The organism is Bradyrhizobium sp. SZCCHNS3016 (genome assembly GCF_032484535.1).
Classification (GTDB): Bacteria; Pseudomonadota; Alphaproteobacteria; order Rhizobiales; family Xanthobacteraceae; genus Bradyrhizobium.
On the sequence record NZ_JAUETE010000017.1, the window covers coordinates 1 to 113,919 of the forward strand.

At 65.8% G+C, this 113,919-nt stretch carries 101 protein-coding genes, 2 tRNA genes and 2 pseudogenes (1 of these 105 only partly in view); 59 read left to right on the forward strand and 46 right to left on the reverse strand.

Annotated features, from left to right (window positions below):
• Positions 1-149: 149 nt before the first annotated feature.
• Entirely contained in the window at positions 150-1,217 is a 1,068-nt protein-coding gene (tsaD, locus tag QW881_RS27140; RefSeq protein ID WP_315758691.1) for a tRNA (adenosine(37)-N6)-threonylcarbamoyltransferase complex transferase subunit TsaD, read from the reverse strand.
• A gap of 140 nt (positions 1,218-1,357) precedes the next feature.
• Between tsaD and QW881_RS27145 the strand changes: the two genes are divergently transcribed.
• The 5 genes from QW881_RS27145 (at position 1,358) to QW881_RS27165 (ending at position 6,994) form a co-directional block, all read left to right on the forward strand.
• Positions 1,358-2,086 (forward strand): uroporphyrinogen-III synthase, encoded by a 729-nt coding sequence (locus QW881_RS27145; RefSeq protein ID WP_315758690.1) that lies wholly within the window; start codon positions 1,358-1,360, stop codon positions 2,084-2,086.
• 50 nt (positions 2,087-2,136) lie between these two features.
• Positions 2,137-3,441, forward strand: a complete 1,305-nt coding sequence (locus tag QW881_RS27150) for a hypothetical protein (protein ID WP_315758689.1) — start codon at positions 2,137-2,139, stop codon at positions 3,439-3,441.
• Positions 3,442-3,448: 7 nt separating this feature from the next.
• Positions 3,449-5,338, forward strand: coding sequence for a heme biosynthesis protein HemY (locus QW881_RS27155; RefSeq protein ID WP_315758688.1), 1,890 nt, complete (start codon positions 3,449-3,451; stop codon positions 5,336-5,338).
• A gap of 147 nt (positions 5,339-5,485) precedes the next feature.
• A tRNA-Thr gene (locus QW881_RS27160) sits at positions 5,486-5,561 on the forward strand.
• 185 nt (positions 5,562-5,746) lie between these two features.
• A complete protein-coding gene (locus QW881_RS27165; protein WP_315715838.1) occupies positions 5,747-6,994 on the forward strand; it encodes a tyrosine-type recombinase/integrase in 1,248 nt (415 codons plus the stop codon).
• A gap of 382 nt (positions 6,995-7,376) precedes the next feature.
• Here QW881_RS27165 and QW881_RS27170 read toward each other — a convergent pair whose 3' ends face one another.
• Together QW881_RS27170 and traA are read right to left on the reverse strand one after the other, a co-directional pair.
• Positions 7,377-7,592, reverse strand: coding sequence for a helix-turn-helix transcriptional regulator (locus tag QW881_RS27170; RefSeq protein ID WP_316159102.1), 216 nt, complete (start codon positions 7,590-7,592; stop codon positions 7,377-7,379).
• A 128-nt stretch (positions 7,593-7,720) separates the two neighbouring features.
• Positions 7,721-10,732, reverse strand: a complete 3,012-nt coding sequence (gene traA, locus QW881_RS27175; protein ID WP_316159103.1) for a Ti-type conjugative transfer relaxase TraA — start codon at positions 10,730-10,732, stop codon at positions 7,721-7,723.
• Between the two features lie 169 nt (positions 10,733-10,901).
• On the opposite strand from traA, the pseudogene QW881_RS27180 reads away from it, so the two are divergent.
• Positions 10,902-11,228 (forward strand): annotated as a pseudogene (locus tag QW881_RS27180) (conjugal transfer protein TraD).
• 1 nt (position 11,229) lies between these two features.
• Positions 11,230-11,505: a conjugal transfer protein TraD gene (locus tag QW881_RS27185; RefSeq protein ID WP_315715835.1), complete on the forward strand. Its 276-nt coding sequence runs from the start codon at positions 11,230-11,232 to the stop codon at positions 11,503-11,505.
• A 68-nt stretch (positions 11,506-11,573) separates the two neighbouring features.
• Here the strand turns inward: QW881_RS27185 and QW881_RS27190 are convergent, their stop codons facing one another.
• Positions 11,574-12,980 carry an MFS transporter gene (locus tag QW881_RS27190; RefSeq protein ID WP_316159104.1) on the reverse strand — a complete coding sequence of 469 codons (1,407 nt, stop codon included), beginning with the start codon at positions 12,978-12,980 and terminating at the stop codon, positions 11,574-11,576.
• Positions 12,981-13,110: 130 nt separating this feature from the next.
• Between QW881_RS27190 and QW881_RS27195 the strand changes: the two genes are divergently transcribed.
• From QW881_RS27195 to QW881_RS27220, 6 genes and pseudogenes are all read left to right on the forward strand, one after another.
• Complete coding sequence (locus QW881_RS27195; RefSeq protein ID WP_316159105.1) at positions 13,111-14,031, forward strand: LysR substrate-binding domain-containing protein; 921 nt, start codon at positions 13,111-13,113, stop codon at positions 14,029-14,031.
• Between the two features lie 387 nt (positions 14,032-14,418).
• The gene (locus QW881_RS27200) at positions 14,419-15,123 is read left to right on the forward strand and encodes a hypothetical protein (RefSeq protein ID WP_316159106.1); all 705 of its coding nucleotides are present in this window, start codon (positions 14,419-14,421) and stop codon (positions 15,121-15,123) included.
• 178 nt (positions 15,124-15,301) lie between these two features.
• Positions 15,302-15,694: a SecDF P1 head subdomain-containing protein gene (locus QW881_RS27205; RefSeq protein WP_316159107.1), complete on the forward strand. Its 393-nt coding sequence runs from the start codon at positions 15,302-15,304 to the stop codon at positions 15,692-15,694.
• 237 nt (positions 15,695-15,931) lie between these two features.
• Positions 15,932-16,186: pseudogene (locus tag QW881_RS27210) on the forward strand (IS110 family transposase); the annotation flags it as partial.
• A 94-nt stretch (positions 16,187-16,280) separates the two neighbouring features.
• Positions 16,281-16,649, forward strand: coding sequence for a hypothetical protein (locus tag QW881_RS27215; protein ID WP_316159108.1), 369 nt, complete (start codon positions 16,281-16,283; stop codon positions 16,647-16,649).
• A gap of 426 nt (positions 16,650-17,075) precedes the next feature.
• Complete coding sequence (locus QW881_RS27220) at positions 17,076-18,479, forward strand: GSCFA domain-containing protein (protein WP_315758687.1); 1,404 nt, start codon at positions 17,076-17,078, stop codon at positions 18,477-18,479.
• Between the two features lie 17 nt (positions 18,480-18,496).
• Here the strand turns inward: QW881_RS27220 and QW881_RS27225 are convergent, their stop codons facing one another.
• Positions 18,497-19,075: a hypothetical protein gene (locus QW881_RS27225; RefSeq protein ID WP_315758686.1), complete on the reverse strand. Its 579-nt coding sequence runs from the start codon at positions 19,073-19,075 to the stop codon at positions 18,497-18,499.
• Positions 19,076-19,504: 429 nt separating this feature from the next.
• Between QW881_RS27225 and QW881_RS27230 the strand changes: the two genes are divergently transcribed.
• The gene (locus tag QW881_RS27230) at positions 19,505-19,921 is read left to right on the forward strand and encodes a hypothetical protein (protein WP_315758685.1); all 417 of its coding nucleotides are present in this window, start codon (positions 19,505-19,507) and stop codon (positions 19,919-19,921) included.
• A 79-nt stretch (positions 19,922-20,000) separates the two neighbouring features.
• On the opposite strand, the gene QW881_RS27235 is transcribed toward QW881_RS27230, so the two are convergent.
• Positions 20,001-21,047 (reverse strand): polysaccharide deacetylase family protein, encoded by a 1,047-nt coding sequence (locus QW881_RS27235; protein WP_315758684.1) that lies wholly within the window; start codon positions 21,045-21,047, stop codon positions 20,001-20,003.
• Between the two features lie 329 nt (positions 21,048-21,376).
• On the opposite strand from QW881_RS27235, the gene QW881_RS27240 reads away from it, so the two are divergent.
• Positions 21,377-21,664 carry a hypothetical protein gene (locus QW881_RS27240; protein ID WP_315758683.1) on the forward strand — a complete coding sequence of 96 codons (288 nt, stop codon included), beginning with the start codon at positions 21,377-21,379 and terminating at the stop codon, positions 21,662-21,664.
• Between the two features lie 115 nt (positions 21,665-21,779).
• Entirely contained in the window at positions 21,780-21,995 is a 216-nt protein-coding gene (locus QW881_RS27245) for a hypothetical protein (RefSeq protein WP_015663451.1), read from the forward strand.
• A gap of 74 nt (positions 21,996-22,069) precedes the next feature.
• Here the strand turns inward: QW881_RS27245 and QW881_RS27250 are convergent, their stop codons facing one another.
• Positions 22,070-22,876 (reverse strand): oxidoreductase, encoded by an 807-nt coding sequence (locus QW881_RS27250; protein WP_315758682.1) that lies wholly within the window; start codon positions 22,874-22,876, stop codon positions 22,070-22,072.
• 108 nt (positions 22,877-22,984) lie between these two features.
• Between QW881_RS27250 and QW881_RS27255 the strand changes: the two genes are divergently transcribed.
• Both QW881_RS27255 and QW881_RS27260 read left to right on the forward strand, forming a co-directional pair.
• Complete coding sequence (locus tag QW881_RS27255) at positions 22,985-23,572, forward strand: TetR/AcrR family transcriptional regulator (RefSeq protein ID WP_315758681.1); 588 nt, start codon at positions 22,985-22,987, stop codon at positions 23,570-23,572.
• Between the two features lie 141 nt (positions 23,573-23,713).
• The gene (locus tag QW881_RS27260) at positions 23,714-24,715 is read left to right on the forward strand and encodes an NADP-dependent oxidoreductase (protein ID WP_315758680.1); all 1,002 of its coding nucleotides are present in this window, start codon (positions 23,714-23,716) and stop codon (positions 24,713-24,715) included.
• 77 nt (positions 24,716-24,792) lie between these two features.
• Here QW881_RS27260 and QW881_RS27265 read toward each other — a convergent pair whose 3' ends face one another.
• On the reverse strand, positions 24,793-26,475 hold the full coding sequence (locus QW881_RS27265; protein WP_315758679.1) for an MFS transporter: 1,683 nt from the start codon (positions 26,473-26,475) through the stop codon (positions 24,793-24,795).
• Between the two features lie 167 nt (positions 26,476-26,642).
• On the opposite strand from QW881_RS27265, the gene QW881_RS27270 reads away from it, so the two are divergent.
• The 6 genes from QW881_RS27270 (at position 26,643) to QW881_RS27295 (ending at position 33,572) form a co-directional block, all read left to right on the forward strand.
• Positions 26,643-28,016, forward strand: coding sequence for a hydrolase (locus tag QW881_RS27270; protein ID WP_315758678.1), 1,374 nt, complete (start codon positions 26,643-26,645; stop codon positions 28,014-28,016).
• Between the two features lie 207 nt (positions 28,017-28,223).
• On the forward strand, positions 28,224-29,615 hold the full coding sequence (locus QW881_RS27275) for a cytochrome P450 (protein ID WP_315758677.1): 1,392 nt from the start codon (positions 28,224-28,226) through the stop codon (positions 29,613-29,615).
• A gap of 69 nt (positions 29,616-29,684) precedes the next feature.
• On the forward strand, positions 29,685-31,094 hold the full coding sequence (locus QW881_RS27280; RefSeq protein WP_315758676.1) for an adenylate/guanylate cyclase domain-containing protein: 1,410 nt from the start codon (positions 29,685-29,687) through the stop codon (positions 31,092-31,094).
• Between the two features lie 125 nt (positions 31,095-31,219).
• On the forward strand, positions 31,220-31,687 hold the full coding sequence (locus QW881_RS27285) for a TerB family tellurite resistance protein (protein ID WP_315758675.1): 468 nt from the start codon (positions 31,220-31,222) through the stop codon (positions 31,685-31,687).
• A 218-nt stretch (positions 31,688-31,905) separates the two neighbouring features.
• A complete protein-coding gene (locus tag QW881_RS27290) occupies positions 31,906-32,685 on the forward strand; it encodes an SDR family oxidoreductase (protein ID WP_315758673.1) in 780 nt (259 codons plus the stop codon).
• An 80-nt stretch (positions 32,686-32,765) separates the two neighbouring features.
• Entirely contained in the window at positions 32,766-33,572 is an 807-nt protein-coding gene (locus tag QW881_RS27295) for a glutamine amidotransferase (RefSeq protein WP_315758672.1), read from the forward strand.
• A gap of 137 nt (positions 33,573-33,709) precedes the next feature.
• Here the strand turns inward: QW881_RS27295 and QW881_RS27300 are convergent.
• A tRNA-Ala gene (locus QW881_RS27300) sits at positions 33,710-33,785 on the reverse strand.
• 199 nt (positions 33,786-33,984) lie between these two features.
• Between QW881_RS27300 and QW881_RS27305 the strand changes: the two genes are divergently transcribed.
• From QW881_RS27305 to folD, 3 genes are all read left to right on the forward strand, one after another.
• On the forward strand, positions 33,985-34,275 hold the full coding sequence (locus tag QW881_RS27305) for a YggT family protein (protein ID WP_315716734.1): 291 nt from the start codon (positions 33,985-33,987) through the stop codon (positions 34,273-34,275).
• 17 nt (positions 34,276-34,292) lie between these two features.
• Entirely contained in the window at positions 34,293-34,631 is a 339-nt protein-coding gene (locus tag QW881_RS27310; RefSeq protein WP_315758671.1) for a DUF167 domain-containing protein, read from the forward strand.
• 264 nt (positions 34,632-34,895) lie between these two features.
• Positions 34,896-35,780, forward strand: coding sequence for a bifunctional methylenetetrahydrofolate dehydrogenase/methenyltetrahydrofolate cyclohydrolase FolD (gene folD, locus QW881_RS27315; RefSeq protein WP_315758670.1), 885 nt, complete (start codon positions 34,896-34,898; stop codon positions 35,778-35,780).
• 101 nt (positions 35,781-35,881) lie between these two features.
• Here the strand turns inward: folD and ppa are convergent, their stop codons facing one another.
• The gene (gene ppa / locus QW881_RS27320; RefSeq protein WP_011923519.1) at positions 35,882-36,418 is read right to left on the reverse strand and encodes an inorganic diphosphatase; all 537 of its coding nucleotides are present in this window, start codon (positions 36,416-36,418) and stop codon (positions 35,882-35,884) included.
• 187 nt (positions 36,419-36,605) lie between these two features.
• The gene (locus tag QW881_RS27325) at positions 36,606-37,115 is read right to left on the reverse strand and encodes a GNAT family N-acetyltransferase (RefSeq protein ID WP_006611902.1); all 510 of its coding nucleotides are present in this window, start codon (positions 37,113-37,115) and stop codon (positions 36,606-36,608) included.
• Between the two features lie 510 nt (positions 37,116-37,625).
• On the opposite strand from QW881_RS27325, the gene QW881_RS27330 reads away from it, so the two are divergent.
• The 6 genes from QW881_RS27330 (at position 37,626) to QW881_RS27355 (ending at position 42,631) form a co-directional block, all read left to right on the forward strand.
• Positions 37,626-38,342: a dienelactone hydrolase family protein gene (locus QW881_RS27330; RefSeq protein ID WP_316159109.1), complete on the forward strand. Its 717-nt coding sequence runs from the start codon at positions 37,626-37,628 to the stop codon at positions 38,340-38,342.
• On the forward strand, positions 38,320-38,787 hold the full coding sequence (locus QW881_RS27335) for a DUF2269 domain-containing protein (RefSeq protein ID WP_315758668.1): 468 nt from the start codon (positions 38,320-38,322) through the stop codon (positions 38,785-38,787). Before QW881_RS27330 ends, QW881_RS27335 begins: the two co-directional genes overlap by 23 nt.
• Positions 38,788-38,797: 10 nt before the next feature.
• A complete protein-coding gene (locus tag QW881_RS27340) occupies positions 38,798-40,123 on the forward strand; it encodes an SDR family oxidoreductase (RefSeq protein ID WP_315758667.1) in 1,326 nt (441 codons plus the stop codon).
• Positions 40,123-40,533 carry a thiol-disulfide oxidoreductase DCC family protein gene (locus QW881_RS27345; protein ID WP_315758666.1) on the forward strand — a complete coding sequence of 137 codons (411 nt, stop codon included), beginning with the start codon at positions 40,123-40,125 and terminating at the stop codon, positions 40,531-40,533. Before QW881_RS27340 ends, QW881_RS27345 begins: the two co-directional genes overlap by 1 nt.
• A 231-nt stretch (positions 40,534-40,764) precedes the next feature.
• Entirely contained in the window at positions 40,765-41,739 is a 975-nt protein-coding gene (locus tag QW881_RS27350; protein ID WP_315758739.1) for a YeiH family protein, read from the forward strand.
• A 7-nt stretch (positions 41,740-41,746) separates the two neighbouring features.
• Positions 41,747-42,631: a LysR family transcriptional regulator gene (locus tag QW881_RS27355; protein ID WP_315758665.1), complete on the forward strand. Its 885-nt coding sequence runs from the start codon at positions 41,747-41,749 to the stop codon at positions 42,629-42,631.
• 99 nt (positions 42,632-42,730) lie between these two features.
• Here QW881_RS27355 and QW881_RS27360 read toward each other — a convergent pair whose 3' ends face one another.
• The 3 genes from QW881_RS27360 to QW881_RS27370 form a co-directional block, all read right to left on the reverse strand.
• Positions 42,731-43,975 carry an NAD(P)/FAD-dependent oxidoreductase gene (locus tag QW881_RS27360; protein WP_315758664.1) on the reverse strand — a complete coding sequence of 415 codons (1,245 nt, stop codon included), beginning with the start codon at positions 43,973-43,975 and terminating at the stop codon, positions 42,731-42,733.
• Between the two features lie 126 nt (positions 43,976-44,101).
• Positions 44,102-45,928, reverse strand: a complete 1,827-nt coding sequence (typA, locus tag QW881_RS27365; protein ID WP_315740466.1) for a translational GTPase TypA — start codon at positions 45,926-45,928, stop codon at positions 44,102-44,104.
• 396 nt (positions 45,929-46,324) lie between these two features.
• The gene (locus QW881_RS27370; RefSeq protein WP_315758663.1) at positions 46,325-47,086 is read right to left on the reverse strand and encodes a Crp/Fnr family transcriptional regulator; all 762 of its coding nucleotides are present in this window, start codon (positions 47,084-47,086) and stop codon (positions 46,325-46,327) included.
• 168 nt (positions 47,087-47,254) lie between these two features.
• On the opposite strand from QW881_RS27370, the gene QW881_RS27375 reads away from it, so the two are divergent.
• Positions 47,255-47,629, forward strand: coding sequence for a response regulator (locus QW881_RS27375; protein ID WP_315758662.1), 375 nt, complete (start codon positions 47,255-47,257; stop codon positions 47,627-47,629).
• 45 nt (positions 47,630-47,674) lie between these two features.
• Here the strand turns inward: QW881_RS27375 and QW881_RS27380 are convergent, their stop codons facing one another.
• Together QW881_RS27380 and QW881_RS27385 are read right to left on the reverse strand one after the other, a co-directional pair.
• Positions 47,675-49,246, reverse strand: coding sequence for an alkaline phosphatase D family protein (locus tag QW881_RS27380; protein WP_315758661.1), 1,572 nt, complete (start codon positions 49,244-49,246; stop codon positions 47,675-47,677).
• Between the two features lie 140 nt (positions 49,247-49,386).
• On the reverse strand, positions 49,387-50,733 hold the full coding sequence (locus QW881_RS27385; RefSeq protein ID WP_316159110.1) for a TAXI family TRAP transporter solute-binding subunit: 1,347 nt from the start codon (positions 50,731-50,733) through the stop codon (positions 49,387-49,389).
• 258 nt (positions 50,734-50,991) lie between these two features.
• Between QW881_RS27385 and QW881_RS27390 the strand changes: the two genes are divergently transcribed.
• Together QW881_RS27390 and QW881_RS27395 are read left to right on the forward strand one after the other, a co-directional pair.
• Complete coding sequence (locus QW881_RS27390) at positions 50,992-51,411, forward strand: 4a-hydroxytetrahydrobiopterin dehydratase (protein ID WP_316159111.1); 420 nt, start codon at positions 50,992-50,994, stop codon at positions 51,409-51,411.
• Between the two features lie 105 nt (positions 51,412-51,516).
• Positions 51,517-51,930 carry a YkvA family protein gene (locus QW881_RS27395; RefSeq protein ID WP_315758657.1) on the forward strand — a complete coding sequence of 138 codons (414 nt, stop codon included), beginning with the start codon at positions 51,517-51,519 and terminating at the stop codon, positions 51,928-51,930.
• 129 nt (positions 51,931-52,059) lie between these two features.
• On the opposite strand, the gene QW881_RS27400 is transcribed toward QW881_RS27395, so the two are convergent.
• From QW881_RS27400 to QW881_RS27410, 3 genes are all read right to left on the reverse strand, one after another.
• Positions 52,060-53,238 carry a TAXI family TRAP transporter solute-binding subunit gene (locus tag QW881_RS27400; RefSeq protein WP_315740459.1) on the reverse strand — a complete coding sequence of 393 codons (1,179 nt, stop codon included), beginning with the start codon at positions 53,236-53,238 and terminating at the stop codon, positions 52,060-52,062.
• 149 nt (positions 53,239-53,387) lie between these two features.
• Positions 53,388-54,395, reverse strand: a complete 1,008-nt coding sequence (locus QW881_RS27405) for a hypothetical protein (protein WP_316159112.1) — start codon at positions 54,393-54,395, stop codon at positions 53,388-53,390.
• A gap of 516 nt (positions 54,396-54,911) precedes the next feature.
• Complete coding sequence (locus tag QW881_RS27410) at positions 54,912-55,886, reverse strand: NADPH:quinone oxidoreductase family protein (protein WP_315740457.1); 975 nt, start codon at positions 55,884-55,886, stop codon at positions 54,912-54,914.
• Positions 55,887-56,149: 263 nt separating this feature from the next.
• On the opposite strand from QW881_RS27410, the gene QW881_RS27415 reads away from it, so the two are divergent.
• The 5 genes from QW881_RS27415 (at position 56,150) to argG (ending at position 60,997) form a co-directional block, all read left to right on the forward strand.
• Positions 56,150-56,761, forward strand: coding sequence for an invasion associated locus B family protein (locus QW881_RS27415; protein ID WP_316159113.1), 612 nt, complete (start codon positions 56,150-56,152; stop codon positions 56,759-56,761).
• A 115-nt stretch (positions 56,762-56,876) separates the two neighbouring features.
• Entirely contained in the window at positions 56,877-58,088 is a 1,212-nt protein-coding gene (gene rlmN / locus QW881_RS27420) for a 23S rRNA (adenine(2503)-C(2))-methyltransferase RlmN (protein ID WP_315758651.1), read from the forward strand.
• Positions 58,089-58,245: 157 nt separating this feature from the next.
• Entirely contained in the window at positions 58,246-58,731 is a 486-nt protein-coding gene (locus QW881_RS27425) for a hypothetical protein (protein ID WP_315740454.1), read from the forward strand.
• Positions 58,732-58,777: 46 nt separating this feature from the next.
• Positions 58,778-59,557: a phosphatase PAP2 family protein gene (locus tag QW881_RS27430; protein ID WP_315758650.1), complete on the forward strand. Its 780-nt coding sequence runs from the start codon at positions 58,778-58,780 to the stop codon at positions 59,555-59,557.
• Positions 59,558-59,659: 102 nt separating this feature from the next.
• A complete protein-coding gene (gene argG / locus QW881_RS27435) occupies positions 59,660-60,997 on the forward strand; it encodes an argininosuccinate synthase (protein ID WP_315758649.1) in 1,338 nt (445 codons plus the stop codon).
• Positions 60,998-61,241: 244 nt separating this feature from the next.
• Here the strand turns inward: argG and QW881_RS27440 are convergent, their stop codons facing one another.
• From QW881_RS27440 to sdhC, 10 genes are all read right to left on the reverse strand, one after another.
• Complete coding sequence (locus QW881_RS27440; RefSeq protein WP_315758647.1) at positions 61,242-63,341, reverse strand: OmpA family protein; 2,100 nt, start codon at positions 63,339-63,341, stop codon at positions 61,242-61,244.
• A 245-nt stretch (positions 63,342-63,586) separates the two neighbouring features.
• A complete protein-coding gene (locus QW881_RS27445; protein WP_315758646.1) occupies positions 63,587-63,805 on the reverse strand; it encodes a hypothetical protein in 219 nt (72 codons plus the stop codon).
• On the reverse strand, positions 63,805-64,290 hold the full coding sequence (locus tag QW881_RS27450) for a pyridoxamine 5'-phosphate oxidase family protein (RefSeq protein ID WP_315758645.1): 486 nt from the start codon (positions 64,288-64,290) through the stop codon (positions 63,805-63,807). The genes QW881_RS27445 and QW881_RS27450 overlap by 1 nt, the downstream gene beginning before the upstream one ends.
• 86 nt (positions 64,291-64,376) lie before the next feature.
• Entirely contained in the window at positions 64,377-65,204 is an 828-nt protein-coding gene (locus tag QW881_RS27455) for an FkbM family methyltransferase (protein WP_316159114.1), read from the reverse strand.
• Positions 65,205-65,322: 118 nt separating this feature from the next.
• Positions 65,323-67,278 (reverse strand): ABC transporter ATP-binding protein/permease, encoded by a 1,956-nt coding sequence (locus tag QW881_RS27460; RefSeq protein ID WP_315758643.1) that lies wholly within the window; start codon positions 67,276-67,278, stop codon positions 65,323-65,325.
• A gap of 64 nt (positions 67,279-67,342) precedes the next feature.
• Positions 67,343-69,493: an ATP-binding protein gene (locus QW881_RS27465; RefSeq protein ID WP_315758642.1), complete on the reverse strand. Its 2,151-nt coding sequence runs from the start codon at positions 69,491-69,493 to the stop codon at positions 67,343-67,345.
• Positions 69,494-69,614: 121 nt separating this feature from the next.
• A complete protein-coding gene (locus tag QW881_RS27470; protein WP_315740445.1) occupies positions 69,615-70,397 on the reverse strand; it encodes a succinate dehydrogenase iron-sulfur subunit in 783 nt (260 codons plus the stop codon).
• A 48-nt stretch (positions 70,398-70,445) separates the two neighbouring features.
• A complete protein-coding gene (gene sdhA / locus QW881_RS27475; protein WP_315758641.1) occupies positions 70,446-72,284 on the reverse strand; it encodes a succinate dehydrogenase flavoprotein subunit in 1,839 nt (612 codons plus the stop codon).
• Positions 72,285-72,287: 3 nt separating this feature from the next.
• Positions 72,288-72,662, reverse strand: a complete 375-nt coding sequence (gene sdhD, locus QW881_RS27480; RefSeq protein WP_315740508.1) for a succinate dehydrogenase, hydrophobic membrane anchor protein — start codon at positions 72,660-72,662, stop codon at positions 72,288-72,290.
• A 20-nt stretch (positions 72,663-72,682) separates the two neighbouring features.
• Positions 72,683-73,081, reverse strand: a complete 399-nt coding sequence (sdhC, locus tag QW881_RS27485; RefSeq protein WP_315758640.1) for a succinate dehydrogenase, cytochrome b556 subunit — start codon at positions 73,079-73,081, stop codon at positions 72,683-72,685.
• 556 nt (positions 73,082-73,637) lie between these two features.
• Between sdhC and QW881_RS27490 the strand changes: the two genes are divergently transcribed.
• The gene (locus QW881_RS27490; RefSeq protein WP_315758639.1) at positions 73,638-73,895 is read left to right on the forward strand and encodes a hypothetical protein; all 258 of its coding nucleotides are present in this window, start codon (positions 73,638-73,640) and stop codon (positions 73,893-73,895) included.
• A 7-nt stretch (positions 73,896-73,902) separates the two neighbouring features.
• Here the strand turns inward: QW881_RS27490 and QW881_RS27495 are convergent, their stop codons facing one another.
• Positions 73,903-75,429, reverse strand: a complete 1,527-nt coding sequence (locus tag QW881_RS27495; protein ID WP_315758638.1) for a malonyl-CoA synthase — start codon at positions 75,427-75,429, stop codon at positions 73,903-73,905.
• A gap of 186 nt (positions 75,430-75,615) precedes the next feature.
• Between QW881_RS27495 and QW881_RS27500 the strand changes: the two genes are divergently transcribed.
• Positions 75,616-76,374 carry an SDR family oxidoreductase gene (locus QW881_RS27500; RefSeq protein WP_315758637.1) on the forward strand — a complete coding sequence of 253 codons (759 nt, stop codon included), beginning with the start codon at positions 75,616-75,618 and terminating at the stop codon, positions 76,372-76,374.
• Positions 76,375-76,955: 581 nt separating this feature from the next.
• Positions 76,956-78,332 carry an IS30 family transposase gene (locus QW881_RS27505; RefSeq protein WP_315715219.1) on the forward strand — a complete coding sequence of 459 codons (1,377 nt, stop codon included), beginning with the start codon at positions 76,956-76,958 and terminating at the stop codon, positions 78,330-78,332.
• Positions 78,333-79,059: 727 nt separating this feature from the next.
• Here QW881_RS27505 and bamA read toward each other — a convergent pair.
• Positions 79,060-81,564, reverse strand: a complete 2,505-nt coding sequence (gene bamA, locus QW881_RS27510; protein WP_315759058.1) for an outer membrane protein assembly factor BamA — start codon at positions 81,562-81,564, stop codon at positions 79,060-79,062.
• Between the two features lie 811 nt (positions 81,565-82,375).
• On the opposite strand from bamA, the gene QW881_RS27515 reads away from it, so the two are divergent.
• The 3 genes from QW881_RS27515 (at position 82,376) to QW881_RS27525 (ending at position 87,033) form a co-directional block, all read left to right on the forward strand.
• Positions 82,376-83,590: an aminotransferase class I/II-fold pyridoxal phosphate-dependent enzyme gene (locus QW881_RS27515; protein WP_315759059.1), complete on the forward strand. Its 1,215-nt coding sequence runs from the start codon at positions 82,376-82,378 to the stop codon at positions 83,588-83,590.
• Between the two features lie 11 nt (positions 83,591-83,601).
• On the forward strand, positions 83,602-86,076 hold the full coding sequence (locus QW881_RS27520) for a DNA translocase FtsK (protein WP_315759060.1): 2,475 nt from the start codon (positions 83,602-83,604) through the stop codon (positions 86,074-86,076).
• A gap of 195 nt (positions 86,077-86,271) precedes the next feature.
• The gene (locus tag QW881_RS27525) at positions 86,272-87,033 is read left to right on the forward strand and encodes an outer membrane lipoprotein carrier protein LolA (protein ID WP_315759061.1); all 762 of its coding nucleotides are present in this window, start codon (positions 86,272-86,274) and stop codon (positions 87,031-87,033) included.
• A 19-nt stretch (positions 87,034-87,052) separates the two neighbouring features.
• Here the strand turns inward: QW881_RS27525 and QW881_RS27530 are convergent, their stop codons facing one another.
• Positions 87,053-88,123: a DUF2336 domain-containing protein gene (locus tag QW881_RS27530; RefSeq protein WP_315759063.1), complete on the reverse strand. Its 1,071-nt coding sequence runs from the start codon at positions 88,121-88,123 to the stop codon at positions 87,053-87,055.
• Positions 88,124-88,352: 229 nt separating this feature from the next.
• On the opposite strand from QW881_RS27530, the gene QW881_RS27535 reads away from it, so the two are divergent.
• The 3 genes from QW881_RS27535 to QW881_RS27545 all read left to right on the forward strand — a co-directional run bounded on the left by QW881_RS27535 (position 88,353) and on the right by QW881_RS27545 (position 92,852).
• Complete coding sequence (locus tag QW881_RS27535) at positions 88,353-89,891, forward strand: YifB family Mg chelatase-like AAA ATPase (protein WP_315759065.1); 1,539 nt, start codon at positions 88,353-88,355, stop codon at positions 89,889-89,891.
• A 102-nt stretch (positions 89,892-89,993) separates the two neighbouring features.
• A complete protein-coding gene (locus QW881_RS27540; RefSeq protein ID WP_315759066.1) occupies positions 89,994-90,473 on the forward strand; it encodes a hypothetical protein in 480 nt (159 codons plus the stop codon).
• Between the two features lie 138 nt (positions 90,474-90,611).
• Positions 90,612-92,852: a PAS domain-containing hybrid sensor histidine kinase/response regulator gene (locus QW881_RS27545; protein ID WP_315759067.1), complete on the forward strand. Its 2,241-nt coding sequence runs from the start codon at positions 90,612-90,614 to the stop codon at positions 92,850-92,852.
• 48 nt (positions 92,853-92,900) lie between these two features.
• On the opposite strand, the gene coaA is transcribed toward QW881_RS27545, so the two are convergent.
• The 7 genes from coaA to hisB all read right to left on the reverse strand — a co-directional run bounded on the left by coaA (position 92,901) and on the right by hisB (position 97,666).
• Positions 92,901-93,857: a type I pantothenate kinase gene (gene coaA, locus QW881_RS27550; protein WP_315759068.1), complete on the reverse strand. Its 957-nt coding sequence runs from the start codon at positions 93,855-93,857 to the stop codon at positions 92,901-92,903.
• A 33-nt stretch (positions 93,858-93,890) separates the two neighbouring features.
• On the reverse strand, positions 93,891-94,214 hold the full coding sequence (locus tag QW881_RS27555; protein ID WP_257167618.1) for a phosphoribosyl-ATP diphosphatase: 324 nt from the start codon (positions 94,212-94,214) through the stop codon (positions 93,891-93,893).
• Positions 94,215-94,292: 78 nt separating this feature from the next.
• Positions 94,293-95,069, reverse strand: coding sequence for an imidazole glycerol phosphate synthase subunit HisF (hisF, locus tag QW881_RS27560; RefSeq protein ID WP_315740432.1), 777 nt, complete (start codon positions 95,067-95,069; stop codon positions 94,293-94,295).
• Positions 95,070-95,080: 11 nt separating this feature from the next.
• A complete protein-coding gene (hisA, locus tag QW881_RS27565; protein ID WP_315759069.1) occupies positions 95,081-95,815 on the reverse strand; it encodes a 1-(5-phosphoribosyl)-5-[(5-phosphoribosylamino)methylideneamino]imidazole-4-carboxamide isomerase in 735 nt (244 codons plus the stop codon).
• Positions 95,816-95,875: 60 nt separating this feature from the next.
• Positions 95,876-96,526: an imidazole glycerol phosphate synthase subunit HisH gene (hisH, locus tag QW881_RS27570; RefSeq protein ID WP_315759070.1), complete on the reverse strand. Its 651-nt coding sequence runs from the start codon at positions 96,524-96,526 to the stop codon at positions 95,876-95,878.
• Complete coding sequence (locus QW881_RS27575; protein WP_315759071.1) at positions 96,523-97,047, reverse strand: DUF2628 domain-containing protein; 525 nt, start codon at positions 97,045-97,047, stop codon at positions 96,523-96,525. Before QW881_RS27575 ends, hisH begins: the two co-directional genes overlap by 4 nt.
• A gap of 25 nt (positions 97,048-97,072) precedes the next feature.
• Entirely contained in the window at positions 97,073-97,666 is a 594-nt protein-coding gene (hisB, locus tag QW881_RS27580; RefSeq protein WP_315759073.1) for an imidazoleglycerol-phosphate dehydratase HisB, read from the reverse strand.
• A gap of 195 nt (positions 97,667-97,861) precedes the next feature.
• Between hisB and hslV the strand changes: the two genes are divergently transcribed.
• The 4 genes from hslV to QW881_RS27600 all read left to right on the forward strand — a co-directional run bounded on the left by hslV (position 97,862) and on the right by QW881_RS27600 (position 101,717).
• Entirely contained in the window at positions 97,862-98,422 is a 561-nt protein-coding gene (hslV, locus tag QW881_RS27585; RefSeq protein ID WP_315759075.1) for an ATP-dependent protease subunit HslV, read from the forward strand.
• 3 nt (positions 98,423-98,425) lie between these two features.
• Positions 98,426-99,025, forward strand: coding sequence for a DUF2585 domain-containing protein (locus QW881_RS27590; protein ID WP_315759076.1), 600 nt, complete (start codon positions 98,426-98,428; stop codon positions 99,023-99,025).
• A gap of 51 nt (positions 99,026-99,076) precedes the next feature.
• A complete protein-coding gene (gene hslU, locus QW881_RS27595) occupies positions 99,077-100,381 on the forward strand; it encodes an ATP-dependent protease ATPase subunit HslU (protein WP_315740425.1) in 1,305 nt (434 codons plus the stop codon).
• A 214-nt stretch (positions 100,382-100,595) separates the two neighbouring features.
• Complete coding sequence (locus QW881_RS27600) at positions 100,596-101,717, forward strand: hypothetical protein (protein WP_315759077.1); 1,122 nt, start codon at positions 100,596-100,598, stop codon at positions 101,715-101,717.
• A 3-nt stretch (positions 101,718-101,720) separates the two neighbouring features.
• On the opposite strand, the gene QW881_RS27605 is transcribed toward QW881_RS27600, so the two are convergent.
• The 3 genes from QW881_RS27605 to QW881_RS27615 all read right to left on the reverse strand — a co-directional run bounded on the left by QW881_RS27605 (position 101,721) and on the right by QW881_RS27615 (position 104,811).
• Positions 101,721-102,296 (reverse strand): Smr/MutS family protein, encoded by a 576-nt coding sequence (locus tag QW881_RS27605; RefSeq protein WP_315759078.1) that lies wholly within the window; start codon positions 102,294-102,296, stop codon positions 101,721-101,723.
• Positions 102,297-102,308: 12 nt separating this feature from the next.
• Positions 102,309-103,943, reverse strand: coding sequence for a murein transglycosylase A (locus QW881_RS27610; protein WP_315759079.1), 1,635 nt, complete (start codon positions 103,941-103,943; stop codon positions 102,309-102,311).
• Positions 103,944-104,109: 166 nt separating this feature from the next.
• The gene (locus QW881_RS27615) at positions 104,110-104,811 is read right to left on the reverse strand and encodes a Tim44/TimA family putative adaptor protein (protein WP_315740421.1); all 702 of its coding nucleotides are present in this window, start codon (positions 104,809-104,811) and stop codon (positions 104,110-104,112) included.
• 385 nt (positions 104,812-105,196) lie between these two features.
• Between QW881_RS27615 and secB the strand changes: the two genes are divergently transcribed.
• Complete coding sequence (gene secB, locus QW881_RS27620; RefSeq protein WP_315759080.1) at positions 105,197-105,685, forward strand: protein-export chaperone SecB; 489 nt, start codon at positions 105,197-105,199, stop codon at positions 105,683-105,685.
• A 58-nt stretch (positions 105,686-105,743) separates the two neighbouring features.
• Here secB and dnaQ read toward each other — a convergent pair whose 3' ends face one another.
• The 4 genes from dnaQ to QW881_RS27640 are packed head-to-tail and all read right to left on the reverse strand — an operon-like array spanning position 105,744 to position 108,582.
• Positions 105,744-106,442, reverse strand: a complete 699-nt coding sequence (gene dnaQ, locus QW881_RS27625) for a DNA polymerase III subunit epsilon (RefSeq protein WP_315759081.1) — start codon at positions 106,440-106,442, stop codon at positions 105,744-105,746.
• A gap of 42 nt (positions 106,443-106,484) precedes the next feature.
• Positions 106,485-107,084: a dephospho-CoA kinase gene (gene coaE / locus QW881_RS27630; protein ID WP_315759082.1), complete on the reverse strand. Its 600-nt coding sequence runs from the start codon at positions 107,082-107,084 to the stop codon at positions 106,485-106,487.
• Positions 107,085-107,122: 38 nt separating this feature from the next.
• On the reverse strand, positions 107,123-107,731 hold the full coding sequence (locus tag QW881_RS27635; protein ID WP_315759083.1) for a Maf family protein: 609 nt from the start codon (positions 107,729-107,731) through the stop codon (positions 107,123-107,125).
• 11 nt (positions 107,732-107,742) lie between these two features.
• Positions 107,743-108,582, reverse strand: a complete 840-nt coding sequence (locus QW881_RS27640; RefSeq protein WP_315740416.1) for a pyruvate, water dikinase regulatory protein — start codon at positions 108,580-108,582, stop codon at positions 107,743-107,745.
• Positions 108,583-108,996: 414 nt separating this feature from the next.
• Between QW881_RS27640 and hemJ the strand changes: the two genes are divergently transcribed.
• The 4 genes from hemJ to mnmG all read left to right on the forward strand — a co-directional run.
• A complete protein-coding gene (gene hemJ, locus QW881_RS27645) occupies positions 108,997-109,419 on the forward strand; it encodes a protoporphyrinogen oxidase HemJ (RefSeq protein WP_315740415.1) in 423 nt (140 codons plus the stop codon).
• A 240-nt stretch (positions 109,420-109,659) separates the two neighbouring features.
• The gene (rho, locus tag QW881_RS27650) at positions 109,660-110,925 is read left to right on the forward strand and encodes a transcription termination factor Rho (protein WP_315740414.1); all 1,266 of its coding nucleotides are present in this window, start codon (positions 109,660-109,662) and stop codon (positions 110,923-110,925) included.
• 176 nt (positions 110,926-111,101) lie between these two features.
• Positions 111,102-112,439, forward strand: a complete 1,338-nt coding sequence (gene mnmE / locus QW881_RS27655; protein WP_315759085.1) for a tRNA uridine-5-carboxymethylaminomethyl(34) synthesis GTPase MnmE — start codon at positions 111,102-111,104, stop codon at positions 112,437-112,439.
• A 231-nt stretch (positions 112,440-112,670) separates the two neighbouring features.
• Positions 112,671-113,919 carry the 5' portion of a tRNA uridine-5-carboxymethylaminomethyl(34) synthesis enzyme MnmG gene (gene mnmG / locus QW881_RS27660; RefSeq protein ID WP_315759086.1) on the forward strand. It continues 629 nt past the right edge of the window, so only the first 1,249 of its 1,878 coding nucleotides appear in the window; its start codon is at positions 112,671-112,673; its stop codon lies off the right edge, out of view.

Below are 113,919 nucleotides of genomic sequence, written 5' to 3' on the forward strand. Positions count from 1 at the left end.
CTCTGCTGCGACAATTTCTGAGCCGCCGTCATTGCCGCGATGTTCTTTTCCACTGACAAGTCTGCGGAGCTTCCGGCACGAGCTTGCCACATCACAGCCGAGGGCGATCCAGCCGCTTTGTGCGGAATGAAAAAGCAACTCCGCCACCTTCAAAACCCCGCGCGCGTATTCGCGAACTTGCCGGGCACGCTGGCATTCGCATCCAGCAGCCAGCGCGCCCGCGGGGCGGCGTCCATGCCGTCGACGAGGCCGAGCGCGAGGCGCTCCAGTCCGGCCCAGGCGATCATGGCGCCATTGTCGGTGCAGAGCGCGGGCGGCGGCATGATCAGCCGGGTGCCGGCCCGCTGCGCGACGTCGTCGAGCGCGCCACGAATCGCCTGGTTGGCGGCAACGCCGCCGGCGGCCACCAGCGCGGTCGGCGCGCCAAAACGCTGCTTGAACAGATCGAGGCCGACGCGCAGGCGATCGGCCGTCGAGTCCAGCACCGCCGCCTGGAAGCTGGCGCAGAGGTCGGCGATGTCCTGCTCGCTCACCTTGTCGAGCCGGCCGATCTCGTTGCGCACGGCCGTCTTCAGCCCGGACAGCGAGAAATTGGCATCGCTGCGGCCCAGCATCGGACGCGGGAAGGCAAAGCGCGCGGCGTCGCCATTGCGCGCGGCCTGCTCGACCTGCGGTCCGCCCGGATAGGGCAGGCCCAGCATCTTCGCGACCTTGTCGAACGCCTCGCCCATCGCGTCGTCGACGGTGGTGCCGAGCCGGACGTAGTCGCCGACGCCGGCGACTGCGACGATCTGGGTGTGGCCGCCGGAGGCCAGGAACAGGCAATAGGGGAAGTCGATTGCATCGGTGAGGCGCGGCGTCAGCGCATGCGCCTCGAGATGGTTGACCGCGATGAGCGGGGTATTGTGGACGAGAGCAATCGCCTTGGCGGTGGTGAGGCCGACGATGACGCCGCCGATCAGGCCCGGCCCGGCCGCCGCCGCGACGCCGCCGAGCGCGGCATAGTCGATGCCGGCTTCGCGCATCGCCGCGTCGATGAGATGGTCGAGCATGTCGACATGGGCGCGCGCGGCGATCTCGGGAACCACGCCGCCGTAGATGGCATGCTCGTCGGTCTGCGAGCGCACCACATTGGAGAGGATCTGCCCCTTGCCGTCCGAATCACGCGCCACCACCGCCGCGGCGGTCTCGTCGCAGGTGGTTTCGATGCCCAGCACGAGCGTTTGCGATTCGTTACCCAATCTCAACCCTTTTGGTCATTATGAGTGCGCAGAACCGCCTAACACCACGAGGTCGCCAGGTGCAATCGTCCGTCCGTTGCAGCCCGGCCGATCCGTGTTCGACGGGAGCATAGCACATGGCCGTGCTGGTGACCCGTCCCGCCCCGGACAATGAACGCACCGCGAGCGCCCTGCGCGCGCGCGGCTTCGAGGTGCTGCTGGCGCCGATGCTGCGCTTCGAGCCGGTCGCGATGCCGCCGGACGTCGGCGGCGATGCCGCCGGACTCATCGTAACGTCATCGAACGCGCTGCGCGCGGCGGCGCCGCAGCTCAGGGCGTCCGCCTTGCTGCGCCTGCCGCTGTTCGCGGTCGGCGACCGGACGGCCGCAGCCGCACGCGAGGCCGGCTTCACACAGGTGATCTCGGCCGCGGCCGATGCGACGGCGTTGCGCGACCTGATCGCAGACAGCGGCGTCGTCGACGCCAAGGCCACCCTGCTCTATCTCGCCGGCGCCGACGTCTCGCGCGACCTCGCTTCCGAGCTCGCCGAGCGCGGCTTCGATGTGGTCACCCAGACCGTCTATCGGATGGCGCCGGTCGCGGCGCTGCCGCGCGACGTCTGCGCGGCCTTCGCAGCCAACCGAATCGAGGCGGTGCTGCATTATTCGCGGCGGAGTGCCGCGGCATTCGTGGCAGCCATCCGGGCCGATGGCGTCGAGATCTCGGCGCTGGCGGTGCCCCATGGCTGCCTGTCGGCCAATGTCGCCGAGGTGCTGCGCGAGGCCGGCGCCACCCAGGTCACAATCGCGGCGCATCCGGATGAAAACGACATGCTGGAGGGCCTGACCCGTGCGCTACGGTCGTGAATGGCGTAAGAGGGCCTGCTCAATCTTGCCTCAGCCAGGGAACTTACACCATGGTCGATGAACCCGACACCGCTGCACCGGCCTCCGACACCGGGCGGCCGAAACGGCCACCGCCGACCATCGACCTGGAGCCGACCTCACGCGAGGAGCGCCCGTCGGCCAGCGAGAGCGCGGCCGAGCGGCCGACCGCCTCGCCATGGTCCGCGCCGGCGGCAGCCATGGCCGAAGGCTCGTCGGAGACCGCCGCCGAATCGCACCCTCATATCGCGCCGGACGCCGAACCGGCCGCTGCCGCCGATGACAGGGCCGAGGAGACCATTGCTGCGGCCGAGCCGCCGCGCATGACGCCGCCACCCTCCCGGCCGGTGTCGCCCTGGATCATCGCGCCGTTCTCCGGCGCGGCCGCGGCCGCGCTGGTCATCGGCGTCGGCTGGATGCTGGGCTGGCCGCAGGTCGCACCGCCGTCGGCGATCTCGCCGCAGGCCACGGCGGTCGACGAGCTCACCTCCCGCGTCGCCGGGCTGGAGCAGCGCATCGGCAAGCCGGATGGCGCCGTGACGGGCCGGCTCGATGCCGCCGACAAGGCGATGGCAGCGCTTCGCAACGACGTCGCCGGCCTGCGCGCGCAGGCCGACAAGACCGTGGCCGCCCTCAACGACGTCCGGGCGCAGCCGCGCGACGGCTCCGCGCCGGCGCCCGCACCCGAGCCGGTCGATCTCTCCGGATTGACCGCCCGCATCGACGCGCTGGAGCGGGCGAGCAAGAGCCAGAGCGCGGCGCTGGCACAGGAGCGCGCCAGGATCTCCGAGGCGGCAGAGGCGGCCAAGCCGGCCGACGACGCGCCGTTGCGCCGCGTGGTCGCCGCGACCCTGCTCGACGTCGCCGTCCGTCACGGCGATCCCTATGGAGCGGCGCTGACCACCGCCAAATCTCTGGCGCCCGACGCGGCCGCGCTGAAGCCGCTGGAGGCGTTCGCCACGACCGGCGTGCCGAGCCCCGCGGCACTGAGCCGCGAGCTGCTCACCATTGTGCCGAAGCTCTCGCCGCCGGCGCCCGAGAGCACCACCGGGACCTCGATCCTCAACAAGCTCTCCGCCGGCGCCTCGAGCCTGGTCAAGGTCGAGCGCACCGACGGCGCCGGCACCGATCGCGGCGCGGTCGTCGCACGGATCACCGCGGCGGCGCTGCGCAACGATTTCGCCGAGGCCCGCCGCGAGCTGAAGGGTCTCTCGCCGGAGGATCGCGCCCCCGCCAATGACTGGCTCGCACGCGCCGATGCCCGCGACGCAGCGCTGTCGGCCGCCCGCAAATTCGCCGACGACGCGATGACCGCGCTCGCCAAACCCGCGCAATAGGACGCCCATGTTCCGGATCGTCATTTTCCTCATCCTGGTCGGGCTCGCCGCTGCGGGCTCGGCCTGGGTCGCCGAGCAGACCGGCGACGTCGTCTTGAATTGGGGCCCGTGGCGGATCGCCATGACCTTGCCGGTGTTCGTGCTCGCGCTCGGCCTCACCATCGCCGCCTGCGTCGCGCTGTGGAACCTGATCAGCGCGCTGCTGCGGGCACCCGGCCGCATTCGCAAGGCGCACCGCGCCCGCCGGCATCAGCGCGGCCGCCACGCCATCACCCACGGCCTGCTGGCGATCGGCCAGGGCGATTCGACCGCGGCGCGGCAGCACGCCGACACCGCCAAGCGGCTGGCCGGCGATGATCCGCTGACGCTGCTCCTGCACGCCCAGGCGGCGCAGCTCGAGGGCGACCGCGACGGCGCCCGGCGCGCCTTCCGCGCCATGGCCGAGCGCCACGACACCCGCCTGCTCGGCTTGCGCGGCCTGTTCATCGAGGCGCAGCGCGCCGACGACGCCTATGCCGCGGTGATGATTGCCGACGAGGCGCTCAGGCTGGCGCCCAACGCCACCTGGGCCTCGCATGCCGTGCTCGGCTTCCGCTGCGCCGAGGCCGACTGGGACGGTGCGCTTTCGATCCTCGACGGCAACTACACCGCCGGCATGATCGACAAGCCGAGCTACCGCCGTCAGCGCGGCGTGCTGCTGACGGCGCGCGCGCTGGCGCTGGAGACCGGGGATCGCGACCTGTCGCGCACCAGCGCGATGGAGGCGGTGAAGCTGGCGCCGACCCTGGTGCCGGCCGCGGTGCTGGCGGCAAAGTTCGAGAGCGAGGCGCACCAGGTGCGGCGCGCGATGAAGATCATCGAGGCGGCCTGGGCGGCGTGCCCGCATCCGGATCTCGCCGATGCCTACGCCCATGTGCGGCTCGGCGATTCGGCCACGCAGCGGCTGGCGCGGGTGGAGAACCTGGCCGCGCGGACGCCCGGCCATGTCGAAGGCGCGCTGGCGGTGGCGCGCGCGGCGATCGACGCCGCCGAATTCGGCCGCGCCCGCGAGGCGCTGGCGCCGTTCACGGAGGACCCGACCCAGCGCGTGGCGATGCTGATGGCCGAGCTGGAGCGCACCGAGCATGGTGACGCCGGCAAGGCGCGGGAATGGGCGCTACGCGCGGTGCGTGCCCGCCACGACCCGGCCTGGACCGCGGACGGCTACGTCAGCGATCGCTGGCAGCCGATCTCGCCGGTCACCGGCCGGCTCGACGCCTTCCAATGGCAGACGCCGGTGGCGAGCCTGCCCTCGGAGCGCAGCAGCGTGATCGAAAGCTCGGCCTTCGCCGAAGCCGTGCTGGCGCCGCCGGTCCGCCCGGCCATGGCCGAAGCCGCGGTCGAGCCGCCGCGCGAGGCCGCACCCGCGCCCGTGGTGATCACGCCGGCCGTGCAGGACAACGAGCCGCCGCGGCCGGCGGCAGCCGCCGAGCCCGAGCAGGCCGAAAAGCCGGTCGAGACAGTGGACAAGCCTGTCGACAAGCCCGTGGATATCGCTGTGGACACGGCTGAGGACGGCAGGCTGATCGAGGCCACGGCCATCGCCGCCGAGCCGGCGCCGCCGCTGCAGGCCGCGGGCCCCGCCGAGGCCGAATCGGAGCCGGAGGCCGAGCCGGATGCCGTGGCCGCCAAGCCGGCCGAGACCGCGGCCACCGCGCCGACGCCGCTGTTCCGCACCCGCAACGATCTCGCCCGACCGGCGGAGACGCCGATCCAGGCGATCGTCCCGATCATGCGACCGCCGGACGATCCCGGCGTCGACGACGACGACCAGCCCCGCGACGAGTTCGCCGAGCAGCTCGCGCCCAAGGCCCAGGCCGGCGGCTGGCGCGGGTTCTGGTCGCGGTTCGGCGGCTGAGGGCAACCAGCCCCGCCGTTTTGGGCCACACCGGTTCGTTTCCGCGCCGCGGCGGCGCGCGTTGTCCTTGCCAACGGGCCGTCCGCCCGATATCAGGAGCGCGTTCGCGTCGTCCGTCCCCGTGCCGGGCGCTCGCCGCTATGGTTCGCCGCAATAGCTCAGCTGGTAGAGCACGTCATTCGTAATGACGGGGTCGGGGGTTCGAGTCCCTCTTGCGGCACCACCCCCCCTCCGCAGCCGTCCTCCCTCGTTCGTTTCTCGCCGACAAGGTACTGAAAACAAAACATTTTCGGTCATTCGTGGCCGTCACGGTTTGTTCTCGTTCGTTGACAGCCGATGAAATTGTTGGCCTCCTTGTTGGCCTTTCGGGCGATGTAGCTTTGAAAAGGCCAACAGTTGGTGCGTGGCATGGCGAGTGGAAAACTTACGGACGCTGCCGTTAGGAACGCCAAGGCTAGTGGGCGGCTAGTGAAGCTCTCGGACGGGGGCGGCCTGCAACTGTGGCTTACGCCAAGCGGTGGCAAACTCTGGAATTTCGCGTATCGGTTCGGCAGCAAGCAGAAGAAGCTCGCCCTTGGCGAATACGGCAAGGCCCCGGCCGGTGTGCCACTGGAAGCTGCCAGAAGGCTAAGGGACGAAGCTGCGGGCCTCTTGCGGGACGGCATCGATCCCGCCATCCGGAAGCGCCAGGTGAAGGCGGCGCGCGCCGAGGCTCAGGCCAACACGTTCAGTGTTCTGGCCGATGAGCTGCTTGCCAAGAAGAAGCGGGAGGGCGTTGCGACTGCGACCGCTGGCAAGCTGGAATGGCTGCTCGGCCTGGCCAAGGCCGATCTGGGACCGCTGCCGATCGGCGACGTCTCCGCTGGCGAAGTCTTGCGGGTGCTGCAACCACTGGAAGCGGCCGGCAAGCTCGAAACGGCAAAGCGCCTGCGGGCGGTCATTGGTGCCGTATTTCGATATGCTGTCACGACCGCCCGTGCCAATGCGGACCCGACCCAAGCGCTGCGCGGCGCAATCGCAGCTCCAAAACCGAAGCACCGGGCGGCGATTATCGAGCCTGTCGCGTTCGGCGGCTTGCTGCGGGCGATTGACGGCTTTCAGGGCCAGCCAACGACGAAGGCCGCGCTGCAACTGATCGCCCTGCTAGCGCCGCGGCCGGGCGAGCTGCGCCACGCGACATGGGCTGAGTTTGATCTGGACGCTGCCGTGTGGAACATCCCCGCCGAGCGGACGAAGATGCGCAGACCTCACCGCGTCCCGCTTCCAGCGCAGGCTACCGCCATTTTGCGGGACCTGCATCCGATCACAGGGCGAGGCGTGGCCGGGCTTGTCTTCCCGGGCCTGCGTTCGGTGACGCGGCCGATCAGCGAAAACACGCTGTGTGCGGCGCTGCGCCGTCTCGGCTATTCGAACGACGAGATGGTCGCTCACGGTTTCCGCTCGACCTTTTCGACCCTGGCCAACGAAAGCGGAAAGTGGAGCATCAACGCCATCGAGGCTGCGCTGGCGCATGTTGAGCCGAATGCTGTGCGCCGGGCCTACGCCCGCGGCGACTATTGGGATGAGCGTGTGAAACTGATGACGTGGTGGGCCGACTATCTCGATGCGCTGCGCCAGGGTGCGCGCATATTGCAATTCAAGGAAGCGTCAGCGTGAGCAGTGGTGGGCCTAGTACGTTAAGATCGTGTGCGGGGATAGGAAGGCTATCCGATAATCCGGTCAGCACCTCCGGGTACACATCGATTGGGGTACGACACGAGTGAGCTTATGGCGGCGGCCCTTTTGGTGAACAATGGGACGCCGGCATTTCACCAAGAACGGATCAGAAAACGCGGAGTTGGCTGCGTGGAGAAGCCCCTCTATCAGCGCAGGACAAGCCTGTTGCTATCAGCGCAGAACTAGGACCGATTGACGGCCCAATCAGCAACGGGCCGAAGACGCGCCTCTCTAAGGAATAGGGCAAGCTGCCGCCACGGCGGACGCGCGCGTTGTTGATCATGCGTTTCGAGGACAACGACGATTGACGTTCATCTTCTCGTCACCGGACTTCACCGAGCGCGCCCCTCGGTCGCCACGAGACAGGATCTGCGATCCACCGGTTGATTTCGGATTCATGCCAACCGCTGCCATTGGTGCTGATCTTGATCTGAACCGGGAATGTGCCCTCGGCGATCTTGCGGTAGATCGTGGACCGCGACAGCCCGGCCCTCGCGAGAACGGTTTTCAAACGGATGATGCGGTCCGCTTCGCGCATGGCCGGGCTGCCTCCTGCTGGTTGGTTCTGACGGCTGCTGAGAGAAGAGAGGCCACCGTCTGGCGGGCGTGCAATTGGGTTTTCGACTTGTCGGGGCGTGGCGCCCAAGCGGCGGCAGATAGGCCTAGTCAGCGTTCGAGGCCTCGGTCTTTTCCAAGGCCGATACCGTGGGCAAGGGCTAGCTCCTGGCCGAGCCGGCGGCCGGATTCGAACGCGATGCCGAGGTCGTTCTTGCGGCCGGCGAGGATGGATTCCAATTGCGGATCGCGTTCGAGGCTTTTGGCCATGTCGCCCATTGCCGAGCGCGCAGCCTTGTAGCCGGACATGTCGCCAGCTTGGTATAGGCGCTGACTGGTGTGGCCAAGCTTGTGCCAGCGCTCCACAAAGCGATCGGCGCGCCGGCTTGGATCGGTGCGAAGTTCGGTCTCGATCTGGAGCGCACGGATGGCGGGGCTGACCTGACCGGCCGCCGCCTTACGGGCGAGCTCCGGGTTGTTTCGGTAGGCGGCTTCGGCGTCATGCGAGCCATAAGGCCGCACCGCCTCGAAGGCATGGCGGGCCGTCTGTAGTTCTTTCACCTGCTCCGGACTTGCCTGCCTGCCTATCTCCCGCTCCGCGAAGATCGCATCCACGGCGCGGGCATGGCGCACGAGCGCCCGGGTCCGGACGCGACGTGCTTCCACCTCGGGATCTTGCGCCACGTTCCTTGCCGGCACTTCGGGTTCACGCCGGTCGGTTGCCGTACCACTCCTTTCCCTTTCCGGCGACCCGGGCTCGGGCCGTTGTCCGCCATATCGGTCGGACACCTCCCCAGGAACGCGAAGGCCGTCGAACATGTCGCGCAGCTTCTCCGGCATGACCTTGCGTACGATCTCGGCCACGCGCTCGCGAAACGTGATCCCACGCCGCTCGGCGTAGCTTTGGATCGGATCCGCACGGTCGTAATCCGAGGCCATGTCCTTCGCGCGATCGCGCGACAGGGCGCGGGTGAGCCGGTCCGCATTGGCAAAATCATCGCGACCATAATGCAGGTCCACCTCCTCGCGGTGCCGCGACAGGGCGACATAGCTGCTGTGGGCGTCCATGCCCGGCGTCGCCAGGATATGGACGCGGTCGACCGTCATGCCCTGCGCCTTGTGGATCGTCGCCGCATAGCCATGGTCGAGCCGATTGTAATCCTTGAGGTCGAAGCGCACGGATCGGCCATCGTCGGTCTTCACGGTCGTGGATTGCGCGTTCACCTGTTCGATGGTCCCGAGCGTACCGTTCTTGACGCCAAGCCCACGCTCGTTCTGCAGGAACATGACGCGATCTCCATTCGCGAATGCTCTCGCGCCGCGCTCGACGGTCACATGCACCTCGTCGCCAAGATCGCCGGCGGCTCGCATCCGTTCGCGCGCTGCCTCGTTCAGGGCTTCTACCTCCGCGTTCGTGTGGGTGAGGATGATCCGGCTGCGATCCGGCGAGGCCTGCCGCTCGCTATCCCAGCGCTCGATCAGATCGCTGCGCGCCTGCTCCCGGGTCCGCGCCTCGTGCACCCTGCCGTGGGAGCGGTAGGCCTCGAGCGCATGACCCACCTTGCCGGTCGCTAGATCGCGCGTGGCGTCGCGCTGCCAGTCCTCCCGCTGACGGCGCACTTCGCCGATCTCGGCGCCGCCGTGACGCTCATAAATCGACCGGAATGCCGCTCCCGCTTCGATCGCCTGCAGCTGTTGCGGATCGCCGACGAGCACCACCTTGGCTCCAGCCTCGGCGGCATGGGACAGCACGCGCTCGAGCTGCCGCGTGCCGACCATCCCCGCCTCGTCGATGACAAGCACATCGCTCGATTTGAGCAGATCACGGCCCTGTTCCCAGCCATGCTCCAGGCTGGCAATCGTGCGCGACGCAATGCCCGATCCGCTTTGAAGGTTTTCCGCGGCAATGCCGGACAGCGCCACGCCCCGGACCTCGAAGCCTGCTGCTTCCCACCCCTCCCGCGCCACCCCCAGCATCGCGCTCTTTCCCGTCCCGGCATGGCCGACCACGACGCTGAGATCGCGTCCATCCGTGACGTGCGCCAGCGCGTCAGCCTGCTCGGACGAAAGCACTAGGCCGCGGGCTTCCGCACGCGCCAAAGCCGCCCTGCGCTCCGCATCGCTCACCTGATGGCGCTCCCGGTCTGCCATCAGTTCGGCGGCATGGTACAGGCGCTGGTCCGCTTCGATCATTCCGCGGGTGGTGAACCGGTCCTCGCCGCGGGTGTCCTTGCCGAGTTCGACCAGATCGGGCGCTCCCTGCATTGCGCCCACCACCTCATTGAACTGTTCGAGCCCGTCGCTGTGCCGGTGCGCGAACTTTGCCAGGTCGCGGCGTGTGAATGTCGATTGCTGCTGGGTAATCGTGTCCAGTCCAAGCGAGGGATCGGCAATGATCCGCGCGCCATTATCGCGCGCGATCTCGCGGTGCATCTCGGCGCGATCGGCCTCGCCGCCTTCGCCTGCGATGCCTCTAACCTCGATCCGTTTGGCGGGCGCGCCGATTTGGCTTTGCGGCTCCAGCGCAATGCCCTGGGCTTCCATACTGCGATGGTCGATCCTGGCGTCGATGTCGAGCTCGGCCAGCCGCGCGTTGGCAATCTCCGCCCAGCGTTGGCGCCAGCGCTCGACCATCTCCGTACGGTTCCAGTCCCGTACCTTATTGCCAAAGCCGCTCTCGTCGACCGAGCGCATGGTCACCATGACATGGGCATGAGGTTTCGGCAGTCCGTCCCCCGCCCTGTCCCAATGCACATTGAGATCGGCGATCATACCGAGACCCACGAACTCGCTCCGAACGAAATCGCGGGCTAGCTCGATGCCCTGCGCCTCACTCATCTCGCGCGGAAGCGCAAACTCCACCTCGCGGGCCAGCTGGGCATCTTTCCGGATTTCGTGCGCTTCGACGTCATTCCAAAGCCGCTCGCGGTCGCTCCATGCTTCCGGCACGTTCTCCGGCAGCATGACCTCGGAATGAACGACGCCGCGCTTGGCGGAGAAATCCTGATCGCGGCCGAGCCGCTCGTCACGCAGCCGCGAGCCGGAGCGGTAAGCCGCCGATGCTACCGCGCTGCTCCCGGCCTTTCGGCCAATGACCTTGACGTGAAGATGATAGATCGCCATCGCGACCAGATCACTGGCACAGCGAAGCGCACGTCGGAACGACGTATAAGCGCGCCCTCCTCGAAAAAATCTCGGGAGGGACTACCCCGTCTCAGCTCGTCCTGATGACCTTACAGCATTCTGCGGTGTGCTCGCCTATTATTTCTCCATCGAGCTCATGGAGACGATGATGCGCAAGCCACGAGACTTTGATGCGGATCTGAAGGCACTCGAAGACAAAGCGCGCGGGCTGAAAACTCGAAAGGTGCGCCAGCTCGGCGAATTGGTCATCGCGACCGGAGCTGACACACTGACGGCTGAAGAACTGGCAGGCGCGCTGATCGTGCTGGCCGAGACAAAGGAGGCCGGGAAGAGGGAGGCATGGGCCAAGCGCGGCGCCGCGTTTTTTCAAGGACGGACGCGCTGAAATGCGCCAGCAACTGACCGCAACACGGACGGCGCTCCTGGGCAACCGGACGGCGCGCAACCGGCATCAAGCCGCAAAAGCGCGACATGACATGCGCGCGTGGCAGGTCGAACGCCGCAAGCGCACCCGGCACCTCATCGAACTCGGCGGCCTCGTGGTCAAAGCCGGCATCGTGGACCTGACCGGTGACGACCGTTCCACGATCTTGGGCGCGCTGCTTTGGATGGCTGACAAGCTTAAAAGCGGTGAGGGCGAACGGGCACGTGAGCTTTGGGCCGCGAAGGGAAAACAAGCGTTCGAAACGGACCCTGCAATGGAAACGCGCACAGTTCGTAGAATGCGCGACAATCGCACGTTGGCCGACTAGCGCTTCCGCAGCAGCCCGCTCGGTGAATTGCACGATCCTAATATCAACTGCAAAGTTGGTTTGCCGCTTTACTGCAGCTCCCTTGCGACAGGAATTGAGAGCAAGGCAAACACAATTGCACCAAGCACAAGCGTGATCGCACCGACGAGAAGAAAAGCGGGCGGATACAGGCCGCTACCGCCCAGATTCAGGACGGCTCCTATCAGCGCGATGCCGAAAGCAAAGCCCACCTGACGCATTGTGACACACATGGCGGCAGCCGTCGCCGCTCGATCGGCTGGAACCGAGGAAACCGAGAAGGCCGTGATCTGAGCGTTGAACAGTGCGCACCCCGCTCCGCCCAGGAGCAGCATCGCGCCCACGGCCCACGTCGCTGCCGAGGTGGATAGATCCCTTGAAATGGCTCCCAGGAACAATGCCGCGACGCCAACCACCGTCAGTCCTCCCCCGAAGTAGAACCGTGCCGGCATACACTGCGACAAGCGCGCGCCCAGACTAGGCAGCAGGAGCATTGGTATGGTGAGCGCGGTTAGCAGCAATCCGGAGCGACTTGCATCGAGCCCCATCGGCCCGCGCATCATCTGCGGCAGATGGACGAGCAAGGACCAGTAACCGATCGAACTTGCAATAGCGGTGATACAAAGGGCAAGGAACGGAACCGACGCAAACAGTCCGAAATCAAAGGCCGGCCGCGGGTGCCTGCGCTCTACGACCCAGAACGCACAAGAAGCGAGCACGGTTGTAGCCAATGCTATCCCACGAAATCCGCCTGATGAGAGGAGCGCGTACGCTGAGGAACCGACGACTAGCGCTAGCAGGTTCGGCCCGAGCCAATCCATTGGCGGTTGAGAGCCGACACGTTCCGATTCCGCCAGCGGCGAGGCGAAGACCACGAGCGCCATACAGAGCGGAAGATTGATCCAGAAGATCCACGGCCAGCCAGCATAGGAGGCAATGATTGCTCCGAGCGGTGGTCCGACGACCATTGAGCCACCGATGACCGTACCCCAGATGCCGAAGGCCCAGGCGCGTCGCTTACCCGGATAAGCGGCCGCGAGTAGCGCCGCAGCCGCCGACGTGATCGCAGCGCCTGCGACGCCTTGCAGCACGCGCCACGCCAGTAGGCTCTCGAACGTGGTCGACGCCGCAGACAGTGCCGAGGAGAGAGCAAACAAGACGCCGCCGCCAATGAACACTCTTCGCCGCCCGTGTCGGTCTGCAAACGGACCGGCAACCGGAAGCGCGAAGATGAGAGCGAGGCTGTAGATGTCGATAATCCAGGCCTGGTCTTGCACCGGGACCCCTAAGCTGCTGGCGATGTCCGGTAGCGCTGCGGCCAGGCCCGTGAGATCGACCTGGAACAGGAATCCACTGACACTCGCCGCAAGAAGCGCAAACCGCGGCAATCGTGAAGAAGAACCGTTATCCGCGATTGTCGGATCCTCAACCAGCGCAATTTCGAGATGTTCTGCCATCGCCTTAGGCTGGCGGAAAAACGGCTTGGCAGCGAATGAAGCATTCTCAAAATCTCATGAAACTGTATCATGGGGTTCTTATTGATCACTTTTTGCTCCGATGGTCCGTCGCCTTCCACCGTTTGCTCCATTGGTCGCGTTCGACGCCGTCGCGCGCCACCGCTCATTCACTCGCGCGGCCGAAGAACTTGGCGTGACCCAGAGCGCGGTCAGTCATCGAATTCGGCAGCTCGAGACATTTTACGGGACGACTCTGCTGCGCAGACTCAATCCCGGGGTCGAGCTGAGCGCCGAAGGAAGTCTGCTGCGAGCCGAACTTGCGATGTTGCTCGACACCATGGCCGGACTGGAGCCTCGTCTGCGCCGCCGCGCCAGCCGCCAAACCGTCAGATTGGGTTCGGGCCCGGCATTCGCCGCGTGGTGGCTCGTCAGGCGACTTCCATCGTTTCAGTCGGAGCATCCCGACATCGATGTCGAGTTCGAGCCAATCCAAGCGGAGCAGGAGGCGGCGAGTTCAGTCGATCTTCGTATCGTCTGGACGTCGCTTGCCGAAGCACGGCCCAGTTCGACCCAAGCGCCATTGTTTCAGGAGCGCGTGGTTCCGGTGTGCGCACCTCGTGTGCTGCCTGAAGGCAAGCCGCTGGCGAATCCGGCCGGTCTGATTGAGCTTCCGCTGATCCGGAAGGGGAGCGATCCGGCCGGTGAGTGGAGTTGGGAATTCTGGTTCAAGACACTTGGCGTGAACCAGGCCGTCTCGCGCGGGCCGGTTCTGCGTGATATCGGGCTTTGCCTCACCTCTGCCGTCGAAGGCGGTGGGGTCGCGCTTGGGCGCTCGCTTCTGATCGCCGACGCCGTCGCCGATGGCCGTCTCGTGCCGGCGTTGTTGGCGACGCCTCACGTGTCCTCGAGCAAAGTCCACGTGGCACGTTGGCGTCCAGAACTCACTGGTGATCGAGCTATCCGGACTTTGGTCAATTGGCTTTCTCGAGAAACATCGGTTACGGCAACTGCCCCTCGGCTCGGACACGATGCGCAGAACGCAGACCTCTGAATTGCTCCGCAACTACGGTGCACCCAATCGAGATGGCGCACCACGGCCGATGAAGATGGGCACTACTGCTTCGCTATACCCCTATGATGCAGCGGCCGCCAAAGCGATCCGGCCGGATAACCAGCGACGGACTACGATCTTACGCTACGCCTCATGGGCGGCTGTCTTCCCGATTCCGCTGGTGGTCCGGTTACCCCTCGATAGCGGCCCTTTCGATCAATCGCAGGATCGACGTGATGGGCCACCAGCAGACATTCACAGTCTCTTAAGCCCGTAAGGACCAGCGCCGATTGGGCGTATTCACAAGATAGTGCCACTTTGATACTCCTCGCGGCATTGAGCAACTCCATAGGGATTTGACTTCGTTCTCTGCCTGCGGGTGCAAATGTGGTTCAGAAGAAAGTCGCCCCTCGTCTTTTTGTGATATTTGCGCGTGAAGCACATGAAGCCGTCATCTTCCGTCGGGGCCCGTCGGACTGGTTTCATATCGTTCGCTGGGACACCAAGAACGATAAGTTCCATCCGGGCGCCTGGCTGAAAGGACGCATCTATCCTGAGAAATGCGATTTGTCGCCTGACGGCAAATTGCTTCTGTCGTTCATCCATCAAGGACGCAAACTGAAAACTGACTACAGGTCGGCGTGGAGCGCTATCAGCCGGAGTCCCTGGCTTCATGCCCTTGGGCTGTGGCCCCAGGGTACGACGTATGGCGGAGGCGGACGCTTTACAGACGATCGAAGCGCCGTCCTCAGATTTTATCCGGTAGCAGCACATCCAGATCACCCGGGAGCTGGGCTCAATGTCAGCTTCATTGCCTTCGACACGAGTTTTGAGAGAAAATACGATCTTGCTCCCTTACATCAGTCGACCCAGGAAATTGAGGGAGCTGAGTGGACCGGTCGAGATCAACGCGGCAGATTAATCTACGCGGCTGATGGCAAGCTCATCTGCGCGGCTACAAAGACACGGGAAGCGATCTGCCTCGCCGACTTCAACAATCTCGTTCCGGACCCGCAACCGCCCCCTTTCTCCGCAACTGTGCCGCTCGGAGCGAAAAAGCTTCAGCGACGTGTCGAACGTAAACAAAGATAGCAGCATCATCTGGACTTGAGATCGTATATCAACGCGGATGGATTCTCTTTTCTCTTTTGGTAGAAGGCGCAACCCAGTAGCTCGTTCGCTAATATCCGCTCTGGGGTCAGTAGGCGACTTGGGTGCTCTCGTCTACAATGACGCTGACGTTAAATCCGGTTGAGCTTGGAGCCGGTCCATGATGTTGCTGAGATGCCGCTCGCTACTGATTGTGGTCACCAGCCTTTTGTTTATGTCAGGATGCATTGCGGGTGACCACGTGGTTGTGCTCACCGGCGCGACAGTAGGTCGCGACGAGAGAACAGGAAGGCCAATCCTGAACTTGATCTTCGCGGAGAAATCCAAGGAAACATTACGCATTATTAGCAACAGCAATCTTGGTCGGCCGCTCGAGATTCGTGTTGCGGGACGTACGTTTCTGACCCCGGTACTTCGAGAGCCAATAGGAGGTGCGACTTGGCAGATCAGTGACCGCGATTGGACCGATCAAGAAGTGAATGGTCTGGCGGAGCAACTTAACAATGCTCCAAAAGGCGAGATCGAGTTTCGAGCGGCGCAACCGCCGAAGTAGTCTGTTTCGGGTCATTCGCGTCGGCATTGCCATGTCCGCCTTCTGGTCCGCTATCGACAATAGCCGACCTTACCGACCGAGAGCTGGGTGTGGATCTCGACCGATTAGGACTGCCGTCCGTAATCGGCCTCACCGTCCGTCAGCTGACGCGACTGCGGCGGCCATGCAGAATGAGCGCTCTCGACCACACAGGAGGCCCGCAAGGGAGTTCTTGTGCGGGCTGGATTGGATGTCGGCATGGATCGGACCGCGATTTGCATGGTCGACGACAAGGGCGAAGTGCTGCTGGAGGTCGCGGTGATGACCGACCCGAATGCGGTCAAGGGAGCACTGTCAGCGTATCTTGGCCGGCTGAGGCGGGTCGGTCACGAGGCCGGCGCGCTGTCGCCGTGGCTGCATCCCGAGTTGCTCAAGCTTGGCCTGCCGGCGATCTGCCTGGAGACCCAGCATGTGCGGGCGGCGCTGAAGGCGCAGCGCAAAAAGAGCCCGCGCTGGCGCGGAGCAGGCTGAGGGTGCGCTGAATCGGGCTGGGCCGAGCATCACACCCCAGGCAATCAAAACTTTCGCCAACCAGGCCCGCAGACGCATGAGGACTGACTCGAACAGCTACCGCCGCGACTACCTCCGCGCGCTCGCCCAACGCGTGGAAGTGGACGCGAAAGAGCTTCGCTTCATGGGATCGAAAAGCGCGCTCCTCCGCACGCTGGTCGGTGCCTCGGGCGCAAAGACGGCCCAGTTTGGTACCGAAGTGGCGCACGCGACACGATTCGAACGTCTGGCCTTCTCGAACGTCTGGCCTTCGCCTTCGGAGCGGCACCCGCATCGGTGTTCAATCCGCCACACGCACGCGCAGCGACAAATCTGCGCGGCGGTCGGGATCGTTCGGCCAAGGCCGCAAAAAATGTTGGCCTTTTCGTTGGCTTTCGTTGAAATCGCACAAAAATACATAAGCTAAGTCAGTAGGATGCGCCTATAGCGAGGCGCCCTCTTGCGGCACCAGCCTCTCCTTCCGTCCCCATCTCTCCTTTCCTGACGCGCCCGCTCGCCGCGCTCCATTTGCCGGTTAAGAATTGCTTAACCCAAATCGCGCCATCGTTCGGCGCGAGCGGCGGGATGAATTGCCCGCACTGGCGGCTGGCGGCGATCCGGACGAGCGCGTCCGTCGCGTTCGAATCCCGCAGGTGCCGGTTGCGCTCGGGCGTACGCCAGCGGCAGGGCCGGTGGCGATCAGTATCCAGAGGTCATGGTCGGGACGTCTCTCGCGGGGCCGCAGCGCCCGTGCGCGTGATCAGTCGGCCGCCGCTGGCGATGCACCGGCCGCTGGCAGCAGCGCCGGACCGACGGCCGAAGACGCAACGCGAGACAAAGGCGAACCCGCGACATGAGCACGACTGCCCTCGACAACCACACCCAGTTTCAATCCATCGTCGGCCAGATCCGGACGCTCGCCTACAAATACATCGAGGACAAGGACTTCGTCAGCGCCCAGCTCGCGTTCCAGAAGCTGCTCGAGCTCGACCCCAAGGACATCAACGCGCGCTTCATCTATGCGCAGCTGATCGACGACGGCTCGCACAAGAAGCGCGCCGAGGCGCGCGACATGATGCTGGCGATCCTCGACGAGCATCCGGAGATCTTCGACGAGCCGAGCGAGGGCAACCTGCACCTGATCCGCAGCGCGGCCGTGCGCTGCAGCCATGTCGGGCCGTTCACGCGCTCGATGGAGCTGTTCCGCAAGCTCGCCCGCGCCTCCAACCAGGCGGCCGACTATTTCTCGCTCAGCGAGATCCTGACCCAGGGCAACGAATTCGAGGAAGCGGTCGCGGCGCTGGAAAAGGCGATCAAGCTCAACCCGGCCTATGACAACCCGATCAACCGCGAGACGCTGGAGCTCGCGCGGTCGAACGCCAAGAAGGGCAAGGCCAAGGAAGCCAAGGGCCGCGCCAAGGTCGGACGCTATCCGGAGACCAAGGACTTCCTTGGCGACCTGCAGACGCTGATCACCAGCCACATCGCGGTGAACCTCGCCGCCGCGCCGAAATTCCTCGACAAGAGCACGCGCTTCTTCACCATGGGCTCGTGCTTCGCGCGCAACCTCTCCAAGAGCCTCACCGACAGTGGCTATTCCAGCCACCACATGGAGATCTCGGAGTACATCAACACGACCTTCGCCAACCGCGTGTTTGTCGACTGGCTGCGCGACGCCAAGATCGATCCGGAGATCCGCGAGCGCATCGTCGAGCTGCTGCCGCCGGGATCGAGCAAGGAGAACACGCTCGCCGTCATCAAGCAGGCCGACGTCTTCATCCTGACGCTCGGCGTCGCCGCGGCGTTCTTCGACCGCGAGACCGGCGCCTTCGTGCTGCCGCGGCCGACCGCGCTGAACTCGCGGGCACTGGCGGAGAAGTACAAGTTCCGCACCGCCAGCGTGCAGGAGAACGTCGACAACGTGCTCTATCTGATCGAGTTCATCCGCAGCATCCGGCCAGACATCAAGGTGATCGTCACCGTGTCGCCGGTGCCGCTGTTGACCTCGTTCGAATATGAATCAGTGGTGCAGGCCGACTGCCTGTCGAAGAGCACGATGCGGCTGGTCGCGCACGAGGTCGTCAACAACTCGAACCTCGAGGACATCTGGTACTGGCCGTCGTTCGAGGTGTTCCGCTGGGGCGGGTCGAATGCGTCGAGCTTCTTCGCCGCCGACGACGGCGCCGCCTGGCACGTCTCGGAGGACAAGGTGTCCGCGACGGTGCGCGCCTTCGTGCAGACCTTCTCGCCGGCCTGAGCGCGCGAACGGCTGCCTCAGGGCAGCCGCTTCCTCCAGAGGCGGATGACCAGGATGCCGGCCTGGGCGTAGCCCGGCGGCGAACTTTCGGTGCCGAACGGCGTCTTCGAATACAGCGAGCTCGAGACCAGGAAGCCGCCGACATACGGCTCAGGCAGGCCCGACAGCGCCAGGAAGCAGCGGTGCGTGAGCAGGCCGTCCTCCGGCAGATTGCCGCGCACCAGCCGGCAATCGCCGATGCCGGTGAATGCGATGCCGTTGAGCTGGCCCTCGGTGTAGGTGCCGAGCAGGGTCGGATCCATCGCCTGGCCGATGCAGACCCGCATCTCGCCGATGCTCTTGTCGCCGGTCTCGGTCATGCGGCCGTCAGCCGGCCGGACCCCGACGGCGCGGATCGAGAGCTGATCCTCCAGCGCCGGCGCGAAGCCGGTCTTGGTCGGCGCGCAGAAATCCGACGGCACGACGCGGCCCTGGCGCACGCTCCGCGCGATATAGATCTCCTCGACGCTGTTGTCGCCGGACTGCGCCCGGCCCTGCCCGCTGGCGGCCAGCAACGTCACGGCCGCCATGAACATCGCAACGATCACCCGGCCCATGCGCGCATCCTTCCTCCGAATCGATCGCCCTGACTATCGGGTTCGGCGAATCTTCTGAACCAGCACCAACGAACAGGACATATACATACAATCATACCTCAATCTTGGGTCGCCCTTGGCGCATGAAGCACCGCGTCGTGACGGTCATTTGGTCGCAAAAGTCAGGTAAGCAGGACTGCCGCGGGCGCCACCGCGCAAATGCTGCAGTCGGTCGCTTGTCCGGCTGGGCTCGTCCCGAGCTCCCGCGTCCTGAACGGAAGTCGCCGCGGCGGCGAAAAGGGTTCGAGAAAAATGGTGCGCCGGTCCGCAATGACGTGTGCCGAGATCCCGGCTCCATTCGCGCTTGCAGGGCCGAGCGTGACCGCGGTCACATCGGACGGTCGCGCCGGCGTCTAAACCTCCTCTCAGTCAACGAGGGGAGCTTTCACGATGCGCAAGATGATCCTGATCGGAGCCATGATGCTCGCGTCCGCCGCGGCCGCACAGGCCGAGGGAACGCGCAGCCTGTCGATGACGTCGAGCGATGCCGCCGCTCCGGCACCGCGCCCGAGCTATGTCCAGCAGGCCGGCGAGGTCACCGTCACGCCGGCGCCGGTGCCAGCAGCCGCGGTCCAGGTCCAGCCGATTGCGCAACCGGTTGCGCCTGCGGCTCCCGCGGCTCCGGTCGCCGCAACGACTCCACCACAGCCCGCCGTCGCCGCTGCGACGCCGGCGCCCGAGCCGACCCGCTCGGTGCAGAAATCATCGCGGCGGTCGAAATCGGCGCGCGCCGACCGGACGCGCCGCAAGAGCTGGACTGAAGCCCGGATCGTCCGCGAGCTGCATCGCCACGGCATCTATTGGTGAGCGGCCGGCAACAGGCGACAAACGAAGAGGGCCGGGCGAATGCCCGGCCTTTCGCGCGAGGAGACCCTGCAGCGGAGCATCACTGCGAGATGGTCTGGATCACGCTCGAGATCGGCCGCGCATTGGTCATTGTCGTCGGCAGCTTCGGATCCTGGCCGATCATCGCGTCATACTCCGGCAGCGTGTCGAGCGTGCCCTTCGGCTTCATCGCAACCACCTTGTAGCCGCCGGCCTTGAGCCGCCGCAGCAGGGTCGGCAGCGCCAGCGCGGTGTTCTTCTGGAAGTCGTGCATCAGGATGATGCCCTTGCCCTTCTTGTCGAGCCCGGTCATCACGGTGTTGACGACCTGGTCGGCATCCTTGGAGCGGAAGTCGAAGCTGTCGACGTCGCAGGAGAACATCGCGACATTGCGGCTTCCGAGATAGGCCACGGCAGAGGGCCGGTGCTGCAGTTGCGGGAAGCGGAAGAACGGCGCCGGGTTGGTGCCGAGCGCGAACTTGACCGCGCTGAAGCCCTTCTCGAGCTCCTCCTTCGCCGTCTCGTCGGTCATCTTCTTGCCGTTCAGATTGGCGTGCGACCAGGTATGAACGCCGACGACATGCCCGGCGGCCAGCACCTGGCGCAGGATCTCCGGATGATAGGTCGCATGCTTGCCGATCGTGAAGAAGATGCCGGTGGTGCATTCGTCGGCCAGCGCCTTCAGCACCGCCGGCGTGTTGACCGGCCACGGGCCGTCGTCGAAGGTCAGCACCACCTCGTGGTCGGCGAGGAAGTCGAACTGCTTGAAGTGATCGAGACCGAAACCGGGGCCGCCGGAGGTGTCGACCATGACCGTACGCGAGATGCCGAGCGCGTCCGGATTGGCGCAGGTCGATTTGGGCTGCACGGGCGCCGGCGCGCTTGCCGCCATGCGCGTGGAAATCGTGCCGGTAATCTCGACATCGTCCTTGGCGCCGGCCTTGGCGGCGACGCGTGCCGGAGGGGGCGGCGCCGACTCGGACGGCCGCGCCGCTGCGCTCTGCGCGGCGGCCTTGGCGGCGCTGGGCTTCGATACGTAGTACCAGACACCGGTGATCGCCAACGCCGCGACGACGGTGGCCAGCAGCAAGCCTAACGCATTACGCATGGTTACTCTTCCCGAAAGCGCGAGACACTCGATGGCGGACGCAACGCTGTCCGCCTCCTTCAATTAGCTTCCATTAGTGCCAACGATTCCTTAACGCGGTGCCAACACGACCAGGATCGGGCAAGATTTCCAGGATGATGCCGGCGCCGAAGCGGCAGTTCACCGGAGCGACATGTCGCCGCGGCCATCGGCCTGCCGGAACTGCCGGCCAGGGTTGAACCGCCGGATCTGGCGTGACCCGCATCACGGTCGCCAAATGGGCGTCCCGCCAAGATGGGCGCATTGAAACACGCGGCCCCGCCAACACGCGGCGCCAATGGGAGCCAGCCATGACGAACTCGACCAGTCTTCTGCGCAGGACCGTTCTGACGGCCGCCAGCCTTGCCGCCCTCTCGACCTTCTCCTCGACGGCGAGCTTCGCCTTCAGCGCCGAGGCGCAACAGATGTGCACCGGCGACGCGTTCCGCCTGTGCAGCAGCGAGATCCCGAACATCCCGGCGATCACCGCCTGCATGATCAAGAACCGGTCGTCGCTGAGCTCCGGCTGCCGCGTCGTGCTCGACCGCGAGATGTCCAAACGCAGCGGCAAGGTCGCCGATGCCAACGACGCCAATTGAGAACGCTTCCGGCTCCCGTCTGCGCGCCCCGGCTGCGACCGCGGCGCTTGCGACGGCCGGTTGTGACCACTAAAAGCGCCGCCAAACCTTCAGTCCCGGGAGCGAGGCGCCAATCATGAACAAACTCTCACTGATCATCCCTCTCGTCCTGATCGCGTCGACCGCCTCAGCCCAGCAGCAGCCCGGCCAGGATGCCTGCGCGCGCGACGTCTCGCGGCATTGCCGCGCGGTGATGAACAACGGCGATCAAGCGGTGCTGGCCTGTCTCAAGGAGCATCGGGCCAAGCTGTCGAAGGCCTGCGAGAAGGTGCTGACCGAGCACGGGCAGTAAGGTCCGTCCCGCAGCACGGACAGCAATTTTCGCGAACTGGTGCGGCCCGCCCGAAGGCGGTCGGAAGCGTCTGACTACGCGAGGCGGAACTGCTTGCGCAGGGTCTTGTCGAATAGTCCGGCGGTTGCGAACCGGCGCAGCAGACTGACCGTGCGCGCCGCATTGCCTGCGGTGTAGCGCCGGCGCGGGACCTGATCGCTCGCCGCCTTGATGATCACCTTCACGACGACATCCGGCAGGTCGGCCTTCGGCATGACATCCCGCAGCAGCGCCGCGACAGCCATGCGCGCCTGATCGTATTCGGCTTTCTGCTGGTCGGGCTCCATGCCGTTCTGATCGAAAACGGTGCGGACATAGGCCGGTTCGATGACGGAAACGCGGACATTGAAGGCCCGGACCTCGTGGTCGAGCGATTCCGAATAGCCCTCGATCGCATGCTTGGCAGCCGAGTAATGCGCCGAGTACGGCGCCGGGATAACGCCGAGGATGGAGCCGATGTTGAGAATGCGGCCGCCGCCTTGGCGTTTCATCGCCGGCAGAACGGCATTCGTCATCCGCATCACGCCGAAAACATTGACGTCGAAGAGCGCCTGCGACTGCGGGATCGAGGACTCCTCCGCACCTCCGAACATGCCGATGCCGGCATTGTTGACGAGGAGATCGATCCTCCCCACCCGCGAGACGACGTCTGCGATCAGCGCGGAAACAGACGCCTCGTCGGTGACGTCGCAGGCCAGCATTGTGACCCCCTGGGGGCCGTCATTGGCGATTTTCCGGCTCGTTCCGAACACCGTGAAACCCGCACGAGCTAGACCTTCGGCGGCAGCGTAGCCGATGCCGGAGGATGCCCCGGTCACGATCGCAGTTCTAACGGCGGCCATGTCTTTTCCCTCAGGTAAACGTCTCGGACTCTCGCCAGAGACATATTGCATTATGATCGTTTATTTATATTATGACTGTAATGCAATAGGAATTCGGGCGAAGGCGTCATGCGATACGAAAAGGGCCGAAAAGACACGTCGCGCCGCAGGATCATGGACGTCGCTGTCGAGCGCTTCCGCACGGATGGAATTGCGGGCTCCGGTCTGGCGACGATCATGAAGGATGCCGGCCTGACGAACGGCGCCTTCTACCCCCACTTCCCTTCGAAGGCCGATCTCGTCCGCGAGACGATCTCCGACTCCCTCGGCAGGCAGGCCGTCTGGCTGCGCGAGGTGCTGGACGAAGGGGGGCTCGATCGCTTGATCGACATCTATCTGTCGCCCGAACACCGGGACCATCCGGGGCAGGGCTGCGCCTCTGCGGCACTGTTACCGGAGCTTGCGCGGCAGCCGGAAGAGACGCGCGGCATGTATGCCCAACAGTCTCGCGCCCTTGTGCTGCTTCTCGCGGAAGCACTTCCGGCAGAGGTCGAAGCGCGGGAAGATGTCGCATGCGCGATATTTGCGACCCTGATCGGGACGCTCCAACTGGCCCGCGCAGTCGACAAAGAGGCGTCGAGCGGCATCCTGCGGAGCGGAAAGCGCGCGATCCGCACCTTGGCTGGCCTTACGCGCGCACCCGCTTCTCAAGCCTGAATGAACGCCCGATGCGCGCGTCGTGTGCGTTCGGATGACGTCACGCGCGGCGCCATCAGCCTCGACCTCACCTGAATTTGTGCAGATCGCACGGCGGAAGCCAAACCTTGCCAGGCAAGGAACACAGACCGGAGAGTCCCAGTGAAAGCCTACGTCGTCGAGAAGTACAAGAAGATGGGCCCGCTACGCCTCGTCGAACGGCCCGATCCGCAGATCCAGAACGCCGACGTCCTCATTCGCGTTCATGCCTCGGCCGTGAACCTGATCGACTCGAAGGTCAGGGACGGCGAGTTCAAGATCTTCCTGCCCTACCGTCCGCCCTTTGTGCTCGGTCACGACGTCGCCGGGACCGTCGTCAAGGTCGGCGATGGTGTCAGCCGCTTCAGGGTCGGTGACGAGATCTATGCCCGGCCAAGAGATCACCGCATTGGCACCTTCGCGGAATTCATCGCCATCCACCAAGACGATGTCGCACTCAAGCCCCGCACACTGACGATGGAAGAGGCGTCGTCCGTGCCGCTGGTCGCGCTGACGGCGTGGCAGGCTCTGGTCGATGTCGCGAAGGTGAAGCCGGGCGAGAAGGTCTTCATTCAGGCTGGCTCCGGCGGCGTCGGTACGATCGCGATCCAGCTTGCCAAGCATCTGGGGGCGACGGTCGCGACGACGACGAGTGCGAAGAACGCCGCCCTCGTCAACAGCCTCGGCGCCGATGTGGTGATCGACTACACGACCCAGGACTTCGAAAAAGTTCTCTCCGGCTACGACGTCGTGCTGCACAGCCAGGATCCGAAGACGCTTGCGAAATCCCTGAACGTGCTAAAGCCGGGCGGCCGCCTCGTCTCGATTTCGGGGCCGCCCGACCCGGCCTTTGCCACGGCTCTCGGGCTGAACGCCGTTCTGAAGCTTGTTATCCGGCTGTTGAGCCGCAGCGTGCGCAAGAGGGCAAAGAGCCTCGGCGTTGACTATTCATTCCTGTTCATGCACGCTGATGGCCGGCAACTCGAGCAGATCGCCGGGTTGATCGATAGCGGCGCGATTCGCCCCGTCGTCGACAAGATATTCCCCTTCACCCAGACGCCCGAGGCGCTAGCCTATGTCGAGACCGGCCGTGCAAAGGGCAAGGTCGTGATCAAGGTGCAGTAGCGGGTTTCTTGATTGCAGCTGAGAGCAGCATCCTAAAGCGGGCCTACCTTGCGAAGGCTACGCTTGCCCTCGCCGTTCTAAGGCCCGCTGCGGGCACCCGTCGCAACGGCCGGCGCCTGCTCGGCGGTGCGGTCGATGTCGTCCCTGGCCCGGACCGAGCCGAACGGGCGTTCCAGCATGCGGCGGATGCGCACCGGGTCGGTGCCGATGTGGAAGTCGATCGCGCGCTTGTGCAGCTCGCGCTCGGCCCGGGTCGAGCGGTTGCGCTGACGCAGATAGTCGATCCAGGTCGGGCAGTGATAGCGCTCGGTCCATAATTCGGGGTCGGCGATGTCGCGTGCGATCGACCAGCCATAGGCGCCGTTGCGCTGGCGGCTGAGCTGCACGTCCTGCATCAGGTCGTGAAACGCGCGGGCATTGTCTTCAGCGACGCGGTACTCGATCTCGACCACCAGCGGGCCCGAGCGCGGCGTCAGCTCGAGCTGCACCTCGGGGTCGGCTAAGGTCTCGCCGTCCTCGTTGCGGGCGCCGATCGGCGGCATCCGCAGCCACAGGCCGAGCAGCGGCGACACCATCATCAGCGCTCCCGACACCAGCAGCGCGACCTCGACGCCGGCGGCGTCGGTGAGGCGGCCCCAGCCCCAACTGCCGATCGCGATGCCGCCGGAGATCGCCGCCTGAAATGCCGCCAGCGCGCGGCCCGCGACCCAACGGGGCGCCGAAAGCTGCACGCCGATGTTGAACAGCGCCACCGCCAGCATCCACACCGCGCCGGCGATGACGAGCGCCGCCGCCGTCAGCACCGGCGCGGTGCTGAGTGCAACGGCTGCGGTGGCCGCGCCCAAGGTCAGCGCACAGGTGCGGATCGCGGCCTCACCGGACAGCCGCTTCCTGATCTCGCCGATGTTGAGCGCGCCGACCACCGCGCCCATGCCGAAGGCGCCGAGCATGATGCCGTAGGTCTGCGCGCCGCCATGCAGCAGGTCGCGCGCCACCAGCGGCATCAGCGCCGAGATCGAGCCGCCGATGATGCCGGTGACCAGCGTGCGGATCAGCACGATGCGGATCGACGGCGAATGGATGATGTAGCGGACGCCGGAGACGATGGCGCGGTTGAGCGGCTCGCGCGGCAGGCGGCTCGGCTCGACGACGCGCCGCCACAGGAACAGCGCGGCCAGCAGCGGCAGATACAGCAGCGCATTCGCCGCAAAGGCTGCGACCGCGCCGGCAGCGGCGACCACGACGCCGCCGATGGCCGGGCCGAAGCTACGGGCGATGTTGTAGCTGATGCCGTTCAGCGCGACCGCGGCCGGCAGCGTCTCTGGCGGCACCTGCTCGCTGACCGAGGATTGCCACGCCGGCCCCATCAGCGCCATGCCGCTGCCGATCACGAAGCACAGCGCCAGCAGCCGCTCTGGGGTCACGAGGCCGAGCCAGGCCAGCACGGTCAGGGTGGTGGCGCCGCCCAGGGCCACCGCAAGCGCAACCAGCGCGACGATGCGCCGGTCATACATGTCGGCGATGGCACCGGCCGGCATCGAGATGAACATGACCGGCAGCATCAAGGCGGTCTGCACCAGCGCCACCTTGTCGGCCGACGACGTCATCTGCGTCATCGCCCAGGCGGCGCCGACGGCCTGGATCAGCAGGCCCAGATTCGACAGCAGGCTCGCCAGCCAGATGCGGCGGAACACCGCGTGCCGCAGCGGTGCGGCGATGCTCTCGGCCGCAAACAGCTCACGTTTCTGCGGCGCATTCATGCTGTTCCGTCCACGTCGCCCGTTCGCATTGAACTATCGCTTGATTCCGCCCGGACGTATGTGATGCCTGCGAATGTCCGCCGCTGTCCAGTGCTCGCTATCCAGCGCTCGCATCATGGACCGCGGCCAACGAACACAAAATGAATGAGACGAAAGGGAGACCGCCGATGAAGCTGACGCGCCGCACCATTCTGCAGACCATGGGAACCCTGCCCCTGCTCACCAGCGGTCTGACCTTACCTGCACGTGCGCAAACGGCGGCGGCGACCACATCGGCAGGCGAGATTCCCCCGATCCTGTTCGTGCATGGCAATGGCGACCACGCGGCGCTCTGGCTGACGACGCTGTGGCGGATGGAATCCAACGGCGTGCCGCGAACGCGCCTTGCCGCGCTCAACTTCACCGACCCGCTGGCGCGCAATGACGACGCCGTGGCGCAGCCGGGTCGCTCGTCGACCGACGACCAGCGGCGCGAACTTGCCGAAGCGATCAAGGCGCTCAAGGAGCGCACCGGTGCAGCACGGATCGCGCTGGTCGGCAGCTCGCGCGGCGGCAACGCGATCCGCAATGTGGTGAAGAACGGCGGCGGCGGCGATGTCAGCCATGCCGTACTGTGCGGCACGCCCAATCATGGCGTGTTCGACTGGGAGGACAGTCCCGGCAGTGAGTTCAACGGCCGCGGTCCGTTCCTGCGCGGACTGAATGCCGGTGACAGCGAGGTGACCGCGGGCACCGCCTTCCTCACGCTGCGCAGCGACGGCCTCGACAAATATGCCCAGGCCGATGGCCGCCTGGTCGGCAAGCCCGGCGTGCCCACCGGGATCACCGCCGAGGGGCCGGCGTTGAAGGGCGCGACCAATCTCGTGCTCGGCGCGCTGGACCATCGCGAGGTCGCGTTCCACCCGCGCGCGTTCCGCGAGATCTACAAATTCATCGCCGGCCGTGAGCCGACGCAGATCGCGATCCAGCCCGAGCAGCAGGTGCGGATCAGCGGCCTGGTGACGGGCACGCCGGGCGGCGCGCCCACCAATCGCCCAGTCGCGGGCGCAAGCGTGGAGGTCTATCGCGTCTCGAGCGAGACCGGCGCACGCAACGGCGAGCCTGTCTATCGCGGCCAAGCCGGCGCCGACGGACGCTGGGGTCCCGCGGAGGTCGATCCGACATCCTATCTCGAGATCGTGCTGACCTCGCCGGGCGCGCCGATCACGCACTTCTACCGTTCGCCGTTCCCGCGTTCGTCCGACGTCGTGCATCTGCGCGCGGCGCGGCCGCTCGGCCAGGCCGATGCCGGCGCCGGAGCGATTCTCATCATGATCAGGCCGCGCGGCTATTTCGGCCTGCCCCGCGACATCGTGCTGCTCGACGGCAAGGAACCCGGGGACGTACAGAAGGGAATACCGACCGATGCAGCGACGACATTGCGGCTGCCGGCGGGCGACGTCGGGCGCAGCGTCATCGGACTGTTCAACGAGGAACGCATCGCCGCCCGTCTTTGGCCAGCATCGGAGAGCAGGATTGCGATGATCGAGCTGACTAATTAGTTGCTGGAGTATGATGTTACACCACGGCGTCGGAGAGCGCTGAATCGCGCTCTCCCACGCACGTTGCAAGCGAGGTGACCGAATTACCTCTGGCAGGAAACCGCCGTTCCGCGGCCGGCCGGTTCGTCCTACAGCAGCCGGCGCTCGGCATGCCGCCGTGCAGCCGGTCCGCCGTCCCCCGCTCACGACAGCGTCGAGAGGCAGTGAATGAGTACCGCCGAAGTCCACTACCTGCCGCAGGCACGCGTGCCACTGGTCCCTCCAACGCCGCCGCGGGCGCCGGACAGCATGAGCGCGCTGCGCCGCGTGCTGATGATGGGCGACAACGCGATCGCGACCTGGAGCCAGCGCGCCTATGAGGACGACATCATCCGCGGCCGCTTCTTCGGCAGCTCCAGCTACATTCTCAATGCGCCCGATACCATCAAGCATGTGCTGATCGACAATTGGGAGAACTACGTCCGCACCGTCGGCGCCATCCGCGTGCTGCGTCCGGTGCTCGGCGAGGGGCTGCTGATCGCCGAAGGCAAGGCGTGGAAGCACCAGCGCCGCACCTTGGCGCCGGCTTTCACGCCGCGCGCCGTTTCCGGCCTCGTTCCGCACATGGTCGCGGTGACCGATGAGACCGTTGTCCGGCTGAGAGAGCAATGCGGTCAGCCGCTCGACCTGCGCGAGATCATGCAGCGCATGACGCTCGACATCGCCGGCCGCACGATGTTCTCGTTCGAGATGGGCCGGCACGGCGCCACCCTGCGCGATTTCGTCTACGAGTATGGCGCGCGGCTGGCCAGTCCGCATCTGCTCGACATCGTGTTGCCGCTGTCCTGGCCGACGCCGCGCGACTTCGCGCGCCGACGCTTCCGCAAGCGCTGGACCGATTTCGTCGCCATGCTGATGGCCGAGCGGCGCGCGGGCGGCAAGCTGGAGGATGCGCCGCCGCGCGACCTGTTCGACCTGATGGGCGCGGCACGCGATCCGGAAACGGGCGCTGCGTTCACCGATGCGCAGCTCGCCGACGAGGTCGCGACCATGATCCTCGCCGGGCACGAGACGACCGCGACGGCGCTGTTCTGGGCGCTGTATCTCATCGCGCTCGACCCAGCCAATCAGGACAGGCTGGCGCAGGAGGCGCGCGCCGCGACGGATCTGAGCAATCCGGATCAGTTGCCGTTCACACGCGCGGTGATCGACGAAACGCTGCGGCTTTATCCGCCCGCCTTCCTGATTGCGCGCGCCGCAAGCGGGCCGGACCGTATCGCCGAGTTCCAGGTGAAGCGCGGCGACGTCGTGCTGATCTCGCCCTGGCTGCTGCACCGGCACGAGAGGCTGTGGCAAACGCCCAACGCCTTCATACCGGATCGCTTCATGCCGGGCGCGCCGCCGCCGGAGCGCTTCGCCTATCTGCCGTTCGGAGCGGGCGCGCGGGTCTGCATCGGGGCTCATTTCGCCCTGACCGAGGCGGTGCTGGCGCTGGCACGGCTGGTGGCGGCCTTCGACATCGAAATGCTCGACGCCGCACCCGTGATGCCGGTCGGCGTGGTCACGACCCAGCCGGATCGCTCGCCGCTGTTCAAGCTCACGCCCAGGGCGGGCGTCTGATCCCGGCGGCGGCCGGGCCATCGCTTCGTCTCTTGCTTGTGGGTTTGCTAGGCACCATCTTAACACGCCATGAGCGACATCCAGGCCCAGCTTTCGGTTCTGAAGCAGACCGCCGATCCGGCCGTTGCGGACGCGATCACACGGTTGATTGAGGCGGGTGAAGATCACGAACTCAACCGTATCAATGCCCTGGAGTTCTCGGCGCGCGCCGGTCTCGATGAAGAACGGGTTATTTCCGGGTTCCTGCATGCTGCACGGATCGGCTTGTTCGATCTGACCTGGAACGTGCTCTGTCCTGGCTGCAGCGGCGTGCTGGATGCGCACGCCACGCTGAAATCTCTCCGCCATGACGATTACCATTGCGGACTATGCGCTTGCGGCTACGAGCCTTCCATCGACGAGCAGGTCGAAGTTGCTTTCACCGTGAGCTCCAAGGTCAGGAGCATCGCCGCTCACGATCCGAACACGCTGCCGCTCTGGGAGTATTACAAGCAGGTCTTCTGGAGTTCCGGGATCGACCTCGACCGGGAGTCTTTTGCCTCGCTCAGCGAAGAAGTGACGCTTGATGCGCTCGAGCTGCCAGCCGGTGAGAAGGCCGTGCTCTCACTGCAGCTCCCATCCGATTTCATCATCATCTTCGAACCGGTGACGCATTCTGCGCATTTCATCGACGTTCAGGGCGAGCCCACCAGGGAGCGCCAGCAGCTCGGACTGCTATTCAACAGGGCGCATCCTCCGACCGGATCGATCACGTTGCGTCCAGGCCCGCTGCGACTGGCGCTCGACAATCAGGCCGGCGTACGGACGCTGCCGACCGTCTTCGTTGCCGGCGATGCGCTCCACCATCTCCTCGGCAAGCGCCGGCCTTTCCTGACCGCCAAGCGCATATTGTCCAACCAGACCTTTCGCGACGTGTTCAAGGCGGACAATCTCAACATCGACCAGCGGCTGAAGATCACCTCTCTCACCTTCCTGTTCACCGACCTCAAAAGCTCGACGGCGCTGTATGAGCGCGTCGGCGATCTCGCGGCATTCGACCTGGTGCGCGCGCATTTCCGCGCACTGCTCGAGATCATCAATGCCGAGAAGGGCGCGGTGGTGAAGACCATCGGCGATGCCGTGATGGCGACCTTCATCCAGCCCGAGCATGCGCTGTCCGCGGGCCTGCGCATGCGCGCGGCGATGCAGCGGCTCAATGCCGAGCGCGGCACCGAGGATCTCGTGGTCAAGATCGGCATCCACGAGGGGCCGTGCCTCGCGGTGATGTTGAACGACCGCCAGGACTATTTCGGCCAGACCGTCAACATCGCGTCGCGCGTGCAGAGCCTGTCGACCGCGCAGGAGATCCATCTCACCGCGCCCGTGATCGAGAGCCCCGGCGTTGCCGACATCCTGCGGAGCGCGAAGATCGCGCCCATCCAGAAGCACGCCGCGCTGCGCGGCATCGCCGACCGCATAATGGTGTACGAAATACCCTGAGGCTTACCGAAATGTCATGCAGTCCAAAGGTCGCAGCGGATTGCCGGCGCAGCGTGGCATTTGCATATAATGAGCATTCGCCGGCCGGTTTGCGGTCCGCTTCGGATCTGACAGCGAAGGACGCCATGCTCGAAGGACTGCGCCAATTCATCGCTGACGTCGTTTCGCCGCAGCAGACCCCGGCGTTCGACGACAATGGCTATCAGCTCGCGGCGACGGCCCTGCTGATCCACGTCATCTCGCTGGACGGCGAGCCGAGCCAGATCGAGCGTCGCAAGCTGCACGGCCTGATCGAGCTGCGCTTCGGGCTCGATCCCGGCAGCGCCGACCGGCTGATCGCGCAAGCCATGCTGGCGGAGGGCGACGCAGTCGATCTCTATCGCTTCACCAGCGTCATCATGCGCGAGGTCGAAGAAGCCGGCCGCCTGCGCATCGTCGAGATGATGTGGGAGCTGGTCTACGCCGACGGCAAGGTGACCGAATTCGAGGACAATGTGGTCTGGCGTGCCTCGGAGCTGCTCGGCGTCTCCACGCATGACCGCCTCGACCTCAAGCACCGGGTGGCGGCGCGCAAGTCCGGCGCCCCGGCTTGAACCGCGTCGCTCCGGGTGGAACCGACTTTCATGCGGAGATGAACAAACTTTAATTTTGCTCCGGACACCCCCGTTCATGTAAATCCACGTGAATCTGAGGCTGTTGCCGCAATCCAGCGCAAGGCCATGCATCGCGGTGTCTTGCATGTTCCCGTCCCACTATGCTCTCGTCCGCCGCAATTGGATGATGTGCGAATTGTGATCGAAGAGCAGGGATCGTGGGTGAACGTGTCACGCTCGTAACGGGTGCCTCTGCCGGAATCGGCAGCGAATTGGCGCGCGTGTTTGCCGCGAACGGGCACCGGCTCGTATTGACGGCCCGGCGCGAAGACCGGCTCGAGGCGCTGGCGCAGGAGATCGCCGCCAAGGGCGGCCCGGCGCCGCTGGTGATCCCCTGTGACCTCACCTCCCCCGACGCCGGCGCGACCATCGAGGCTGCGCTGTCGGCTGCCGGCCTGGAGCTGCAATATCTCGTCAACAACGCCGGCTTCGGCCTGTTCGGCAAGGCGGTGCAGCTCGACCGCGCCGAGCAGCTCGACATGATCTCGGTGAACGTCCGCGCCCTGACCGAGCTGTCGCTGCGCTTTTCCGACCAGTTGATCCGCAACAAGGGCGGCATCCTCAATCTGGGATCGGTGGCCGGGTTCCTGCCGGGGCCTGGCATGGCGGTCTATTACGCCTCGAAGGCCTATGTGATCTCGTTCACCGAGGCGCTGCGCAAGGAGCTGGCGCCGCATGGCGTCCGGGTCACGGTGCTGTGTCCCGGTCCGGTGCCGTCGGAATTCCAGGACCGCGCCGGCTTCAAGCCGGGCGTGGATTCGGTGATCCTCAACGTCTCGCCCAAGGCCGTGGCGGAAGCCGGCTATCGCGGCCTGATGGCCGACAAGCGCGTGGTGCTGCCCGGGCTCGGCATCAAGATCGTGCCGTTCATGCTGCGCTGGTTCCCGCGCGGCTTCATCCTCGCCGCGGTCGGCCGGCTGCAGCTGAAGCGGACCTGATCGCGCTGGCCCGGCGCTTGCTTTGCAATGTGCGCTCGCTCACGCGCCGTTAACCTTTGCTTAGCTATGATCGCCAGGTGATGCTCAGGCAAGACCCTTCGCTCCATCCGAACGGGACCCAGGCGGACGTTCGGCATCTCCACTCGAAGCTGGCCCCGGCGGCTGCGCCGCAGCGGCCCGTCCTCATCATCCTGCATCAGGAAACATCGAGCCCTGGCCGCGTGGGCAACGCCCTGCGCGCCCGCGGCTATCCGCTCGACATCCGCCGGCCGCGGTTCGGTGATCCGCTGCCGGAGACGCTCGATGGGCATGCGGGTGCCGTTATTTTCGGCGGTCCGATGAGCGCGAACGATCCGGACGACTTCGTCCGCCGCGAGATCGACTGGATCGAGGTGCCGCTGCGGGAGCAGCGTCCGTTTCTCGGGATCTGCCTGGGCGCGCAGATGCTGGCGATCCAGCTCGGCGCCCCGGTTGCGCCGCATCCAGAGGGGCGCGCCGAGATCGGCTATTATCCGATCCGCCCGACCCGGGCCGGGCGCAGGCTTTGCCCGCATTGGCCTGATCACGTCTATCATTGGCACCGCGAGGGCTTCGACCTGCCCGATGGCGCCGAGCTGCTCGCCGAGGGCGGCGACTTTCCGGTGCAGGCCTATCAATACCAGAACGCCACCGGGCTGCAGTTCCACCCCGACGTGACCTACGCGATGATGTGCCGCTGGACCACCCGCGGTCATGCCCGGCTGGACACCCCCGGCGCCCGTCTGCGCCACCATCATTTCGAGGGTCGCGCCGTGCATGATGCCGCCGAGCGGGCCTGGCTGGCACATTTTCTGGATGGCTGGCTGGCGCGCGAGTCGGTGGCGGCGATGGCCGAGGCGGCGGAGTAGGATCGGCGTCCCGGTCAGTCCAGTGGCTTGGAATGTTCAGACTTCAGCCCGGCTTCGCCAAGAGGCTACGCCGGGCACCACGCTTCGCCTTTCAGGCATTGCGTGGCCGCGCCACGCGTAGCCTGAAAGGCGAAGCGTGGTGGAGCCAGGCGGGATCGAACCGCCGACCTCGTCATTGCGAACGACGCGCTCTCCCAGCTGAGCTATGGCCCCGTAACACGACCGCTTTGATGTTGGGAACAGGCGGCCGGCAGATCGGGCGCCATTTACAGTCGGTGCCCTGGTCAAGTCAAGAACGGTCACATCGCCTGTTAGCCTTGACGGGCACCGTCCCTTGTTTGCGCCGGGGGGAACCGATATCTACCGGTCGTCACAGGTCGAATTCGCGACCTCGCCCCCCGAGTGGACCCGCATGCGTGCCGTTCTCGACATCGTTCTGATCGTTCTCGACCTCTATGTCTGGCTGCTGATCGCCTCGGCGATTCTGTCGTGGCTGATCGCCTTCAACGTCGTCAACACGCGCAATCAGTTCGTCTCCGCAGTGGCCGAGTTCCTGTACCGAATCACCGAGCCTGTGTTGGCGCCGATCCGGCGCATGCTGCCCAATCTCGGCGGCCTCGACATCTCGCCGATCATCCTGATCCTCATCATCATGCTGATTCAGCGCGTGATCACCTACTACATCTACCCATTCGTGTTCTGACCGCCTCGCCGTTCGCCATGGATCCCTGGCGCGCAGCCGCTGACGGTGTCATCATCGCACTGCGGGTGACGCCGCGCGGCGGCCGCGACGCGATCGACGGCGTCGAGACGCTGTCCGACGGCCGCAGCGTGCTCAAGGTCCGCGTCCGGGCCATCGCGGATGGCGGCGAGGCGAATCGCGCCGTGACCGAGCTGCTGGCCAAGGCAATCGGCGTGACCAAGGCCTCGGTGCGAATCACCTCGGGCGCCACCTCCCGGCTCAAGCAGGTCGCCGTCGACGGCGAGGCATCCGTGCTCGATCAGGCCTTGCGCGACCTCACCACAGCCCATAAGCCGACCCGGAAACAACGCGAATAGACGCAAGAAGCGCGAGCCGAGGCCTTTCGGCTTCGCAAGCGGCGATCTTCACCCTCCCTGGAGGGGGAGGGTCGCCTCACGGTGAGCGAAGCGAGCGTGAGGCGGGGTGGGGTGATCTCTCCACCGGCACCGGCATCCGTGGCTTCACCCCACCCCCGCTCGCCCGCTTCGCGTGCGATCGCCCCTCCCCCTCCAGGGGAGGGTGGGAGCACGCGGCCGAGCATCTTGCTCGATGAACAGTCTTTGAACCGAGGATAGAGCAAAATGACCGCGCGCATCATCGACGGAAAGATCATCGCAGCCGACCTGCGCGCCCAGGTGGCCGCCGAGGTCGCGCGGGTCAAGCGCGACCACGGCCTGACGCCGGGCCTCGCCGTCGTGCTGGTCGGCAACGATCCGGCCTCCGAGGTCTATGTCCGCAGCAAGCACACCCAGACCCAGGCCGCCGGCATGGCCTCGTTCGAGCACAAGCTGCCCGCCGACGTCTCGCAGGACGCGCTGCTGGCCTTGATCGGCAAGCTCAACCGCGATCCCGCCGTGCACGGCATCCTGGTGCAACTGCCGCTGCCGAAGGGGCTGGAGACCGAGGCCGTCATCAACGCCATCGATCCGGCCAAGGACGTCGATGGCCTGCATCCGCACAATGCCGGCCGTCTCGCCGGCGGTCAGCCGGCGCTGGCGCCGTGCACGCCGCTCGGCTGCATCATCCTCAGCAAGACCGTGCATGGCTCGCTGGAGGGCATGAACGCGATCGTGATCGGCCGCTCCAATCTGGTCGGCCGTCCGCTGGTGCAGCTGCTGCTCAACGAGAATGCCACGGTGACGATCGCGCATTCGCGCTCGCGCGACCTGCCGGCGCTGACCGCGCGCGCCGATCTGGTCTACGCCGCCGTGGGCCGCCCGGAGATGGTGAAGCGCGACTGGATCAAGCCGGGCGCGACCGTGATCGACGTCGGCATCAACCGTATCCCAACGGCTGACGGCAAGACGAAGCTGGTCGGCGACGTCGCCTATGCGGAAGTGGCGGAGGTCGCCGGCGCGATCACGCCGGTGCCCGGCGGCGTCGGCCAGATGACGGTCGCGTGCCTCTTGGTCAACACGCTGCGCGCCGCCTGCGCCATTGCCGCGCTGCCGAAGCCGGCGGTGTAACCACCTGCGTCACGCCGGGGCGATGCGCCGCATCGAACCCGGAATCTCGAGATTCCGGGTTCAGCCGCTGCGCGGCTGCCCCGGGATGACGTCAATCATTTTCACTTCTTCGCGGCCTTGGCGCGCGCGATGCCCTCGGCGATCAGCTGGTGGGCGTCGTCGGCATTGCCCCAACGCAGCACCTTCACCCATTTGCCGGGCTCGAGATCCTTGTAGTGCTCGTAGAAGTGCTGGATCTGCTGCAGCGTGATGTCGGGCAGGTCCGAATAGGTGCGGACCTTGTCGTAGCGCTGCGTCAGCTTCGAGGACGGCACCGCGATGATCTTCTCATCGCCGCCAGCCTCGTCCTCCATCAGCAGCACGCCGACCGGGCGCACGCTCATGACCGCGCCCGGAACGATCGCGCGGGTGTTGGCCACCAGAACGTCGCAGGGGTCGCCGTCGTTGGACAGCGTGTGCGGGATGAAGCCGTAATTGCCGGGATAGCGCATCGCCGTATAGAGGAATCGGTCGACGAACAGCGTCCCGGCTTCCTTGTCGAGCTCGTACTTGATCGGCTCGCCGCCGACCGGCACTTCGATGACGACGTTGACCTCGCGCGGCGGATCTTTCCCGATCGGGATGGCGTCGATGCGCATGGATGCTCCGTAGAACTTGAACGTTTGAGAACTTGAACGTTGAGGGTCGGACGCTCGACAGGCGAGCGCTGGCATTCGCAGTCGCAAAAAAATCGCGGCCGCGCAACAGCTACCTCAGGCCAACACTTTCAGTTCAATTCGAGGGCGCGTTAACGCCTAACGCGCACAGAGCACAGCCGGTCCAGGCTCAGTTGGTCCAGGCAAAGGCGACCTTGTCGAGCGACTTCGGCCCGAAGCGCTCCGACGACCGCGCGACCATGCGGCCGCCCAATGCGCGGTAGAACTCGGTGGCGGGATCGTTGTCGGACAACGCCCACACCACCATGCTCTTCAGGCCGCTCTGCGCGAGGTCGCGCTTGGCGGACTGAAAGAGCCGGCGACCGAACCCCAGCCCCTGAAATTCCGGTCGCAGATAGAGCTCGTAGACTTCGCCGTCAAAATGCAGGCTGCGGGCGCGATTGCGGCCGTAATTCGCATAGCCTGCGACCTTGTCGTTGAACACCAGCACGCTGACGCGGCTGCCTTTGCGGATCGCGCTGTCCCACCATTGGGGGCCGCGCCGGTTGATCAGCTTCTCCAGCTCTGCGCCAGGGATGATCCCCTGGTAGGCGGAACGCCAGGCTTCATCATGGGCTGACGCCACCGCAGCCGCATCTGCAGCCTTGGCCGGACGGACTTCGATCAGGGTTGTGCTCATGAGCGGATCAAAGCAAGTCGGCGGTCCGCCTTCAAGGTGCCACGTTAAAGATCGGTTAACCTGTGGACTTTCGGCATCACCGTGGCGGAAAGCTGTGCCGAAAAGGGACAATTTCGCAACATTGTTGAGGGTCGACGGTGCCCCGTCACCGCAGGTTCATACCACGAACTAAAAACTGCAACTCACTCGCGGTGGGCTCGGCTAGTGTGGCCGGAGCTCAACAACTTCCCGCCCGGCTGAATGCTGCTGCTTCGCTGCCTCTCATGGTTGATCGCGCTCGTCCTCGCGGGATCGAACGCCTGGGCACAGACATTCGGCCCGGCCTCGCCGGAAGGCGAGCCGGCCCGGCTGCAGCAATGGCTGGTGCCCTCGACCGAGCCTGGACTCCCCGCGCATGCGCTGCTGTATCGGCCTGCCGGTGACGGACCGTTTCCGCTGGCGCTGATCGCGCATGCCTCGACACAGAATGCGTTGCGGCGCGCGCAGATGCCGCAGCCGAGCTACACGGCGATGGCCAGCGAGCTGGTCGCGCGCGGCTATGCGGTGCTGGTGCCGGAGCGGCTCGGGCATGGCCGTACCGGCGGCCCCTATGTCGAGGATCAGGGCGCGTGCGAAAATCCGGACTACGAGAAAGCGGGACGTGCCACCGCCGCGCAGATTTCGCGCGCGCTTGCCTTCATGCGCGATCAACCATTCGTCGCCAAAGGCGGCGCACTTGTGGTCGGTCACTCGGCCGGCGGCTGGGGCGCGCTGGCGCTCGCCGATCAGCCCCGGCAGTTCGTTTCGAGCATCATCGTGTTCGCGCCCGGCCGCGGCGGCCACGCCGACGACGTGCCGGGTCGCATCTGCGCGGAGGATCGTCTGGTCGATGCGGTCAAGGCCTTTGGCCATGACGCCGCACGGACGCGGCGAAGAGTGGTTTGGTTCGTTGCGCGGAACGACAGCTATTTTCCGCCAGCATTCTCGCAGAGGCTCGCCAACGCTTTCCTGCGTTCAGGAGGCATTGCGTATTTCTTGCCCCAGGGCGAATCCGGGGATGACGGACACTGGTTGATCGAGCGCGAAGACCGCATCAAGGGGATGGTCGAGACGATGCTGCGAGTTCTGACCATGAGCCCCAGGAGCGGTTGCTGCAGCAACGGCCCTCATGGCGGCCTCAAAGGTCTAATAGGGACCGCGCCACCGCTGCTGGAAGGCACCAGACGTGACGTTGTATTTCCTCATTAAGTATCTGCACGTGCTCGGCGCCATCGTCATTCTCGGCACCGGCACGGGGATCGCGTTCTTCATGCTGATGGCGCATCTGAGCGGCGAGGCCGCGTTCATCGCGCGCACGGCCGGCGTCGTGGTGATCGCGGACATGCTCTTCACGCTGTCGGCGGTGCTGCTGCAGCCGGTCACCGGCGGCACCTTGATGTGGCTGTCGTCCACGGCCGTGAGCGAACGCTGGCTGCTCACCTCGCTCGTGCTGTATGCCGTCGCCGGGCTGTTCTGGGTGCCCGTGATCTTCATGCAGATCGAGCTGCGCGATCTCGCGCGCGCCGCCGATCACAGCGCCCATGCGCTGCCGCCGCGCTACTTCACCGTCTTCCGCCGCTGGTTCCTGTGCGGCATCCCCGGTTTCGGCACGGTCATGGCCATTCTCTGGCTGATGATCGCAAAGCCGTTCTGACGAGACGCGCATGATCACCTCGACCAACCACCGCATCCTCGTGCTTGGCGCTTCCGGCCTGATCGGACGCTTCATCACCGACGATCTGCGCCAGCGTGGCTGTGCGACGGTCGGTGTGGCGCGCGCGTTCTCGCCATCACAACGCGTGTCACCGTTCGACATCGAGCTGCCGATCATGGCGCTCGATGCGCCGGCTCTGGCGAGTCTGATCCGCGCCCACGAGATCGATGTCGTCGTCAACTGCCTCGGCGTGCTGCAGGATGGCCCGGGCAGCGACACTACGGCCGTGCATCGTGAGTTCGTCGCGCGCGTGCTCGCAGCGATCACGGCCTGCGGCCGTCGCGTGCGCTTCATTCACATCTCGATCCCCGGTACGGCCGATGAGGATCACACCGCCTTCGCTACGACCAAGCGCGAGGCGGAGCGGCTGATTGCATCCTCAGGTATTCCCTACGCCATCCTGCGCCCGGGCTTCGTGATCGCGCCGTCGGCCTATGGCGGCAGCGCGATGGTCCGCGCGCTCGCGGCGCTTCCGGTCGACCTGCCGGCGAAGGATGCGGCGACACCGTTCCAGCCGGTGGCGGTCGCGGACATCGCCGCGACCATCGCCTGGCTCGCGATGCGGCCGATCGATGACGAGGCGACGCGCGCGGTGAGCTGGGACCTGATGCAGCCCGAGGCGGTGACGCTTGGCGACGTCGTCGGTGCGTTTCGGCGCAGTTTCGGCACGATGGATTGGCCACGCGTTGCCGTGCCCGCGCCGCTGATCAATCTCGGCGCTTTCGCCGGTGACCTCTGCAGCCGGCTCGGCTGGATGCCGCCGATGCGCACCACCGCGATCGCCGAGCTTCGCCGCGGAGTGCACGGCGATCCCGCACCGTGGATCGCGGCAACCGGCATCACACCCGGGACGCTGGACGCCGTCGGCGCGCGTGGCGCCACCATTCAGGACAAATGGTTCGCGCGGCTGTTCCTGATCAAGGCACTGATCATAGCGAGCCTCGTGCTGTTCTGGGTCGCATCGGGGTCGATTGCACTGTTCGTCTCGTTCCCGGCGACCACGGCGGTCCTGACCACGCGCGGCTGGCCGGAAGGCTTTGCGACTCCGTTCGCGGCGATCACCAGCATGATGGACATTTCGGTCGGCCTATTGATCGCATTCCGCAGGACCGCAGCATTCGGGCTCGCCGCCGGCACCCTCGTCTCGCTCGGCTACATGCTCGGCTGCGCGATCCTCACGCCCGATCTCTGGCTCGAGCCGCTCGGCGCCCTGGTGAAGACGGGACCTGCGGTCGTGCTGATGCTGGTCGCGCTGCTCATGATGGACAATCGCTGATGACCCACTGGCCCGACGACGACGTGATCCTCTACGACGGCGTCTGCGTGTTCTGCTCCCGCTGGGTGCAGTTCGTGATCGCGCGCGACACCGCCAGGCGCTTCCGCTTCACGCCGATCCAGTCGCCTTACGGCACCCGGTTGGCGCAGGCCTTCGACATCGATCCCCAGGAGCCCGACACCAATGCGGTGGTGCATGGCGGCAGGGCGCATCTGAAATCCGATGCTGCGCTGACCGTATTGTCGAACCTGCCGGGCTGGGGCTGGACGCGCGCGCTGCTCGTCATCCCGAAGCCGCTGCGCGATGCGGTCTACAGCCTGGTCGCGCGCAACCGCTACCGCATCTTCGGCAAATACGAATCCTGCTTCGTGCCCGATGCCGAGCTCCGGAGGCGGGTGCTGGAGTCGTGATCCGATCGGCGGTGAGGTGCGGCAGCGAGCGCCAATTAATCGATTGAAACGAATGATACGTGCGGTATAATCTGTTGGATCGATTAGTCGCAGCATGAAATTCTCCTCCTCACACTTGGTTTGGGAGAGATTTCCATGGCTGCCCCCTCGCATGATCTGATCGCCGATGCGCCCCTTGCCATTCATCATCGACCTGCCCACGCGCTTGCGACGCCGGTGGCACCGACGCTGCTGCCCGGGCTCGCGCTGTCCGCGGCGCTCGCGGCCGGTGCCTTCGGGCTGCGCCTGGTGCCGGGCCTCGGCCTGTTCAGCCCGATGATCCTGGCGATCGTGGCAGGGATGGCGCTGCATAACGTCATCGGCACACCGGCGCGAGCCAAGCCCGGCGTCGCCTTTTCGATGCGCCGCGTGCTGCGGCTGGCGATCATCCTGCTCGGCCTGCAACTGACGGCCGCCCAGATCGTCGAGGTCGGCGCCCGCGGACTCGCGGTGATCGCGCTGAGCCTCACTGGCACCTTCCTGTTTACGGTGTGGATGGGACGGCTGCTCGGCGTCGATCGTAAGCTGGCGGAGCTGATCGCCGCCGGCACCTCGATCTGCGGCGCGTCCGCCGTGATCGCGACCAACACGGTCACGCGCGCCCATGACGAGGACGTCGCCTATGCGGTGGCCTGCGTCACGGTGTTCGGCTCGATCGCAATGTTCATCTATCCGCTGCTTCCGGCGCTGCTGCATCTCGACGCGCACGCCTTCGGCCTGTGGAGCGGCGCCTCCATTCACGAGATCGCCCAGGTGGTCGCGGCCGCGTTTCAGCAGGGCCAGCAGGCCGGCGAGTTCGGCACCATCGCCAAGCTGGCCCGCGTGATGCTGCTGGCACCGGTCGTGCTCACGCTCGGCCTGCTGGCAACGCGGCGCGCGCGCCATGGCGGCGAGACCCGAGGCAATGCGCAGCCGCCACTGCCCTGGTTCGTGTTCGGCTTCATTGCGCTGGTCGGCCTCAACAGCGTGATCAGCATACCCGCCGAGATGAAGACCGTGATCGTGATGGCGACCACGTTCCTGCTGTCGATGGCGCTGGCCGCGATGGGACTGGAAACGGATTTCGCCAAGCTCAAGGCCAAGGGCCTGCGGCCGCTGGCGCTGGGCCTGCTCGCCTTCCTGTTCATCGCAGGCTTGAGCCTGGCCCTGGTGAAGCTGACCACATAGGACGCACGTGACGCTCGAACAGCTCAGGATCTTCGTTGCGGTCGCGACCCGCGAGCACGTCACCCAGGCGGCCCGCGACCTCAATTTGACCCAGTCGGCGACATCCGCGGCTGTGGCCGCGCTCGAAGCCCGCTACGAGACCAAGCTGTTCGATCGCGTTGGACGCCGCATCGTGCTCACGGCGACCGGGAAGGCGTTTCTCGTCGAAGCAAAGGCGGTGCTGGCGCGCGCGGCCGCCGCCGAGACCGTGCTGAACGATCTCGCCGGCCTGAAGCGGGGGCAGCTGGCGCTGGCGGCCAGCCAGACCATCGCGGGCTATTGGCTGCCGGCCTTCATTCACCGCTTCAATGCCGCGCATCCAGCGATCAAGCTGCAGCTGTCGATCGGCAATACCGAGCAGGTTGCGACCCAGGTCCGCGAGGGCTCTGCCGATCTCGGCTTCGTCGAGGGCGATGTCGACGATCCCGTGCTCACGGCCCAGCCGGTCGCGGACGACGACATGGTGCTGGTCGGCCCGATCGATCATCCGCTGTGCCGCGGCAGGTCAGTGACAACCAGCGACCTGAGGACGGCACGCTGGGTGTTGCGCGAGCAGGGCTCCGGCACGCGCGCCGCGCTCGAAACAGCGCTGGGCCGCTTCGGAATCACTCCGGCCGAGCTCGATGTGGTGTTCGACCTGCCGTCCAACGAGGCCGTGCGCGGCGCCGTCGAAGCCGGCGCCGGCGTCACGGTGCTGTCGCGCCTGGTGGCAATGCGCGCCGTCAAGGCGGGGCTGCTCGCCGTCGCCAACATCGAGCTGCCCAAGCGGCACTTCTACAGCCTGCGCCACAAAGAGCATCACCAGACGCAGGCCGCGCGGGAGTTTCTGCGGATGGTGGGGAAGACGCATTGATTGGGGCACGTCATCGCGGGCGCAGCGAAAGCGATCCAGAAATCCCACCGCGGTGACGGTCTGGAGTGCTTTGCTGTGCTCGCAACGATGGTGGATGTGCTAGCGCCTGGTTAACGACGCCAGAGCTTCCCGCGCCGCGCGCTCGCCGCTGTCGCGCGCGCCATGGGCGGTCGAGAAGAAATCCAAGGGCGTCGCCTCGCCGGCGAAGAACAGCCGATCATCAACCGGCGCGGCCAGCACGGCGCGCTTGTCGGCATGTCCGGGCAGTGCATGCGAATAGGCGCCGCGCGCGAACGGGTCGGCGCCCCAGCGGGACTCGGCGAGCGGACGAAGGCTCTTGCGGATGTCGTTGCCGAGCAGGGCCGCGATGTCGTCGATCGCCTGCGCCGCCAAGGCCCCCTCGCCCGCCACTTCGATCTCGCGAGCGAAGCTGCCGCCATAGAAACCTTCGATGCAGGGCTGGCCGAACGGGCGCAGCTGGAAGCTGCCGACCCGCGCGGTGTGGCTTCGGCCGCGCATGCCCGAATCCCTCGGCAGGTGCTCCCAGCCGTCGAGCGCCAGCGTCACCTTGTTGTCGAGACCGAGCGGCAGGCCAGCGGCGGCTTCGACCTTGCTCGGCAGGGCCGGCGAAAAGCGGAGCGTTTCGTCGGCCATGAGACTGGTCGGCACGGTCACGATGACCTTGTCGGCCGTCAGCGTGCCCTGTGAGGTCGTCAGGCGGATGCGCGTGTCGCCGTGATCGATTAGGGTCACGTTGCAGCTCATGGCGATCGGCAGGCCCCCGCCATAGGCGGCGACCAGCGCGCCATAGCCGTGGCGAACGCGCCAGTTCAGCTCGGTGTCCTCATAGGCCTCGAAGTCGAGCAGCGACATCTGGTCGAGCTCGCAGCCGTTGAGATAGGTGCAGATCGCATCGATCATGCCGTTCCAGCGATTGCCGGGCTCCAGGCAGATGCTCGCCGGGGCATCTCGGCCACTCTTGGCGGCCTCTGCGGTGCGCGTAAAGAACGCCTCCAGCGCCCGCAAGAACTCCTCACGCTCGTCGCGCGGAAATGCCGCGTCATAGGCCTGGTCGCGCCAGGGCGGCCGGCTGGTGTCGATAGTGAAAGCAAGCTGCTCGGCGATGCCTACGAAGGAGTTGCGATCAGCCGAATGCAGCCAGCCGCAGCCGAGATCGAAAGTGACATCAGGCGAAGCCATGATGGTGTGAGCGCGGCCGCCGATGCGGTCGCGGGCCTCCAGGACGATGAACGAGACGCCCTTGTCCTGCAGCGCATGTGCCGCGCCGAGGCCCGCGGCACCCGCGCCGATGATGGCGATCTCGATGGAGGATGGGAAAGACATTGGCTCATCCAACTCCGTCGTCATGCCCGGCCTTGTGCCGGGCATCCACGTCGTCCTCGCAAGCCCCAAAACGTGGATGGCCGGGACAAGCCCGGCCATGACGCATTTGAGAATGGAGGGCGGAAATTACGCCACCGCTTCCTTCTGTTTCTCGGCGCGCTTGCGCTCGTTCGGATCGAGATGCTTCTTGCGCAGGCGGATCGACTTCGGCGTGACCTCGACCAGCTCGTCGTCCTCGATATAGGCCAGCGCCTTCTCCAGCGTCATCCGGATCGGCGGCGTCAAGCGGACCGCCTCGTCCTTCGACGTGGTGCGGATGTTGGTGAGCTGCTTGCCCTTCAGCACGTTGATCTCGAGATCGTTGTCGCGGGTGTGCTCGCCGACGATCATGCCGCGATAGACCTTCCAGCCCGGCTCGATCATCATCGGGCCACGGTCCTCCAGCTTGAACATCGCGTAGGCCACCGCCTCGCCCTGGTCGTTGGAGATCAGGACGCCGTTGCGGCGGCCGGCGATCTCGCCCTTGAACGGGGCATAACCGTGGAACAGGCGGTTCATGATCGCGGTACCGCGGGTGTCCGTCAGCAGCTCGCCCTGATAGCCGATCAGGCCGCGGGTCGGCGCGTAGAACACCAGCCGCAGGCGGTTGCCGCCGGACGGGCGCATCTCGATCATCTCGGACTTGCGCTCGCTCATCTTCTGCACGACGACGCCGGAATGCTCCTCGTCGACGTCGATCACGACCTCCTCGATCGGCTCCAGCCAAGCGCCGGTGGCCTCGTCCTTCTGCAGCACCACGCGCGGACGCGACACCGACAGCTCGAAGCCTTCGCGGCGCATGGTCTCGATCAGGATCGCGAGCTGCAATTCGCCGCGGCCCGACACTTCCATGGCGTCCTTGTCGGCGGATTCGACGACGCGCAGCGCGACATTGCCCTCGGCCTCACGCAGCAGGCGGTCGCGGATCATGCGGCTCGTGACCTTGTCGCCTTCGGTGCCCGCCAGCGGCGAGTTGTTGACGATGAAGGACATCGACACGGTTGGCGGGTCGATCGGCTGCGCCGGGAGCGGCGTCTCGACCGAGGGATCGCAGAACGTGTCGGCGACGGTGCCCTTGGTCAGGCCTGCGATGGCGACGATGTCACCGGCCTCGGCCTCGTCGAGCGGCACGCGCTCGATGCCGCGGAACGCGAGAATTTTGGAAATACGGCCCTGCTCGACGACCTTGCCCTCGGCGTTCAGCACCTTCACGGCCTGGTTGGGCTTGATGCTGCCCGAGGTGATGCGGCCGGTGATGATGCGACCCAGGAAGTTGTTGGCTTCCAGGATGGTGCCGATCATGCGGAACGGCCCCTCTTCGACCGACGGCGCCGGCACATGGCGCAGCACCAGGTCGAACAGCGGCTGCATCCCGGCGTCCTTCGGACCTTCCGGGCTCTCGGCCATCCAGCCCTGCTTGGCCGAGCCGTACAGGATCGGGAAGTCGAGCTGCTCCTCGGACGCGTCGAGCGCGGCGAACAGGTCGAACACCTCGTTGATGACCTCGGTCGGACGGGCGTCGGGACGGTCGACCTTGTTGATGACGACGATCGGCTTGAGGCCGACCTTGAGCGCCTTGGAGACCACGAACTTGGTCTGCGGCAGCGGGCCCTCGGCGGCGTCGACCAGCACCAGCGCGCCGTCCACCATGTTCAGGATGCGCTCGACCTCGCCGCCGAAATCGGCGTGGCCGGGGGTGTCGACGATGTTGATGCGGGTGTCCTTCCACTGCACCGAGGCGGCCTTGGCCAGGATGGTGATGCCGCGCTCGCGCTCCAGGTCGTTCGAGTCCATGGCGCGCTCGGCGACCTTCTGGTTCTCGCGGAAGGTACCGGACTGCTGCAGGAGGCGGTCGACCAGGGTGGTCTTGCCGTGGTCGACGTGGGCGATGATGGCGATGTTGCGAAGATTCATGGTCGGTGTCTTCTAAGCTTTCTCAAGAGCCCGTGCTCTGTCCCCGGCGGGGCGCGCGCTTTGTTATAGTCGAATCAAGCTGTTAGCTTTACGACGCGCGCTCGCGAAACTCGTTCGGCGGCAGGGGCCGGCAGCCCCAAATAGGAAGCCCGGCCAATCGACCGGGCAGACCTCACGCGTTGCGGCGCAATATAGGCAGAAAATGCCAAAAAACAATGACTGCTTTCAGGAACGAGGAGCGGTTTCCGAGCGGCTGGCTAACGCCTCCGCCGCCACGCGCCTCCGGGGGGCGCGGTAGAAGACGAGACCAACCACTCCGACCGGCAATCCCACGAGGACCAGCGCTGACAGCCGTCGGCTGCGCCCATGCGCGGAAAGTAAAAAACGCCTGCGGGCTCAGCCCGCCGCGGCCTGTTCGGTCGGATAGACGCCGCGCAGGACCTCCTCGAAATGGGTCTTCACGGCCTCGTTGCACAGGCAGGAGCGGCGCTTCAGCGCGTCGAAGTCCCGCACCATGAAGGCGCCGCGGCGGGTTTCGAGAATGCCCTCGGCTCGGAAGGTCTGGACGACCCGGCTGACATAGCTGCGGCCGACGCCGAGCAGCGTCGCCAGCTGCTCATGCGTCAGCGGCACGATCGGCTCGCCGTCGGTGCGGTCCATCGCGGCCACGATCCACTTCGCCGTCCGCTGCTCGATCGAATGAATAGCGTTGCAGGCGGTCGACTGGAACATCTGCGCCAGCATGCAATCGGCGTAGCGCGCGAACACGTTGCGCAGCGTCTTGGATTGCAGCTTGGCGGCCGCCAGGCGGGACAGTGGCAGCCGTGCAAACGGGCCGCCGAACTTGACGACGATCCGCGTATAGGCCGGCAGGAAGCCCTCGCTGACGATGCCGCCGACGGCGCCCTCGCGGCCGACCAGGATGGTCTCGACGTCGCGGCCGTCCTCGTTGGGGACGAGATAGGACGTGAGCGCCGGCCCACAGGGAAAATGCACGATCTGCACGTCGTCCCCGGGACTGTAGAGCAGATCGTTCGGCGTTGCCTCGTCCTCCACCAGATACGGCGAAATCAGCGCGTAGTCGGCCGGACTCAGCCGCAGCAGCAGATTGTTGTGGGGCCGCTCCCGGTTCAGCGTGGTCACACCCTGGCTCAGCATCATCATCCCCTGCGCGCAACGCATGTGCGTGATTCGTGCTCCTTGTGTTCACAAGTGCACCGACACAGGAACTCTGATATGCTGCCTTGGTTCCAGGAACCCGCCAGCGCACTCAAGAGGAGACGCCGGCTGCGGCGCCCATCCCTCATCCTGGAACCCGCAGATCCCATGACCAGCTCGCAATCAGGCGTGCCCGAGCTTTATCAACATGTGCTGGTCGTCGAAGACGACCCCATCATTGCGCTCGGATTGGAAGACACGATCACCGACCTCGGCGTTCCCGACATCAGGATCGCAGCCGACGTCGCGACCGCGCTCGCTATGATCGCGGAGCGCGCCCCGCAATTCGCATTGCTCGATGTCGGCCTGGTCCGCGAAAAGAGCTTTGCGATTGCCGAGCGGCTGACGCTGCTCGGCATTCCCTTCGCCTTCTCCACCGGCTATGGCGCCGACCGCGTGCCGGCCGCTTTCGCCGACCGGCCACGGCTGCCGAAGCCTTGCCCGACCGACGCGCTGGAGGCGGTGCTGCGGCGACGCGATTAGTTGCCGTCGCAGCACGCGATCGTCTTGCCGACGAACAACGACAGCTCAGCCGAGCTTCGGATCGAGCGTGGTCGACCACAGCGCGACGTCGGCGCGATCGCGCAGGGTCACGGTCATCTGGCCCGTGGCGCCCTCGATCTTGACGTGGCCGAAGAACTGCATGCCGGCCGATGGCGGCAGGTTCTGCTTATCGAGGCCCGGCGCCTTGATGAACCGCACCTCGGGGCCGAAGGTGTTGTCGAGCTCGTTCGGACCGAACGTGCCGGCATGCAGCGGACCGGAGACGAACTCCCAGAACGGCTCGAAGTCCTGAAACTGCGCCTTGTTCGGATCGTAATAGTGCGCGGCCGCGTAGTGCACGTCCGCCGTCAGCCACACCGTGTTCTGGATCGGCGCCGTCTTGATGAAGCGCAGGATCTCGGCAATCTCGAGCTCGCGGCCGCGCGCCGGGCCGTCCCCTTGGGCAATCGCTTCCGAGCCCTTCTTGTTGGCTGCATCGTCATAGACGATGATGCTGAGCGGCATGTCGGAGGCGATCACCTTCCAGGTCGCGCGCGAATTGAGCAGCGCCTGCTTCAGCCAGCGCATCTGCTCCGGCCCGATGAAGTAGGACGCCGGACCATATTTGTCCTCGAGATTGGGACCGTTGGCGCCGCGGTAGCTGCGCTCGTCGAGCACGAACACGTCGAGATGCGGGCCGTAATTGATCGTGCGATAGATGCGCCCCGGCTCGATGATGCTCTCGCGCATGGGATACATCTCGTGGAAGGCGCGCGCCGCGCGGGCCGCGAGCAGCTGGATGTTGCGCTCCTTGTAGCTGGCCGGCAGCTCCTTGGAGGCCGACCAGTTGTTGGTGACCTCATGATCGTCCCACTGCACGAAGATCGGCACTTCGGCATTGAAAGCGCGGACGTTCTCGTCGAGGAAATTGTATTTGTGAGCGGCACGGAACTCGTCGAGCGTTTCGGCGACCTTCGCCTTCTCTTCCACGGTGAGGTTCTTCCACACCTTGTTGTCCGGCAGCTTCACCTCGGACTTGATCGGGCCATCGGCATAGATGGTGTCGCCGGAATGCAGGAAGAAGTCCGGGCGGTGCTTCTTCATCGTCGAGAAGGTGAACATGCCGCCATCGTCGGGGTTGATGCCCCAGCCCTGCCCCGCCACGTCGCCGCCCCAGACGAACGAGACGTCGCGCTTGTTGCCGGGCGCGGTGCGGAAGCGGCCAACCGCGGCCTCGCTTTCGACCGCGACATGCGAAAGGTCGCGAAACTTGACGCGGTAGAAGATGTCCTGGCCGCTGGGCAGACCGTCGATCAGCATCTTGGCCGTGAAGTCGCTTTCCGGAAGCGCGGCGACCGGAGGCAGCGTACGCGCATCCTTGAACGATTCGGTGGTCGCCACCTCGACCAGCATCTGCGACGGCCGGTCCGCGCGCGCCCAGACCACGCCACCATCCATGCCAATGTCGCCGGACTGCACGCCATGCGTGATCTGCGGCCGGTCGGCGGCGCGGCACAGATAGGGCATCGCCAGCGTCGTGACGCCGGCTGCGGCGGCCGTCGATAGGAAGCGGCGGCGGGACAGGGCGGCGTGCGGTCGAGGAATGCGAAGCGTCATGCGGATCTCCTGGTCGGATCGCGCTCGGGAGCAGGCGCGAGCCACGGCCCGGCAGACCTAGAAAAGATTGATGACGCTGGAATTACACGCGGCGTCTTGGGCAGCGCGCGACACCGCCGCAGGGGGAGCGTGAGCCGACCTCAGGTGCCGGCGGCACGCAACTGCGCGCCGGTGCGCTGCAGATTGGCGGGCATGCTCATCAGGATGAGCTTGCGATCGGCCACCGCGTTGTGGAACTGCTCGAGCGCGATATTGAAGGCAGTCAGCGCCGCGTGCTCGATCGCGCCGTCCTCGAAGCAGGTCAGCGTGTTGCGCAGGATCTCGTCGGCCTCGGCCTGGAGCTGATCGAGCTCCTCGGTCGAATCGCACTTGCGCGCGATCGTGATCATCTCCAGCAGACGATCGCGCAGCGAGGTGTTGATGGTGCGTTCGTCGCGCTTGAGATAGCCGGCGAACCACGCGCCGGCCGAGCCCATCGCCGAAAGCGCCATCAGGCTCCACCAGATGTAGTCGCTGTAGCGGTCGAGGAAGGTCTTCTCCTCGCCATCGACGAAGGCCGCCGCGCCGGGATGAGCGGGGATCGCGGCGTCCTTGTCGGTGTCCGGCGTCTCGATCTTGGCGGCAAGCGGAAATTCCGACATCAGCTGCTGGCGCACCGAGAACAGCTGATGCGTGAACGTCGAGACCGTCGATTCGGCGAGACCCTTGCGTGCCACGATGTGGTGATTGAAGCTGATCGTCTTCACTTCATCTTCAGGGCGATCGGGCGCCCCGCCGAACGCGCCGGCCGGAATCTCGGTGGCCTCGTATTCGGGATGGTTCTGTGCGATGGCTCCGGCGGAATCGATGGCCAGGAAGGCGGGAGGGCCGCCCTCCTTGGTGGCGGCGGCGATCGCATCCGCCGTGATCTTGCTGTTGATGGGACCGGCCGCCAGATAGACATCGGCCCTCTGGCTTCGGACCGCTTCGGCGGCCTCGGTGATCGGGAATTGGACGATCTCGACCTTGCCGGGGTCGACGCCATATTGGCGCAGGATGACCTTCAGCAGGTTCGCGTTCGCCGGCGTCCGGCCGATGATGCCGACTTTGTGGCCCGCGAGCTGCGAGATCTTCGTGATCTTGGCGCCAGCTTTGCGGCTCTTGCCCTTGCCGGACGAGGGCACCCAGAGGACGACGACGTTCTTGCGCAGCGTCGCTACCGCCTGTGCGTTCTTTGGGACCTCCAGGTCGCCCCGCACGATCGCAAGATCGACCTTGGCGGCGGCCAGCGCCTGCGCGCTCTCGCCGGCGCCCTCGGTCGGAACCGGCCGCAGCCTGACGGAGGCGTGCGACTGGGAAAAGGCCTGGGTCAGGGCCTGGACGACCTTGAGGTCGTCGCTGTTGGGCGGACCGACCGCGATCTTGAGCACCACGGGACGCATCGCAAAATAATAGGCACCCGTCAAAGCGCCGACGACCGCGAGGATCCCGGCGATGACGATGAACACGGCAGGGCGCATCCGTGAGCGCTGCGCTGGCGTGGTCTGAGTATCTACCAGATTCCGTCCTCCGGTGGTCCCAGGCCGGGCGACGCCACCGGCGGCTTCGTCTGGCCACGTCGTCCTTCGATAGAGCTGAACTGTAGCAAATTTCTTGTCCGCCCGGGGTGACATCTGCGTCATGGTTACCACCGCACCAGTCCACCGCAGGATCGGGGCAGTTCCGAGCCCCTCCGGCATGGCGCCTGTGACAAGGCTCTGATCGGGATGCGTTTTCGGCTAGTCTTGGCAACCGGACACCGGCGCGATCCAGCCGGAGGTAGCCCCGCAATCGCCCGGACGCTGCCACGTGTCCGGTCGATTGCACCACAAGAGGAGATCGAGATGCCGCAACGATTGTCGGCGGAGGCACGCGCCACCGCCCTGCGGGAGCTTCCCGGCTGGTCCGAGGCGCAGGGTCGTGAGGCCATCGCTCGCACGTTCACGTTCAAGGACTTCAACGAGGCGTTCGGCTTCATGACCCGGGTCGCGCTGGTCGCTGAAAAGGCTGACCATCATCCCGAGTGGCGCAACGTCTACCGCACCGTCGAGGTGGTCCTCACGACCCATGACGCAGGCGGCGTGACCATGCGCGACATCGAGCTCGCCAAGGCGATGAATGCGATCGCCGCGACGATGCGCGGCTGAGGCCTTGGCGATGACGGCACGCGCCTTGCGGCCGGCGTCGCCATCACCACATCCGAGGGCGAGGACCGCGCCTCCAGCGCCGTCTGGAACCGGAGATCGGACATCATGTCGGATGCGACCGACTACAACGTTGGCTTCGAGCCCGCGGAGCGGCTGGCCCGGGATCGCGAGACCCTTCGCCGCCGTTTCTGGATCAAGTTCAAGAAGGTTGTCGCGCGGTTGCCGTTCGCCGAGGAGCTGCTTGCGGCGTATTACTGCGCCTTCGACAAGGAGACACCGCGGCACGTCCAGGTCGCCCTGCTCGGCGCCATCGCCTACTTCGTCGTGCCGTTCGACTTCATGCCTGACGTCTTGCCCATCCTCGGCTTCACCGACGACGCGGCGGTGCTCGCCACCGCCATCCGCATGGTCGCCTCGAACATCACGCCCGACCATCATGCCGCGGCCCGCGCCGTACTCGCGCGGCTGGCGGCAGACAAGAACGCTGACGTCGCGAAGGACGGCGAGAATATCGGCTGACGGCGGCTCGGGCCGGCAAGCCGGGTTCCCGCAGTCAGCGCCTCGGAAGGGCACAACGGTAAACAACAGCAAAAAGCCCCGCGTTCGCGGGGCTTTTCTCCTGATGGGACCTCGTCAAACGCTACGAGCTCAGCGCTGGCCGCGCGCCTGGGCGCGGGCGCTGCCGGTCTTCTCGGCCTCCCAGGCCTGGTACTGCTTGAACAGCGCCTCGCGGTCGGCCTCGCTCGGCATCGCCCTGCCGGCGCTGCTCTGCTTCAGGAAGTCATCGAAGCGGTCGCGCTGTGCGCCTTCCATGGCATGGCTCTCCAGCCATTTGCTCGCGGACGGCAGCCGCTGCCAGCCGGCCAGCGGCGCCGACAGCGAGACCTCCTTCCACTTCGGATGGAACGGGGGATTCTGGAATGCCGGGAATTTGGTGAAGAAGGCATCGACGAAGGTCGCGAGCTTGCGATAGCGGTCGGTGTTCGGCGCCCAATTATAGGCGGCGAGCACGGCCGGCACCGCGATCGTGTCGACCTTCTCGCCCTCGGCGATCAGGTTCGGATAGTCCTTCGCGGTCAGGGTCGCCGGCAGGTAGTCGGTCTGCAGCGGTCGATCGTAATCGACGTTGACGAGATGGAAGCGGCCGTCGTTGACGAAGGTGCTGACCGACTTGTAGGGCTTGCCGCCGACCACGATGACGGCATCGAGCTCGCCGCGCTTCAGCTTCTCCATCGCGATGCGCTGCTCGATATAGGCGAAGTTGGCGCGCAGGCCCAACCGCTCGAACACCGTCAGCGCCGTGACGAAGGTGCCGCCATTCGGCAGGTCGACGCTGACCCGGCGGCCTTCGAGGTCACGCAGCGTGCGCACCGCGCGCGGCGCGATGACCTGCATCTCCTCGTTGTAGAGCTTGGTGACGTAGGTGAACTGCCGCTTGATGTCCTTGGCGAAGCCCTTGCGCTCGAGATAGTCGAGCGTGTCGGCTCGGACGATGCCGAGATCGACACCCTGCAGGAACAGGATGTCGGCCACGCTCTGCACCGAGCCGCGGCCGACGATCGGCAAGACGCGCAGATTGTTGCCGTCATCGAGCAGCGAGGCCAGGTCGGCGCCGAACTGCACATAGGTGCCGCCGATGGTGCCGGTGATGAGCGTCACCGTGTTGGCGTTCAGCGCCTGCTTGGTCTGCACCGAGCCGAACTGGAAGATCGCCTTGAGGCTGTCGCTCACCTTGGCGGGGTCGAACTCGCCTTCCTCGGCGTGGGCAGCAAAGCCGCACGCTATCATCATCATTGCGGCTACGGCCGCTCCAACAACACGTCGCATCTGTCCCCCTCGATGTAAGGTTGGCACATGTTTGCGAGCCGGAACGCGGGCAGCACCAAGTCTCGCCTGGCGTCGCCCATGAACGGACTCGAAAATCACGCGTGAAACAAAAAAATGAAACGGGGCGGCATCGCTGCCGTCACGAGCGTTCAGTTCTGCAACTGATCGAGCCTGCGCTGCGCTTCGGTCGAGCCGAGCTGGGCGGCGCGGCGGTACCAGTTGCGCGCCGCAGCCGGATCGGCATTGATGTTGCGGATGTCCTTCGTTCCCAGCACGTGCGGATCGTAGGTCTGCGCAAGCATCAGCGCCGCGGCCGGTTCTTGCGCCTCGGCGGCGCGCTCCAGCAGCAGTCGGGCAGGCGGGATGTCACCCGCGGCCAGCAGGCTCTTGGCGCGTTTCATGATACCCGCGAGTTCGTCGGGATCGAGCCGGCGGACCTGCGCGGGCGGCGGAGCGGCGGTCACGGCGCCGAGGCCGGGTGCGACGATTGCCGATCCGGCGCCCGGCGAATTGATCGAGGATGGCTCCATCGCGCTCGGGGCCGGCGCGGATGGTGCCGTGGCGAAGCTCGGTGGTGCTGCAACCGGCGCGGGCTGCGTCACGGTGCGATTCTGCAGCGCTGTCTGGTAGGCGTTGGCGATGTCGTCACGCGTCGGGGCCACGGCTGCCGTCTGCACCGGCGCCGCCGCAGCCGGCGGCTCGGGCGGCAGTCGCGCCGGCTCGTTCAGCTGCATATCGCGCGCGGTGAGCTGCGTGTTGGTGGCCTGCGGCGGGGCCGTCGGATCCGGCGTGGCGCCGATGATGGAAGCCTTGGCACTGGCGATCAGGTCGCGCGTCGCATCCGAGGTGACAAGCGCGAAGAGCACCGCGACGCCGGCCGCAGCCACCACGGCGAGAAGAATCCGGGACGAGATCGAGACGCGGCGGGTCCGCGCCGGCCACTGGTCCTCGAAATGCGTGCTGTCGATCTGATTGCCGCTCTCATACTCAGAGAGGAACATCGGCATCGATTCGTCGTTTGGATAGTTGTCCTGGGTCGACCGGCCGAAACGATAGTTCGGTGGCCGCTCCTGAGGGAGCTCGTCGGGGAAAGGCCTGAAATCAGGCTCCGAAGGAGTTCTGTTGTTGAAACGCCCGCGCGTCGTCCGCTCAGCCATGGCCTTCATCCCCATCTCAACTTCACGCAACATACTTTTGGTCCCAAGCCCGTCAGAAGCTCGAGACACGTCACGATTGCCAGAGGCACCCCACTGCCGACAACTAATTGACTAATTGAATCCGACTAAAAGTGGACGAGAGCCGGCATGATTCTGGAAACATTTTGATCTGATTGTGGCAACGCACGTGCGACATCGCACGGCACCAAATCCAGAAACGTCGTGATAACAACGCCAAAGCCTCAAATTAACCACGCCATAATGTGGCGCAGTTGCGTTAACCAAGAAACGCTCGTTTTCGGATTTGCTGCTTCCGGTTGCGAATCCGTGACGCCGGCGCGGCAGCCCGCCGAACAAATTTGCGACCGCCGTGCAGCGCGCGGATGTCACAGCGACCTCGGGCCGGCCCGAGCAATCCGTCCGCAGAGCAGGCAGGGCTCTGCTCGGTTTGGTTGCGCGGATCAGGGCGAGGCTACCCCCGGGGATACGCACCCCGGGCGCCTTCATCGCACGTCCTCAGGGGTGCAGGATCACCTTGCCCATCGCCTGGCGGCCGGCGAGCACCTTCAAGGCATCGGCGGTCTGCGCCAGCGGGAAGGTGCGGTCGACATGCGACGACAGCTTGCCCTCTGCGGTCCACCGCACGAGCTTTTCGAGGTTGGCGCGGTTCTTGGCGGGGTTGAGTCGGGTCCAGGCGCCCCAGAACACGCCGCGGATATCGCAGCCCTTCAGCAGCGCGAGGTTCAGCGGCATCTTCGGGATGTCGCCGGCGGCGAAGCCGATCACCAGGAAGCGGCCCTCCCAGGCGATCGAGCGCAGCGCGGCTTCGGCATAGGTGCCGCCGACGGGATCGAAGATGATGTCAGCGCCCTTGCCGTCGGTGAGCCGCCGCAGCCCCTCCTTGAGATCCTCCTTGGCGTAGTTCAGCGTCAGTGTCGCGCCGTGCTGCCTGGCGAATTCGAGCTTCTCGTCCGAAGAGGCACAGGCGATGACCTTCAACCCCATCAGCTTGCCCAGCTCGCAAGCCGCAAGGCCGGTGCCGCCGGCCGCGCCGAGCACGGCCAAGGTCTCGCCCGGCTTCGGACTGGCGCGATCCTCCAGCGCATGCAGCGCAGTGCCGTAGATGATGATGATGCCGGCGGCGCGGTCGAAATCGAGATTGTCCGGAATCTTGACGATCGACGCTGCTGGCAGCGCGATCTTCTCGCGCGCGCCGTTATGGCCGCAGGAAGCGACGACACGGTCGCCGACCTTCAGGTCGGTGACGCCATCGCCAACGCTTTCGATGATACCCGCGACCTCCGCACCCGGCGAGAACGGAAACGGCGGCTTGATCTGGTACTTGCCCTGGATCATCAGGATGTCGAAGAAGTTCAGCGCCGCCGCCTTGATCGCAATCACAGCCTCGCCGGGACCGGCCACCGGATCGGGCACCTCGGTGAGGACGAGATCGTCGGGCTGGCAGAATTGCGAGCAGAGAATGGCTTTCATTGGCGCTCCTTGGTCGTTGGTGCCGGATCGAGGTCCGGCTTTGGGAACGTCATGCCGGATTTGCCGCCGCGCCACAATCATCATGAGGCCGCGGCATGTGCGCGGCGCCGGCCCAAGGACGCGGAGCGCCGGACAATCCAGGTCTGCGGCCTTTGCAAGCGAAGCGTTTAGCCGCTATCCATCGCGACCAAGGATCAGCGATTCCGGGCCATTTTCCAGTCACAATATTGGTGGAACGAAGTCGCGGGGGAACTCAACGTATCATGTTGTTCGGGCGATTGTTGACAACGCTGGTCGGCAGCGTGCTGCTGTTCGGAGCACCGAGCCTCGCTGCGGCACAGAGCGCTGCGCCGAGGGCCGCCGCTCCGCAATCGAAGGCGGCACCGAAATCGGAACCGAAGCCAGCCGTCCCGAATATCGGCGGGGCGGAACCGACGCTGATCGGACAGTTCGGCGGCTGGGGCGCCTATACCGCGATGCCCGGCGGCAAGAAGGTCTGCTTCGCGCTGGCCAAGCCGACATCTTCCAAGACCAATCCGCCCAACCGTCCGCGCGATCCAGCCTATGCCTTCGTGTCGACTCGGCCCTCCGAGAAGGTCTTCAACGAGGTCTCGATCATGATCGGCTATGCGCTGAAGCCCGGATTCGACGCCGCGGTGGAAGTCGGCGGCGCCTCCTATGCCATGTATACCCAGGGCGACGGGCTCTGGATCAAGAACGCCGCCGAGGAAGAGCGGATGGTCGATGCCATGCGCAAGGCGCCCGAGGCGGTGGTCAAGGGCGTCTCGGCCAAGGGCACAGAGACCACCGACGTGTTCTCACTGAAGGGCCTGGCCCAGGCGCTCGACCGCATCGCGCAGGATTGCCGCCGGTAGACGGCAGCCGCCGATACCGCTCGCCGGGCGGGTCGCATTTGCCGGCCGGATCGTTATATATGCCCGCTGAAAGCCTTCGGCCGCCGCGGCCGGGCAGCACTTTGGGCCCATCGACATGGCAACGACTGCCGGGCTGCGCGATTCCTCCGCGCCCCTCGAAAAGACTCCGCTCGAAACCTACGTCCCGCCGGCGAAACCTTCGCTGATCGGCCTGTCGCGCGCGGAGCTGGCGGCCAGGCTCGGCGACATCGGCGTGCCCGAGCGCCAGCAGAAGATGCGGGTGCAGCAACTATGGCACTGGATCTATTTCCGCGGCGCCAAGTCGTTCGACGAGATGACATCCGTGTCGAAGGACACGCGCACCGCGCTTGCCGAACGTTTCACGGTCGACCGTCCCGAGGTCGTGGCCGAACAGATTTCCAACGACGGCACCCGCAAATGGCTGCTGCGGCTGCCGAGCGGCGACGATCTGCAGAAGGCCCACGAGGTCGAGTGCGTCTACATCCCCGAGACCGATCGCGGCACCTTGTGCGTCTCGTCGCAGGTCGGCTGCACGCTGAACTGCGCGTTCTGCCATACCGGTACGCAGCGGCTGGTCCGCAACCTCACGGCGGGCGAGATCGTGGGCCAGGTCATGGTGGCGCGCGACCGGTTGAACGACTGGGCCGACCGCGAGACCCCGCTCGGCAACCGGCTGATCACCAACATCGTCATGATGGGGATGGGCGAGCCGCTGTACAATTTCGATGCGGTGCGCGACGCGCTGCTGATCGTCTCGGACAACGAGGGCATCGGCATCTCCCGCCGCCGGATCACGCTGTCGACCTCGGGCGTGGTGCCGAACATCAAGCGCGCCGGCGAGGAGATCGGCGTGATGCTGGCGATCTCGCTGCACGCCGTGCGCGACGAGCTGCGCAACGAACTGGTGCCGCTGAATCGCAAATATCCGATCCAAGAGCTGCTGCAGGCCTGCCGCGACTACCCGGGCGCCTCCAACGCGCGGCGCATCACCTTCGAATATGTGATGCTCAAGGGCGTCAACGATTCGCTCGATGACGCCAGGCTGCTGGTCAAGCTGCTCAAGGGCATCCCGGCCAAGATCAATTTGATCCCGTTCAATCCCTGGCCCGGCTCGGCCTATGAGTGCTCGGACTGGGAGCAGATCGAGAAGTTCTCCGAATACGTCTTCAACGCCGGCTACTCCTCGCCGGTGCGCACGCCGCGCGGCCGCGACATCCTCGCCGCCTGCGGCCAGTTGAAGTCGGAGACGGAGAAGCTGTCCGCGCGGGAGCGTCAGGCACTGCGCGCGATGGCGATGACCGATTGATGATTGATCGCGCCTGCATCTCCGAACAAGATCGTCATGCTCGGGCTTGACCCGGGCACCCATCAATTCATCGACTGAATGATGGATGGCCGGCTCAAGCCGGGCCATGACGAGCGAAGAAAGCGGGGCCTCGCTTGGGTAACACGGGTCTAAAGCCATGGCGCTGATTGGCCGTCTCTTCGTGATCGCTTTCGCCTTTCTCGGCGCGTGCTTCCTCGCGGGGCTGATCGTCGTGACCGCGATCCTGTTTCCGGAGTTCGCCGATCTCGGCAACGGCCCGATCGATCAGGGCGCGTTCGAGGTCATCATCGGCTTCGGCTTCATCTTCGTGTCGGGCTTCGCGCTGATCCCGGCGCTGCTGATCTCACTGATCACCGAGGCGTTCTCGATCCGCAGCGTGGTTGCTTATGCGATCGGCGGCGGGGTGGTCGGCGCAGCCTGCTATCTCGGTCTCGTCCCGTTCGATCCCGAGACCTTCCGCTTCGAAGGCATCGTGCGCCGCCATCTCGAGATCCTGACCGGCGCCGGCATCGTCGGCGGACTGGTCTATTGGCTGATTGCCGGGCGCAACGCCGGCCGCTGGCGCGAGCCGCCGCCGCGTCTGCCGCCACCGCCACCATTGCCGTCGGGATCGCCACGTTGAGCCGCCGGCCTTTCCATCGCCACCTGCTTTCGCTAAACCGCGCGTCATGAACCGGACCGGTCTCTTCATCGCATTGTCGCTCGCGCTCGTCATCGGCGTGCTGTTCGGTGTCTATCCCGAGCTCGATCTCAAGCTGGCCGCGCTGTTCTACGATCCGCGCACGCGCAGCTTCCCCTTGAAGCTCGACGGCTATGCCGCGTTCGCGCGCGATGCCGCGATGTGGCTCGCCTGGGGCATCGCGCTGCCGTCCATCGTTGCGCTGGTGGTGAAGCTCATCCGTCCCGACCGGCCCCTGCTGGTGAAGGGCCGCACCATGGCGTTCCTGCTGCTGACCTTGTCGCTCTCGGCCGGCGTGCTCACCAATTTCACCTTCAAATCCTATTGGGGCCGGCCGCGCCCGGTTGTCGTGGCCGAGTTCGGCGGCGACATGCAGTTCGTGCCGTGGTGGGATCCGCGCGGCGGCTGCGGCCGCAACTGCTCGTTCTTCTCTGGTGAGGGTGCCACCGCATTCTGGACCCTGGCGCCGGCCGCGCTGACGCCGCCGGCGATCCGGCCCGTCGCCTACGGCGCCGCCGTCCTGTTCGGCCTCGCCACCTCGGTGTTGCGGATGGCCTTCGGCGGCCACTTCCTCACCGACATCGCCGCCGCCGGCCTCGTCACCTTCATCGTGATCTGGCTGCTGCACGGCTACATCTACCGCTGGCCGTCCACCCGCCTCACCGATGCCGGCATCGACGCCGCGCTGACCCGCTTCGCCTGGCCGGGCTTCCGGCTGATGCGCCGGCTGTTCGGCCGCCGCCAGCCAGACACCAGCCCCGCGGCCTGAGCGCGGCGCGAAACCGATTAATCGCGTGCCGATCGAGGCGAAATCTGCTATTCGCGCCCGAATTTCTGAACGGCACAGCCCTAAACACTGGTTGGACTCCCCATGACCACGATCCTGAAAAGCCTGCCCAAGGGCGAGAAAGTCGGCATCGCCTTTTCCGGCGGCCTCGACACCAGCGCCGCGCTGCTCTGGATGAAGCAGAAGGGTGCGCGCTGTTTTGCCTACACGGCCAATCTCGGGCAGCCCGACGAGTCCGACTACGACGAGATCCCGCGCAAGGCGCTGAGTTTCGGCGGGGAGAAGGCGCGCCTCGTGGATTGCCGCACTCAGCTGGTGCATGAGGGCATCGCCGCGATTCAGTCGGGCGCCTTCCACATCTCGACCGGCGGCATCACCTATTTCAACACCACGCCGCTCGGCCGCGCCGTCACCGGCACCATGCTGGTCGCCGCGATGAAGGAGGACGGCGTCAACATCTGGGGCGACGGCTCGACTTACAAGGGCAACGATATCGAGCGGTTCTACCGCTACGGCCTGCTCACCAATCCCAATCTCAAGATCTACAAGCCCTGGCTCGACCAGCAGTTCATCGACGAGCTCGGGGGCCGCGCCGAGATGTCGGCGTTCCTGACCGCCAACGGCTTCAATTACAAGATGAGCGCCGAGAAGGCGTATTCGACGGACAGCAATCTGCTCGGCGCCACCCACGAGGCCAAGGATCTCGAGAGCCTCAGCAGCGGCATCCGCATCGTCAATCCGATCATGGGCGTGCCGTTCTGGCGCGAGGATTGCGCCGTGAAGCCGGAGACCGTCGTGGTCCGCTTCGAGGAAGGCCAGCCGGTCGCGCTGAACGGCCAAACCTTCAGCGATCCCGTGGCGCTGTTCCTGGAGGCCAACGCGATCGGCGGCCGTCATGGTCTCGGCATGAGCGACCAGATCGAGAACCGCATCATCGAGGCCAAGAGCCGCGGCATCTACGAGGCGCCGGGCATGGCGCTGCTGCACATCGCCTATGAGCGGCTCGTCACTGGCATCCACAACGAGGATACGATCGAGCAGTACCGCATCAGCGGCATGCGCCTCGGTCGCCTGCTCTATCAGGGCCGGTGGTTCGATTCGCAGGCCCTGATGCTGCGCGAGACCGCGCAGCGCTGGGTGGCGCGCGCCGTCACCGGTGAGGTGACCCTGGAGCTGCGCCGCGGCAACGACTACTCGATCCTCAACACCGAGAGCCCCAACCTGACCTACCAGCCGGAGCGGCTGAGCATGGAGAAGGTCGAGGACGCCGCGTTCACGCCTGCCGACCGCATCGGCCAGCTGACGATGCGCAATCTCGACATCACCGATACCCGCTCCAAGCTGAAGCTCTATTCGGACACGGGGCTGCTGTCGGGATCGGAAGGCGCGGAGATCTTCCAGCTCGGCCACGACAAGAGCTGAGTTGGAGCTGTCGAGCGCAATCCGCGCCGTCTCCACCGCTGTCGTCCCTGCGAACGCAGGAACCCATATCCACTGACTGACACGGTGAGAGCCGGCTGCTGCTCCAGCCATCGCAAAACTGGATCCTGTGAGTATGGGTCCCCGCGTTCGCGGGGACGACACCGAACAGGACGAAACGGATTGCCACTTACAAAAATGGCCGGGATCGCTCCCGGCCATTTTCATTTTTAGATCGGACGCAACCTCAGCGCGGCGGTGCCACGCCCGGAGGCGGCGGCGGCAGCGCGGCCTGGCCGCCATTGAGCAGCGGCGTGATGCGGCGGACCGTGACGCGCCGGTTGATGCGGCTCGGCCCCTGCGTCTGCTCCTTCAGATACTGCTCGCCATAGCCCTGCGAGGTCAGATTCTCCGCGGGGACGCCAAACTGCTGCGTCATCAGCGTGGCGACCGATTCGGCTCGGCGATCGGAGAGCGACAAATTGTCGGTCTCGTTGCCGACCGCGTCGGTGTGGCCTTCGATCAGGAAGACCTCGCGCGGGTTGCGCTGGATGGCCTGGTTGAGGCCGTCGGCGATGACCTGCAGCTTCGCCACCTGGTCGGGACCGATCTCCCACGATCCGGTTTCGAAAGTGATCGTGTTGAGATCGATCGACGGCATCAGCTGGCGCACCGACGGGGAGTAGCGGACCTCGTCGAGCGAGTAGCGGCGCTGGACGCGCTCCACCGGTGGCGCGATCAGCGTGTCGTAGATGACATCCGGCGGCGCCTCCTCGGCGTCGACGATGTAGCGGTTGTAGGGGATGCGGATCTCCGGCGGCGGCAGGTCGACATAGAAGCCGCCGACCGCGGCGGGATCGCGATAAGCGTTGTCGATGATGATGATCTCGCGGCCGCCGATATCGCGGCGGATGCGGCGCAGCAGCCGGCCGTCGGCCGCCGTGACCGTGATGATCTGGCTGCCGTCGGGGCGGATCACCACCGTGCGCGTCTCGCCGCGATCCTCCCGCTGCACGCGGATGTCACGCGCGCCGTAGCGGAAGCGCTCAAGCTCGTCGTGACGCACGAAGGACTGGCCGCTCGGATCGCGCACGATGACGCGTCCCGGCTCGTAGATCAGCGTGCGACCGCCCTCCTGGACCTCGCGGCGCTGGCCGCGGAAATCGTCCAGCCGCTGCGGCCCAGCCATCGGCGCGCCCGGCGCGATCGGCGTGAGCTGCTGTGCCGTCGGCGGTGGCGGCGCCGGGATGGGCGCAGTGACCTGCGGCGGCGGCCGATTGGACATGGCCGGGGGGCCGGCGGGCGGCACAGCGCCCGGACCGGCCTGCGGCGCGCCGGCGGGTCCCGGCCCCGGTCCAGCAGCACCGGGACCTGCCGCTGGAGGCGGCGCACCCGGAGCGCCTGGAGGCGTCCCCGGACGTCCGCCGGGCGTCGGGCTGCCGGACGGCGTGCCTTGCTGCGACGGCGTCTGGGTGGCCGCAGGCGCGGGTGGCGCCGGCGGGGTTCCCGGAGCAGGCGCGACCGTACCGGCCGGCGCGGTGGGAGCACCCCGCGGCGGGGGCCCGCCTTGCGGGGAGCCAGGCGGCGGGCCACCCGCGCCCGGCCGGCCTCCCGGCGCCGGTCCACCCGGAGGGGGAGTCGGCGCGGCGGAAGGCTGCGGCGAGGGGCTTGCGGCCGGCGGCGAATGGGGTGGCGCCGCTCCAGCCGGGGGCGGCGGCGTTCCAGGCCGCTGAGTCGGCGCGGCACTTGGAGGCGGAGCAGGGGGCGGAGGCGGAGCAACCACGGGCGGCGAAGGCGGCGTCGGCCGCGATGGTGCCGCAGCGGGCGGCGGCGGAGCAGGCGGAGCCGCCGGACGCGGGGGCTCGCGCACCACGGGCGGCGGGGCCGGCGGATGCGCCGGAGGCGCAGCGGCCGGCGGCGGCGGTGTCGGACGCGGCGGAGGAGCCGCAGGCGGCTCTGCGCGCGGCGGCGGGGGTGCGGGGCGCGGTGGCTCCGCACGCGGCGGCGGCGGGGGAGGTGGCGGGGGCGCGGGCCGCGGCGCCGCTGCCGGGGGAGGCGGCGGGGGAGCAGGACGAGGCGGAGCCGCCGCGGGCGGCGGCGGAGCTGCAGGCGGAGCCTGGTGGGGCGGTGCAGCGGCCGGCGGCGGGCCACCAGGCCGCTGCGGCGGGCCTGGCGGTTGACCATGCGGCGGTTGCTTGGGCCGACCGTCCGGGCCGACCTCGCCGCCGGGGCCGCCTGGACCCTGCGCCATGATCATCGGCGCGCTCTGCGCGTGGGAGCCGGAGCTCATTAGTTGCATCGCCGACAGCGCAGTCGTCGCCAGCAGCAGGACGCGAAGTTTGCTCATGTGTCTTGTTTTCCCGGAACGATCTTTTTCAAGCACGGAGAGATCAACGAGTATGCGTTAGGCCGGATTGTGGCGCAGTTCAAATCCGCAGGCGGATTTATTTCGACGCGAAACCACCACCGCAGGGCCGCCATTCAGGTTTCATTCAGTCTTGATTTTCAAGGGCTTGGCCCAATCGCCGAGATGCGGGACCGGCACACGGCCTGCCCCCTTCCCAGGCGATCATCATGACCCTCCAATCGCGGTCAATCCGTGGCCGGATTGGGCGTGGTCGGGCCGAGCGGCCCTCGGCCGGGGATTTCGTCTGGCGTCTGCCCGGGCAGCTCGCGCGGCGGCGCCGGCGCATCGGGTTCGTACACCGGCGGCGGAATGTCGGGCTGCGGATTGCCAACCGGATCCTCCGGCGGCGGTTCGACCGGGCGGCCCGGCGTCGCCGGCGGAATCTCTGGCGGTTCGATCGGCATCACATCGCAACCTTTCGATGGTCGCCGAGGTCGGGACGCGTGCCGCTGACGGCGGCTGCCGCCATCTTGACGTAGCGCACGATGGTGCCGGGCGAGTCCCAGAACTCGGCGTCGTCGGGCGTGATCTTCAAGAGGCGGATGTTCGGATCCTCGGCGCTGTCCCACCAGGCCTTGGCCGGCGTCGAGAACAGCTCGCGGATCTTGCCGCGATCGTTGGAAATTGCCGCGGTGCCCGTCAGGGACACGTATTTCTGGCTGCCGACGTCTGCGAACGACAGGTTGACCTGGGGCGATCGCGCGACCTCCTCGTCCTTGTGATGCCGCGCGTCGGTGAGAAAATAGATCATGTTTTCGTCGCGCGCGAGATAGGCGCTCATCGGCCGTGCCCGCAGCCTGTCACCGTCGCGGGTGACCAGCATCGCGAAGCCGATCCTCTTCATCAGGTCCCAAACGCGACCCTGGTCGCGCGCGTCGTCGTTGCTCATGGCCGGCTCCCTCGATGTCAGGGACGACAACGCCGCGTGGGGCGCCGATGTTCCGGACGTATTGGGGACGGCGACAGAATGCCGATTCAGCCGCGCGACAGCAGCGTGTTGCTGCGCGTGCGGCCGCATTCGCGGTAGCCGCGACCGAGCATGTCGGCGAGACAATCGTTCTGCCATTCGTCGCGCGATAGGTGTTCGATGACGACGGCCCGCGGCCACAACGCGGCAGGCGCGTCACGGAAGAAGCAGGTCAGCACGCGGTCCTCGAAGCCTTCCACGTCGATCTTCAGCGCATCGACCCTGGTCGCTCCGGCCTGTTCGAGGATGGTCTGCAGCCGCAACGACGGGACCTTGAATGCTTCAGCACCCGCCTCTCCGGTCACGATGTGGCTGGCGCCGAGATTGTCGCCATCGGTCTCGATCATCACCTCGCCGTCGCTCTCGCCTGCCGCCGCCGCGACGAGCCTGACCTGGGACAGCGCGGACGCATCGCGATTGAAGCTCAGCCGCGCATGTATGACCGGATGCGGCTCCACTGCGATCACGAGACCGCCCGGCCCGACGTGACGCGCGAGCGGCAAGGCGAACGTTCCGACATTGGCGCCAACGTCCACCACCACGCCGCCCGGCGGAACGTGGCTGCGCAGGAAATCCAGCTCCTCACGATTGTAGTCGGGATTGAACAGCGCACCACGTTCGGTCGCACTGACCTGATGATAGAAGCGGAAATTGGCGCCCTGATAGCCGACATCCAGAGGACCTGCCCCCAGCACGTTGACGACGCGCGTCAACATCGGCCGGAACGCGCCGCGCTTCAGGCCGGAGCCGTGCGCCAGCCGGATCACCAGCGCCTGGGCGGCATTCGGAGCGAAGGCACCAAAGGAGGGCGGAGAAGGATCGTTGTCGGGCGTCAAGGTCGCGTCCTGGGCTGAGGGCGACGTGTGATAGCCGGTTTCGCCGCGATCTCCAATGCAGGCGGCGTGGCCGCATTGTGTCGTCACCAGGACCGCGCTGAGGCAATACCCGAGCCGCTCAGGCCGCCTTGCGCTGACGCAGGAAGCGGCCGATCAGGCGACGCCGTCCCTTGCGCGGAATGAGATCAATGTCGCTGACGAGCTTGGCGCCGCCCTTGCGCCGCTCGAGCACGATCTTGCGGCTGTGGAAGGCCTCCAGCTCGGCACGATGCGCCACGCTGACGATGGTGGCCTTCGGCAGCTCGCTCGTCACGATCTCCATCATCCGGTCCTGGCTCTTCTCATCGAGCGCGGAGGTGGCTTCATCGAGCACGACGATGTCGGGGCTGTGCAGCAGCAGGCGCGCGAAGGCGAGACGCTGCTTCTCGCCGCCGGAGAGCGTCTGATCCCAGGGCGCGTCCTCCTCGATCTTGTCCTTGAGATGGTCGAGACCGACCTTGTGCAGGGCTTCGCCAACCTGCTCCACGTCCCAGTCCTCAGCGGCACCTGGATAGGCCACTGCGCGGCGCAGGCTGCCCGAGGGCACGTAGGGTCGCTGCGGCAGCATGAACAGCTTGCGGTCGGGATGGAAGTTGATGCTGCCGCCACCCCACGGCCACAGGCCGGCGATGGCGCGCACCAGCGTGCTCTTGCCGGTCCCGGATTCGCCAGCCACCAGCAGGCGCTCGCCGGGATCGACCACGACCTCGGTCTCGCCGACAACGGCGGTGCCGTCGTCGAGCGTGACCGACAAGTCGGTGAGGCTCAGCATCGCGTCGCCCATCGTCTCGCCGCGCTTGATGCGCCCAATGCCATCGCCGCGCTCGGCGCGCTCCAGCGCATCGAGCGACATCATCAGCGAGGCGATGCGGCGGGCGCAGGCGTTCCAATCGGCGAGGCGCGGATAGTTGTCGACAAGCCAGCCGAACGCGGTCTGCACGATCGTGAAGGCACTCGCCGCCTGCATGACCTGGCCGAGCGTCATGCTGCCGTCGAGAAATTTCGGCGCGCACAGCAGCAGCGGCACGACAGGGGCGATGAGGCTGGAGCCCTGCGACACCAGGGTGGTGCGCATGTGCTGGCCAGCGAGCCGCGCCCATTGCTGCAGCACGTTGCCGAACGTCCGGTCGATGCCGGCGCGCTCTTCAGTCTCGCCGCCGAGCAGGGCGATGCTCTCGCCGTTTTCGCGGACGCGGGTCAGGGTGTAGCGGAAATCGGCCTCGGCCTGGTTCTTGTCCTCGGAGACCTGCACGAAGCGGCGGCCGATCGTCATGATCGAGCCCGAGGCGATGGCGGCGTAGGCGATCGCGGCGATGACCAGAAAGCCGGGAATGGTGAGTTCGGTGGCGCCGAGATGCAGCGTCAGCGCGCCGCCGATGGTCCAGAGCACGACGATGAAGGTCGCAGCCGACAGCAGCGCCGAGGTCACGCCGGCGATGAAGTCGACCGGCGAATCGGTCGCGATGCGCAGATCCTCGGCGATCCGGTATTCCGGATTCTTGTGGTCGCCGCTGACGAGATTGAGCTGATAGTAGCGCCCGCTGGCCAGCCAGCGGGTGATGACGCTGTTGGTCAGCCACGCCCGCCAGCGCCGCTGGATCGACATGCGCGCATAGACCTGGGCGACGCCGAGAATGACGCTGCCGATCGCAAGCGGGAAGAAGATCGCGGTGAGATGAAAGACGGTCGCCGAATCGCGCTTCTCGATAGCGTCGAAGATCGACCGATTCCAGACGTTGATGCCGTACTGAAATCCGACAGTCGCAACGATCAGGAACAGCAGCCCGAGCGTGAACGCCCACGCCAGACCGTCGCCGCTCTTGCCCCAATAGCCGCGGGCGCTGATCCAGAACCGGGTCAGCAGATAGCGCTTACGCAGTTGCTCGGCCTCTTCGGGCGACAGCTCCGGATCAGGCTCCACCAGTTCGGGCGGCGGCGGCTCGACCTGGGTGCCATTCTCAGCGGCGATCTCGATGATCGGCGCCTTCTCGGACGCCTGTGCCCCCGGCCGCGCGATGTCCCGAACCTGTCCCATTCCGCGATAACAGCAACGCAACCAGAAGGTTCCCACCCGGGTTCCCGCGCAATTCGCGCCGCTTTCAGGGCACCTGCGTGTTCGGCGCCATCGGTGGGGCGCGATACAGCGGCACGGGAACGACCTTGTGCAGCACGCGCGACAATTCCTCGATCGAATAGGGCTTGCGCAGCAGCTCGAAACCGTGCGTGCCCTGCTGCACCAGCACATGGCTGTAACCGCTCGCCAGCACGACCGGCACGTTGAGCTCGAGCCGCCTGATTTCCTCGGCAAGCTCCAGCCCGGTCATGCCGGGCATTACGACATCGGTGAAGACGACGTCGAACCGGCTGGTGCCGCCGATCAACTCCTCCAGCGCGTCTCTGGCGTTGTCGACCAGCGTGGTGCGATAGCCGAGCTCGGCCAGCGCTTCGGTCGCCGATCTGCCGACGTCGATGTTGTCCTCGACCACCAGCACCGACATGCCTCGACCGCCGATCGGCTCCGCATGGCTGCCGTCCTCGCCACGCTGCACCTGGGCTGGAGCGACGCGCGGCAGATAGAGCGTGAACGTCGCGCCGCGACCCTTTTCGCTCGTGACCCCGATTTCGCCGCCGGACTGCTTGGCGAAGCCGAACACTTGCGAGAGACCGAGGCCGGTGCCCTGGCCGATGGTCTTGGTCGTAAAGAATGGCTCGAAGATGCGTCCGAAATGCTCCGACGGGATGCCGACGCCGGTGTCCTGGACGGTGATGACGACATAGCCCAGCGGCGGACGGTCGTGCGGCGCCGACGGCGTCGGCAGCGCCGCTGCTGGGGCGACGGTGATGCTGAGACGTCCCTGGCCGGCCATCGCATCGCGGGCATTGACGGCCAGGTTGATCAGTGCCGTCTCGAACTGGCCGGCGTCGGAATTGACGTAGCACGGCTCGTCGGGAACGGAGATCACGACCTCGACGCGTGACCCGACCAGGGTCTTGGTCATGTCGCGCAGGGCGACGACGCTGCGGCCGATGTCGAAGACCTCCGGCTTCAGCGTCTGGCGCCGGGCGAACGCGAGGAGCTGCGACGTGAGCTTCGATGCGCGCGCCACCGTATCCGAGATCGCGTCAATATAGCGCTGCCGCCGTTCATCAGCCAGATTCGGCCGGCGCAACAGATCGGCCGAGGCCCGGATCACGGTCAGCAGATTGTTGAAGTCGTGCGCGACGCCGCCGGTCAGTTGTCCCAGCGCCTCCATGCGCTGACCGTGCTTGAGCGCATCCTCGGCTTCAAGGCGGCGGGCGGCCTCGACGTGCAGGCGCTCGGTCCGCCGCCGGGCAAGGGCCAGGAAGACGATGAGCAGCGCGGTTGCCGGGATGCCGAAGATGAGGTGCCGGCCGATCGTGCCGAGCCAGCGGTTGCGGATGGTCGACGTCGCCAGCCCTGCCGAGACGTAGACGGGATAGCCACCGAGCCGCTGATAGCCGACGAGACGCTCGACGCCATCGACCGGCGAGATCTCGGTCACGAGCTGCTCCGTATCTGCGGCCCCGGCGGGGACGTCGCTGGGGTCGGCGGCCGCGCTTCTCCCGCCGGCCGGGAAGCGCGCCAGAATGAGGCCATCGAAGCGGCGCAGCGCGAAGTAGCTGCCGGGTGCCCGGCCGATCCGGGCATAGAAGTGCTCGAAATAATCCGGAAGCACCGAAGCCTGGATGATGCCGGTGAAGCTGCCGTCGTCGCTCTGACGGCGGCGGCTGATGCTGAAGAACGGCGCGCCCTGATAGGGCGGCCGCGGCGTCAACTGCGCGCCGATGAAGGTGCCGATGCTGTCCTTGACGTGGGCACTGAAGTAGTCGCGGTCGAGGAACGTCATGTCCGGCGCCGGATAGATCATGCTGTTGACCAGCGGCCGGCCATTGGCGTCGAACACCCAGGCGGACTTCATCTGCGGCAGCGCATCCGATAATTGCCGCAACCGGGCATGCAGCACCTGCTCGCGCGCCTTGATGTCGGCATCCGACAGGTCGCGGACGACCTCGTCGATCTCCGAGAGGCTGCGTTCGATGGTCTCGAACACCTTCAGCGCGTGCTCGTGGACAACGTCGAGCGATCGGCGGATCTCGCGATCGGCCTCCTCATGTGTCGTGCCGTGGGATACGTAGGCCGCGATCACGAACAGCGCGACGGGAAGCGCGAGGGACGCGATCATCATCCAGCGCAGCATCGTCAGCGATTTGCGTTGTGCGGTCTGCACGGTCGCTCCGGCTTCAAAGGGCCACGAGCTTAACGCAATCGACGGCAGCTACAAACTAGCCGCGCCCGGAACTTGCACCAGTTTCGGGCGCGGAAGGTCAGATCGAAAGTGGTCGGCCCGGCTATATCTGCCGCTCGACCAGCTTGAGCTTCAGCTCCGCGATCGCCTCGGCCGGGTTGAGCCCCTTCGGGCAGGCCTTGGCGCAGTTCATGATGGTGTGGCAGCGATACAGCCGGAACGGATCCTCGAGATTGTCGAGCCGCTCGCCGGTCGCCTCGTCGCGGCTGTCCTTGACCCAGCGGTTGGCCTGCAGCAGCGCGGCCGGACCGAGATAGCGCTCGCTGTTCCACCAGTAGCTCGGGCACGAGGTCGAGCAACAGGCGCACAGGATGCACTCGTAGAGGCCGTCGAGCTTCTCGCGATCCTCGTGGCTCTGCCGCCATTCCTTCTGCGGCGTCGGCGAGGTCGTCTTCAGCCAGGGCTCGATCGAGGCATATTGCGCGTAGAAATTGGTGAGGTCCGGCACCAGGTCCTTCACGACAGGCTGATGCGGCAGCGGATTGATCTTGACCGCGCCGTCCTTCACGTCGTGCATCGACTTGGTGCAGGCCAGGGTGTTCTGGCCGTCGATGTTCATCGCACAGGAGCCGCACACGCCCTCGCGGCAGGAGCGGCGGAAGGTGAGCGACGGATCGATGTGGTTCTTGATCCAGATCAGCCCGTCCAGCACCATCGGGCCGCAATCTTTGACGTCGACGTAATAGGTATCGACGCTCGGATTCTTGCCGTCGTCCGGATTCCAGCGATAGACCTTGAACTCGCGAACCTCGGCGGCGCCGGCCGGCTTGGGCCAGGTCTTGCCGCCGGTGATCTGAGAATTCTTCGGAAGTGCGAACTCAGCCATTTCGGAAGGCCTTCTTGGGTTTGACGGACGGGCTCAGGTCACACGCGATCAGTACACGCGCGCCTTCGGCGGAATGTACTGCACGTCGTTGGTCATGGTGTAGTTGTGCACCGGACGGTAATCGATCGTGGTCTTGCCATCCTTGCTGTCGATCCACGCCAGCGTGTGCTTCATCCAGTTCGTGTCGTCGCGATCCGGGAAGTCCTCGCGTGCATGGGCGCCGCGGCTCTCGGTCCGGTTCGCCGCCGAGTCCATCGTCACGACCGCCTGCGCGATCAGATTGTCGAACTCCAGCGTCTCGATCAGGTCGGAATTCCACACCAGCGAGCGGTCGGACACTGCGATGTCGCCGATGCCGCCATACACCTTGTGAATCAGGTTGTGGCCTTCCTGCAGCACCTCGCCGGTGCGGAACACGGCACAGTTGGTCTGCATCACGTTCTGCATGCTCTCGCGCAGCTTCGCGGTCGGCGTGCCGCCGGAGGCGTGGCGATATTGATCGAGCCGGCTCAGCGCCTTATCGGCGGAGTCCTTCGGCAGGTCCGGCTGCTTGCCGTTCGGCGTCAGCTTCTCGGCCAGACGCAGCGCCGCCGCGCGGCCGAACACCACGAGGTCGATCAGCGAGTTCGAGCCGAGCCGGTTGGCGCCGTGCACGGAGACGCAGGCCGCCTCGCCCACCGCCATCAGGCCGGGCACGATCGCGTTGTCGTCGCCGTCCTTCTTGGTCAGCACCTCGGCGCGATAGTTGGTCGGGATGCCGCCCATGTTGTAGTGCGCGGTCGGCACGATCGGGATCGGCTCGCGCGTGACGTCGACATTGGCGAAGATCTTGGCGGATTCGGAGATGCCGGGCAGGCGCTCCTGCAGCACCTTCGGATCGAGATGGTCGAGATGCAGGAAGATGTGGTCCTTCTTCCGGCCGACGCCGCGGCCTTCGCGGATCTCGACGGTCATCGCGCGCGAGACGACGTCTCGCGAGGCGAGGTCCTTTGCGGACGGCGCATAGCGCTCCATGAAGCGCTCGCCCTCGGCGTTGACGAGATAGCCGCCCTCGCCGCGCGCACCTTCGGTGACAAGACAGCCCGAGCCATAGATGCCGGTCGGGTGGAACTGCACGAACTCCATGTCCTGCAGCGGCAGGCCGGCGCGCAGCGCCATTCCGCCGCCGTCACCGGTGCAGGTGTGCGCCGAGGTGCAGGAGGCATAGGCGCGGCCATAGCCGCCCGTCGCCAGGATCGTGGTCTGGGCGCGGAAGCGGTGCAGCGTGCCGTCATCGAGCTTGAGCGCGATGACGCCACGGCAGACGCCCTGGTCGTCCATGATCAGGTCGATGGCGAAGAACTCGATGAAGAACTCCGCGGCGTGCCGCAGCGACTGGCCATACATGGTGTGCAGCATGGCGTGGCCGGTGCGGTCGGCGGCGGCGCAGGTGCGCTGCGCCTGGCCCTTGCCGTAGTCCAGGGTCATGCCGCCGAACGGCCGCTGGTAGATCTTGCCGTCCTCGGTGCGCGAGAACGGCACGCCCCAATGCTCGAGCTCGTAGACCGCCTCGGGCGCGTTGCGCACCATGTATTCGATCGCGTCCTGGTCGCCGAGCCAGTCCGACCCCTTGACGGTGTCGTACATGTGCCAGCGCCAGTCGTCCTGATGCATGTTGCCGAGCGAGGCCGAGATGCCGCCCTGCGCCGCCACCGTATGCGAGCGGGTCGGGAACACCTTGGTGATGCAGGCGGTGCGCAGGCCCGCCTCGCTGCAGCCGACGACCGCGCGCAGGCCTGCGCCGCCGGCGCCGACCACGACGACGTCATAGGTGTGGTCCTCGATCGGATATGCTTTTCCGTTCGTCGCGGGCGCGCCGTTCGCGCTGCCATTTGCTCCGCCGGCCATGGCCTAGACTCCAGTGGACAGTTTGATGAGGGCGTAGATCGAGGCGAGCGCCACGGTCACCGCGAAGAAGTTGTTGGCCATGATCGCGACGAGCTTGAGCGGCTCGCTGTGCACGTAGTCCTCGATCACGACCTGCATGCCGATCTTCATGTGCCAGCAGCTCGCGATCACGAACAGCAGCATGATCACGGCAATCGGAATCGAGCCCAGGATCTGCGCCGCGCCGGCCTGGTTGCGGCCGAGCAGCATGATCACCACGATCACGACCGGCACGATCAACAGGGTCATCGCGACCGCGGTGATGCGCTGGCGCCAGAAATCACCGGTGCCCGAATGGGCCGCGCCGAGGTTGCGGACGCGCCCGAGCGGGGTGCGCATCGACTTCGCGCGTGCGTTGCTCATCGGCCGCCTCCCACTGCGTAAGCCACGATCCAGACCAGGACAGTCAACGTGATGCCCCCGATCAGGGCGCCCCAGGTGAGCGTCTCGCGCTCATTGGGCTTGAAGCCGTAGCCGAGATCCCAGACGAAGTGGCGGATGCCGGACAAGAGATGGTGCAGCAGCGCCCAGGTGTAGCCGAACACGATCAGGCGGCCGACGAAGCTGCCCATGAACCCCTGGACGTAGGAGTAGGCGCTGGGACCAGACGCGGCGGCGATCAACCACCAGGCCAGCAGCAGCGTCCCGAAATATAGTGCAACCCCGGTGGCGCGATGGACGATCGAGAGGATCATCGTCAGCGTCCAGCGGTAGGTTTGCAGATGCGGCGAAAGCGGTCGTTCGATCCTGGCTGTCATTGGTTGCTTTGATGATTTCTTGTGGGCCGTGAACGGAAGGGGCTTGCGGCCATGTGGATCGGCAAGGCGGGCTTTATTTACGGAGAAGGAACAGGCGTTGCAACGAACAAATCGCCCAAAACCGAACGACGATTCAGTACTAGGCGACCGGTGGAAAAAGGGCCAATGGCCGCCGTGGTATACCAGAAACCGTTCACGGCCGGATGCGGCGAACTATTGTTCATTCCTATCTCCTCAGCAAGGCCGCGCCCAACGCGGCGAGACTGTTGAAGGGCACGGAATGTCGAGCATTGATTCACCGCTTAACCACGGTCCTGAGAGAGCCGGTTTCGCGACAAGAGCCAGCGTCATCTGATGATTCTGCAAACCTGCCCAGAGCGATTCGCGGAGCAACAACCCGCACCGCGACCGCCTGCGCTGGAGCAAATCTCCCTCGATCTCTCCCGTTCCTGGCAACGCCGCGCAGCCCTCCGCCGGTCGATTTTGCCGCATATCGCCGCCGGGCGAAGCAGCTTAGTCTGAGCGAGGTACAATAGACGCGGTGCAGGGAGCCTCGATGCCGCTGCCGACGGTCCGACCGACAACCACCGAACGCCCGGCGGCACTGCCGGCGCGCAAGGTGTCGTCGCACGAGCCCGTCGAGGAGCCCCTGACCTGCGTGCTCGGCTTCACCGCCGCAGGCCTGTTCGCTGCCTGTCTCGCGCTGGCCATCCAGCATGAGATTGCCTCGCTCGCCGTGCTCGAATTCGTGCTGATCTGCGCCGCGCCGCCGCTGGCCGCGCTCGCCGGCCTCGCGATCGGACGACGGCGCTAGGCCGCCGTCACTTCGTATAGATGTCCTTGTACTGATCACGCAGCACGTTCTTCTGCACCTTGCTCATCGCATTGCGCGGCAGCTCGTCGACCACGAACACGCGCTTGGGCATCTTGAATTTTGCCAATCGGCCGTCGAGGCCCTTGAGCACGCCGGCCTCGCTGACATCAGCCCCCGGATGGCGCACCACGACCGCGGTGACACCTTCGCCGAAATCAGGATGCGGCACACCGATGACGGCGGACTCGACCACGCCCGGCATGGCGTCGATCTCGCTCTCGATCTCCTTCGGGTAGACGTTGAAGCCGCCGGAGATCACGAGATCCTTGCCGCGGCCGACGATGTGGACGTAGCCCTGTTTGTCGATCTTGCCGAGATCGCCGGTGATGAAGAAGCCATCGTCACGGAATTCCGACTTGGTCTTCTCAGGCATACGCCAATAGCCCTTGAACACGTTCGGGCCCTTCACCTCGATCATGCCGATCTCGTCGCGCGCGAGCTCCTTGGCCGTTTCCGGATCGGTGACGCGCACCGAGACTCCGGGCAGCGGGAAGCCGACCGCGCCGGGCACGCGCTCGCCCTCGTAAGGATTCGACGTGTTCATGTTGGTCTCGGTCATGCCGTAGCGCTCGAGGACGGCATGGCCGGTCCGCGCGAACCATTCGCGATGGGTATCGGCGAGCAGCGGCGCCGAGCCGGAGATGAACAGCCGCATGTGGCTGGTCGTCTCCTTCGACAGCCGCGGGTTCTGCAACAGCCGCGTGTAGAACGTCGGCACACCCATCAGCACGGTGGCGCGCGCCATCAGGTTGATGATCAGGTCCGGATCGAGCTTGGGCAGGAAGATCATCGACGCCCGCGCGAACAGCGTGACGTTGCTGGCCACGAACAGGCCATGGGTGTGATAGATCGGCAGCGCGTGGATCAGCACGTCGTCCTTGGTGAAGCGCCAGTAGTCGATCAGGGTCAGCGAGTTCGAGGCGAGATTGTCGTGAGACAGCATCGCGCCCTTGGAGCGGCCGGTGGTGCCCGACGTATAGAGAATGGCGGCGAGATCGTCGGCGCTGCGCGGCACGGTGGTGAAGGCGGAGCCGGCCTTGTCGGCGGCTTCCGTCAGCGAGCCGGTGCCCGACGCATCGAGCGTTTCCACCTTGGCGCCGACCTTGGCCGCCAGCGCGCCGATGCCCTCGGCCTTGGCCGGATCGCAGACGACGACGGTCGGCTCGGCGTCGCCGATGAAATAGTCGAGCTCGTTGAGCGTATAGGCGGTGTTGAGCGGCAGATAAACGCCGCCTGCACGCACCGTGGCGAGATAGAGCACGAGGCCGGACACCGACTTCTCGGTCTGCGCCGCAACCCGGTCGCCCGGCTTGACGCCGCGAGCCGCCAGCACGTTCGCCATCTGCCCTGCCCGCGCGATCAGGTCGCCGTAGGTGATGCGCTGGCCGTCATGGGTCTCGATCGCCAGGCGGCTGGGATCGTCGAGGCCATCGAACAGGCGGGAGAACAGATTGGCGTTGGCGGCTTGGTTCATGCAACATTCCCCTGGGAGCATCGGCAGGCCGGCAGTGCCAGCCGGCGGAACATCATGCTCGACGAAGACGAAAAGGGCCGGGACGGCGAACAAGACCGGTGACATCGCCATCACCACGGTCGCCATCTCTGATCGAGGCTGCTCTAGCAAAAACGCCCTTTCGAAGGCAACGGGAGACGCTGGGATATGGTCAAGGGAAAACGGATCGCGTGGATCACCGGCGGCGGCACCGGAATCGGCGAGGCCGGCGCACTGGCGCTCGCGGCCGACGGCTGGACGGTGATCGTCTCGGGCCGGCGCACGGCCGCGCTCCAGGCCGTGGTGGCCAAGATTGCCGCGGCCGGCGGCACGGCCGAGGCCGTTCCGCTCGACGTTGCCAAGGCCGCCGACGTGCAGGCCGCGGCCGATGCCATCCTGGCGCGGCACGGCCGCATCGATCTGCTGGTCAACTCCGCCGGCGTCAACGTGCCGAAGCGGCGCTGGGACGACATGACGATCGATGGCTGGAACCAGCTGGTCGAGATCAATCTCAACGGTGTGCTCTACTGCATGAAGGCGGTGCTGCCGGCGATGCGGGCGCAGCAGGACGGCACCATCATCAACGTCTCGTCCTGGGCCGGCCGTTATGTCTCGAAGATGCCGGGACCGGCCTACACCTCGACCAAGCACGCGGTGCTGGCGCTGACGCACTCGTTCAACATGGAGGAATGCGTGAACGGCCTGCGCGCCTGCTGCCTGATGCCCGGCGAGGTCGCAACGCCGATCCTGGAGCAGCGGCCGGTGGTGCCGAGCGCCGCGGAGCAAGCGAGGATGCTTCAGCCGGAGGATCTCGGCCGCACCATCGCCTTCGTCGCGAACATGCCGCCGCGCGTCTGCGTCAACGAGATCCTGATCAGCCCGACGTGGAATCGGGGATTCATTCAGACGCCGGGCAAGAGGGATTGAGGAGCGCCGGATATCAGGCAAGGCGAGCGCGCCCACAACTACTGCCCAGGACTTGGTCGTACGCGACCAGGTCCGCAACTTCGGTTCGGGCAAATACCCGGCAATGTCCTGACCGTTGAGGGGCTCCAGTGCAAGCCGGGGCCCCTTTCTTTTTTGTTTGGATCGTGAGGGCCGAGCGCGCGCCAAATAACCGGTGTCGTCCCTGCGAACGCAGGGACCCATACCGCGCGATGTTTGTAAGAGGCAGGCTGCGAGTCCCGTGCAAGACAACTGAACCCTGTGGTTATGGATCCCGGGTCGGCGCGCTTCGCGCTTGCCCGGGACGACAGCTGTGGTTGGCGCGCCCGACGTTGCCTCCGAGAAGCAGCTCGAAGGCGAACGATCTCGTTCTCGCGACACGATGCGCCCGAGCTGTGCTGAAACTCACCGCCCTCGGAAAACAGAGGGCGCAGGGAAGGCCGGGCGCTGGCCGCGCCCGTGGCCCGCCTGCGAAAGAAAATGCAGGCGGCAGGTACCACAGGTCTGGCCGAACACACCGGTGGATTCAATTGGTCGTCGCAACACTCGATGAGGAGGTTGCGATGGGCATTCGAAAGAAACGGTCAACGCGGGGCAAGCTGGGATCATTGGGGCGCCCACCAGTTGCGGGGCGTGCGGAACAGCAGAAATTTTGGCGTGGGATTGCCGCTGGATTGAACAGCGAGAATGCTGCGCTGGCTGCTGGATTATCGGATGCTGTCGGCCCCCGATTATTTCGAAAAGCGGGCGGCGTGGCACCGGCAATGTTCCGACCTTCAGCGAAGCCGCTCTCCGGACGGCACCTCTCCTTTTCTGAGCGCGAAGAGATTGCGCTGCTGAATGCGCAGCGCCATTCTGTACGAGAGATAGCACGGCGCCTCAATCGGTCTCCCTCGACCATCTCCCGTGAACTCGATCGCAATGCAGCCACGCACGGCGGCAAGATGGCCTATCGGGCGACGGCCGCCCAGTGGCATGCAGATCGATCGGCCCGGCGTCCTAAGCCGAGCAAGCTTGCAAGCAACGCCGCCTTGCGCGCTTATGTTGAAGAGCGGCTTGCAGGGTTTGTCGCGCCTCCAGGCGGCGTTCGGCGGAAGGCCGGTCGTGCGGGCTCTAGCCAGGATCAGGGGTGGACGAAAGCGTGGAGTCCCGAGCAGATTGCCCGGCGCTTGCCGATCGACTTCCCGGATGACGAGGCGATGCGCATCAGCCACGAAGCCATTTACCAGGCGCTTTTTGTTCAGGGCCGAGGAGCGCTGAAACGCGAGTTGTCGTCCTGTTTGCGAACGGGACGTGCGCTGCGCGTGCCCCGAGCGCGTACGCGGAAGCGCAGCAAAGGCTTCATATCGCCGGAGATCATGATCAGTGAGCGTCCGGCCGAAGTCGCGGATCGAGCTGTGCCGGGACATTGGGAAGGAGATCTGATCGTCGGCTCCGCCAGCTCGGCAATCGGCACGCTGGTCGAACGCAGCACGCGGTTTACAATGCTCCTACACCTTCCACGGTTGCCGGGGTTTGACGACGGCCCACGTACGAAGGATGGGCCTGCGCTCTCCGGACACGGAGCTGAAGCGGTACGCGATGCGATCACGCGCACCATCGTCACCTTGCCCAAAGAACTCCGCCGCTCGCTAACCTGGGATCAGGGGACCGAAATGGCTCAACACAGTGACCTCAAGATCGATACAGACCTTCAGATCTACTTCTGCGATCCAAGAAGCCCCTGGCAACGTGGCACGAACGAGAACACGAATGGCCTGCTGCGGCAGTACTTCCCGAAAGGTACCGATCTGAGCGTCTACGATGCTGACGAGATCGCCGCCGTGGCCGCAGCGCTCAATTCCCGACCGAGAAAGACGCTAGGATGGAAAACTCCAGCAGAGGCGCTTGACGAGCTGCTGTCACGAATGAAAACACTTGGTGTTGCGACCACCGCTTGAGCCCGCCACCCGGCCCTCCCTGCGCAACGGTTTTAACGGCTGCTTCGCGTTCTCCTTGGCGCGCCGGGCTTGTTGGCCACCATCACGAGCGCGACACGCTAGCATCAGCACCCGCTTGATATCAGCATCGGGATATCAGGACCGCGCGACTTGACCGTGCGCGTGTCGCTGTTCGTCCGCGTGGCGACCACGCTGCAGCAACACACGCCCATCGCATCCCACTGCCAACGGTTCGTGACGGTCGCGAAACGCCCCTCATGCGGCAGCAGGGACGTGCGGAAATGTGCAGGTGATTTGCCCGACGATGCAACGCCGGCAGCGTGCGACAAACTGGCTCGACGGGCAATTTGCGCATGGGAGGGACGCGAACAACATCATTCGATCGACGCGATCATCTCTGATGCGATCTCTCTCATGGGAGATCAAGCTGATCAGAGATCATGTGGACCGCACTGTGCGCCGCGCAGACGGTCGGCTCCCCTCCCCCTTGCGGGGAGGGGTTGGGGGTGGGGGTCCGCGGGCGCTGACTTCAGTGGCGTGAATGCCGGGCGAACAGCAAGCGGCGCTATCGCCGATATCAGGGCATGGGCTTTGACTCTCATGTCGAACATGATTCGTGGACCCCCACCCCCGACCCCTCCCCACAAGGGGGAGGGGAGCGCACCGCCGCTGGCGTCAAGGCGAGATTCCAACGCTCGCAGATCAATCAAGCCTGCTTCATCCGCGCTCAGAACGACGTGCCGCCGCCGAACCTGAACTCCTGGACGGTGTCGTATTTGCCCTTGGACAGCGGCACCGCGTAGTCGAAGCGGAGCGGGCCGAAGGGCGAGGCCCAGATCAGGCCGACGCCGACGGAGGAGCGCACCACCTTGCTGTCATCGTACAGCAGGCCGCATTTGCAGGTCGCGGTGTTGACCTCGCCGGTCGCCGCCCAGGAGGTCGGGCCCTGATAGCCCCACAGCGAACCGGCATCGGCATAGACGGCGCCCTTCAAGCCCACTTCCTTCGGCAGGAACCAGAACGGCATCTGCAGCTCGGCCGAGGCGCCCCAATATTTGGTGCCCCCGAGCGCGTCGCCGGTCGCGCTGAGGCTCGCATAAGTGATGTCGCGCGCCCCGATTCCGTTCGAGGCGAAGCCGCGCACCAGGCTCGGTCCCATCTGGAAGTGGTCGAGCATCCGCAGATCCTTGTCGCCGATCTTGTTCAGCATGCCGCCCTGCAGGTGGATGATGCCGATAATGTCGGCCACCAGCGGCGAGTAATATTTCGCATCGACCGCCGACTTGAGGTAGCTGACATTGCCGCCGACGCCGGCGAAATCCTGCTTCCAGTCGATCAGCAGACCATCCGTCGGGTTCTTGTTGTTGTCGAGCGTGTTGTAGCTGAGCGTGTAGCCGAGCGCGGAGGTCAGCGCGGCGCCGTCGCTCAGCTCCTTGCGGACCGGCAGGCTCGATTCGCCATCGCCGTAGCAGCCCCAGCCATAATAGCCCGAGCTGGTCGAATTGGTCGGATCGACGCCGCCGAGCACGCTCTTGATGTAGGCCGGGGTCGGGTTGAAGGCGAGCAGGCTGTTGGCGGTGTTGTTGTTGCAGTTCTGGTAGTAGGACGGCAGCGATATCTCCTGGCGATAGAGCGAGTATCGCAGCTGGAGCGAGAGGTCTTCGCGCAACTGGAAGCCGAGCCGCGGGCTGAAGCCGATCGTCGTCACACCATAGCTCGTATAGCTGTTCGCCAATTGCTGCTTGTAGTAGACATCCAGGCCGAGCGCGATCCGGTTGTCGAGCAGATAAGGCTCGACGAAGGACAGCGAGACGCCCCTGCTGTATTGGCCGTAGCTCACGGACGCCTTGGCGTACAGACCGCGGCCGAGGAAGTTGCGCTCCGAAATCGAGACCTCGCCCAGCGCGCCATCGGTGGTCGAATAGCCGCCGGAAACGGAGAGGTCGCCGGTCGACTTTTCCTCCAGATTGACCACGAGGATGACGCGGTCGCTCGACGAGCCCGGCTCGGCCGTGATCTTCACGTCTTTGAAGAAGTCGAGGTTCTTCAGCCGGCGCTCGGCGCGGTCGACCAGCGCGCGGTTGTAGGCGTCGCCCTCGGACAGATCGAACTCGCGCCGGATCACGTAGTCGCGGGTGCGGGTGTTGCCGCGGATGGTGATGCGCTCGATATAGGTGCGCGGGCCCTCGTCGACCTGGAACACGATCGCGACCGTATGCGCTTCCAGATTGCGGTCGCCGCGCGGACGCACGACGGCGAAGGCAAAGCCGCGACGCGATGCCTCGATCTGCATCTCCTCGACCGATTTCTCGAGCTGCTCGACGTTGTAGAGCGCGCCGACATTGACGCGCGAATAGCCGCGCAGCGTGTTGGCGTCGAGCGCCGCGACGCTCGACTGGAACTGCACCGAGCTGACGCGGTATTGCTGGCCCTCCTCGATCTGAAACGTGACCAGGAAGCCCTTCTGATCCGGGTCATATTCGCTGAGCGCCGCGACGACCTGAACGTCCGCATAGCCGTTCTTCAGATAGAAGCGGCGGATCAGGTCGCGATCGGCCTCGACGCGGTCGGGGTCGTAGACGTCGTTGTTGCCGAGGAAGCTGAGCCAGTTCGTTGCGTGCGTCTTGATGACGTCGCGCAGGCGCGCGGCGGAATAGGCGTTGTTGCCGACGAAGCTGATCGACTTCACGCCCGTCTTGACGCCCTCTTCGATGGTGAAGACGAGGTCGACGCGGTTGTTGGGCTGCTCGATGATCTCGGGCGTGACGCGGACGTCGTAGCGGCCGGAGCGGCGGTAGATCTCGGCGATGCGCTGCGCGTCCGACTGAACCATCGGACGGGACAGCGTGCCACGCGGCTTCGACTGCACTTCCGCGGTGAGCTGTTCGTCCTTGACCTTCTTGTTGCCCTCGAAGGCGACGCGGCCGATCACGGGATTCTCGACCACGCGCACGATCAGCCGGCCGCCCTGCCGGTCGATCTTCACGTCGGCGAACAGGCCGGTCTGGACCAGGGCCTTGAGGCCGTCGTCGACCTGGCCGGCATCGAGCGTGCCGGTGGGACCCGGCTTGAAGTAAGAGCGGATGGTGTCGGATTCGACGCGCCTGTTACCCTCGACCGTGATCAAGGTCGCAACCGCGGCCGGCGCTGCCATCGCGATGCGGGGCGGCGCGGTCATTGGCAGGGCCAGCACGATCAGGGCAAGCACGCCCGGCAGTCTCAGACGCATCATCGACGCTCTTTCGAAAGTCAGAGTCCTCGGCGCGCACACGTTCGTCGGCACGCCACCGGAATCGCTGATGCCCGTCAAAGATGGTCGCGATGCGCCGATCTCGTTTCGTGAAATGTCTGATGATGCGGGATGTGACTGAGTGTTTCCGGTCAGACAAGATTCTCGGGCCAACCGAGCGGCAGAGGGTATGAGCAGCTAATAAGTGCGCCGCCCGCGCTGCGACCGGAAAGCCACGGCTGAGACGGACATCTCCGTTAAGCAATCGGCCCGGCCGCGCCGCATTCGGTGGCTTCCGAAATCAAATTCTACAAATCTTCGGAAGTTGGCAATACGAGGGAAAAACGAGGGTGCTAATTGATCGTCATCCGAACTAAGCCCCCAAGTAGTTCGGCCAAGGCCCGGTGCGCGTAGATTCCCATTGATATTCCGGCGCACCGGGCCGCCCGTTTTCCCTCGCGCGCAAGCCGATGGCCCGTAGGATGGGCAGAAGCGCGGCGGTGCCGCGGCTCCATCCGAGGTCGCGGCAGCGCGATGCCCACGGTCTGACCGCGAATGCGCTGCTCGGCGGTGTGCAAGCCGCCGCCTTCGGCGGTCGCCTTGCCCTCCTACGGTTCCCGCCGCCCCACCCGAATCACCACAATGTCCGCCGCTGTTGCGAAATTGCCTCTGGATCGGGCCGGAAAAACCGATCAAAACGGGCGGCAGCGCCGATGGTTAATCGCGTCTTAACCTCGCCCCACCTATGGTGACCACAAAGGCACCGGTTCATGGGCGATCGGCGGCTTCCACTGGTTTGGCGCGCGTTTTACGTATGGCAATGATCGCTTCATCCCCCGCGCCCGCTGGCGCCAGCCATTCGGAGAGCGAACGCTCGCCGTTTGCGCGGCTGAACGAGCTGCTCGCCCCCTACAAGCCGGGCAAGCCGATGATCACGCTCGCCGTTGGCGAGCCGCAGCATCCGGTGCCGGACTTCGTCGGGCCTGTATTGGCCCAGCACATCGCCGAGTTCGGCCGCTACCCAGCCGCCAAGGGCATCGAGCCGTTCCGCAAGGCGGCCGCCGGCTGGCTGGCGCGGCGATTCGCGCTGCCGCGCGCGATCGATCCCGAGCACGAGATTCTCGTCCTGAACGGCAGCCGCGAGGGCCTGTTCTTCGCCGCCCATGCGGCGCTCCGCCATGTCGGCCCGCGCCGCGGACGACCGGCGATCCTGATGCCGAACCCGTTCTATCCGGTGTATGGCGTCGGCGCCCGTACCGCCGGCTGCGACTCCATCTATCTGCCGACCACGCGCGACAACGGCTTCCTGCCCGATCTCGATGCGATCGACGAGACGACGCTTTCGCGCACTGTCGCGTTCTATCTCGCCACGCCCGCCAATCCGCAGGGCTCGGTGGCCAGCCCGGACTACATGCGCAAGCTGGTCCGGTTCGCCGACCGCCATGGCTTCCTGATCTTCAGCGACGAGTGCTATTCGGAGATCTACACGCGACAGGCGCCCGGCAGCATGCTCGAGCATGCCGGCCCCGACTACGCCAACGTCGTCGCGTTCCAATCGCTGTCGAAGCGCTCCAACGTGCCGGGCATGCGCATCGGCTTCGCCGCCGGCGACCGCAAATTCCTCGCCGCCTTCCACGAGCTGCGCAACGTCGCGGCGCCGCAGGTGCCGGTGCCGCTGCAGCACGTCGCGGTGGCCGCCTATGGCGACGAGGCGCATGTCGAGGACAACCGGCGGCTGTACCGCGCCAAGTTCGACCTCGCCGACCAGATCATCGGCAACCGTTATGGCTACAGGCGGCCCGATGGCGGCTTCTGCGTCTGGCTCGACGTCGCCGATCGCGGCGGCGACGAGGAGGTGACGCTGCGGCTGTATCGCGACGCCGGCGTGCGGGTTGTGCCCGGCAGCTACCTGGCGCGGCCGCAAGCCGACGGCTTCAATCCAGGCGTCGGCTATATCCGGCTGGCGCTGGTGGCCGATGCCGACTCCACCGGTGAGGCGTTGCACCGGCTGGTCGAGGTCCTGGGATAATCGCGGGGCTGATGCAGATGCCGGCGATCGAACGAGTCATTCCCCTGGTCAACCACCTGCCGACGTCGCTGCGCGACGCGCTCGTGCGGCGGCTGCGCGAACTCGCGGGCCTCGCGCTGATCGGCCTGTCCGGCATCGCCGCGGCGGCGCTGATGACCTGGTCGGTGCAGGACCCGAGCCTGAGCCACGCCACCTCGCGCGCGATCCGCAACATCGTCGGCTATCCCGGCGCGATCAGCGCCGATCTCCTGATGCAGATCTTCGGCCTCGGCGCCATCATGGTCATCCTGCCGATCGCGATCCGCGGCTGGCGCATGATGACGCACCGGCCGTTCGATCGCGAGGCGCTGCGCTTCGGCGCCTGGGTGCTCGGCGCCGTCATCGCCGCCGGACTTGCCAGCTGCTGGCCGCGCTCGCACGCCTGGCCGCTGCCGACCGGTCTCGGCGGCGTGGTCGGCGACGCCCTGGTGCGCGCACCGGCCGTGGTGTTCGGGCCGCCCGGCGTGATCTATCGGCTGGTGCTCGGCGCCCTTCTTCTGGTTGCGATGATCGGCTGCCTGCTGGTGGCCGGCGGCATGGGCGCGAAGGAAGCCGATCCGAGCCTGCTCGCGGATGAGGACGACGACACGCCGCTGGCCGACCCCGAGGACGACGACGACCGCAAGGCGATCCGGCTCGGCTGGGTGTTCCACGCCATCATGAGCGCCAAGGCGCAGGTCGTCTGGTTCCTGAGCACGGCCTACCGCGCACTGGTGTCATCAGGCCCGCAGCCGCGCGCCGCCGCCGCAGGCCGGCAGGAGCCGAGCCTGGGCCGTGGCCAGGGCAAGGCGACGCTCGCGCCCGAGATGGACGAGAACGGCGGCGACGAGGAAGAGGACGACGAGGGCGAGGACGACGAGGAGGAAGAGGAGCCCGCTCCCCGCCCCCGCAAGAAGCCCGCGGCCAAGACGCCGGCGCGCAAGTCCAACGACAAATACGACCTGCCCTCGGTCTCGATGCTGGCGGCGCCGAAATCGTCCGATCGCCAGCCGCTGTCGAAGAGCGAGCTGGAGGCCAATTCGCGCGCGCTGGAGGGCGTGCTGCAGGATTTCGGCGTGCGCGGCGAGATCGTCAAGGCGCATCCCGGTCCCGTCGTCACACTGTACGAGCTGGAGCCGGCACCGGGCATCAAATCGTCCCGCGTCATCGGTCTCGCCGACGACATCGCCCGCTCGATGAGCGCGCTGTCGGCGCGCGTCGCCGTCGTGCCCGGCCGCAATGCCATCGGCATCGAGCTGCCGAACGCGCATCGCGAGAAGGTCTATTTGCGCGAGCTGCTGGTGGCCAAGGAGGCGACCGAGAGCGTCGCCAAGCTGCCGCTGTGCCTCGGCAAGAACATCGGCGGCGAATCCATCATCATCGATCTCGCCCGCACCCCGCACATGCTGATCGCCGGCACCACCGGCTCGGGCAAGTCGGTCGCGATCAACACCATGATCTTGAGCCTGGTCTACCGGCTGCGGCCGGACCAGTGCCGGCTGATCATGGTCGACCCGAAGATGCTCGAACTGTCGGTCTATGACGGCATCCCGCATCTCCTCACGCCGGTCGTGACCGATCCGAAGAAGGCCGTCGTCGCGCTGAAATGGGCCGTGCGCGAGATGGAGGAGCGCTACAAGAAAATGGCCAAGCTCGGCGTGCGCAACATCGACGGCTACAACGCCCGTCTGGGCGAAGCGCGCGCCAGGGGCGAGGAGCTGACCCGCACCGTCCATACCGGCTTCGACAAGGAGACCGGCAAGGCGATCTACGAGGAGGAGAAGCTCGACCTCGATCCCCTGCCCTACATCGTCATCATCGTCGACGAGATGGCCGACCTGATGATGGTCGCCGGCAAGGACATCGAGGGCACGGTGCAGCGCCTCGCGCAGATGGCGCGCGCCGCCGGCCTGCACGTCATCCTGGCAACGCAGCGCCCGTCGGTCGACGTCATCACCGGCACCATCAAGGCGAACTTCCCGACCCGCATCTCCTTCCAGGTCACCTCCAAGATCGACAGCCGCACCATCCTCGGCGAGATGGGCGCCGAGCAGCTGCTCGGCCAGGGCGACATGCTCTACATGGCCGGCGGCGGCCGCATCAGCCGCGTGCACGGCCCGTTTTGCTCCGACGAGGAGGTCGAGAAGGTCGTCAAGCACCTGAAGGCACAGGGCTCGCCGGAATATCTCGAGGCGGTCACCGCCGAGGAGCCGAGCGAGGAGGATGGCGCCGTGTTCGATGCCACCGGCATGGGCGGCGGCGGTGGCGACGACCTGTTCTCCCAGGCGGTCGCCGTGGTCAAGCGCGACCGCAAGGCCTCGACCAGCTACATTCAACGCCGGCTGCAGATCGGCTATAACAAGGCCGCTTCGCTGATGGAGCGGATGGAACAGGAAGGCATCGTCGGCCAGGCCAACCACGCCGGCAAGCGCGAGATCCTGGTGCCCGAGGAGGAAGGCGGATTCTGACGGCCCCGATGGCCGCAGAAACGCCGTTTCGGTGCCCGATCTTCACGCGATTACGATCACGCTGCCCGCCCGATCCGGGATAGAACGCGTAAAACTCAGGACGTCGTTTTGAAAAGCTCCTTGTTGAACAGCACGTTTTCGTATCACGCAGCTTCGCGCGGGCGCCGGATCTGCGCCTGGCTGGTCGCCTGCGCCGTGACGACATGCTCTGTCGCCGGTGCGTCCGGTCACGCCGCCGCGCAGGGCACGCCGGCTCCGAAATCAGGCCCGAAGAGCGGCTCCCAGCTCAGCGCCTCCGACCAGCAGCGCTCGGGCCAGAGCCCCTCGACCACCCAGACCGCCCCGCCCAATCCGATCATTCCCGATCCTCGGCGCAATGTGCCGGCCAGCATCTTCACCTCGTTCGACGCCAACCAGAAGGCGCAGGCGGCCAAGGTCAGCGCCTATCTGTCGTCGCTGCAGACGCTGGTCGGGAACTTCGTCCAGGTCGGCCCGGACGGCAGCAAGACCAAGGGCGATTTCTACATCCAGAAGCCGGGCAAAGTCCGCTTCGAATACGAGCCGCCGACGCCGATCGACATCATCGCCGACGGCTCCTCGCTGGTCGTGCGCGACCGCAAGCTCGCGACCCAGGACGTCTATCCGCTGTCGCAGACGCCGCTGCGCTATCTGCTGTCGGACCGCATCGACCTGCTCAAGGACACCAACGTGATCGCGGTTGCGGCCGACGACCTCTACGTCACGATCACGATCGAGGAGAAGCAGGCGCTGATCGGCACCAGCCGGCTGATGCTGATGCTCGGCGCCAAGGATGGCCAGCTCAAGCAATGGACCGTGACCGATCCGCAGGGCTACGACACCACGATTGCCGTCTACAATCTCGATACGACCAAGAAGCTCGATCCGGCGATGTTCAAGATCGACTTCACGGCCTATCCGAGCACGCCGCCGGGCTGACGCCGCCTCTAGCGCTCGCTCAGCGCGATTCGAGCCCGCGCACCTTCCATTGCGCTTCGGACAGTGCAAGCTTCTCGAAGCGCTTGCGCGCCTCCTCGAGGTCATCGGCCGGAAGCGCGTCGCAGCCGGGCCGGCCGCGCAGGATCATCGACGTCGTCGCCCAGCTCAACCGCGCCGCCTTGCAGGCCAGCAGCAGATCCGTGAGACGATCCTCCTCCAGCAGCGCTTCGATCGTCTCGATGGTGACGACGCAGAGCAGCGCCAGCGCTGCGATGACGGCAGGGAAATCGCCGGTGGCGCAGAAGCGGTTGACGGCGGAGTCGCCGAGCTTGCCGGTGCGGCTGAGGGCGACAACCTCGGCCTTGACCTGCTGATAATCCCAGATCGCGCGCATTGCCGCGCCGGGCGAGCGGGTCGGCGTCGCCTGCAGGGTGGCGCGGGTCGCCGGCGGTGCGGCCTTGATGAAGCGGGCGCGGGCGCCCTCGCTGGCCGCAGCGACGAAGGCCCGCGACAGCTTGGCCGGCAGATCTGTGCGCAGCGCGAGCTTTTCGGCGAGATCCTCGTCGCGCTCGGCGATCTTGAACAGACTGCGATAGCCATCCTCGGACAGCCGGGCGGAGAGGTTCTGTGCCAGCGCCATACGCACCGCCGGAAAGCCGCGTGCGATCAGCTGCGTCGTGAGGCTGTCGCCAATGCCCCTGCGGCTGGCGAGCGCGACGAGATGCGCCGGGCTGCCGGTGCGGATGAACTCGGCGAGGTCGCGCTCGGTCAGCACCGCCGCCTTGGCCAGCATCGGCCCGGCGACGCGCAATTCGGGGTGAACGGCAAGCATCCGCGCCGTGGCGTAAGGCGCACGCTCCACGCCGGCGAGCGCCATGCTCAGCTCGGCCAGCAGCTCGGTCGCGACCTGCGGCATCAGCCGAGCGAACATCTGGTCGTAGAGATCGAGCTGCTCGGCCGACGCGGGCCGCGGACCGGCCAGGAACAGGCTGGTGGTCCGGCGCAGCATGTCGGTGGCGAGCTCGGACACCGTCCGCGCATCACCGGCGGGCGTCTTGGCGGTCGGAGCTGCCGCAGGCGCTGGAGGCATCGCACGTCCCTCGTTGGGCGCCTCTCGACCGTGACGGAGGCGCGGATCGATCATCAATTGAGGAAGAATGCGAAGGCCGGACTAAAGGGGCGTTAAGCCCGGCGGACGGAGCTGCAACCCGCGCGGCTGTCGTTAATGGATTGCAACAGAGCGCGGCAACGACCGTGTTCCTGTATTGTTCTTGCGAACAATCCCTGCTTCCGCTAGCCTTCCAGCCTGGAGGGGCATCATGGTCCAGCGCGTTTCCACCGTCGCCTTCGAGGGGATCGAGGCCCGCGCGGTCGACGTGCAGGTCCAGGTCGCACCCGGCCTGCCGGCGTTTGCGATCGTCGGCCTGCCGGACAAGGCGGTGTCGGAAGCGCGCGAGCGGGTGCGCTCGGCGCTGATCGCCTCCGGCCTGGCGCTGCCGGCGCGGCGCATCACCGTGAACCTCGCGCCGGCCGACGTACCCAAGGAAGGCAGCCATTACGACCTGCCGATCGCGCTGGGGCTGATGGCCGCGATCGGCGCCATTCCGCCGGATGCGCTCGGCGGCTTCACCGTGCTCGGCGAGCTCGGCCTCGACGGCTCGATCGCGCCAGTCGCCGGCGTGCTGCCCGCGGCCATCGGCGCCAATGCGCGCGAGGAAGGATTGATCTGCCCGGCCGCCTGCGGCGCCGAGGCGGCATGGGCGAGCCCGGACTTGCAGATCATCGCGGCGAGCTCGCTGATCCAGATCGCCAACCATTTCAAGGGCACGCAGGTGCTGTCGCGGCCGCAGCCGAAGATCCAGGAGGCACCCGCAAGCCTACTCGACCTGCGCGACATCAAGGGCCAGGAGAGCGGCAAGCGCGCGCTCGAGATCGCCGCTGCCGGCGGGCATCATCTGCTGATGATCGGCTCGCCCGGCGCCGGCAAGTCGATGCTGGCGGCGCGGCTGCCCTCGATCCTGCCGCCGCTGTCGCCGGCGGAGCTGCTGGAAGTCTCGATGATCGCCTCGGTCGCCGGCGAGATCGAGGGCGGCGCGCTGACGTCACGCCGGCCGTTCCGCAGCCCGCATCATTCCGCCAGCATGGCGGCGCTGACCGGCGGCGGCCTGCGCGCCCGCCCCGGCGAGATCTCGCTGGCGCATCAGGGCGTCCTGTTCCTCGACGAGCTGCCGGAGTTCGATCCGCGCGTGCTCGATTCGCTGCGCCAGCCGCTCGAGAATGGCGAGGTCTCGATCTCGCGCGCCAACCACCGCGTCACCTACCCTGCCCGCTTCATGCTGGTCGCCGCGATGAATCCGTGCCGTTGCGGCAACGCCTTCGAGCCCAGCTATGCCTGCAAGCGCGGCCGCATCGACCGCTGCACCGCCGACTACCAGATGCGCATCTCCGGCCCGCTGATGGACCGCATCGACCTGCGTATCGAGGTGCCCGCGGTCACCGCCGCCGACCTCATCCTGCCGCCGTCCAAGGAAGGCTCGGCCGAGGTCGCGGCCCGCGTCGCCGCCGCGCGCGACCTGCAGCGCGCCCGCTACGCCAAGGCCGGCCTGCCGCACATCCGGACCAACGCCGAGGCGCCGGCCGCCGTGCTCGACGAGATCGCCAGGCTCGATGCGCCCGGCCAGAAGCTGCTGCGCGAGGCCGCCGAGACGATGCGGCTGTCAGCGCGCGGCTATCACCGCGTGCTGCGCGTAGCCCGGACGCTCGCCGATCTCGACCATGCCGACACGATCGGCCGGCTGCATCTGGCCGAGGCGCTGTCGTATCGCGCGCTGGCCGAGGACAGTCGCCATGCGGCGTAAAGGCGCCCCTCCCCCTCAACACTCTGGTAACGACTTCTCTTTACGCTCCGACAACCATAGGGCCCGCGTTCCGTCATCAGGCCTTCCGCGTCGGTGCGTATCATGTTGCGTTTCAAGGTCCTCGTTTCGGCCGTGCCGCTGATCGCGGCCGCGGTCATCGCCAGACTCGAATTGGCGCCCTCCCCGCAGCCCTGCATTGCCGTCGGTGCCGACAGCGTCTCGCTCGGCTCGGCGCCGTTTACTGCCGATCTCCATGTCGACTTCACCGATGATCCCGCGCGCGCGACCGTCCGCGTGGCGCTGGCCGACAATCCGGAGACGGCTGATTTCGTCGTGGTCGACGGTGCGCTCGCCAAGGAGAAGCAAGGCTGCGGCATGACTGCGGCGACGCAGACGGTCGCTGTCGCCGCTGACCCGTCTCCTGGTGCGCCCCTGGTCTATCTCGCCCGCGAGGGTGCGGCGGATGGACACGCCGACTATCGCATCTATGTCCGCTCCAGCCGTACCACGGCACGCCAAGCCGCGGCGTTGATCGTCGCCGCGCGCAACCACGCCTCATCACCGGCCGATCCGGTTCTGTGAGCCGGGCTAACGCCCGGTTCACCATCTCTGCACGGCAGAATTGCGCGTGCACGACCTTTCAAAGTCTCAGCAATACCGACGCCGCATGGTGCGGGCCGGCCATGACATTGGGATCGAAAATCGTCGGGGGTGATCGAGATGGGACCGATTTTTCGCTTCAGGCTACGGCTGCGCCGGTTCATGCGCCGTCATCGCACCATCTTCGCGATCCTGCGCTCGCTGATGATCTTCTCCGCCGGCTTCGGCGGCGCGTACGGCTTCATCAAGGCCAGCATCTCCGAGAACTCCGGCTATAACCCGCACGCCTTCGCGATCGGCGCCAGCTTCCTGTTCGCGCTCGCCTGCGTCGGTCTGGCCACGCTCAGCATGCGGCTGCGCTTCGTCGCCAAGAAGGTGCACAAGATTGCGCTCCACAACGAGGTGCTGGCCGACCGGAACTGGGAGCTGCAGGAAGCCGAGCAGCGCGCCCGCAATCTGTTCGAGCAGCAGGGCGACCTCATCGTCATGCGCGAGCACGACGGCACCATCATCTTCGTCAACGACGCCTATTGCCGGATGGCCGGCCTCGATCGCGACAAGCTGCTCGGCAGCGCGTTCACCTTCGAGCTGATCGAGCAGGGCGACAGCGCGCTGGAGCCGAACGGCACGCGCGTCCACGACCAGCGCATCGAGAGCGCGATCGGGCCGCGCTGGATCGCGTGGCGCGAGGCACTGGTGCGTTCCGACGCCGGCCAGCCCGCCGTACTGCAATGTGTCGGCCGCGACGTCACCGACCGCACCGAGACCGAGCGCGCGCTGGCGGAGGCGCGCGACCAAGCCAATGCGGCGAACCGCGCCAAGTCGCGTTTCCTGGCGATGGCGAGCCACGAGATCCGCACACCGCTGAACGGCATCCTCGGCATGAGCGGCCTGTTGCTCGAGACGCAGCTGACGCCGGAGCAGACCACCTACGCCAAGGCGGTTCGCACCTCGGGTGAAGCCTTGATGTCGCTGATCGACGAGCTGCTCGACTATTCCAAGATCGAGGCCGGCAAGCTCGCACTCGAGGCGCAGCCCTTCTCGCTGGCGACGCTGATCGAGGAGATCACCGAGCTGCTGGCGCCGCGGGCGCAGGCCAAGCAATTGGAGATCGCGGCCTATCTCGACGAGCGGCTGCCGACCTGGGTGACGGGCGACGCCGCGCGGCTGCGCCAGGTGCTGCTCAACCTCGCCGGCAACGCCATCAAGTTCACGGCCTCGGGCGGGGTCGCGCTGATCGCCGAGCCCGGGATCTGGCCGAACGAGATCAGCTTCCAGGTCCGCGATACCGGCATCGGCATCGCAGCCGACGCCCAGGAGCGCATCTTCCGCGAATTCGAGCAGGCCGACGACAGCGTGGCGCGCAGCTTCGGCGGCACCGGACTTGGCCTGGCGATCTCCGACCGGATCGTCAAACGCATGGGCGGCCGCATCGCGCTGCAGAGCCAGCTCGGCGCCGGCTCGACCTTCGAGGTGTCGGTGCCGCTGCCGCCGGCGCTGGAGCGCGGCGAGCAGAACAGCTTCCGCGGCCCCGACCTCGCGGGACGGTCGGTCATGCTGGTTGCGCCGGCCGGGCTGCAGGCCGAGCTGATCGAACGGCGCCTGCAGAACTGGGGCGCGCAGACCTGCCTGGTCGCCGAGGCCGAGGTGGCGGAAGCCCTGCTGCCCGAACGCGCCTGGCACGCCGTGCTGGTCGACGACGCCATCGGCAGCGACGCGTCGCTCCGTCTGGGCGGGGCCGCGCAACATCACACGACACGGCTGATCGTGCTGGTCACGCCGGTGAGCCGTCACGAGCTGACACCCGCGGCGCCGTTCAACGGTTATCTGGTCAAGCCGCTGCGGGCCGCCTCGCTCGCCGCGCGCGTGAGCGTCGACACCGATGGCACGGTTCCGGCACTCGCTGACGATCCAATCCCGACGATCGCGCCGCCGATTGCGGTTCAGGCCGGCGGCAGCCTGTCCATCCTCGTCGCCGAGGACAACGACATCAACGCGCTGCTGATGCGCTCGCTGCTGACCAAGCTCGGCCACCACGCCGACATCGCCGTGCATGGCGAAGCCGCGCTGGACTCCTGGCTCGCGGCGCGCTCGGCCGGCGCGCCGTATGATCTGATCCTGATGGATGTGCAGATGCCGAAGCTCGACGGCATTGCCGCCGCCAAGCGCATCCGCGCCATCGAGGCCAGCGAGCCGGGCCGGCGCACGCCGATCCTGGCGCTCACGGCCAATGCCCTGGTCGAGGACCGCTACGCCTGCTTCGAGGCCGGCATGGATGGCTTCCTGGTCAAGCCGATCGATCGCGACAAGCTGGACGAGGCGCTGGCGAATCTGGCGGCGGCGCGACAGGTGGCGGCGTAAGTAATTAGTTGGAGCGGATCAGTTCAGCGCTGCGCTCGCGGGCCACGCTCACAACCGCCTGAGCGCCACCGTCTCGACCTCGTGGTCCGCGCCCTTCTTCAGGATCAGCGTCGCGCGCGGCCTCGTCGGCAGGATGTTGTCCTCGAGATTGGCCAGGTTGGTGCGCTCCCAGATGGCGATCGCAGTGGCGATGGCCTCCTCGTCCGACAGCAGCGCGTAGCGGTTGAAGTAGGACCGGGGATCATGGAACGCAGTGTCGCGCAGCGACAGGAAGCGCTTGACGTACCATTTGCGCAGCACCGCCTCGTCGGCATCGATATAAACCGAGAAGTCGAAGAAGTCGGAGACGACCGGCACGGCCTTGCCGTCGCGCGGCAGCGGCCCGGTCTGCAGCACGTTGACGCCTTCGACGATGAGGATGTCCGGCTGGTCGATCTCGACCCACTGATGGGGGACGATGTCGTAGGTGAGATGCGAGTAGACCGGCGCGCGCACCTGATGCCGGCCGGCCTTGATGTCGGAGAGGAAGCCGAGCAGCCGCGGCAGGTCGTAGCTTTCCGGAAAGCCCTTTTTCTGCATCAGGCCCTGCCGCTCCAGGACCGCGTTCGGATAGAGGAAACCGTCGGTGGTGATGAGATCGACCTTCGGCCGCGGCGACCAGCGCGCCAGCAGGGCCTGCAGCACGCGCGCGGTGGTGGACTTGCCGACCGACACCGAGCCGGCGACGCCGATGATGTAGGGCATCTTGCGGTCGCGGATGCCGAGGAACTGGCGCTGCGCGTAGTACAGCCGCTGCGCCGCGTCGACATACATCGACAGCAGTCGCGACAACGGCAGATAGATGTCCTCGACCTCCTTGAGATCGAGGCGATCGTGCATCGACCGCAGCTTGGAGAACTCGCCGGGCTCCAAGGTCATCGGCGTGTCGTTGCGCAGCTCGGCCCATTGCTCGCGGGTGAAGACGCGGTACGGATTATATTGTTGTTCGGTGGTGCGCATATCCATGACGCTGCCCTTCGTTTCCCCGGCCGACGCGCCCTACTCCGTCTTGCGCGACGCCTTTTCTTCCAGCCCCGACTGACCGGTGCGCTTGCCGAGCGCCGCCTCGACCTCCTCGAGCCGGACGTCCCGCGACTTCAACAACACCAACAGATGAAACAGCAGATCGGCGCTTTCGGAGATCAAATGCTCGCGGTCGGTGCCAACAGCGGCGATGACCGTCTCGACCGCCTCCTCGCCCATCTTCTTGGCGCATTGCGCCGGGCCCTTGTCGAGCAGCTTGCGCGTATACGACGCTTCGCCGCCCGCCGCGGCGCGCGCGTCGATGATGGCAGCGAGATCGTGAAGCGTGAAACGGGACATCAGCCGGTACTCGGAACGCCTGCCCGAACCACGGCGGCCGGACCAGCGTTCATCTAACATTTTTGCGGCGCAATGTCGTCAGGGATCGAGCCGCATCGGCAGGCCCTGGCGCGCCATGTGCTCCTTGGCCTGCCGGATGGTAAATTCCCCGAAATGGAAGATCGAGGCGGCCAGAACCGCAGTCGCACGGCCCTCGCGGATGCCGTCGACCAGATGGTCGAGATTGCCGACGCCGCCAGATGCGATCACCGGCACCGGGACGCTGTCGGCGACCGCCCGGGTCAGCGGCAGGTCAAAGCCCTGGCGCGTGCCGTCGCGGTCCATCGACGTCAGCAGGATCTCGCCGGCACCGAGCGCGACCACCTCCTGGGCGTATTCCAGCGCGTCGATGCCGGTCGATTTGCGTCCGCCATGGGTGAAGATCTCCCAGCGGCTGCCGCCGCCCGGCCGCGACACGGACTTGGCGTCGATCGCCACCACGATGCACTGCTCGCCGAACTTCTCGGCCGCCTCCTTGACGAATTCGCGCCTGCTCACCGCGGCCGAATTGATCGAGACCTTGTCGGCGCCGGACCGCAGCAGGGTCTTGATGTCGTCGATGGTGCGCACGCCGCCGCCGACCGTGACCGGCATGAAGCAGGCCTCCGCGGTGCGCCGGACGACGTCCAGCATGATGCCCCGGTTCTCATGGGTGGCGGTGATGTCGAGGAAGCAGAGCTCGTCGGCGCCGGCGGCGTCATAGGCGATCGCGGCCTCGACCGGATCGCCGGCGTCGCGCAGATTGACGAAGTTGACACCCTTGACGACCCGTCCGTCCTTGACGTCGAGGCAGGGAATGACACGGACTTTGAACATCCTGTTCTCTCCTACGCGCGCGCCGCGCGGATCAGCGCCAGCGCCTCCGCCGGGTCGAGCCGGCCGTCATAGAGCGCGCGGCCAGCGATGGCGCCCTCGAGCTTTTTCGCACGCGGTGTGAGCATGGCCTTGACGTCCTCGATCGAGGCCAGGCCGCCGGAGGCGATGACGGGAATCGAGATGGCATCGCCGAGCGCGATCGTAGCGTCGAGGTTGAGGCCCTTGAGCAGGCCGTCGCGCGCGATGTCGGTGAAGATGATCGCGGCGACGCCGGCGTCCTCGAAGCGTTTGGCGATGTCGAGCGCGGTGACCTCGGACGTCTCCGCCCAGCCTTCGACCGCGACCTTGCCGTCGCGGGCATCGAGGCCGACGGCGACGCGGCCCGGAAAGGCTTTCGCAGCGGTCTTCACCAGCTCGGGATCGCGCACCGCGGCGGTGCCGATGATGACGCGGGTGACGCCTTTGCCGAGCCAGGCCTCGACCGTCTTGAGATCGCGAATGCCGCCGCCGAGCTGCACCGGCATCTTGACGACCTCCAGCATCTTCTCGACGGCCTGCGCATTGACAGGCTTGCCGGCGAAGGCGCCGTCGAGGTCGACGACGTGGAGATATTCAAAGCCCTGGTCGGCGAAGCTCTTGGCCTGCGCGGCGGGATCGAGGTTGAACACGGTGGCGCGCACCATGTCGCCCTGCTCCAGGCGCACGCACTGGCCGTTCTTCAGATCGATGGCGGGAAACAGGATCATATCAGTTGTCTTTCAAGAGCGCGCCCTGTCCGCCTCTTGCGGCGAACAGGACGACAGCGCTCACGGCTTCCATTTCAGGAAGTTGGAAATGAGGGCGAGACCGAAACGCTGGCTCTTCTCGGGATGGAACTGGGTGCCGATCGCGGTGTCCTTGCCGACGATCGCCGTGATCGGACCGCCGTAATCGGCGCGCGCCAGCACATCGTTCTCGTTGACCGCATTCAAGTGATAGGAGTGCACGAAATAGGCGTGCAAGCCCTTCGGCCCGAGCGGCAGCCGCTCCAGGACCGGATGCTCCTGCACCAGGTCGAGCGTGTTCCAGCCCATGTGCGGGATTTTCAGGCTCTCGTCACGAGGCGCGATCTTCTCGACATCGCCGGCGATCCAGTCGAAGCCGTCGGTGGTGACATGCTCCTTGCCGCGCGTTGCCATCAATTGCATGCCGACGCAGATGCCGAAGAACGGCCGCGCCTTGTGGCGCACGGCTTCGGTCATCGCGTCCAGCATGCCATCGACGGAGTCGAGGCCGCGGCGGCAGTCGGCGAAGGCGCCGACGCCGGGCAACACGATGCGGTCGGCGCGATAGACGGTGTCGGGATCGCGTGTCACGACAACCTTCTGCGGATCCGCCATGCCGCGCGCAGCGCGCTCGAACGCCTTGGCGGCGGAATGCAGATTGCCGGAGCCGTAATCGATGATTGCAACACTCATCGTCCACCTCCGGGTTCGGGAAACAAGCCAATGATGCTGGCGTGCGGCAGCGGCGGCGGGTGCAGCCCATTGCCATTGTCGCGGGTCGGCGGCGCCGCGCCGCGATCGACGGTGTGATTGTCGTAGCCGAGCGTGCTGCGCCGGGCGGCCCAGCGCTCGAAGAAGCGGCGCTCGGCGGCATCGAGATCATCGGCGACGACGACGTCGAGCTGGCGCCAATTGCCGCGCGAGTAGCTCCAGCGCTTCAGGCTGGAGGCTTCGAGCCCGAGCAGGATCGCGAACAACAGATCGATTCCGGCAATCGCACCGCCGTTGACGCCGACGCGCACCAGGATCACGTCGAGCGCGATCATCAGCACGGTCCAGACGAGCATCGCAAGCCAGAGGCGATGCCAGGCCAGCCAGACGGCGCCGAGCACCGCGGCCCAGAAATGGAAGCCGTCGCGGATGAAGACGAAGCGATCGGTCGAACGCAGATCGACCCCGGCGGCCAGGGGAGCGTGAACCGTATAGACGGGCATGTCGATAATCCCTTGGACGGGGAGGTCAGCCGCCGAGCTGACCCTTGGTGGATGGCACTTCGCCCTGATTGCGCGGATCGATCGAAAGCGCTGTCCGCAGCGCCCGCGCCAGACCCTTGAAGCAGGATTCGGCGATATGATGGGCGTTCTCGCCGTACAGCGTCTCGACGTGCAAGGTGACGCCGGCGTTCATGGCAAACGCATTGAACCACTCGCGCACCAGCTCTGTGTCGAACTCGCCGATCTTGTCGCGCGCGAAGGTCGTGCGGAACACCAGCATCGGCCGGCCCGACACGTCGATCACGACGCGCGTCAAGGTCTCGTCCATCGGCATGTGGATCGAGGCATAGCGGGTGATGCCGGCCATGTCGCCGAGCGCCTGCCGCACCGCTTGGCCGAGCGCGATGCCGACATCCTCGGTGGTGTGGTGAAAGTCGATATGCAGGTCGCCGACCGCCTTGACCGTCATGTCGATGCGGGAATGCCGGGCAAGCAGATCCAGCATGTGATCGAAGAAGCCGATACCGGTCGCGATGTTCACGACGCCGGTGCCGTCGAGGTTCACGGACACCTCGATGTCGGTCTCTTTGGTCTTGCGCTTGATGGTCGCGCTACGCATGGGGTCAGCTTTCCCTTGAAAACGCGGCTCTTTTATCAGGCGGATGTCGGCTTAGCTACTGCGGGATAGCGCCCCGTACGCCTGATCTCGGGCCATGGTGAGCGGATTTCAAGACCGGGTCGGGCAGGGCAGGGACCCGGTAATTGTATCCCGACGCCTGAGCGCCTAAATCAGGGCATCAACCAGGGATCCCCCATGCACGCATCCTCGAACGAGCCCACCGTCTGGCACGGCACCACGATTCTGACCGTCCGCAAGGGGGGCAGGGTGGTGATCGGTGGCGACGGCCAGGTCTCGATCGGCCAGACCGTGATCAAGTCCAATGCCAAGAAGGTGCGCAAGCTCGGCAAGGGCGACGTCATCGGCGGCTTCGCCGGGGCCACCGCCGACGCCTTCACCCTGTTCGAGCGGCTGGAGAGCAAGCTCGAGCAGTATCCGGGGCAGCTGACCCGGGCGGCGGTCGAACTCGCCAAGGACTGGCGCACCGACCGCTACCTGCGGCGGCTCGAAGCCATGATGATCGTCGCCGACAAGGACGTCTCGCTGGTGCTGACCGGGACCGGCGACGTCCTGGAACCGGAGGCCGGCGTGATGGCGATCGGCTCCGGCGGCAACTATGCGCTTGCGGCGGCGCGTGCGCTGATCGACACCGACAAGGACGCCGAGAGCATCGTCCGGCGCTCGCTCGACATCGCCGCCGACATCTGCGTCTACACCAACCGCAACATCACCATCGAAGCATTGTCGGCCGAGTAGACCATGACCGCGGACGAGATCGGCGCCCCGTCCCGGCAGTCGTCCGGACCCTGGCTCATCCCGGTGCTCGGTCTGCTGGCGCTGCAGGCCGCACTGTTGTTCGCGATGGGCCGGCTGCCGATCTGCGCCTGCGGCACCGTCAAGCTGTGGCATGGCGTGGTGCAGAGCTCGGAGAACTCCCAGCATCTCACCGACTGGTACACGTTCTCCCACATCATTCACGGCTTCTTGTTCTATGCGCTGACCATGCTGGTGGTGCCGCGGCTGCCCTGGCAGGGGCGGCTGATCCTGGCGATGCTGATCGAGGGCACCTGGGAGCTGGTCGAGAACTCCAGCTTCATCATCGAGCGCTATCGTGCCGCCACGATCTCGCTGGACTATTTCGGCGACAGCATCGTGAACTCCGTCGGCGATACGCTGGCGATGATGATCGGCTTCCTGCTGGCGCGGGTGCTGCCGGTCTGGCTCACCGTCGTGATTGCAGTCGCGCTCGAGATCGGGGTGGGCCTGCACATCCGTGACAACCTGACCCTGAACATCTTGATGCTGATCTATCCAACCGAGGCGATCCGGCAGTGGCAGGCCGGACCGCCGCTCCTGTGACGGCGGAAATCCGGCTTGCCCTCATCCCCGTCCGACCCTAGCTAGAGCCTCATGACAGACTTTTCACCCCGCGAAATCGTCTCCGAACTCGACCGCTACATCGTCGGCCAGGCCGACGCCAAGCGGGCGGTGTCCATTGCGTTGCGCAACCGCTGGCGCCGGTTGCAGCTCGATGCAGGCCTGCGCGAGGAGGTGCTGCCGAAGAACATCCTGATGATCGGGCCGACCGGCGTCGGCAAGACCGAGATCGCGCGGCGGCTGGCCAAGCTCGCGGGCGCGCCGTTCCTGAAGGTCGAGGCGACCAAGTTCACCGAGGTCGGCTATGTCGGCCGCGACGTCGAGCAGATCATCCGCGATCTCGTCGAGGTCGCGATCGTCCAGGTGCGCGAGCGCAAGCGCAAGGACGTCGCCGCCCGGGCCCAGCTTGCCGCCGAGGAGCGCGTGCTCGATGCGCTGGTCGGCGCCAGCTCCAGCGCCGCCACCCGCGACTCGTTCCGCCGCAAGCTGCGCGCTGGCGAGCTGAACGACAAGGAGATCGAGATCGAGACGCAGTCGTCCGGCGGCGGCCTTCCGATGTTCGAGATCCCGGGCATGCCGGGGGCGCAGATGGGCGCGATCTCCATCGGCGACATCTTCGGCAAACTCGGCGGCCGCACCAAGACGCGGCGCGTCACGGTCGAAGCCTCGCACGACATCCTGATCGCGGAAGAGTCCGACAAGCTGCTCGACAGCGACCAGCTGGTGCAGGAGGCGATCAGCGTGGTCGAGAACAACGGCATCGTGTTCCTCGACGAGATCGACAAGATCTGCGTGCGCGAGAACCGCGCAGGCGGCGACGTCTCCCGCGAGGGCGTGCAGCGCGACCTGCTGCCGCTGATCGAGGGCACCACGGTCTCGACCAAGCATGGCGCTGTGAAGACGGATCACATCCTGTTCATCGCGTCGGGCGCGTTCCACATCGCCAAGCCATCGGACCTCTTGCCGGAGTTGCAGGGCCGGCTGCCGATCCGCGTCGAGCTGCAGGCGCTGACGCGCGACGACATGCGCCGCATCCTGACCGAGCCGGAGGCGTCGCTGATCAAGCAATATGTCGCGCTGATGAAGACCGAGGGCGTGACGCTCGACATCACCGACGATGCGATCGACGCGCTCGCCGACATCGCGGTCGCGGTCAACTCCACGGTCGAGAACATCGGCGCGCGTCGGCTGCAGACCGTGATGGAGCGCGTCCTCGACGACATCTCCTTCACGGCCTCCGACCGCAGCGGCGAGACCATGCGGGTCGACGCCGCCTTCGTGCAGCAGCACATTGGCGATCTCGCCAAGAACACTGATCTCAGCCGGTTCATTTTGTAGCGGCTACCCGTATGGGTCGAGGCCTAGCTACAAATCCCGCCGTCGTCCCCGCGAAAGCGGGGACCCATAGCCACCAAAGCCAATTGTGACTCTCGATGGCGGCTCCAGCCCTGCCTCAGCGTGTACAGCGGTGGCTATGGGTCCCGGCTCAAGGCCGGGACAATGTTGGATGTCGTGGTGACAATCTCCCCGCCGGCCATCGCTCGGTCATGGCATGACCGGCGCTTACAACAAACATTGGCAGGCGATGCTCGCCGTCAACGCCGCCGTGATGCTCGGCGTGGTCCTGCACAAGATCACGCTGCCGCCCTACATCCCCTACATCCACCTGCTGGTCGACTATCACCACGGCTTCATCAAGCGCGCGCTGGTCGGTGCCATCGTCGGACTGTTCACGGCGAAGGTGCCGGTGTGGCTGGTGTTCGCAATCGGCGGCAGCGTCTGGCTGATCACGCTCGCTCTGTACCTGAAGCTGTTCCGACGCACCTTTGGTTTTGATCGCGCGCAGCTGCCGCTGTTCGTCTTCACGGCGGGGTCGCCGTTCGTCTTCAAGAACTTCCTGTTCACGCTCGGTCATTTCGACATCTATGGCTGTCTCGGCGTCATCATCCTGTTGCTGGTCCCGGCGAGCTCACTCGGCTACGTCCTGCTCGCCACGCTCATCTCGGCGGTGCTGGTGCTGATCCATCACATCCATCTGCTGATGTATGTGCCCACCATCGTCGCCATCGTCGTGCTGCGCTACTATCTGGCCCGCCCCATCGCCCGGCTCGATCTTGCCGTGGGCGCAGGCGCGCTGCTCGGCCTCGGCATCCTGTTCCTGGCCGCGCAATTCCTCGGAACCATGCCGCTGCCCGAAGCCGATTTCGTAAGTTATTTGCAGACACGAATGGCCGATCCATTGCGCACCGAGCTGCTGCAGTTCGCCTATGTCTGGTACCAGCCGCTGTCCAAGGAAGTGCAGGACACCTGGGCGCGCATGCCGTCCAATCTGCTCGGCGTGCCCGTATATGCGCTGCTGCTCTGGCTGCATGCACCGCTATGGAGCTACTACAGAGATCTTGTCGGCGCATTGGAAGAGCGGCGTCATCGCCAGATCGTCATCGCCGCGCTGATCTTCATCAGCCTTGCCTACGTCGTGATGTTCGCGATGGTGTTCGACTATTCGCGCTGGATCTCGAGCTGGGTCGTTTGCATGGTGATGATGCTGCACGCGGTGAAGACGCTTCCCGCGACCAAGCCGATTGCACCGATTGATCCCGACGATCGCAGGACCACGATCCTGGGCTGGATCGTCACCGCCGTGCCGCGCGTCGGCATCATCCGGCCGATCTGAGCCTCAGCCTCTTGGGCGCCTGATACGGACGTAGAGCGCGCCGGCGCCGCCATGTCCGACATGGGCCTCCTCGAAGCCGACGATCAGCGAGCGGAATTCCGGCAGGCTCAGCCAATGTGGCACTTGGCGCCGGAGCACGCCGCGTTCAGGGTCCGCCCCGATGGTGCCCTTGCCGGTGATGACGAGCACGAAGGTCAGCCCATCATGCTGCGCGCGATGCAGGAAATGATGCAGCGCTTGGTGCGCCCGGCTCTGGGTCATGCCGTGCAAATCGAGCCGCGCATCGATCTCATTGCGGCCGCGCGACAGTTTCGAACGCTCCTTCCGGCCGAGCGAAACCAGCGGCGGAATCGCTGGCCGGACGGGTTTCGGCGCGGCAACCGGCGCGACCGGCCGCTGCGTCATCGCGGGTTTGTCCGGCTGCGGTTCGGACGTCGTCATCGGCGGATGCAGCCGCACCGGGCGCTGTGTCTTGCGCAGCGGCTTGACCTGGCGCGCCACCGTCTCCCACAGCATGCGCTCGTCCTCGGAGAGGCCGCGCTTGCGACGGCCGCGGGGCGGCTCGGGATCATGCGACATGGAAACGGCTTGTCATCGGCGGTTGCGGTGGCGTCTGCCATAGCGCAATCGGCGCATATTGCGATCACTTTCGAGTCGCGGTCGGGCCTCCGGCAGGGGCACTGGCTGTGGGGCCACCACGTTCTGCGCCACCGTGGTCGCGGATTTTGCGACGGCGATCGCGGAGCTAGCCGCGACGGGAGCAGCGGCCTTTGAATCCTTGGCCGCGGAGGGCGCCGCCGCCGTCTTGGCCTGGTCCTGCTCCTTCGCTTGATCTTTGGCAGGCTCCTTCGCTGCCTGCTTCGGCAGCGCTTGCGGAAACAGCTTGGCGATCTTCTCCGACGGACGCGCATCCGGCAGCGGCATCTTGCGGCCACGCGCGACCGGATCGAGGCTCTTCGGCACCAGCATCACGAACTGGATGCTGTGCTTGAGACGGCCGGAGACCTTGCCGGCGTCCTGTCCCGCGCCGAAGTAGAGGTCGGCGCGCGCAGGTCCGACGATCGCCGAGCCCGTATCCTGGGCAATCATCAGCCGGTGGAAAGCCGTCTTCGACCTCTCGGATTCGATCGGCAACTCGCCGGTGATGAAGAACGGCGTGCCATAGACGTGCAGCGACTTGTCGACCGCGATCGAGCGACCCGGAGTCAGCGGGATGCCCTGGGCGCCGACGGCCTCGTCCTTCTCCGACAACTGCACCTCGCGGAAGAAGATGTAGGAGCGGTTGGTCCGCCGCAGTTCGTTGGCACCTTCCGGGTTCTGCTCCATCCAGTCGCGGATGCGCTGCATCGACATCTGCTCGCGCGGAATGATGCCGCGCTCGATCAGGACACGACCGACCGGCGTATAGGGATGGCCATTATAGGCATCGTAGTTGATGCGGACGGTCGAGCCGTCGTCGAGACTGATGCGCGCGGATCCCTGGATCTGGGCAAACAGCAGGTCCGTCTGGTTCCTCAGCCACGCGATCTCCAGGCCGCGGCCCTCGATGGCGCCGTCCTCGATCTCCGCGCGGTCGAAATAGGGGACCAGCTTGCGCCGTCCGATCTTCCGGTAGACGGGACCCTTGTTGGGCAGGCTCGTCGCGTCCTGCTTGAAGCCGCGAACGAACAGATTGGAGGGGCGGCGATAGACCGGAACGTTGTAGACCTCGTTCTGGGTCCGCGAGCCGTCGATCACGGGTTCGTAGTAGCCGGTGACGAAGCCGTCGGCATCGCCGAGCTTGGAGATCTTCAGCGGCTCGAAGTGCCGTTCGAAGAACGCCCTCGCTGCAGCATTGTCGGCAAGATCGGCGGACCGCGCATCGCGGCAAGGATCACGCAGGGAATCGCCTAGCGCCTTGGCGTCCGGCGTGACATCCGTCTTGGCGGCGATCGGCTTGCAACTGGCGCGGAACGTCCGGTACGCCGCGAGCTGATCATCGTCGTTCCAGCCGGGCACGTCGTTCCAGGCCAATGGCAGGTACTGGCTGTTGTTGATTTCGAGCGGCCAGTCGAGCTGGGGGTAGGGCAGGTGGCGTACCGATGCCGCCGGGGTCCGGTGACGCGAGCGCACCGCCTCGGCCGCGTAAGGGGCGAGCGCCACGGCAACGACGCTCAAGGCGAGCGCCGATGTCCAGTACTTCACGCGATGGGCGGTGAAACCCCGCTTCCAAATTTCGCGAACCATGCTTGCACCATCAAAGTACCACTCAACGCGAAATTCGGAGAAAACGGCATGTTCAAAAGATCAATCTCAAAAACCCGAGGATGCGGCTCGTCGTACTCCTGACGCAGCCGGCCGACACCGAGAGCGGTGGCCTCCAACGTAACACCGCCGGCGGCAACCTATTCCATCAATGGCTGCCGGTGCCGACCAGCTTCCAATTGGGATCGCGCGAGCCGGTGTCGCGGGCAAAAGTCCAGATGTCGGTGATGTCGGCCACCTTGTCCGGATTGCCGTCGACGATGTTGCCCATCTTGTCGCGTGTCACCGAGATCATCTGCGAGACGAAGCGCACCGTGACCTGCGCGGTGCGGTCGCGCAGCTCGGCACCGACCAGCTCGGCGGTATCGATGGAGACGAAGCGGGTTTCGGTCTTCTGCTCCTGCTTCTCACGCTCCTTGATGACGGCGTCGAAGCTCTCATAGACCTCGGACGACAGCAGGTCGCGCAACGCGCGGCGATCGCCATTGGCAAACGCCAGCACGATCATCTCGTAGGCGCTGCGCGCACCGGTCAGGAAATGGCGCGGATCGAACGATGAGTCATCGGCGACGATCGCGTCGAGGCCACGCGCGAGCGGCGTGCCCGGCTCGGCCAGGCCGCGCCAGCGATCGCCCGCCGCCGGCATCTCGCCGCCGGGGACCGAAGCCGAGGGGTCGACGGGCTTGTTGGGAACCGGCATGACGTGGTTGTCCGGCGCACCCTGGACCGCGTTTCTGGCGGCGTGATCGAACGGCGTCCGCTCGCTTCCGGTGCGCTGCCCGAGCACGGCGCGCAGGCGCACGAAGATGAAGACCGCCAACGCCAGGAAGATGATGGTATAAATGTCCACGTCGTGTTCGCTTTCTGACCTGTCGAGCCGAACGCGGAGCCCGGCCACCGGACACCCGTTCTACAGGATCCAGGTAAAGACCCGTGAATCCCTCGGTCGACCCGGATGTAGTCATCGAATTGGGCCCGGCCAATGGCACATTGTGGCGTAGCGATCCTAACCCTTTTCCCTCTCAAGGGGAAATCCGATCGACCCCTGATTGGAACGGGGTAGGCCGGTCGCTGGTTCCGCCCGGGGGCCGATGCGACAAATAGAGGCATGCCGGCCGGATCAATCCTTTGCCTCGGCCTTTTGCGGCGTCCGTGGCTCGTCCTTGTGGAACAAGCCGGCCCTATGGTAGCCACGCGCCGCAACGACCCGCCCTTTTTGCCTGGAGAACACTGCGATGACCAACGGTAACGGCGCCACTCCCGAGGCGGCTGCTCCTCCTCAACTGAACGTGCTGGCCCAATACATCAAGGATCTCTCGTTCGAGAATCCGAACGCTCCGCAGTCCCTGGCACCGCAGGGCCAGCCGCCGCAGATCAATATCCAGATCAATGTCGGTGCCAATGCTCTGAATGACACCGAATACGAGGTGACGCTGACGATCGAGGGCAAGGCCGAGAGCGGCAGCCAAGTGATGTTCAGCTTCGAGCTGGTCTACGGCGGCGTGTTCCGGCTGGTCAACATTCCACGCGAGAACCTGTCGCCGATGCTGCTGATCGAATGCCCGCGCCTCTTGTTCCCGTTCGCCCGCGAGATCGTCGCCAACTCGGTGCGCGACGGCGGCTTCCCGCCGCTGATGCTGGACCCGGTCGATTTCGTTGGCCTGTACCGCCAGAACATGGAGCGCCAGGCAGCGGCCCAGGCCGGCCAGGTGCTGTCGAGCTGATCTGGTTCAGCTTTACGATTGATGTTTGCAGGGCGTGATCCGCTGCCGATCCGGCGGATCACGTGCCGGCGAGAAACTCCATCCAGATCGGCTTGTCGCCGAGGGTGGCGATGAAGGCGCGATGCGCCTCTCGCTCCGCATCCGTGACCCGTGGCAGAAGCGGCTGCTCGCGCTGACGGCGCGGCGTATCGCCGGCCCCCCCGATGCGGATCTCCTGGCTGTCCTGGGTCAGGATCAGCTGCGACTGCCGCGCCCCGACCAGATCGACATAGACCTCGGCCAGCAGTTCGGCGTCGAGCAACGCGCCGTGCTTGGTGCGGCGTGAGTTGTCGATCGCATAGCGTGAGCAGAGGTCGTCGAGGCGGTTCGACACGCCAGGATGCTTGCGACGTGCGAGCAGCAGCGTGTCGACCAGACGGTCCCTCGGAATGGCCGCGCGCTTGACCCGGTCGAGCTCCGCATTGATGAAGCCGATGTCGAACGAGGCGTTGTGGATCACCAGCGGGGCATCGCCGATGAATTCCAGGAACTCCTCCACGATCTCGTGAAACAGCGGCTTGTCCGCCAGGAACTCGCTCGACAGTCCGTGAACCGCGAACGCTTCCGCCGGCATGTCGCGTTCGGGGTTGATGTAGCGGTGGTAGACTTGGCCGGTGGGCATGCGGTTGATGATCTCGACACAGCCGATCTCGACCAGGCGGTCGCCGCGCAGGGCGTCGAGGCCGGTGGTTTCGGTGTCGAGAACGATCTCACGCATCTGATCTGATCCGTCGAATTCCGCGCCGCCGGCGTTCGCGAATCAGCCCCGGCGCTGCGGCATTCTAACGACCTCCGCCAGGATGTCGCGGATGCGTGCCCGCACCGGATCGAGGCCGTGCGAGGTATCCACGACGAAATCGGCGCGCTTGCGCTTCTCGGCATCCGGCATCTGCCGTGCGAGCAGCGCATCGAGCGCTTCTTCCGTCATCGTGCCGCGCGCCAGGATGCGTTGGCGCTGGATCTCGGGCGACGTCGACACAACCACCACGGCATCGACGCGCTTGTCGCCGCCGGTCTCGAACAGCAAGGGGACATCGACGACGGCAACCGGCACGCCGGACTGCTCGGCGTCGTCGAGAAACTTCTGATGGTAGGAGCGCAACATCGGATGCACGATCGCTTCGAGCCTGCGGATCGCGGCGGGATCGCCGACGACCTTGGCGGAGAGCCTGGCCCGATCCACCTTGCCGTCCACCGTCGTCCCAGGAAATTCGGCTTCGATCGCCGGCGCGGCTTCGCCCTCATAGACCTTATGAACGGTCGCGTCGGCGTCGTAGACCGGTACGCCGGCTTCGGCGAACAGCTTTGCGGTCGTCGACTTGCCCATGCCCATCGAGCCGGTTAGACCCAGCACTCTCATCCGCGGTCACTCCCCCTTACGCGTGGCTGCGGTCGGCATCAGATCCTGAGCAGCTTCGCTTCGCGAAAATAGGCGAGCAGCGGCAACAGCGGCAGGCCGAGTATGGTGAAGTGATCGCCGTCGATCCGGTCGAACAGGTGCACACCGAGCCCTTCCAGCTGATAGGCGCCGACGCTGGATGTGACGGCTTCGCCGGCGGCATCGAGATAGGCCGCAATCTCGGTTTCGGTGAGGGCGCGCATCGTCATCCAGGCAATTGCGACGTGCGAGAACAGCACCTCGCCGTTGCGGACCACGGCAATGGCCGAGTGCAGCGCATGGGTGCGCCCGCCCAGCGCCAACAGTTGCTGCATGGCATGCTGGCGGCCGGCCGGCTTGTTGAACATGCGCTCACCCAATGCGAGCGTCTGATCCGCGCCCACCACATATGAATTGGGCTGGCTGGCCGAGACTGCAGCGGCCTTTGCGTTGGCAAGGTGTAACGCGATCTCGTAGGGCGCCACCAGGCCGGCTTCGGCCTGCACCGCGCGTTCGTCGATATCGGCCGGAAGGGCCTCGCACGCGAGGCCTGCGTTCGCGAGCAGCATCCGCCGCGCGCGGCTTTGCGATGCCAGAATGAGAGGCTCGTCACTGCACCAGATGGACATTGATCCGCTCACTAGTCCGGAAGCCGCTGCCGCTGCCGGTCGGTATAGAGTTTCAGGATCGCGGCCGCCGTCTCCTCGATCGAGCGCCGCGTCACGTCGAGCATGACCCAGTTGAACTTCGCACTCAGCTTGCGTGCATAGGCGACCTCGTCCGTCACCGACTGCTTGTCGACATAATTCTCATTGCCGGATTCCGCACCCATGCTGAGCAGGCGATTCTGCCGCACCTGGATCAGCCGCTCCGGGGTCGCATGCAGGCTGACGACCAGGGGCTTCTTCAATGTCTCGAGCTGATGCGGGATCGGAATGCCCGGGACCAGCGGCACGTTGGCGGTGCGCACGCCGCGGTTGGCGAGATAGATCGAGGTCGGAGTCTTCGACGTCCGGCTGACGCCCACCAGCACCACCTCGGCGTCTTCGAGGCCGTCGACCATCTGCCCGTCATCGTGGAGCATCGTGTAGTTCAGCGCATCGATGCGGGCGAAATATTCGGCATTGAGCACATGCTGCGCACCGACGCGGCCGGCGGTCGATGCGCCGAGATAGGCCTCGAACAGCTGCATCACCGGACCGATGATCGACAGGCTCGGGATGTTGATCTGCTGGCACTTGCCTTCGAGCCGGCTGACCAGGTCCTTCTCGAGCAGGGTGAACAGCACGATGCCGGGGGCTTCCTCGATCTCGTCGAGCACACGGTCGAGCTGCTTCTGGCTGCGAACCAGCGGGTACACGTGCTCGACGGGGGTCACGTTGGTGTACTGCGCGGCGACCGCTCGCGCGACCGTGATCAAGGTTTCGCCCGTCGAATCGGAAACCAGATGCAGGTGAAAGTAATTGCCGGTGGTGGGCATCAAATCCTTAACGATCTGTGAATCCCTGTGAAGGATGGGACCAAAAAGCGGCCTCGGACCGCTCCCTTTGTATAACCCCGATAGTTCTGCACATGGTCGCCGTCCGGGACGGCGCCAGGCAGCAGTGCGATGATATCGGGACGAGGTCGGTTTGTCTCTGGATAAGCTGTCGAAGGATTTCGGCAAGCGTTTGAATCACATTGAACTCTGCGGCGATCCGGCGTGTGCAGCTCACATGTTGAGGGATGTGAACAAGCTGCGGGCACACTGCGGATGACATTGCATGAGTCCAATCCACCGCTACCTAGACTCAAACCTTAAGATTCTAAAATTATTTGGTTTGGAGGGGACTGAGCGAGCGGATATGTCTCGGCACGCAAGCTGATCACCAGCCGAGAGGATCACGCGTCTCCGATGTATGAGTGGATCAAGGCCCTGCACGTCATCGCCGTCATCGCGTGGATGGCCGGCATGCTGTATCTGCCGCGGCTGTTCGTCTATCATTGCGACGCCGAGATCGGCTCGAAGCAGTCCGAGACGTTCAAGGTCATGGAGCGGCGCCTGCTCAAGGCGATCATCAATCCGGCGATGACCGTGACGTGGCTTGCCGGCCTCTATTTGGTCTGGGCCGGCCACTGGTATACCAGCGGTTGGTTTCATGCCAAATTTCTGCTCGTGCTGATCATGTCCGGAGTCCACGGACTGTTCACCCGCTGGGTCAGGGAATTCGGCGCCGACAAGAACACCCGCAGCCAGAAATTCTACCGCTACATCAATGAGGTACCAACGGTACTGATGATAGGCATCGTGATTCTCGTGATCGTCAAGCCGTTCTGACCGTTTCCCTCGGAATACCGCTGCGCTGCAGACGCCTTGCAGACGCCGGCGCGATTTTCTATATTGTAGATATCCCACCCCACGCAGGCGGATGTGGTTGCGTTCCGGCTTGACCGGCCGCCGCATCAGGTCTGGTGCCTCATCGGCGCCAACCTTGCTCAGACCTGCGGACCTCATTTTCGTCCGCCTTCCCACAGCCACCTCGCATCCCTCCCAAGTCGCTTCCACAGGACCACCCCAATGCGGGAAATCAAACTACAGGACCTCAAGTCAAAGACGCCGGCCGAGCTCGTCTCCTTCGCGGAGGAAAACGGGGTCGAGAACGCCAGCACGATGCGCAAGCAGGAGCTGATGTTCGCCATCCTCAAACAGCTCGCGATCCAGGAAATCGACATCATCGGCGAGGGCGTCGTCGAGGTGCTCTCCGATGGCTTCGGCTTCCTCCGCTCGCCCGATGCCAACTACCTGCCGGGTCCCGATGACATCTACGTCTCGCCCTCGCAGATCCGCCGCTTCGGGCTGCGCACCGGTGACACCATCGAGGGACACATCCGCAGCCCGAAAGAGGGCGAGCGCTATTTCGCGCTGCTCAAGGTCAACACGCTGAACTTCGAGGATCCCGAGAAGTCCAAGCACAAGGTCAATTTCGACAATCTCACGCCGCTGTTTCCGGACGAGCGCTTCCGGCTCGAGCTCGAGGATCCGACCCGCAAGGATCTGTCGCCACGCGTGATCGACATCGTCGCGCCAATCGGCAAGGGCCAGCGCGCGCTGATCGTCGCGCCTCCGCGCACCGGCAAGACGGTGCTGATGCAGAACATCGCGCACTCGATCACGGCCAATCATCCCGAGTGCTACCTGATCGTGCTGCTGATCGACGAGCGTCCGGAAGAAGTCACGGACATGCAACGCTCGGTGAAGGGCGAGGTCGTGTCCTCGACCTTCGACGAGCCGGCGGCGCGTCACGTCCAGGTCGCGGAGATGGTGATCGAGAAGGCCAAGCGCCTAGTCGAGCACGGCCGCGACGTCGTCATTCTGCTGGACTCGATCACCCGTCTCGGCCGCGCCTACAACACCGTCGTGCCGTCCTCCGGCAAAGTGCTGACCGGCGGTGTCGACGCCAACGCGTTGCAGCGGCCGAAGCGCTTCTTCGGTGCTGCCCGCAACATCGAGGAAGGCGGTTCGCTGACCATCATCGCGACCGCGCTGGTCGACACCGGCAGCCGCATGGACGAGGTCATCTTCGAGGAATTCAAGGGCACCGGCAACTCCGAGCTCATCCTCGACCGCAAGGTCGCGGACAAGCGGACCTTCCCGGCGATCGACATCGCCCGCTCCGGCACCCGCAAGGAAGAGCTCATCACCGAGCCGCAGAACCTCAAGAAGATGTACGTGCTCCGCCGCATCCTCAATCCGATGGGCACGATGGACGCGATCGACTTCCTGCTCGACAAGCTTCGCAGCACCAAGAGCAATGCCGAGTTCTTCGAATCCATGAACACCTGATCGGCCCACGGTCTTGATTTGGAAAGGGCGCTCTTTGGAGCGCCCTTTTTGTTTGACTTGTTTGTCGCTGCGCCCGGCGAGAAGTCCTCGATGCTTATCCGCCCGCCATGGTTCGCCGTAAAGCATGCCGCTGCAAACCGATTGTCTTTCGCTGCCGGTGAGCCCAACTGAGGATCATGCATCCTCACGACCAGACCATCTTCGCGCTGTCCTCCGGACGCCTGCCGAGTGCGATTGCGATCGTCAGACTCTCCGGGCCTCACGCCGGCATCGCCCTTCAGATGCTTGCGGGGAAACTGCCGCTGCCGAGGATGGCGACGCGCGCCTTGCTGCGGGATGGCAATGGCGAACCAATCGACGATGCCGTCGTGCTGTGGTTTCCCGGCCCAGCCAGCGCCACCGGCGAGGATGTTGCCGAGCTGCATGTCCATGGCAGCCGTGCCGTCGTCGCGACAATGTTCTCGGTGCTGTCGACGATGCCGCAGATGCGCCCTGCCGAGCCGGGCGAGTTCACGCGGCGCGCGTTCGAGAATGGCAAGATCGATCTGACCGAAGCCGAGGGGCTCGACGATCTCATTCATGCCGACACGGATCGGCAGCGGCGCCAGGCGTTGCGCCAGCTCAAGGGCCTGCTTGGTGACAAGGCGAGGGGCTGGCGTGAGCAGATCATCGAAGCTACGGCGCTGATCGAAGCCGGGATCGATTTTGCCGATGAAGGCGACGTGCCAACCGAGCTGATGGCGCCGGCGCTATCGCGGATTGAACAGCTCCTGGCGGAGATCGAGGCCGTGTTGTCGGCGCAGGGCCGGGCCGAGCGGCTGCGCGATGGCCTGACGGTCGTCATCGCCGGACCTCCAAACGCGGGCAAGTCGACCTTGATGAACCAGCTGGCCCGACGTGAGGTGGCGATCGTCTCGCCTCATGCCGGCACCACGCGCGACGTCATCGAGATCCAGCTTGATCTCCAAGGCTATCCCGTCACGGTGATCGATACCGCGGGGATCCGGGAGACGGACGACCCCGTGGAGCAGGAGGGGGTGCGCCGAGCCCGGGATCGGGCTGCGCAGGCCGATCTCGTGCTGTGGCTGTCCGAGGATGGTCAGCCGGAGGCAGAGCGTCGAAGCGGGGTGCCTGTCTGGCTGGTCCGGAACAAGATCGATCTGCCGAGACCGCAGGAGACAGCCACGGCGATGGCGCAGGGCGATGCTCCGATCTTTGCTATCTCGGCCAGAACCGGAGCAGGGGTGGCCGGCCTGTTGGAGGCTCTGATTGGCTTTGCCCGTGACTTCTTCGGATCGACCGAGAATGGCCTGATCACCCGGGAGCGGCAACGAGCCCTGCTCAATGAGACCGTGGCGGCGCTTCGTCGGAGCGTTAGGGCTGTTGATCTCGGTGAGGAGCTTGCCGCGGAGGAGCTGCGGATCGCCGCACTGGCGCTTGGGCGTCTGTTGGGGCGGGTCGATGTCGAGGATGTGCTGGACGTGATCTTCCGCGAGTTCTGTATCGGAAAGTAGCAGCGTCAAGAGCCTCGCCGGACGCAGATATGCTTAATGAAATGTTGCTTGGTTAACTGATCGTCAATCGTTTCACGTGAAACAGGGTAGAGCCCTCGTTGGACGTTTCACGTGAAACAAGTCCAGATGGCATCGATGCTGTTTCACGTGAAACATCTCCCTGCCGGACGGTGGCGAATGTTTCACGTGAAACGTCTTCCGAGCGTTGTCCGCACGCGCTAGATAAGCCTCATGAGCGAGCATCTGACATCCTACGACGTCATCGTCATCGGTGGCGGCCACGCTGGCTGTGAAGCTGCGGCGGGCGCGGCGCGCATGGGTGCCCGAACCGCCCTGATCACGCATCAGTTCGCGACCATCGGCGCCATGTCCTGCAATCCGGCCATAGGTGGGCTGGGGAAGGGACATCTGGTTCGCGAGGTTGATGCTCTCGATGGGCTGATGGGTCGCGTCGCCGATGCCGGCGGTATCCAGTTTCGGGTTCTGAACCGTCGGAAGGGGCCGGCCGTTCGAGGTCCACGCGCCCAGGCCGACCGCAAGCTCTACGCTGCAGCGATGCAGTCGGCGATCCGGGAGACCGCGAACCTCGCCGTCATTGAAGGCGAGGCGGACGAACTGATCGTTGCCGGCGAGCGTGTAGCGGGGTTGCGGCTGGCTGATGGCCGGACCTTCATCTGTGGCGCTGTCGTCATCACGACCGGCACGTTCCTGCGTGGTCTGATCCACCTGGGTGAGAGAACCTGGCCGGCCGGCCGGGTCGGCGAAGCGCCGGCGCTGGGGCTGTCCCGGTCTCTCGAAGCCATCGGATTTCGGCTCGGCCGTCTCAAGACGGGTACACCGCCGCGCCTGGATGGATCCACGATCGACTGGAGCGCGGTCGAGATGCAGCCTGGCGACGATCCGCCGGAGCCGTTCTCCGTCCTGACCGACAGGATCACCACCCCGCAGATCCAGTGCGGGATTACCCGAACGACGACCGCGACCCATGAGGTGATCCGCGCCAACGTCCATCGCTCGCCGATGTACTCCGGCCAGATCAAGTCGACCGGGCCGCGCTACTGTCCGTCGGTCGAGGACAAGATCGTACGCTTCGGTGATCGCGACGGTCACCAGATCTTCCTGGAGCCGGAAGGGCTCGACGACACCACCGTCTACCCGAACGGTATCTCGACCTCGTTGCCCGAGGAGGTCCAGCTCGCGCTGCTACCGACCATCCCGGGCCTCGAGCGCGTCCGGATGATCCGACCGGGCTATGCGATCGAGTACGACCACGTCGATCCACGCGAGCTGGAGCCAACGCTCCAGACCAAGCGGATGAGGGGCCTGTTCCTGGCGGGTCAGATCAACGGCACGACCGGCTACGAAGAGGCTGCCGCCCAGGGTCTGCTAGCCGGGCTCAATGCGGCGCTCGCGGCGGGCGGCGGCGAGTCGATCGTGTTCGATCGTGCCGACGGCTATCTCGGCGTGATGATCGATGACC

Coding starts and splice junctions, on each gene's coding strand:
- QW881_RS27145 (WP_315758690.1), top strand. CDS start 1,358: ATGGCCGTGCTGGTGACCCGTCCCGCCCCGGACAATGAACGCACCGCG.
- QW881_RS27150 (WP_315758689.1), top strand. CDS start 2,137: ATGGTCGATGAACCCGACACCGCTGCACCGGCCTCCGACACCGGGCGG.
- QW881_RS27155 (WP_315758688.1), top strand. CDS start 3,449: ATGTTCCGGATCGTCATTTTCCTCATCCTGGTCGGGCTCGCCGCTGCG.
- QW881_RS27165 (WP_315715838.1), top strand. CDS start 5,747: ATGGCGAGTGGAAAACTTACGGACGCTGCCGTTAGGAACGCCAAGGCT.
- QW881_RS27170 (WP_316159102.1), bottom strand. CDS start 7,592: ATGCGCGAAGCGGACCGCATCATCCGTTTGAAAACCGTTCTCGCGAGG.
- traA (WP_316159103.1), bottom strand. CDS start 10,732: ATGGCGATCTATCATCTTCACGTCAAGGTCATTGGCCGAAAGGCCGGG.
- QW881_RS27185 (WP_315715835.1), top strand. CDS start 11,230: ATGCGCGCGTGGCAGGTCGAACGCCGCAAGCGCACCCGGCACCTCATC.
- QW881_RS27190 (WP_316159104.1), bottom strand. CDS start 12,980: ATGGCAGAACATCTCGAAATTGCGCTGGTTGAGGATCCGACAATCGCG.
- QW881_RS27205 (WP_316159107.1), top strand. CDS start 15,302: ATGATGTTGCTGAGATGCCGCTCGCTACTGATTGTGGTCACCAGCCTT.
- QW881_RS27215 (WP_316159108.1), top strand. CDS start 16,281: ATGAGGACTGACTCGAACAGCTACCGCCGCGACTACCTCCGCGCGCTC.
- QW881_RS27220 (WP_315758687.1), top strand. CDS start 17,076: ATGAGCACGACTGCCCTCGACAACCACACCCAGTTTCAATCCATCGTC.
- QW881_RS27225 (WP_315758686.1), bottom strand. CDS start 19,075: ATGGGCCGGGTGATCGTTGCGATGTTCATGGCGGCCGTGACGTTGCTG.
- QW881_RS27230 (WP_315758685.1), top strand. CDS start 19,505: ATGCGCAAGATGATCCTGATCGGAGCCATGATGCTCGCGTCCGCCGCG.
- QW881_RS27235 (WP_315758684.1), bottom strand. CDS start 21,047: ATGCGTAATGCGTTAGGCTTGCTGCTGGCCACCGTCGTCGCGGCGTTG.
- QW881_RS27240 (WP_315758683.1), top strand. CDS start 21,377: ATGACGAACTCGACCAGTCTTCTGCGCAGGACCGTTCTGACGGCCGCC.
- QW881_RS27245 (WP_015663451.1), top strand. CDS start 21,780: ATGAACAAACTCTCACTGATCATCCCTCTCGTCCTGATCGCGTCGACC.
- QW881_RS27250 (WP_315758682.1), bottom strand. CDS start 22,876: ATGGCCGCCGTTAGAACTGCGATCGTGACCGGGGCATCCTCCGGCATC.
- QW881_RS27255 (WP_315758681.1), top strand. CDS start 22,985: ATGCGATACGAAAAGGGCCGAAAAGACACGTCGCGCCGCAGGATCATG.
- QW881_RS27265 (WP_315758679.1), bottom strand. CDS start 26,475: ATGAATGCGCCGCAGAAACGTGAGCTGTTTGCGGCCGAGAGCATCGCC.
- QW881_RS27270 (WP_315758678.1), top strand. CDS start 26,643: ATGAAGCTGACGCGCCGCACCATTCTGCAGACCATGGGAACCCTGCCC.
- QW881_RS27275 (WP_315758677.1), top strand. CDS start 28,224: ATGAGTACCGCCGAAGTCCACTACCTGCCGCAGGCACGCGTGCCACTG.
- QW881_RS27280 (WP_315758676.1), top strand. CDS start 29,685: ATGAGCGACATCCAGGCCCAGCTTTCGGTTCTGAAGCAGACCGCCGAT.
- QW881_RS27285 (WP_315758675.1), top strand. CDS start 31,220: ATGCTCGAAGGACTGCGCCAATTCATCGCTGACGTCGTTTCGCCGCAG.
- QW881_RS27295 (WP_315758672.1), top strand. CDS start 32,766: ATGCTCAGGCAAGACCCTTCGCTCCATCCGAACGGGACCCAGGCGGAC.
- QW881_RS27305 (WP_315716734.1), top strand. CDS start 33,985: ATGCGTGCCGTTCTCGACATCGTTCTGATCGTTCTCGACCTCTATGTC.
- QW881_RS27310 (WP_315758671.1), top strand. CDS start 34,293: ATGGATCCCTGGCGCGCAGCCGCTGACGGTGTCATCATCGCACTGCGG.
- folD (WP_315758670.1), top strand. CDS start 34,896: ATGACCGCGCGCATCATCGACGGAAAGATCATCGCAGCCGACCTGCGC.
- ppa (WP_011923519.1), bottom strand. CDS start 36,418: ATGCGCATCGACGCCATCCCGATCGGGAAAGATCCGCCGCGCGAGGTC.
- QW881_RS27325 (WP_006611902.1), bottom strand. CDS start 37,115: ATGAGCACAACCCTGATCGAAGTCCGTCCGGCCAAGGCTGCAGATGCG.
- QW881_RS27330 (WP_316159109.1), top strand. CDS start 37,626: ATGGCCAGCGAGCTGGTCGCGCGCGGCTATGCGGTGCTGGTGCCGGAG.
- QW881_RS27340 (WP_315758667.1), top strand. CDS start 38,798: ATGATCACCTCGACCAACCACCGCATCCTCGTGCTTGGCGCTTCCGGC.
- QW881_RS27345 (WP_315758666.1), top strand. CDS start 40,123: ATGACCCACTGGCCCGACGACGACGTGATCCTCTACGACGGCGTCTGC.
- QW881_RS27360 (WP_315758664.1), bottom strand. CDS start 43,975: ATGTCTTTCCCATCCTCCATCGAGATCGCCATCATCGGCGCGGGTGCC.
- typA (WP_315740466.1), bottom strand. CDS start 45,928: ATGAATCTTCGCAACATCGCCATCATCGCCCACGTCGACCACGGCAAG.
- QW881_RS27370 (WP_315758663.1), bottom strand. CDS start 47,086: ATGCTGAGCCAGGGTGTGACCACGCTGAACCGGGAGCGGCCCCACAAC.
- QW881_RS27375 (WP_315758662.1), top strand. CDS start 47,255: ATGACCAGCTCGCAATCAGGCGTGCCCGAGCTTTATCAACATGTGCTG.
- QW881_RS27380 (WP_315758661.1), bottom strand. CDS start 49,246: ATGACGCTTCGCATTCCTCGACCGCACGCCGCCCTGTCCCGCCGCCGC.
- QW881_RS27390 (WP_316159111.1), top strand. CDS start 50,992: ATGCGTTTTCGGCTAGTCTTGGCAACCGGACACCGGCGCGATCCAGCC.
- QW881_RS27395 (WP_315758657.1), top strand. CDS start 51,517: ATGTCGGATGCGACCGACTACAACGTTGGCTTCGAGCCCGCGGAGCGG.
- QW881_RS27400 (WP_315740459.1), bottom strand. CDS start 53,238: ATGCGACGTGTTGTTGGAGCGGCCGTAGCCGCAATGATGATGATAGCG.
- QW881_RS27405 (WP_316159112.1), bottom strand. CDS start 54,395: ATGGCTGAGCGGACGACGCGCGGGCGTTTCAACAACAGAACTCCTTCG.
- QW881_RS27410 (WP_315740457.1), bottom strand. CDS start 55,886: ATGAAAGCCATTCTCTGCTCGCAATTCTGCCAGCCCGACGATCTCGTC.
- QW881_RS27415 (WP_316159113.1), top strand. CDS start 56,150: ATGTTGTTCGGGCGATTGTTGACAACGCTGGTCGGCAGCGTGCTGCTG.
- rlmN (WP_315758651.1), top strand. CDS start 56,877: ATGGCAACGACTGCCGGGCTGCGCGATTCCTCCGCGCCCCTCGAAAAG.
- QW881_RS27425 (WP_315740454.1), top strand. CDS start 58,246: ATGGCGCTGATTGGCCGTCTCTTCGTGATCGCTTTCGCCTTTCTCGGC.
- QW881_RS27430 (WP_315758650.1), top strand. CDS start 58,778: ATGAACCGGACCGGTCTCTTCATCGCATTGTCGCTCGCGCTCGTCATC.
- argG (WP_315758649.1), top strand. CDS start 59,660: ATGACCACGATCCTGAAAAGCCTGCCCAAGGGCGAGAAAGTCGGCATC.
- QW881_RS27440 (WP_315758647.1), bottom strand. CDS start 63,341: ATGAGCAAACTTCGCGTCCTGCTGCTGGCGACGACTGCGCTGTCGGCG.
- QW881_RS27445 (WP_315758646.1), bottom strand. CDS start 63,805: ATGCCGATCGAACCGCCAGAGATTCCGCCGGCGACGCCGGGCCGCCCG.
- QW881_RS27450 (WP_315758645.1), bottom strand. CDS start 64,290: ATGAGCAACGACGACGCGCGCGACCAGGGTCGCGTTTGGGACCTGATG.
- QW881_RS27460 (WP_315758643.1), bottom strand. CDS start 67,278: ATGGGACAGGTTCGGGACATCGCGCGGCCGGGGGCACAGGCGTCCGAG.
- QW881_RS27470 (WP_315740445.1), bottom strand. CDS start 70,397: ATGGCTGAGTTCGCACTTCCGAAGAATTCTCAGATCACCGGCGGCAAG.
- sdhA (WP_315758641.1), bottom strand. CDS start 72,284: ATGGCCGGCGGAGCAAATGGCAGCGCGAACGGCGCGCCCGCGACGAAC.
- sdhD (WP_315740508.1), bottom strand. CDS start 72,662: ATGCGCACCCCGCTCGGGCGCGTCCGCAACCTCGGCGCGGCCCATTCG.
- sdhC (WP_315758640.1), bottom strand. CDS start 73,081: ATGACAGCCAGGATCGAACGACCGCTTTCGCCGCATCTGCAAACCTAC.
- QW881_RS27490 (WP_315758639.1), top strand. CDS start 73,638: ATGCCGCTGCCGACGGTCCGACCGACAACCACCGAACGCCCGGCGGCA.
- QW881_RS27495 (WP_315758638.1), bottom strand. CDS start 75,429: ATGAACCAAGCCGCCAACGCCAATCTGTTCTCCCGCCTGTTCGATGGC.
- QW881_RS27500 (WP_315758637.1), top strand. CDS start 75,616: ATGGTCAAGGGAAAACGGATCGCGTGGATCACCGGCGGCGGCACCGGA.
- QW881_RS27505 (WP_315715219.1), top strand. CDS start 76,956: ATGGGCATTCGAAAGAAACGGTCAACGCGGGGCAAGCTGGGATCATTG.
- bamA (WP_315759058.1), bottom strand. CDS start 81,564: ATGATGCGTCTGAGACTGCCGGGCGTGCTTGCCCTGATCGTGCTGGCC.
- QW881_RS27515 (WP_315759059.1), top strand. CDS start 82,376: ATGGCAATGATCGCTTCATCCCCCGCGCCCGCTGGCGCCAGCCATTCG.
- QW881_RS27520 (WP_315759060.1), top strand. CDS start 83,602: ATGCAGATGCCGGCGATCGAACGAGTCATTCCCCTGGTCAACCACCTG.
- QW881_RS27530 (WP_315759063.1), bottom strand. CDS start 88,123: ATGCCTCCAGCGCCTGCGGCAGCTCCGACCGCCAAGACGCCCGCCGGT.
- QW881_RS27535 (WP_315759065.1), top strand. CDS start 88,353: ATGGTCCAGCGCGTTTCCACCGTCGCCTTCGAGGGGATCGAGGCCCGC.
- QW881_RS27540 (WP_315759066.1), top strand. CDS start 89,994: ATGTTGCGTTTCAAGGTCCTCGTTTCGGCCGTGCCGCTGATCGCGGCC.
- QW881_RS27545 (WP_315759067.1), top strand. CDS start 90,612: ATGGGACCGATTTTTCGCTTCAGGCTACGGCTGCGCCGGTTCATGCGC.
- coaA (WP_315759068.1), bottom strand. CDS start 93,857: ATGGATATGCGCACCACCGAACAACAATATAATCCGTACCGCGTCTTC.
- QW881_RS27555 (WP_257167618.1), bottom strand. CDS start 94,214: ATGTCCCGTTTCACGCTTCACGATCTCGCTGCCATCATCGACGCGCGC.
- hisF (WP_315740432.1), bottom strand. CDS start 95,069: ATGTTCAAAGTCCGTGTCATTCCCTGCCTCGACGTCAAGGACGGACGG.
- hisA (WP_315759069.1), bottom strand. CDS start 95,815: ATGATCCTGTTTCCCGCCATCGATCTGAAGAACGGCCAGTGCGTGCGC.
- hisH (WP_315759070.1), bottom strand. CDS start 96,526: ATGAGTGTTGCAATCATCGATTACGGCTCCGGCAATCTGCATTCCGCC.
- QW881_RS27575 (WP_315759071.1), bottom strand. CDS start 97,047: ATGCCCGTCTATACGGTTCACGCTCCCCTGGCCGCCGGGGTCGATCTG.
- hisB (WP_315759073.1), bottom strand. CDS start 97,666: ATGCGTAGCGCGACCATCAAGCGCAAGACCAAAGAGACCGACATCGAG.
- hslV (WP_315759075.1), top strand. CDS start 97,862: ATGCACGCATCCTCGAACGAGCCCACCGTCTGGCACGGCACCACGATT.
- QW881_RS27590 (WP_315759076.1), top strand. CDS start 98,426: ATGACCGCGGACGAGATCGGCGCCCCGTCCCGGCAGTCGTCCGGACCC.
- hslU (WP_315740425.1), top strand. CDS start 99,077: ATGACAGACTTTTCACCCCGCGAAATCGTCTCCGAACTCGACCGCTAC.
- QW881_RS27600 (WP_315759077.1), top strand. CDS start 100,596: ATGACCGGCGCTTACAACAAACATTGGCAGGCGATGCTCGCCGTCAAC.
- QW881_RS27605 (WP_315759078.1), bottom strand. CDS start 102,296: ATGTCGCATGATCCCGAGCCGCCCCGCGGCCGTCGCAAGCGCGGCCTC.
- QW881_RS27610 (WP_315759079.1), bottom strand. CDS start 103,943: ATGGTTCGCGAAATTTGGAAGCGGGGTTTCACCGCCCATCGCGTGAAG.
- secB (WP_315759080.1), top strand. CDS start 105,197: ATGACCAACGGTAACGGCGCCACTCCCGAGGCGGCTGCTCCTCCTCAA.
- dnaQ (WP_315759081.1), bottom strand. CDS start 106,442: ATGCGTGAGATCGTTCTCGACACCGAAACCACCGGCCTCGACGCCCTG.
- coaE (WP_315759082.1), bottom strand. CDS start 107,084: ATGAGAGTGCTGGGTCTAACCGGCTCGATGGGCATGGGCAAGTCGACG.
- QW881_RS27635 (WP_315759083.1), bottom strand. CDS start 107,731: ATGTCCATCTGGTGCAGTGACGAGCCTCTCATTCTGGCATCGCAAAGC.
- QW881_RS27640 (WP_315740416.1), bottom strand. CDS start 108,582: ATGCCCACCACCGGCAATTACTTTCACCTGCATCTGGTTTCCGATTCG.
- hemJ (WP_315740415.1), top strand. CDS start 108,997: ATGTATGAGTGGATCAAGGCCCTGCACGTCATCGCCGTCATCGCGTGG.
- rho (WP_315740414.1), top strand. CDS start 109,660: ATGCGGGAAATCAAACTACAGGACCTCAAGTCAAAGACGCCGGCCGAG.
- mnmE (WP_315759085.1), top strand. CDS start 111,102: ATGCATCCTCACGACCAGACCATCTTCGCGCTGTCCTCCGGACGCCTG.